We start from the raw sequence: 83280 nt of genomic DNA, 5'->3' as shown, positions 1-83280 counted from the left end.
CCACCCCCTCCCGCCGTGCCAGCCTTGTGTTGCGGTTCGACGTATGAATGTGGGTGGGTGACGCGCGTCGCCCCGAACGGGCCCGTCCAGACGAACGTTCCTTCCTGTGGTTGTGTCAGCCGCCAACGGTCGGAGTACTTCAGGCGGTGGTGCTTGCGGCATATCGGCCCGAGGTTCCGGGTGAGTGTCGGCCCGCCGGTCGTGTGCGCCACCGTGTGGTCGATATCCGCGCGTCGCGACGTACGGGCGCATCCCGGGAAGACAAAGCCACGGTTCCGTGCCCGCACATGCCGGGCCTGAGCCGCGGTGGGTAGGCACCGGTCCGCGATCTCGACGAGCGTGCCCTGAGGGTCGGTGAGGATTCGCCGCCATGTCGATCCGGGCCGTGCGGCCATCTCCCGGGCCACCGCCGCGGGAACCGGACCGTACCCGGGGATCTCCCCGGGATCCTCCGCCAGGCCCAGCAGCACCGTCACCGGCACCACGACCCGCACCTCACACGCAAGCGGCACCGCATGCTCAGCCCGCCCACACAGAAGATCGACGAGGACGTCCGCGCGGATCTGGTCACGGCTGCGGCTGTCCCCGCCGCCTCGGTGCGCGGCGATCCCCTGGGCGATCTGGTCGACCCGCTGGTAGCAGGCGGTCGCCTCCTCGGCGGGCAGCACCGCGGAGGAGGCAACTGGCCCCCTCCTCCCCCGGCGAGACCCACACCCGCCGTTCCTTCCTCCGGGCCCGCGCGCGTGCGGCAGCCCCGGCCGGATCCACCGTGTGCACGGCACGGCGGCACGCATCCGTGAACGCCCCCCCGGGTCGGCCGCGCACCCCCGGCCAGCACCCGCGCCTCGACCTGCGCCGCGAGCGGACCGTCCAAGGGGCGGACCGCGTTCTCCAACGAGCGCAACCGCTGCACGTCCAGCACCCCGGACTTCAACGCCTCCACCGCGTGGGGCAGCCGGCGCGCCACCGTGCACGCGAACAGCATCTGACCCGCCGCGGCCTGCGAGGACACCCCCAGCACCGCCGCGACGTCCTCCGGAGCGAACTCGTCGAACAGAACCTCCCGGCCGGCCGCCGGCGGCCGCAGGTCGGCGAACTGCGCCAACAGCCCCAGCAGGTCCGCGTTCCCCGCCGCTATCAACCGGACCGCCGCACCGATCCGCACCAGCAACCCACGCACCCGCCCCTCGAACACCCCCTCCGTCTCCGAGAAGTCACGGGAACCGGAACCGTCCTCGTCGACCTTCGCACTCCGCACGGTATTCATGGCACCGACACCCACCCCACCATAGGATCGAACACACGTTCGACCATAAAGGTGTGCGTGCCACCCCGACAAGCACGAACCCGACGAGACCACACCAAGTTCACATTCGGCCCGGGAAGATTTCTCGTTGCGAACAGCCGGCGGACTCTGTCTTCGATATCTTCCCCGCTGGGCTGGGTGCGGCCTTTCGTGTCCTGGCCGTCCTCGCCCTCGGCTTGTATCTCGGATTTCTCGGCCTCAGCGAACTCCTCGCCGCCACCATCTTCGAGATTCTTCGCGCCATCGTGATCGCGGCGCTGCAGTCCAAGTGACCACCCCGATCGACCCGCCCGAAGACTGACCCCGGGCGGCCTCTGTTCGCTGGGGCACCTCGCTTTCGGCGCGGCGGCGGACGGGCGCCACAAGCCGGCGGGAAGGCCAGCAGGACATCCGTGGAAAACGGGATTTTGGCGGCAGCCACCGACCGGGCGCCCGGATCTGATTACGAGTGGGGTATCGAGGTGAACCTGGGCAAGCCCGCAGGGGCGTGGATCCTGTCCTACCGCGCCCGGGCGGCCGGCGACCCGATCTCGGCGACACAACGATTGAGACTGGGGTCGGATGATCCCATCCGCGAGATCACGCTGTCCGGTGGCCCGCCGCAGGTGTTCGTCGACGCGATGGGACGTATGGGCTCTCGTCTCGTTGCGGGCCCGCCTCCACCCCGGCCGGCGCCGCACGCCCGTGCGAGGGCACCCCGCGCCGGAAACAAGGGCCCCACCTCGCCGCTGCGGTTGTGGGAGGTGGCGACTGGTCGGCAGGTGCGGGAACTTAGTCCGCGGCGAGCGCGGACGCGAGGTCCATCGGGTTGGGGCCGCCGTTCACGATCGAGAGGACCGGGGTGGTCACCCCGTGTTCGACGTACCGTCGCAGGCCGGCCCGGCACTGCTCGACCGTCCCGTGCACGATCAGCTCGTCCACGACCTCGTCCGGGATCGCGGCCAGGGCGGCCTTGCGATCGCCGGCCGCCCACGCGCTCCACATGCCCTCCAGCGCCGCCTGGCGGCCGAGCCACAGGTGGAACTCCCGGTACACCGGCACCGTCAGGTAGGCGGCGATCATCTTCCTGAGCAGAGGGCGGGCGGCTGCCGGGTCGTCGTGCACGTACACGAAGATCCGGGCGACCACCTCGGCGTCAGAGTTGTGTTCACGCACGTGCGGCAGGACGGTGTCGCAGTCGGCCGGCGAAAGCCAGTTAAGGATCACTCCGTCCGCCTCGCGACCGGCGAACTCGAGCATCCGAGGTCGCAGTGCGGCGACCATGATCTTCGGCGGGGCGGACGGTACGACGCCGAGCCGGAAGCCGCGGACCGTGAAGGACGGGAACTCCTCGCTGATCTTCTCGCCGGCGAAGGCCCGGCGCAGGAACCGGACGGTGTCCAGCATCCGCTGGTACGGGCGGCTGAACGGGATGGAGTTCCAGTTCGAAACGATCACATCCGACGACGTGCCGAGTCCGAGGACGAACCGGCCCGGCGCGGCGGCGGCCATTGTCGCCGCGGTCTGGGCGAGCAGCGCCGGGCCGCGGGTGTAGGCCGACACGATCGCGCTGCCGAGCCGCAGCCGTGGTTCGCCGGCGGCGAGCGCCAGCGGAACGATCCCGTCCGTCGTGGTTGCCTCGGACGACCAGACGTCGGTGTAGCCGGCGTCCGCCAGTCGCCCGCACAGTGCGGGCAGGTCCGTCAGGGGCGCATCGGCCAGCGGAATCGTCATCCCCCAGCGACCAGTTCCGGACGAGGCCGGATCCTGGCCGGTGACGGTCCCGGCTGGGGCGGGGCTGGCGCCTTGTCCGCCGGAGGGCGTCCTGCCCGCGCGGTCGCTTTCGTCGCTCTGATCACTCGTTGTCCGAGTCACCGGCGGAGTATCCCGCAGAACATTCGCATCTGACCCGGGCAGCCGTCGTATCCGGCCGTCATCCGCCGCGATCGACCCCGGCGCCTTCGAGTCGCGTCCCCGCGTACCGGCGGATACAGGATGTCGACCACTCCTGGCAGGTGGTGCTGCATCCCGTGACGGGGGTGGCGCAGTACCCGACGTGCAGCGTGTCCGTCACCGCGGCCCCGCCTGGCCCAGGTGGCGATCCAGCTCGGCGTCCAGGGTCGCGCGGGCGGACAGGAGTCCTGGTGGCGCATGTGGCTGGAACAGCACGCCGTGGCTCCTGCCACCATCGCACGGGCACGGGCACGGGCATCTTTAGCGGCCCCTGGAGGTGTGTTCCGGGTCCGCCAACGCAAATAGGTCGAAGTCGCGGGGATCTGGGCCGAGAATATCTTCTGGCCCTTCGTCGAGGCTGCCCGGAAACCCCACGGACAGAAACACGATGACACCTTCGATCGACCGGGAAAAGCACAGCCGTGCCCCGAAGTAAACACGTTGACCGGGGTTGATCTCGTCGGCGTGCTCCAGCTTCCAGCCCGCCGCGGGCACGGCGCGGCGGTAGAAGTCCGTTACCTCGTCGACCGTGCCCGCGGAGTACAGGCGCGAGGCATACGGGATGTTGGTGCTGTCGGTGCAGCCGTAGCTGACGCCCTGATCCTGAAGCGTTACACCGGCGGGACGCAGCTCGAACTCGGCAAGATCGTTCAGCCTCGCGTCGAGGCTCCTGTCCTGGGCTGTGCATTCTCCCTCCGGCCAGCGATCGGGCAGCCAGCCGTTTTCGGACAGACGGGGGCTCGGGCGACTCTGCAATAGTCTCTCGCCGATGTCTGAACGTGGCCGGCGCGAGGCTACCATTTTGACCGCGTCCACGGTGGTTGTGTACTGCGCCGGGAAGTGCGGGCACCTGCTGGCTCCATCTGACGGAACCGTAACCGGGCAGTCGGAGAGGGGGCCACGCCCGCGACGCTACTGCGCCCCAAGCCTTCGGATCATGAAAATACCTGTGCCATGTGCGTCAGTGGCCCACCCGGGTGATCCTCTGGAAGCTCCAAAGTTGCGTGCGTCGGGGGAGTGGTGTGGATCTCGCGGCGTTATGTTGCGAGGCGGAGCGGGACGGCGAAGTGGTGTGCGGTGATGGTCATGCCGGTGTTGAGGTACAGCCGGTGCGCGTCGGCCCGGTCGAGTCCGACGCCGGAGTCCAGGTGTACCTGCGCGCACTCGAGCTGTCGCGCCTCGTCGAGGAGCCAGTCGAGTAGACGTCTGGCGTATCCCTGCCGTCGGGCGCTCGCGATCGTGGAAAGGTCGTCGACGTAGAGGAATCGGCCGGCGGACAGGGAGTGGCGGACTCGGAAGCCGGCGACGGCCGGCGCACTCGGCTGGCCCCGTTCGAACACGCCGACCAGCCGGTAGCCCTCCAGGCGTTGCACCTCGTCGACGATACGGACGAAGTCGGCCGTGCCCACCAGCGTGGGCCGTAGCTGGGAAAGTGCGGGGAACGCTGAGGCTGTCGCCGGCGACAGGATTTCACGGATCTGGCTGGTCACGTGGAAGGACGTTAATGCGGGAGGTCGGTGCCCGGGAGCAGGATTGTGGTAGTTCCTGCGCCAGTCGGAAATCGGCCAGTCAGGAACTCGCGCATCCCTGGGACAAGATAGTCAACGATGTTGACGGCCCCTCGTTCGCTGTCGATCTTTCAGGTCGAAAAGGGGACCCGGCTGTTCCACTGCTGAAACCGCCGTTGCCACCCCTGCGCATTCGCCCCGCCGGCAGGCCCTGCATCGCAGCGCGGCCGCGGCTCGGCGGATGAGCAGGGATTCCATCCGCCCCGCGTTCGGTGGATCCGTACGTCCTCGGCCGTAGCGCGGCGATCGTGATCTCCGGCGGGGTGCTGCTACTGTCACGTCGCATGATCGTCGATCCTGGTGTGGGTTCGACTCGCGACTGCGTCGTGCGTGCGCTCGTCGAGCTGATGGTGGGCACATGCCCGGACCGAGTGCTGAGTGTCGCGATCGACGGTCCGGACGCGGCCGGCAAGACGACGCGAGGCGGCGAGCGATGCGGTGCTCATCGTCGACGGTGTCTTCCTCCTCCGGGGCGAGCTGCGCGATTATCGGGATCTCAGCGTGTTCCTTCAGATCAGCCCTGTCGAATCGCTGCGCCGTGCGCTGCGCCGCGACGTCGCCCTGTTTGGTTCACCCGACGCGGTCCGTGAACGCTACGAGGCGCGCTACCTGCCCGGCCAGGCGCTTTACCAGGCTTCCGCCGCGCCCGGGGAACGCGCGTCGACGTGCTGATCGACTACGAGCGTCCAGAGGGGCCCCGCGTTCTGCGTTGGCCCGTGTGAGCAGCCGGCACCGTGCTGGCAGCAGAGGAGCACCGTGAACGAGATACGGACGTTGCTCACCGGGCGTGGCCTGGTCGAATCGCCGCGCTGGCATGGTGAGCGGTTGTACCTCTCGGACTGGTCGGCGGGCGAGATCGTCGCCGTCGATCTCGCCGGCGGAAGCGAGGTGGTCGCGCGGGTGAAGTCGCTGCCGCTGTGCACCGCCTGGCTGCCGGACGGCCGGCTGCTGATCGTCTCGTCCGCGGCCGGACTGCTGCTGCGGCGGGAGCCTGACGGGGCCCTCGTCACCCACGCCGACCTTGGTGGGGTCGGCTGGAACGACATCGTGGTGGACGGGCGAGGCAACGCCTACGTCAACCAGGTCGGTTTCGACCCGGTGGGCGGGGAGTCGTTCGGGCCCGGCTCCGTCGTTGTCGTCACGGTGGACGGCTCGGTGCGCCAGGTGGCCGACAACGTCGCCTTCCCCAACGGGATGGCGGTGACCTCCGACAACGCGACCCTGATCGTCGCGGACTCGTACCGCCACTGCCTGTTGGCCTTCGACATCGGCGCCGACGGCGGGCTGTCCAACCGCCGGGTCTGGGCCGACCTCGGCGTAGGTGCCCCGGACGGCATCTGCGTCGACGCGCAGAACGCGGTCTGGTACGCCGACGTGCCCAACCAACGGTGTGTGCGGGTCGCCGAGGGCGGCACGGTGCTGCGGACCGTCGAGCTGGACCGTGGCTGCTTCGCCTGCGCGCTCGGCGGTCCCGACGGGACGGAGCTGTTCATGGTGGCCGCCGAATGGCGGGGCATGACCGAAGCCGAGATGGTCTCCCCGGGCTCCGGGCAGGTGCTCGTCACCCAGGTCGACGTGCCAGGGGCGGGCTGGCCGTGACACAGCCCGCCGTGCGTCCGGGGCCCTACGGATATGGAGCCCTACTGATCGTGGGGACGGGTCGCCGCCCACTGGGTGACAGGCATCATCGGGCGCCAGCCGGCGAAGCCGCCGACGGGTGACGCACGGCTCACCGCCAGCCGGATGAGATCCCCGCCGTGCCGGGCGTGCCACTTCGCCAGGATGACCTCGGATTCGATGGTGACCGCGTTGGCGACCAGGCGGCCGCCGGGGCGCAGCGCCTCCCAGCTGCGGGTGATCGTGTCCGGCGCGGTCAGCCCGCCGCCGATGAACACCGCGTCGGGGACGCCGGTCTCGTCGGCCAGGTCGTCGAGGGCGGCGGGGGCGGTCGCCGCGACGACCCGCAGTGCCGGCACGCCGAGCGCCTCGGCGTTTCGGCCGATCATGCGGACGCGGTCGGCGTGGGGCTCGACGGCGACGGCCCGGCAGGCAGGGTGGGCCCGCATCCACTCGATGGAGATGCTGCCGCAGCCGGCGCCGACGTCCCACAGCAGCTCGCCGGGGGCCGGCGCCAGCCGGGCGAGGGTGACGGCGCGGATCTCCCGCTTGGTGAGCTGGCCGTCGTGCTCGAAGACGTCGTCGGGCAGCCCCGGGATTCGGGGGAGGTGGCGGGTCTCCGGCCCGGCGGTCAGCTCCAGCGCGACCAGGTTGAGGTCGGCGGTGGAGTCGGGGCCGGCGTCCGAGCTGTCGGCCGAGGTCGCGGCGCCCTCGTCGACGCGCGCCTCGGAGCGGGTCTCGGAGCGGGCGCCGCCGAGGGCGCTTGCCCGGGTGTCCCGGCGGCGTTCCGCCGGGCCGCCCAGGTGCTCGAAGATCGTGACCGTGCTCCCACCGAAGCCGCGGTCGGTGAGCAGCCGGCACAGTTGCGCGGGCGTCCGGCGGTCCGCGCTCAGGACGAGCAGCCGCCGGCCGGCGGTGAGCGCCGGGTGCACCGCGGCCAGGGGACGGGCGACCAGGCTGACGATCTCGGTCGTGTCCAGCGCCCAGCCCAGGCGGGCGCAGGCGAGGGAGACCGATGACGGATGGGGGAGCACCCGGACGCGGGCGGCGCCCAGCTCCCGGACGAGGGTTGTTCCCAGGCCGAAGAACATCGGGTCGCCGCTGGCCAGCGCGCAGACCCGCGTGCCGGCGTGCGCGTCGACCAGCTTCGCCAGTGCGGGCACCAGTGGCGACGGCCAGCGCACCTGGCGGGCGCGGACCGCGGCGGGGAGCAGGCCGAGCTGCCGTTCGGAGCCCATGATGACCTCGGCCCGTGACAGTTCGTCGCGGGCGGTCCGGGTGAGGCCGTCCCAGCCGTCGTCGCCGATGCCGACCACGGTGACCACCGGGCCGCCGGCCTCCTGGTGGGTGATGTCTGTGTTCCCGGGGTCAGCCATGAGATCGACCTGCCACGGACCGCACGGTAGCGGAGCCGGCGGTGACGTGTGCCCTCTGGCGTGGTCTACCCCGGCGGCCACGCGTTCCGGTAGCCAGCAAGCTCACGTTGTGTGAGTGTTCGGGTACCTGTCGGTGTCGGGATGGTCCGCGTGCCGCTCGTCCCAGGCGGTGGGCCGGACGCGAGCATGCCCGGGCGGGCCAGCAGGAAGCCCTGGACCTGATGGACCCCGGCCTCGCCGAGGACCTCCAGCTCCCTGGACGTCTCCACGCCCTCGGCGAGCACGGTCGCGCCGATGTCCTCCGCGAAACACACGAGCGCGGTGACCAGCGCCCGGCAGGCCGGGGCGTCCTCCCCGATCTTCCGGATGATGCTCTGGTCCATCTTGATGATGTCCGGCCTGAGCTGTAGCAGCTGGTGCAGGCCCGCGTAGCCGGCGCCCACGTCGTCGAGCGCGGCGCGCACCCCGCGGCCGCGCAGGGCGTCGAGCGCGAGCATGACCGTCGGGTAGTCGTCGATGCGGCTGTGTTCGGTCACCTCGATGATCACCCGCTCCGGCGGGATGGTGGCGAGCAGGTCGATCAGCGCGCCCGACACGATGGCGGCCGGTGACGCGTTCACGGACAGCGGCAGCCCGGCGGGCAGCCATGGCAGCGCCGCGAGCGCGTTGCGGATCGCCGCGACCTCCAGCTCGACGCCCAGCCCGACGGACGCCGCGTCGGTGAACCACCGCTGCGGGGACGACTCGTCCGAGCCGGCGGTGCCGGTGCCGGGGCAGCGGGAGAGGGCCTCCACACCGGCGATGTCGAGCGTCGCCCGGTCGTAGATCGGCTGGAAGACCATCGCCGGCCCGCCGTCGTCGATCAGCTGGCTGATCCGGCGCCAGACGCGGTCCCGCTCGCGCCAGTCGCCACGGTGGTCGGAGACGCAGTTCGACAGCGCGTCGGCGATCAGAGCCAGGAACGACGCGTCGCGGTCGCGCAGCGCCGGGTCCGGGTTGTGGCTCATGCACGCCAGCGAGCCGTACACGGAGCCGTCGGGCAGCAGCACCGGGGCCACGACATAGCTGCCGATGCCGACCCGTCGGGCCAGCGCCGGGTCCGCGGTGCGCCCGTCCCGCCCGGCGTAGCGGACGACCTGCGGCAGACGTCCCTCGAGTGCGGCCCGCGTCCGCTCGTAGCTGGCGGTCGTGCCCACGGCGATGCCGAACGACTCGATGTCGCCGTCATAGTGCTCGACGACCAGGACGTCGGCCACCCGGCGGGTGATGACGGCCAGCTCCATCCCGAGCCGGTGCCGGGCGACCGACATCAGCCCGGCCACGACCGCGCCGCACTGCTCGGTGTGGAGCGGGTCGACCGTCGGCGAGCCGGCGGACAGGTCGCGCGGATACCGGGCCGTCGCGGGCATTGCTGCCTCCCTGGGCCGCCTTACGGGAGTCCCTGGAGGCGATACCCGCTGGTGGCGGGAGGTAGGCGTCCGCGTTCAGCCGCCGGCCGTCGTGGGGAGACCGTCAGTCGGGGGAGACCGTCAGGAGGAGAACAACATCCGGGTGAGGCGGCCGTGGCCGTACCCGTGGCCGTGGCCGTGCGAGCCCCAGGCCGGCGGGGCGTAGTGGCCGCCGGGCGCCATCGGCGGAGGCGGCTGCGCCGGCTGCGCCCACTGCGACTCCAGGCGGGTGAGCGCCTCGAGCTCGCCGTAGTCGAGGAAGATCCCGCGGCAGTTGTCGCACTGCTCGATCTGGACGCCGTTGCGGTTGTAGGTCCGCATGGATCCGTGACACTTCGGACACACCATGGTCTGGTAACTCACGGCAGCAGCCTACCGGGCGGGTCGTGTCGGTCCGTACTTTTCGCGGCTGTCAGTGTCCTGACCACGTTCGTGGCTGTCAGTGTCCCGACCACATCCGGCGGGCGCAGGCCACGAAAGCGTCGGCGCCCTCGTCGAACGGGGTGCCGTCAGTGGCGAGGTCGGTGACGGCACCGGCCGCGTACTGCACGGCCACCGCCCGCGCCGGGCCGTCCAGGGCCTCCCACGGATCGCCGTCGGGGCCCGCCGCCGGGCCGCCGGCCTCCCGGTAGGCGCCGAGGAAGGTTCCCCAGACCTCGGCGGGCAGGATGCCCGCGGCGAACCAGGCCGCCGGACGGGCCAGATCCCAGGCGGGATCCCCCCAGCCCAGGTCATCGACGTCCACGATGCGCCATCCGGCGTCCGCGGCGCTGGCCGGAGCGGAGGCCACCCGGACGACCTGGCCGAGATGCCAGTCGCCGTGGATGAGGGCCGGCGCCGTACCCGGGCGGGCCGGCGTCCGCCCGAGCCAGGACGGCAGCGTCGGGTAGGCCCGCCGGACTTCGTCCGCCAGCCGCTCGATCTCGCGCACCGACGCGCCCGAGGCGGCGCCAGCCCGGGTGGCGCGGGCCACGGCGGCTTCCATGCGGTCCAGCGAGCGCCGCAGGCGGGTACAGACGCCGGCCGCCGGGACGTGCGCCGGGGCGAGCGCGGTCAGGTCCGTGGCGTGCAGGCGGGCGAGCAGCGCGGCGGCCGCCGTCCATGGCGCGTCCTCGACGCGGGCCTCCACCTCGTCGACGCGCAGCGCCCTCCCGGCCGGCCAGGCGCTGACGAGACGGCCGCCGACCGGGGCGAGCAGGCCGCCGTGGCCGCCCCGGATGCGCAGGGGAGACAGCAGTATGTCGCCGAGCCGTGGATCAGCGGCCAGCCGCAGCCGCGCGAGCAGCGGCTGGAGCTCCTCCTCGGCCATGTGTGTCTTGACGACGAGATCACCGTGCCGGACGACCAGCCGGCCCTTGCGGTCGGTGAGCACCTCGCCTCCGGGGCGGGTGAGTTCGTCGAGCGTGACCTGGGCGGGGGACGTCCCGCGCGGAGGCCGGTGCCCGGGGGCGTCGTCGCGCTGGGCGGCGCTGCTCGTCATTGGTCCGATTTTGCCGGTGTGGTCCTGAGCGGCGCGGCCCTGGGCCGGTTCCGGACGGGACGGGTGCGGTCGAGGGCGCGCGCGGAACCCGACAGGCGCGGTGGGGCGGGCCGGGCACTACCGTCGGGCAGATGCAACCGCTGAGCCAAGCCGAGGCCGTGGCCCGAGCCGCGCTCGTCCAGGTCCACTCGTACCACGTCGACCTGGACCTGACCGGGACCTCGTCCGGCCCGCGGTTCACCTCGACCACCACGGTCTCGTTCTCGTGCCGGCAACCCGGCGCGGCCACGTTCGCCGAGCTCAAGGCGATCGGGGTCGAGCTTGCCCGGCTCAACGGGCGCGACCTCGGCCCGGGTGCCGTCGCCGGGGGCCGGCTCGCGCTGCCCGACCTGCTCGCCGACAACACCCTCGAGGTGTGGGCGACCATGGAGTGCACGAACACCGGTGAGGGGCTGCACCGGTTCACCGACGCCGAGGACGGCGAGGTCTACCTCTACGCGCAGTCCTTCCTCGACGACGCCGCGCGGATCTTCGCCTGCTTCGACCAGCCCGACCTCAAGGCGCCGCTGAGCCTGGCGGTGACCTCCCCGCCGTCCTGGGAGGTGCGGGGGAACGGCGCCGGCACCCGGGTCGGCCCGGGGCGCTGGGAGTTCGCGCCCACCGCCCCTCTGTCTACCTATGTGGTCTCTCTCGTCGCCGGGCCGTACCAGGTGTGGAGCGGGACCCACGACGGGGTGGCGCTGGGGCTGGTGTGTCGGCGGTCGCTCGCGCCGTACCTGGACGCCCAGGCGGCCGAGATCTTCGAGATCACCACCGGCTGCCTCGACCACTACCACGAGCTTTTCGGCATCCGGTACCCGTTCGGGAAGTACGACCAGGCGTTCGTGCCCGAGTTCAACATGGGCGCGATGGAGAACCCGGGCCTGGTCGTCTTCCGCGACGAACTGGTGTTCCGCTCCGCGGTCACCGAGGCCGAGCGCGAGCGGCGCGCCGTCGTGATCGCCCACGAGATGGCGCACATGTGGTTCGGCGACCTCGTGACCATGCGCTGGTGGGACGACCTGTGGCTCAACGAGTCGTTCGCCGAGTACCTGGGCACCCGGGTGACGGCCGCGGCGACCCGCTTCACCGACGCCTGGACGAGCTTCGCGGTGGGCCGCAAGAGCTGGGGCTACGCGGCCGACCAGCGGCCGTCCACCCACCCGGTGGCCCCCGACGACGTCGCCGACACCGCACGGGCGCTGCTCAACTTCGACGGGATCTCCTACGCGAAGGGCGCCTCCGCGCTGCGTCAGCTCGTCGAATGGGTGGGCGACGACGCGTTCCTGGCCGGGCTGCGGGCCTACTTCACCGCGCACGCCTTCGGCAACGCCACCCTGGACAACCTGCTGACGGCGCTGGCGCGGGCCAGTGGGAAGGACCTCACGGCGTGGTCCGCGGCGTGGCTGCGCCGCGCGCAGGTCGACACGCTGCGTCCCGAAGTGATCCTCGACGACAGCGGTGCCTACGTCTCCGTCGAGATCACGCGGACCGCCCCGGCGGACCATCCCGCCGAGCGACCGCACCGCGTCGGCATCGGCGTGTACGACAGCGACCCGGACAACGCCCCGGACGGCGCTCCCGGCCCGGTGACGCTCGTGCGACGTGTCCTCGTCGATCTTCCGTCGTCGCCGGCCGGCGGGCGCACGCCGGTGCCCGAGCTCGCCGGCACCCGTCCCGGCCGGCTGCTGCTGCTCAACGACGGGGACCTCACGTACGCCAAGATCAGATTCGTCGCGGGGGAGCTGCCCGGCCTCGGCGCCGTCCTGGCTGAGCTGGGCGACCCGCTCGCCCGCGCTGTCGTGTGGGCGGCCGTCGCGGACGCCACCCGGGACGCCGAATGGCCCGCGGCAGACTACCTGGCGCTCGCCGCGCGGGCGCTGCCCGCCGAACGCTCGGTCGCCGTCTTCGAGGACGCGCTGCGCTTCGCCGCCGCGACCGTCGTCGACGTCTTCCTGCCCGAACGGGACCAACCCGCCGCCCGTGCCGCGCTCGCCGGCGCCTGCCGCCGCGTCATCGCGGGTGCCGCCGGGACGTCCGGCCTGCTGCTGGCGGCGGCCCGCGGCCTGGTGCGGTGCGCGGGGACGTCCGAGGTGGACGAGCTGCGCGGCTGGCTCACCGGCCGTGGCGTCCCCGACGGCCTCGTCGTCGACCCGGACCTGCGCTGGCTGGTGCTCGACCGGCTGGTCGTCCTGGACGCCGCCGGGGAGGCCGAGATCGCCGCCGAGCTGGACCGCGACCGCAGCACCCGGGCCGCCGAGCATGCCGCGCGGAGCAGGGCGGCGATCGGCGAGCCGGCGGCCAAGGCCCGGGCGTGGCAGGCCGTCACCGAGGACCGCGCCACCTCGGTACGGCTGGTGGCGGCGACGGCCCAGGGCTTCTGGCGACCGGAGCAGGCCGAGCTCACCGCCGGCTACGTCGACCGGTACTTCGCCGACATGCCCACGCTGGCGTCGGCCCGCTCCCCGCATGCCGTCCGGCAGGTGGCCGCCGCCGCCTTTCCCCGTTACGCGGTCGAGGCCTGGACGCTTGCCGCGGCTCAGGAGATGTTGAGCCGCGGCGACGTCGGCCAGGTGCTCTCCCGCGTGGTCGTCGACGCCGCCGACGACCTGCGCCGGGCCCTCACCGCCCGCGAGCTGCACCTGCGGGTGATCAGCGCCCCGTGAAGTCGGGGGTCCGCCGCTCGGTGAACGCTGCCCGTGCCTCGGCGTAGTCCTCGGTGGACTGCACGATCGCCATGTGCGAGGCGATCATGTCGAGGCTGGCGCGCAGGTCCATGGTCTGCGACTGGTAGACGGTCTTCTTGATCATGGCGGCGGAGATGGGGGACATGCCGGCGAGCCGCCCGGCGAACGCGTAGGTCGCGTCGAGGAGCTCGTCGTCCTCGTAGACCCGGTTCACCATGCCGATCCGCTCGGCCTCGACGCCGTCCACCGTGTCGCCGGTCAGCAGCAGTTCCAGCGCCTTGGCCGGTCCGACCAGGCGGGGAAGCAGGTAGCACCCGCCATCGCCGGGAACCAGGCCGATCTTGATGTAGCCCTCGGCCAGTCGCGCCGAGCGCCCCGCGAACCGCAGGTCGCACATCAGCGCCATGTCGAGCCCGGCGCCGACGGCCACCCCGCTGATCGCCGCGATGAGCGGCTTCTCCAGGTCGAGGACGGCGCGGGCCACCTTGTGGACGCCCTCGGTGAGCATCCGCCGGCGCGCGATCGGTGTGGGCTCGATGCCGCCCAGCACCGCCAGGTCGATCCCCGAGCAGAAGGCGCCGCCGGCGCCGGTCACGACGACGACCCGCACCCGGGGGTCGGCGGCCGCGGACCGCAGCGCCTCCGCCCAACGGTCGATCATGGTCAGGGTGAACGCGTTCTTCACCTGCGGCCGGTTGAGGGTGATCGTCGCGATGGCGCCGTCCACCGTGTAGATCAGCTCGTCGGCGTCAGGGCGGGCCGGGCGGGCCGTGTTCTCGTCGCTCATCTGGCCGTCCTACCAGTCCAGCCCCGCCGGAGGCGCTGGTGTGTGCGCGAGGCCCTCTGCAGGCGTCAGTGTGAACGTTCCCACCAGTGGTGGCGGCTGTGCCGGCCGCCACCGGCGCTCGCGGGCTCGCGGATCCCGGCGGGCTCGCTGGTTCCGGCGGGCTCACGGGTTCCGGCGGGCTCACGGGTTCCGGCGGGCGGGGTGTCCGCGCGGCGGGGCTCGTCCGGGTAGACCGACGCCTCGTCGAGGCCCGGCCCGGCGGCAGCCCGGCCGGCGGCCGCCTGGTCCGCGGCGGCCTGGTCCCTGACGGCCTGGTCCGATGCGGGCGCGGCCGGTTGGAGCTGGCGGCGGTGGCCGCGGGCGTGCCGGCTCGGTTCGGGATGCCCGAGGCGCCGCCGCCGCGCCGTGGCGACGTCACGGACGCCGACCACGCTGAGCCGGCCGAGCGCGCTCGCGCCGAGGAAGAGCATCGCCGCGCCCAGCCCGTAGAAGAAACTGATCATGATGAGCGCCTGGAGTCCCTTGCCCCCGAGCGGGACGCCCATCGCCGCCGGGTTCCAGATCTGTGACAGCGGTGGCCCGACGACGAACCACACCCCGGCGACCGTCGCCAGCGTGGCGCCGAACGCGGCCATCGCCCGGTTCTGGCTGAATATCAGGATCAGCCCGCCCACGACCGCGACGATGCCGGGCAGGACGGACAGCCAGAAGCGGTTGGCCGTCCACTCCCACGTCTGCGTCGTGAAGCCGAAGTCGAAATAGGGCCCGACGAACGGGATGAGGGCCCCCCAGATGCCGAGCGCCACGAGCAGGAACCCGCTGAGGGCACCCTTCGTCCGCGGGACGTGCCACATGTCGCGACCACGTGGCCGATCGATCACTGCCGTGTCCATGCCTTCTCCCTCCCCGTCCGTTACCGCGGTCCGCGGGTGGTCGCCGAACGGGTCGTGCTGACGTGGGACATCACGCCCGCGGGCCACAGAGCCAGGGCCGCGAGCACGGCCACCGTCGTGGCCACGGCGAGCAGCACCCAGGCGTTGAGGATCATCCCGACCAGCGCGAGCACCAGTCCGACGACGACGACCCCCGTGAGCGCCCACACAAGGACGGGGCGCTCACGGGGCGGGCTCGAGTGCATGGTCATCGGACACCTCGGTTCCTTGGCCGGCCACGGGCCTCCCGCATGGGCCGTCGGTGCCGAGATACCCCGTCTCCACGCATTCCAGCGGCCCGGACGTGGGATGACCTCGATTCCGTCAACTGTTCGACTACTGACGTCGGTAATCTGGCGTCCCATGGGTTGGCTGTGGGGAGCCTCGCCGGCCTGGTTCGGGGCGGCCCGGTTCCGGCCTGCCCGGCTCTGGGCGGTTCGGGTCCGGCCCGGCTGGTCCCGAACCGCCCGTTTTGTTGGGATCCGGCGGCGTGGCCTCGGGGGTGTGGTCTGCCTGGTCGCGGTGGTGTCGGCGGTTTTCGTCCCGGCGGGCGTCGCGCTGCTGACCGTGCACGAGACAGCCCAGCAGGCCCGTTTCTACCGCGGCGCGCTGGACGAGGCGCGGGTGCACGAGCGGATCAGCGACGAGGTCCTGACCGACCCGGTGCTCACGGACGTGACCGGTGACCTGCTCGCCGACCTGCCCGTCGACCCGGACCTGATGGTCGACAACCTGCAGCTCGTCGTCCCGCCGTCGGCGCTGCGCGGGATGACCGACGGCGTCGCCGACAACGTCGCCGCCTACCTCGACGGCAGCCGCGCCGAGTTCGTCCTCGCCGTCGACCTGCGGCCGATCCTCGACAACATCGGGCGGCTCGCGTCCGTTTACCTCGCCGGGCAGGTGTCGGGCGCGCCGCGGTACCGCACAGAGGACGTCGCCGCCGCCCTGCGCGACGTCCTCGACGGTGTGGACCGGGTCAGCCAGGGCCGCCCGCCCGCCTCCGTGCCCGAGATCGATCTCACCGACGATCAGGTCGCCTGGGCGACCGACCTGCTGGTGAGCCGGGTGGACGGGGCCGACCGGCCGGTCGCGCGGGAACAGGTGCTGGTCGCGCTGCGCTCCGGTGATCTCGGCGCCGCGCTGGCGGTCGTCGGCCCGCTGATCTTCGCCGGGGACGTGTCCGCCGTCGCCGACCTGCGGTCGCGCCTGGCCGGCGGCACCGTCCTCGACCTCGGCCGCCCGCTCGCGGACGCGCCCGGCGGCCCGGCCGGCTTCGTGCTCCGCACGATCCACACGATCGGCGGCACGGGCATGCTCGCCCTCGCCGCGCTCTGCTTCGCACTGCCCGCCGGCGTGCTCGGTCTCGCCGTCCGGCGGCGCGGACCGTCGGTGCGGCTGGTGGGCGCCGCGCTCGTCGCGGGCGGGCTGTCCGCGCTGGCCGCGGGGGTCCTCGTGACCGGCCTGGTCGGCGACCCGCTCGCGCCGCTGCGCGGGCCGGACTCGCCGCTTCCCCCGGCGGGGCGGGTCCTCGCCGGAGACGTCGGCCGCGTGCTGGTCGCCAACGTGCGCGCGACCTGGAGCGAGATCGCGGCGATACCGCTCCTGGCCGGGCTCCTCCTCGGCACCGTGACGGTGGTGGTGCGCCGGCTGTCGCGCGCCGAGTGGCGCGTGCGGCGCCTGGTGGCGGTGGGCACGACCTGCTCGGTGTTCGTCGCCGTGTCCTGGGTGCTGATCCCCGGCGAGGCGGGCACCGGCACCGCGTTCTGCAACGGCGGGGCGGACCTGTGCAACCGGCGCTACTCCGACGTGGTCTACCCGACGACCCACAACGGGATGGCGTCCGTGCGGGCCGGGTTCCTCGGCGCGGTGCAGGACCCCGACCTGGTGGGCCAGCTCGACAGCGGCATCCGCGCTCTGATGCTCGACGTCCACCACTGGACGACACCCGCGGAGGTCGAGTCGTTCCTGGCTGAGCTGCGCCCGCGGGCCCGCGAGGCGCTCGCCCCGTTCGCCACCGGTGCCCGTTCGAGCCGCCCCGGGCTCTGGCTCTGCCACGGCATCTGCCAGCTCGGCGCGACCCGCCTGGACGACGCGCTGGCCGGCGTCGCGGGCTGGCTGGCGCGCAACCCGGCCGAGGTCATCACCATCATCGTCCAGGACGGCGTCGCGCCCGAACCGATCATGGCCGCGTTCCGGGTGGCGGGCCTCGGTCAGTACCTGGTCCGCCCGCCCGCGCCGGGCCGGCCGTGGCCGACCCTCGGCCAGCTGATCGACCGCGGCCGGCGCCTGGTCGTCTTCGCCGAGAACGGGGACGTGCCCGGCACCTGGTACCGCAACTTCTACCGCTCCAACGCGGACACCCCGTTCGACGTCCGGATCCCCGGGGGCTTCAGCTGCCGGATCGGCCGCGGGGCCAGCCGGCCCACCATGCTCCTCATCAACCACTGGCTCACCGACCACGCCGCCACCCGCGCCGACGCGGCGCTGGTGAACACCAGCTCGTCGCTGACGGCGCATGCCGAGCAGTGCGCCGCCCGCGGGCTGCGCCCGACCTTCCTCGCGGTCAACTTCGCGACGGTCGGTGATCTTGTCGCCACCGTCGCCGCCTACAACCGGCATTCGCCCGACTGATCGCTCGGGTGCTCCCGGTCATCGGAATGTCGCTGTATGTGAGCTGTATGTGATGGGAAGATTCCCTACCGGGTCGGGACGGAGGTGACATCGACCCCCCGCCGCCCCGGCCGGACCGTCTAAGCCCGCCGCCCGCTGGGGAGGAACGCCTCATGGAACCGCGGCGTCACCTGCCCTTCCGGGTCCTCGGCCCGCTGGAGGTGAATGCGTCCGACGGCCACACCGTGCCGATCGGGCAGCCGAAGAAGCGGCGTCTGCTCTCGCTGCTGCTGTTCAGCCGCGGCCGCTGGACGAGCACCGAGCGGATCCGCTCGGTGCTGTGGGACGCGGACCCGCCGCCCTCGGCCCTCGGCAACATCAAGACCTACGTCTCCGACCTGCGCCAGATGCTCCCGCCGGGGGAGACGGCCGGACTCGGCCGCATCCAGAGCCGGCCGGGCGGCTACCGGCTCAACGCCGCCGCGACCGAGGTCGACGTCTGGATCTTCGAGGACGCGGCGCGCCGCGGCCAGGACGCCCGGTGGGCCGGCGACCGCGACCGGGCCGTCGATCTGTTCGGCGACGCGCTGGCCGTGTGGCGCGGCGAGCCGTACGACGAGCTTCCCGAGGAGGTCACCCGCGCCGAGTCGGCCCGCCTGCACGAACTGCGCGCGGTGGTGCACGAGGACCTCATCGACGCGCTGCTCGACCGCGGCCAGTACGACCGGGTCCTGCCGATGCTGCGGGCGCTGACCGTTCAGCACCCGCTGCGGGAGCGGCTGTGGGGCCAGTTCCTGGTGGCGGCATGCCGCTCCGGGCACCGTGCCGAGGCGCTCGCCGCCTACCGCACCGCCTACCACCTGCTGTCCCGGGAGCTGGGCGTGGAACCCAGCGGTGAGCTGCGCCGGATCCACGCCCAGGTGCTCGCCGGCGAGCTCGACGCGGCCACAGCACCGGCTGGGGCGCCGGCCGGGGCGAACGGATGGGGCGGCGGCCGCGCGCGCCCGCGCGCCGCCGGCGGACGAGAGGAACGGGTCTGACCGTGTCGACGCAGCTGCGCAAGCACGTGATCCGCACCGAGACCGAGTACGGCGCCGTCCTGCTCGACGAGCGGACCGGCCGTTACTGGACCCTGAACCCCACCGCCGACCTCGCCGTCGGCGTGCTGGCCGGCGGTGGGACGCTCGCGCAGGCCGTGAGCGCGGTGACCGCCGCCTTCGACGTCGATGCCGCGACCGCGCGGTCCGACGTCGAACGGCTGGTCGCGACGCTGCGCTCAGCCGGGCTGGCCCGGTGACCCGCCGGCCCCGGCGCGGCGGGGCCCAGCGAGGCGGGGCCTGGTGGCGGTGGCTGCGCCGGGACGCGCTCGCCCTGCTGGCCGTCACGCTCGCCCGCGTGCTGATCAGGCTGCCGCCGGGACGGCTGCGTCGGGTGATGGAACTGCTGGCCGCCGGGACGCGGCCGGCCGGGTACCGGCAGACCCTGGCGGCGATGGAGGCGGTCACGGCGGTCAGCCGGACCTGCCGCGGCCAGTCCGGGTGCCTGCCGCGCGCGGTCGCCACCGCGCTGGTCTGCCGCGTCTCGGGGAGGTGGCCAACATGGCGGACAGGAGTACGGGCCGTGGGCTCGTTCGCGGCGCACGCCTGGGTGGAGGCCGACGGCCTGATGGTCGGCGAGTCCGTCCCGCCGGACACCTACCGGCCGATGATCACGGTCCGGTCGCGGCCGCGACCGGCCGCCCGGGTGAGGTGACCACGCCCCCGCGGCCGTGGCCGCCGACCGGCGGTCCGCCGCCCGGGCCCTCGGGGCCGTTGGGTGGCCCGCCGCCCGGGTTGTCCGGGCCGCCGGGCCTGAGGCCGCCTGGTGCCGGGCCGCCGGGGCCCCGCCCGGGTTTCGGTGACCTGTGGCGGCTGCTGCGCGGGCACGGCCGGCTGATCACGTTCGCGACCACCCTCACCGCGTTCGGCACGGTGATCGGCCTGGCGCAGCCCCTGCTGGTGCGCGCGGTCATCGACGCGGCGCGGGCCGGCGGGGTGCCGGTCCTGCTGATCGTCGTGCTCGTCGCGGTCTTCCTCGTCGAGGCGGCCGTCGACACCTGGGGGCACTACCTGCTGGAGTGCACCGGGCAGCGGGTGCTGCTGGGCCTGCGGCGCAGGCTGATCGGCCACCTGCTGCGGCTCCGTATCCGCGTGTTCGACGCCGAGCGCATCGGTGACCTCCTCTCCCGCTCGAACGCGGACACCACGGTGGTCCGGGACGCCGTGGCCTACAGCCTGACCACGTTCGTCACCAGTGTGATCGGGGTGCTCGCCGCGATCGGTCTGATGGTCTGGCTCAGCCCGGTGCTGTTCGGGCTGGTGCTGGTCGCGGTGGTCGTGGCCGGCGCGATCGTGCTGACGGCACTGGCCCGGGTGCGGGCCGTCTCGGAGCAGGGGCAGGCGAGCATCGGGCGGATGACCGCCGACCTGGAACGGGCGCTGACCGCGATCCGCACCGTGCGTGCCAGCAACGCCGAGGAGCGGGAGACCGAGCGCATCGGCGGGCACGCCGACGACGCCTACCGCGCCGGGCTGCGCATGGCCCGGCTCAGCGCGGTGATCGCCCCCGCCACCCAGCTCGCGGTGCAGGGCTCCGTCCTGGTGGTCCTGCTCGCCGGCGGTGTCCTGGTCGCCCGCGGCACGACGTCCCTGGGTGACCTGGTCGCCTTCCTGCTGTACGCGACCTACCTGGTGATGCCGCTGTCGCAGCTCATCGAGTCCGCGCAGACCATCCAGCGCGGCCTGGGCGCGCTGACACGCGTGAACGTCGTGTTCACGATGCCGCCGGAGGAGGAGCCGGCACCGGCCGGGCCCGTGACGCAGGTGAGGACCCTGGCGTCGGTGGGGGACGGGGCGTCGGTGGGGGACGGGGCGGCCGCGACGCCGGCGCTGGAGTTCCGCGGCGTCTGGTTCTCCTACGTCGAGCGGCCCGTCCTGCGGGGACTGTCGTTCACCGTGCCGGCGCGGGGCCAGGTCGCGCTGGTCGGGCCGTCCGGGGCCGGCAAGTCGACGGTGCTGGGCCTGATCGAGCGGTTCTACGAGCCGGACGCGGGGGAGATCCTCGTCCACGGCGTGCCGCTGGGCTGCTCCGAACGGGCCCAGACCCGGCGGCAGGTCAACCTCGTGGAGCAGGACGCCCCGGTGCTCAGCGGCTCGCTGCGCGACAACCTCGCCTACGCCTGCCCGGACGCCACCGACGCCGAGATCGCCGAGGTTGTCGACATCGCCCGGCTCACCGCGGTCGTCCGCCGCCTGCCCGCCGGCCTCGACACCGACGTCGGGGACCACGGGGTGCTGCTCTCCGGCGGGGAGCGCCAGCGCGTCGCCGTGGCCCGCGCGCTGCTGGCCCGGCCCACCCTGCTGCTGCTCGACGAGCCGACGTCCCAGATGGACGCGGTCAACGAGCACGCGCTGACCCGGGTGATGGCGGACATCGCCGCCCGCCGGGCGCTGCTGGTCATCGCGCACCGCATCTCGACGGTCCGGGCGTCGGATCTGATCGTCGTGCTCGACGAGGGCAGCGTGGTCGCCACCGGCCGGCACGAGGAGCTGCTGCGCACCTCACCGGACTACGCCCGCCTCGCCGCCGTCGGCCTGGACCGCACGGCCTGACGGGCGGTTCACGGGCCCTGCCGGCGCAGCGTCGCCGCGGCCAGGGCCAGGGCGACCAGCGTGCACGCGGCGATGACGAGGGCATCCCGGACGACCAGCGCCGGCACCCCGGGGGAGGCGCCGATCCGGGTCAGCGCGTCCACGACGTAGGTCATCGGGAGCAGGAAGCTCACCGTGGCGAGGACGGGATGCAGCTGGCTCTGCGCCACGAGGATGCCGCACAGCAGGAACTGGGGGAGCAGGACCGGTGGCAGGAACTGCACCGCCTGGAACTCGGAGTTCGCGAAGGCGCTGGTGAGCAGGCCGAGCGCGGTGCCGAACAGGGCGGCGAGCACGGCGAGCAGGCCGAGCACCGGCAGCGGCCCGGCGATGTGCAGGTCCAGCAGGACGACGGCCGTCGTGGTCGTGACGACGGCCTGCGCGACGGCGAGCAGCCCGAACGCGATGCCGTACCCGGCGAGCAGGTCGCCGCGGCCGATCGGCGTGGTCATCAGGCGCTCCAGCGTCCCGGACCGCCGTTCCCGCAGCATGGCGACCGAGGTTAGAAAAAACATCGTCATCAGCGGAAAGACGCCGAGCAAGCCCGTCCCGGCCCGGTCGAAGGCGGTGGGGCTGTTCGCGAAGATGGCCTGCAGCAGCCCCAGCAGCGTGGGTGGGAGTACGAGGACGAGCAGGACGGTGCGCCGGTCGCGGCGCATCTGGCGGATCACCCGCAGCGCGGTGCTGCTGGTGCGCGCGAGGTTCAGCGGCTGGCGCGTGTTCCTGCCACGGGCCTCCGGCGTGCCGCGGGTTCGGGGCACGCCGAGGGCCGAGGGCGCGTCGCTCGCCCGGGAAGCGCCGACAAGCCGGGGGCTGTCCCGCGGGGGAGGCGCGTCGCCGCGTACCGGGGAGTCGGCGCAGGCCGGCGCGGACGACTCCACCAGGCACAGGAACGCGTGGTCGAGGTCGCCGGCCCCGGTCAGGGCGAGCAGGTCGGCGGGCTTCTCGTCCGCGATCAGCCGGCCCTCGCGCAGCAGCAGGAGGCGGTCACAGCGGGCCGCCTCGTCCATCACGTGTGAGCTGACGAGCAGGGTCAGGCCGCAGTCGGCCATCCGGTGGAACTCGTCCCACAGCTCGCGGCGCAGCACCGGGTCGAGGCCGACGGTCGGCTCGTCCAGGACGAGCAGCTCGTGCCCGCCGATGATCGCGGCGGCCAGCGACACCCGGGAGCGCTGGCCGCCGGAGAGCTGGCCGACCGGGGTGCGGCCCTCGGTCGCCAGGCCGACCCCGGATGCGGCGCGCTCGGCCCGGCGGATGATCTCGGCTGGGCTGAGGACCCGGTCCGCGGAGAGCGCTGCGAAATAACGCAGGTTCTCGTCGACGGTGAGATCGTCGTAGACGGAGGCGGTCTGGGTGGCGTAGCCAACCCGCCGCCGGAGCTCGATCTCGCACGCGTCGAGGCCGAGTACCCGTAGCTCTCCGCTCACTCCGCGCTGGATGCCGACGACCGCCCGCATCAGCGTGGTTTTTCCGCATCCGCTCGGGCCGATGACTCCGGTGACCGATCCGCGGGGAACCTCGAACGACAGGCCGTGCACGATTTCCCGCCCGCCGTGGCCAGCATGGCCGCCCCAGCTCGTCCCACGTCGTATGTGGAGGTCCACCGCCCGGACCGCCAGATCGTCGTCGGCCTTTGAAACACGTCGTTCCGACGTTCTCGGCTCGGCCACGGGCGTCAGCCTAACGGCATCGCGAGGTCGCCGTCGCTCGCTACAATGACCGTATGGGTGAGGTTCGCGAGAATGCTGTAGTTAACAAGAATACTGTAGTTAACAAGAATACTGTGGTTGGCGGGAATTCTGTGGTTGGCAAGAACGCTGTGGTCCGAGAGAATTCTGTGGTTGGCGGGAATGCTGTGACTCGTGAAGGGGTGCCGAATTCGTGAAGGGTCGCCAATTGAAGAAAACGTGGAAGTTCCTGAAGGAATGGTAAACGAAGAAGATGCGGGAGTTCGCGTGGATGTGTCCGCTCAAGCGGGTGGTGCGTTTCGCGAGAATTCGGTGAATGGCGCGGGGTCCGATGGGGATCCGGGTGCGACCGGTGTCTGCGACGTGCCGTCGGGGCCGGGTGTCGGCCCACGGGCCGACGCCCGCAAGGCGCACGGGCGAGCTGGGAAGCAGAGCCGGTGCGTCTCGACCGATCCCGGGCGCCACTCCCGGGGTGAGCCGGGCGCGCCGGTGGTGATCGTCGAGTACGGCGACTTCGAGTGCCCCTACTGTGCCCGTGCGGCCGCCATCCTGCACGAGCTGGTCGACTCCTCTGACGGCCAGGTCCGGCAGGTGTTCCGGCACTTCCCGGTCTTCGACATCCATCCCTACGCACTCACCGCCGCGCTGGCGGCCGAGGTCGCCGGGGCGCACGGCCGGTTCTGGGAGATGCACGACCTGCTGTTCACGAACCAGGACAAGCTGGCCGACAAGTACCTCATGGCCTTCGCCCGGTCCCTGGGGATCGAGACCGACCTCGTCGTCGGCGACCCGGCCCAGCCCTACGGCGACGCCGTCGAGGCCGACTACGCCGGCGGCGCCGAGCTGCGGGTGCAGGGCACCCCGACGATCTTCATCGACGGGGTGCGGTACCGCGGCCGGCTCGAGCTCGGGCCGTTGCGGACGGCCGTCGCCCGCACGGGTTCCGGCCGGTCAGCGGATGACCGGGATGACGGCCGGCGTCGGCGAGTGCCATGGGCGCGGCGGTAGCGCCGGGATCGCCTCGTCGGAGCCCGGCGAGCACAACGACCAGCGTTCCCCGACATAGCGCAGCACGAACGTGCCCAGCACCGCGGCGGCGAAGGAGCCGACCAGAATCCCGATCTTGGCCTGCTCGGCGAGGGCCTCGTCGGTGAACGCCAGCTCGGTGACGAACAGCGAGATGGTGAACCCGATTCCGGCGAGGACGGCCGCGCCCACCAGGTGGCCGTAGCGGACACCGCCGGGCAGCGCGCCGAGCCCGGTGCGCATGGCGACCAGCGAGGTCGCCGTGATCCCGATCCCGTTGCCGACCAGGAGCGCGACCGCGACCCCGATCGTGACCGGGGAGGTGGACGCGTCCGCGAGGGTGTGGCTGTCGAGGTGCACGCCCGCGTTGGCCAGGCCGAAGATCGGCACGATCAGGTACGCGCTGAGCGGGTGCAGGGTGTACTGCAGCCGTTCGCTGGTGGAGACGGTGGACTTGGCCGCGGAGACGGCCAGCGCGGCCCGCGAGGCCGTGGAGTCCTCCCGTAGTGCCCGGACGTAGATCGGCACCTCGTCGATCTGCTCGCGGCGCGGCGGCGCGGACGGCAGGACCAGCCCGATGATCACGCCGGCGAGCGTCCCGTGCACCCCCGACGAGTAGATCGCCACCCAGAGAACGAGCGCGGCCACCACGTACGGCGGCAGCCGCCAGACACCCATCCAGCGCATGACCCCGATCACGACCAGGACGGCGGCCGCGGCGCCGAGCCAGACCGCGTCCACCTGGTCGGTGTAGAAGATCGCCACGACGGCGATCGCGCCGATGTCGTCGACGATGGCCAGCGTCAGCAGGAACAGCCGCAACCGGTCGGGGCAGCGCGGCCCGAACAGGGCGAGAATGCCGACGACGAAGGCGGTGTCGGTCGACATCGGGATGCCCCAGCCGTCTGCGGCGGGCCCGGAGGAGTTGAACAGGAAGTAGATCAGCGCCGGCAGTGTGAGACCGCCGACCGCGGCGAGCGCGGGCACGGCGACCGTCCGGCGGTCCCGCAGTTCCCCGGTGGTGAACTCGCGGTTGATCTCCAGCCCGACGACCGCGAAGAAGATCGCCATCGCGCCGTCGTTGACCCAGTGGTGCAGGGTCATCGACAGCGCCGCGTCCCCCACCCCGAGGGTGGCGGTGGTCTCCCAGAGGTCGTGGTAACTGTCCGCGACGGGGCTGTTCGCCCAGATCAGCGCCGCCGTCGCGGCGATGACGAGCAGGACGGCGCCACCCGCCTCCGTCGCGAGGAACTCGCGGACGGACGGCGCGACCTGGGGCAGCCGGACCCGCAGCTCCGGCCCCGGCCTGGTCGGAACGGTCATGCGGCCGGGATTTCTGCGCTCGGGATCGGTGGGGTCGGGCTCATCGTGTGCGTCGATCCTCCTCGAGGTGAAATCGTGCGTGCCTCCGCACGTCATCCTCGTGCCTGGCGCCGGCCTGGGCGCCCGGACCGGGTGACCCGTTCGTGGGCCGCCCCGGGCCCCGGCGGTCGGTCAGACCCGGCGGACCTTCCAGATGCACTCCGAGGGCCACCGGCGCGCCCACGCCTCCTCGGCGTTGTCGCGGTGGGTGGCGTCCGCGCCGGTCTCGGGCCTCGGCTCGACGAGGTCCTCGACGACGAACCCGCTCTCGCGGAACAGCCTGATCCAGGCCCCGTACGGCAGGTTCGCGCTGACCAGGCCGTCGGTGTCGGAGATGAGGCGCAGGCCGAAGTAGTCACCGACGAGCCGGTCGCCGGCGGCCTCGGCGCCGTCCGGGATGCTGATCTCGTAGATCGGGCTCACGTGACCGAAGGCGAGCAGCCCGCCGGGGCGCAGGATCCGGGCCGCCTCGGGGATCGCCCGGTAGGGATCGGCGAACGAGAAGGCGCCGTGATCGGCGAAGACGATGTCGAACGACCCGGCCGCGAACGGCACCTCCTCCGCGCTGGCCTGCACGAGCGGGAATTCGAGCCCGGTCTCGCGCTGGAGCCGGCGGCTGTGGTGCAGCTGGCGCTCGGAGAGGTCGAGCCCCACCGGATGCGCGCCGCGGCGGGCGAGCGCGGTCGACCACTGGCTCCCGCCGCAGCCCATCTCCAGCACGTCGAGTCCGACGACGTGGCCGAGGACGTTCAGCCGCGACTCGGGGATGCCCCACACCCCCCAGGTGATGTCGCCGGTGAACGCCTGCCCGCGGATCTGGGGGGCGTTGAACCGCTGGTAGTCGTCGGAGATCTCGTTCCACCGGGTGCGATTGTTCCGCACGTGGGTGTCGTCGCCGATCATCCGTTCGTCCGCTCCTCGTTGAACGTCGCCGCCATTGCACGTCGTGGCCACCACGCGCCGTGGCGCGATGGTGGTCGGGCGCGGGGATGCCGTGGTGGGCGCCGGTGCCGGGTTCCCGCGTCATAGCCTGACGTGGGCGTCTGCCGCGCACGCGGCAGACGCGGCATCCGCCGGGCCCCGTGACTGTACGAGACGCGACAGAAGGGGTACACGGGGGGTGCGGCGGGCGAACCGCGCAGATCGGCTCCCGGGGCCGGGTCGTGGGGCCGGGTCGTGGGAGGGCGAATCACGACGACGGAACGGTTCGAGGTGGGACGGGAGATCGCCGCGTCGCCGGCGGGCGCGGTCACCGGATCCGGGGCCCCGGTCACCCGGTCAACGCTGGTACGGGTGGGTGCGCCGCTTGTCGCGCAGGGCGGACCCCCACCAGCAGAGCTGGTCCAGCAGCGCTGTCGCCGCGCCGTCCACCGGGCCGGGGTCGAGCGGCTCGCCGTCGGCACCGAACCGGCTCCAGGCGTTGTGGAAGCTGACCGTGTCGCGGATCGTGACCGCGTGCAGCTCGGCGAAGACGACCCGCAACGCCTCGACGGCGCGCAGCCCGCCGGACATCCCGCCGTAGGCGACGAACGCGACGGGCTTGGCGTGCCACTGCGGGCCGAGTGCGTCGACGGCGGTCTTGAGCGGTCCGGGGAAGCTGTGGTTGTACTCCGGGGTGACGATCACGACCGCGTCGGCGGCGCCGACGCGGTCCGCGAAGGACTCCCAGGTCATCGGGTCGACAGCGGCCGTGTCGACAACGGCGGTGTTCGCGCCGCCGATCCCGGCGATCCCGGCGAGGTCGACGACGTCCACGGTGACGTCGGGGCGCTGCCCGGCCCGGCGGGCGAACCACCCGGCCACGACCGGGCCGAACCGGCCGGCGCGGACGCTCGCGAGCACGACCGCGACCCGCAGCGGTGTGATGTCCGGCGTGTGCTCGGCGGCACTCGGTGGTGTGTCCGCGGGCCCGGCTTCAGCCGCCGCGCGCTGGTTGGAGATCGTCAGATCGCTCATGACGGCCAGACTAAAGGTTAAACCTAACTTCAGGTCAAGGTATGGGTGCGGGACGTGGCAGGGCCTGGACGGTCGGTGGAGTCCGGGGATGGACGGGCGTTCAGCGTGGTCTGACGGTCACCCGGGTCCAGGCGCCGACGAAGACGTGGTCGCCCTCGCGCACGAGCGCCGAGTCGTCCACACCCACCCTGGCCAGGTGGGCCGCGTCCGGGCCGAGCCAGGTCCCGTTCGCCGAGCGGAGGTCGGTCACCGTGACCGTCCCGTCGGCGTGCCGCTCAAGCAGTGCGTGCGAGCGGGACACGCCAGGATCCATGGGAGGCAGCGAGAGATCGAGCTCCGGTGCCCGGCCTCGGGAGCGGCTGCGCCGTCCGATGACCGCCCGTGGGGCCGTCATCCGGATCAGCCGGCCGGCCGCGTCGGTGGGGAAGACCGCGCCGTCGTTCTCCCCGCGGTCGAAGTAGGCGCGGTCGGGAGCGATCTCGACCGCCCACGCGGTGCCCGCCGATCCGGTGCCCGCCGAACCGTTGGACGCCCACCCGTCGGTCGCCTCCGGAGCGGCGCGCGTCGCCGCGCGGCCCAGTGGGACCACGCCGACCGCCCGGGGGCCTGTCCCGGTGACGGCGTTGTGACCGCACGCGCGGCAGACGGGCTCGGTCACCGGCATGGGGAACCCGCACCCGGCGCACGGGGCGTCCGCGCTGACCTGGCCCGGGGGGTGCGGCGAGCTCACCGCCGGGCGGGCACGGTGACGGTCGAGCCCGCGTCCAGGTCCATCTCGTCGAGGGTGTCGACCTGGGGACGCAGCCGTACCGCTCCGGTGGCCGCGTCGTCGATGTCGACGACCTTCGCCAGCCGTTCGAGGGTCGCGCCGTCGTCGGCGGCGGCCGCGATCCGCGCGGCCCTGCCGAGCAGGGTGACCGCGCTGACCTCGTCCCCGTCGCGGCGTGCCGCGAGCCCGCCCTGCACGGCGCGCGCCAGCTCCGTCTGGCCGGTGTAGTGCGCGACGACCTCGTCGATGCGGGTCGACAGCTCGTCATCCTCGGACCACGCGGCGAGCACCGCCGTCCGGGAGAGCTCGTCCTCGCCGGCGATCACGCTGACGCGGGCGGCGAGCCGTTCGTTCCCCACCGGCGCCGGGGGGACGTCGACGCACAGGTGGTACTCCCGTGTCCCGGTGGCCCAGGCGCCCGTCGGATGGTCGCGGGTGAGCGGATTGACCTCGACGGCCCGCGCGGTGAGGTCCTCGAGCTCGGGCGACACCTGGCGCAGGAACCGGATCGTCGCCCCCTTGGGCGTCCACACCCGCAGGCCGACCCGGTCGATCCCGCGGGCCTGTGCCCGCTCGATCAGCGAGCGGAAGTCCTCCACCATCTCCGCCGGCTCGCGCAGCAGGGCGACGCCGCCCAGCAGGGTGGAGGCGACGCGGCGCAGCTCCGCCACCTTCCAGTCGGCACCGACGCCGCGGCAGTCGCACTGGAACCGGCCCTCACACGCGGCCAGCGCGGCGGCGAAGACGGCCTCGCTCTCGCCGTTCTGGCCGTCGGTCAGCAGGATCGCGTGGTGGATGGCGTCCGGGCGGGTGGCCATCAGGTCGCGGGCGAGCAGCAGCCACCGGCCCATGGCGGTGCCGCCGTGGGGCCGCAGCCGTTTCACCGCGGCCTTCGCGGCCTCGCGGGTCCGCGGCGACGCCTCGACGAGCTCCTGGCGCGTCGGGTACACCATTTCGGCCTGCCCGGTGCCCGCCACCACGGCGAACGCGACACCGTCGTGCAGCGTGTCGACGGCGGCCTGGGCCGCCCGGCGGGCTTCGATGATTTTCGAGTGGGGGTAGTCCATCGACCCCGAGCAGTCCAGCAGGATGACCTCGGCGGCGCCCGCCGTGGCGGCGGCCCCGGCCGTCCCGGGGGCGTCGGGGCCGTCGGGAGTACCAGGGCGGACGTCGTGCGCGGTGACGGTGATGACGGCGTGCACCTCGCCCGACCCCTCGGGCAGGTACTTGTTCTGGCTGACCTCGAGACTGAAGTCCACCATCAGGTTCTCCCTGGAATGTCGATGACGATCGCGGTCACGTTGTCGGAGCCGCCCCCGCGCAGCGCCACCTCGACCAGGTGCCGCGCGACGTCGATCGCCGGCGCGCCGGGCCCGAGCGCGTCGACGTGGCCGGCGAGCGTCTCCGCCGCGGAGGCGTAGTTCCACAGGCCGTCGCTGCACAGCACGATCCGTCCCGCGCTCGGCAGCGCGACGGCGCGGATCCGGGGAATGGCGGAGGCGCTCCCGACTCCCAGCCAGCGCGTGATCGTATGGGCGTCGCGTCCGCGTTCGGCCAGCTCAGGGGCCAGCCGGCCGGCCCGCACGGCCTCGGCGGCGACGGTGTCGTCCTCGGTGAGCCGGCGTGCGCCGGAGCTGTCGACCAGGTACGCGCGGCTGTCGCCGAGCCATCCGACGACCAGCGTCGCGTCCACGACGACGGTGCCCACGAACGTGCACGCGGGGGAGAGGCCGAGCCCGGCCGCCCCCGCGACGGCCGCGTTCTGAGCCGCCCGCGCGGCGTCACGCAGGGCGGCCGCCATCTCGCCGGCCGTGTCCCGCTCCGCTTCGGGTGTCGCCGCCCCGCCTGCCCGCCCGCCACCGAGGTAGGCCTGCTGCGGTGCGAGGCCGGGGCCCGGCCCGCCCGCCGGCACCGGAACGGCCCGGGACCGCCAGGCCTCGACCCGGTCGGTCAGCAGAGCCGTCGCGGCCGCGGCAGCGGCCGCGGCAGCCGGACCGGAGCCCCGCGCACTCGACACCCCGTCGCAGACGACGCCGACCGCGCCGAGGCCGACCGCGCCGACGCTGCTGTCGGCGGCCAACGCCACGCCCATTCCGTCCTCGTTCGAGTGGTGGACGAGGCCGCGGTCGGACACACCGGCGGCGGCGCCGAGGTCGGTCTCGTACCGGTCGACGTCGGCAACGAGTACGGCGTGCATGGCGGCGGCGGTACGCGAAGCGGGCCCGGTCCCGGAGGCGGCCGTCGCGGTCAGGGCCGCGCCGCACCGCTCGCAGTACCGGTCCCCGGCGAGCGGCGTCGCGGCGCACCGCGGGCAGGCGGGCGGCGTCGTGACCGGGGTCTGCTCCTCGGGGCGGGGCAGCGGCCCCGCCGGGCGCCCGCTCACCGTCGCGTCCTCGGGCGCACGGCGTTCGCGAGATCCACCAGGTCGTAGCGCTCCTGCGCGCTCCGCGCCAGGGTGGCCAGCTCCCGGTAGGCGCGCTCCAGCCCGAAGCGCAGGTCGTCCTCGCGTAGGCGGGTGCCGGCGACCTCGACGTCCGGGTCGGGTGGCGTGTCTCCCGCGAGGAGCAGGTCCAGCGCGCAGCGCAGCAGGTCCCGGGTGAGTGCCACCCGGCGCCGCCGGTCGACGTCCAGGCCAGCGAGGATGCCCGACGCGGCGACCAGGTCGGCGGGCCGCGGCACACCGGCCGCCGTCCTGGTCCCGCGGACGAGCGCGGTCCGGATCCGGGCCTCCTGATACGCCGCCGACGAGGGCGGAACCCGCTCGTAGGCGGCGACCGCGCCGGCGCGGTCATTCGCCGCGACCCGCACCCGGGCGAGGCCGAACGCGGCGCTGGTGAATCCGTCGTCCGTCCGCGAGACCAGGTCGAACAGCGTGGCGGCCCGGGCCTGGTCGCCGGCCGCCTCGGCCGTGACGGCCAGCGCCAGCTTGGGCGCGAGCTCCCCGGGCACCTGCGCGTACACGTCGGTGAACGCCGCGGCCGCCGCGGCGGTGTCGCCGTCGCCGTCGCCGCCGTCGAGCGCGAGCAGCCCCCGGTACCAGCGGACCCGCCACTCGAACGGATCCTCGGCCTCGACCTCGTCGAGCACGGCCGCGGCGGCGGCGGTGTCCCCGTTCTCGAGGTGGGCGCGGGCCAGCCGGAGCCGGACCTCGACCGTCGCCGGGCTGATGGCCGCCAGCAGCGTGGCGAGCTGCGCGGGCGAACTGTCGGGCAGCGCCGCGAGGGTGCCCGCGGCCGGATCCTCCGGGTCGACGCGCAGCCGTGGCAGGCTCGCCCACCGCGGCCTGACGACCGACCCGTCGGCGTCCTCCCCGGTCAGGTGGACGTCCCCGGTGAACCGCCGGCTCGGCGCGGGCACGGGTGCGCCCCGTTCCGCGGCGAGGATCTCGCGCAGCACGCCGAGCAGCTCGTCGCGCATCTCGTCGGCGGAGACGAACCTGTCCTCGGGCAGCCAGGCCGTGGCCCGGCGCAGGAACAGGTCGAGCGACTCGTGGCGCGCCAGGACCTCGTGCGTCGACGCCGGCGGGAGACTGTGGACGTAGGTGGTCGTGTTCCCGCGGAAGTTCAGGATCAGCGTGGCCAGCGTCCGCCCGACCGTGTACAGGTCGGAGGCGACGGTGGGCGTCTCGGTCTCGACCTCCGGGGCCGAGTAGCCGCGGGTCCGGTAGGACGCGCCGCTCTCGTCGTCGAGCCGGCGGACCGCCCCCAGGTCGATCAGCCGCAGGCTCTCGCGGCCGAGCATGACGTTGTCCGGCTTGAAGTCGCAGAACACCAGGCCGTTGCGGTGCAGGTAGGCGAACGCCGGCAGCACGGCCAGGATGTAGGCGATCGCCTGGGTGACCGGCAGTGGGTCGGGACGCCCCCCCTCCGCCCGGCGCTGCCGCAGGACCTCGCGCAGCGACGTCCCGCCGACGTACTCCATGACGATGTAGCCGGTACCCGCGTGCCTGACGAACGTGTGGATGCGCACGATCGCCGGGTCGTCCACCGCGGAGAGGAAGCGGCGCTCGGCGATCGCGGCGGCCTGGGCGTCCGGGTCATCCTTGTCGAGCAGGCCCTTGAGCACGACCCAGAAGTTGTCCGCGACCTCACGGTTGCGGGCGAGGTAGACCCAGCCCTGCCCGCCGTGCGCCAGCGCGCCCGCGATCTCGTAGGAACCCACCCGGTCACCGGCGCGCAGCGCCGGGACGAACGAGAACTGGTGCCCGCACGTGACACAGAAGCCCTCGACGGCAGCCGGCCGGCCGTCGCGGGCCCGCCCGACCTCGGCCCCGCAGGCCGAGCACACCCGCCGGTGCTCCGGAACACACGGGTCGGTGAGCAGCAGCGACTCCGGATCGGGGGTCGGCATGTCCGGGACGTCCACCAGCCCCTCCCCGAGCCGGCTCTGGGGACGACGGGCCCGGCCCGGGCGGCGACGCCGGCGCGGTGTCCCGCCCGCCGTCAAACTCCACGACGCGGATCCGCCAGCCGACCCGCTCCCGTCCGACCCGCTCCCGTCCGACCCGCTCGTGCCCGACCCGCTCGTGCCCGACCCGCTCGTGCCAGGCCCGGTCGGGTCGGGATGGGGCGGTGGCCCCGGATCAGGCTCGGGTGGCCGGTACGCCAGCCCGGTCATGTTGCAGTACCCGTCCTCGATGATTCCGTCGCAGTCGGGTTCCGGGCAGGCGATGCCGTCGACCGTCACCAGCGTTCCTCCGTCCACGCGGCATGGCCGCCCCCGTCACCAACCTGCCGCGCCGCCGACACCGCCGACACCCCCGCGACCTCGCCCGGCGCGGACACTGAAGCTGCCACCGGCGCGGACGCCGGTGCCGGTGCCGGTGGCGGGGGCGGGATGTTCAGCAGGGCGTCGCCAAATGCCGTGACCAGGGCTTGTGCCGCGTCCAGATCAACCGGGACGGTGCGCAGCGCGGTCGCGGCGCGTTCGTACAGCTCGCCGATATGAGGCGACTCGAGCTGGCCGAGCCGGCCGGCTTTCGCGCGCAGCGCGCCCAGCAGGCCGCGCAGCTCGTCCCGACGGCGCAGCGGCGCCGAGTTCGTCGTGACGGTCTCCTCCGCCGCGGCGAGCGTCTCCCGCGCGACCCGGTGCCAGGCGCCCAGGCCGTGGGCGACCAGCCGCCACTCACCCGCGGCACCGGCCGCCACCAGCCGGTCCAGCCATGGCCGCAGCCCGCTGCGCGGGCCGTCGAACCATCCGTCACCCAGCCGCACCAGGCCGGTCGGGTCGCCGGTGAGGCGTTCCACCACAGTGCGGGCGGCGCGTTCACCCTCCTGCGCGACCGACACGATCCGGTGCAGCATGTCCTCGGCCGCGGCGAGCTCCGCGTCCAGCCCGTCGAAAGTTCGGCGTAGGACGGCGACCAGCTCACCTACCTGGGCGGCCGCGGCGATGGTGGGCCCGAGGTCGTCCGGTGTGGTCTCCAGCGGGTTGGCCGTCACCGCCGCTGCCGCGGCGCCCATCGCCGCGCGCGCGGCGACCAGCTCCGGCAGGTCGGGTATCGCGAGGCGTGCGCAGACGGCGTCGGTCTCCGCGAGCCCACGCGCCGCGTCGACAAGAATCCGGTGATGCGCGGCCCGGGCCGCCGTCACCGCCGCCAACTCGGCACGGACCGCCTCGGCGATCTCCCGGGTGCCGGCGAGGAGGCGCCCGGCCGCGCCAGCCGGCAGGTTGCCGGCCGCACTCCGCGGGAGCCTGTCGGTCGCACCGGCCGGCAGCTGTCCAGGGGCAGATCCCAGCTCCCTGGGCAGCGGCGCGGATAACTCCCCGGGCGGCGGTGTGGGCGGGTGCGACGGCGGCTCGCGCAGGAACGCGTCGACCCGCGCCGCCTGCCGGGCGCCGATCCGGGAATCCGGCAGGCCGCGCAAAGCCTCGACCCGGCCGAGCACCTCGCTGACGGCGCGATGGCGGTTCCACAGCCATCCCAGCCCGGCCCGGGCCACCGCGGCGCGGGCGGCGGTCCGCCCGCGCAGCCGCGTGACGTCGCCGAGCACCTGTTCCGCGGTCGCGTCGAGCTCGAGCAGGCTCGTCGACAGCGCCGCCGTCTCCGACCGGAGAAGCGCCAGGGCGTCGTCCACGTCGCGTCGCGAGGCCATCCGGATCAGTCCCGGTAGACAGGGGCCGGCGGCGGGGGCGGCTGGCGGACGTCGCCCAGCCATCGTCGGTGGATCGCCGTCCAGGTTCCGTCACGGTCCGCCCGCTCCAGCATGCCATTCACGAAGCGGGTGAGGTCCGGCGCGTCCCTGGCGACGGCGATGCCCATGGCCACGTCGAAGGCGCCGACACCGACGATGCGGGTCTCCGGGTCCTGCTTGACCATCCCGACCAGGACGGCCTCGTCGTTCACGATCGCCTCGACCGTTCCCGCCTGCAGCGCGACCAGGCAGTCGGCCGGGCTGGCAAGCTGGACGGGGATCGGCCGCGACGGCGCGTCGACAACCTGCTGCAGCGAGGTGGTGCCGGCCGCCGCGCACACCCGCCGGCCGCCGAGGTCCGCGAGGCCCTGGTAGGGCGCGTCCTCCAGCACCAGCACGGCTTTGGCCGTCCGGTAGTAGGGCGCGGAGAAGTCGACCTCGTCCGCGCGCTCGCAGGTGATGGTCAGCGTTGCGGCGACCAGGTCGAGGGTGCCGTCGCGGACGAGAGCGACCCGGTCGGCGCCGGTCACCGCCCGGAACCGGACATGGCCGTCCGCGCCGAACAGCGCCCGGCCCACCAGCAGGGCCAGGTCGACGTCGAACCCCTCGAACTCCCCGGTGTCCGGGTGACGCGACCCGAACGGCGGCGTGTCGGGACGGACCCCCGCCGTGAGGTAGCCGCGGTCGACGATCTCGCGCAGGGTGGGGCCGTCCGGCTGGCCGGGCGGGGGGAGCGTGACCGGCGGGCGCAGGCTGGCGGTGCGGTCACCGCACCCCGGGGACGCGGTGGAGCGTGCCGGCAGCGGCGACTGCCGGGTGACAGCGGCCGGAAGGGGGTCGCCGACCGCCGGCAGCGCGCTCGTCACGGTGCCGCAGGCCGCGGTGGTGCCGAGCAGCGGTACGGCGGCGAAGATCATCGCTCTGAACGTGGTGCTCAGCGTGATCCTCGATGTTATCCGCCGGCTTCGGCGGCCTGGCCTGCGTCCGACCCTCCGCATGATCGCTGATGCTAGATCGTCGGTACTCCTCCGATCGTGACTTGTCGTGTTCTCGTCACCCGATCTCATTTCCGGCACACAACGCCCCACCCACCCCCGAAACCCCACAACCCCAGCCACTCCCGCCTACCTCATCCCCCCACCAGCCATCCCCGTCCTCTCCCCGCCGGGGTAGCCGGGCCCGAAAGACGCGTGGCGCTTGGGAGAGTCCATGGACTCACTGACCCGCCACGGTCGTGTTGGGGTGGGCTTTTCTGGGCGTCAGGTTTGCGAGACCCGGCCCGGGCCGGAACGGGGCAGGTGGGTGGGGTCAGCCGCGGTAGGTGGGGGTGGGTGGGGTGGGGGAGAGGCCGGGGAGCCAGGTCTGGGCGAGGCGGTTCCAGCTTCCGTCGGCGATCGCCTGGGCGAGGACGCCGTTGACGAAGCGGGTCAGATCCGGGTGGTTCAGGCTCACGCCGATGGCGTCCGGCTCGAGCGTCAACCTCGGCCCGACGATGTGGACGCGCGGATCCTGGGAGACCATCCCGGCCAGGATGGCCTCGGTGGTGGTGATCGCGTCCACCGTTCCGGCCTGAAGCTCCACCAGGCAGTCACCGATGGTCGGCGCGGCGACGGCGACCGGCCGCGGGTCCGCGTTCCTGATGTGGTCGAGGGTCGTCGTCCCCGCCGCTGTGCACACCCGCCGGCCGCCGAGGTCCTCCATGCCCTGGTAGGGCGAGTCGGTCGGGACGAGTACGCGGTTCGCCTCCTCGTAGTACACGGCGGAGAAGTCCACCTGGGCGCGGCGCTCGCAGTTCGTCGTCATGGTCGCCACGACCACGTCCACCGTGCCGTCCCGCAGGACGGGGATCCGCTCGGGGTAGGTCACGGCCCGGAAGCGGACGTGGCCGTCCTCGCCGAAGATCGCCCGCCCGATCAGCCGGGCCATGTCGACGTCGAAGCCGGCGAACTCGCCGCTGAACGGATCGATGAAACCGAACGGCGGCACGTCCGCCAGGACGCCGGCGGTCAGATAGCCGCGCTGGGCGACGGTCTCCAGGTGCGACCCGGCCGGCATGGCGCCGGGGGACGGCAGCTCGGTGGGCGGGCGCAGGCTGGCCGTCGGGTCCCCGCAGTCGCCGGCCGCCGACGGCGTCGCGCTGGCCGGTGCGGTGCTGTTGGGCGTGGCGCCGGCCGCTGGCATCGCCCGGGCCTGCTCGGGGAGCGGGTTGTCGACCGTGCCACAGGCGCCGAGCAGGACCGCGATCCCCACGAGCATGAGCAGCGCTCGGCTGGCGGGTGTGCGGCGGGTGATCACCGATGTTGCCGAGATGCCGTCAGCGGTAGTCATTGATCCTCGACTGCACCCCGGCCAGCGTGAGGAGCATCGCCAGCCCGAGCGCCGTGCCGGTACCGGCGGCGACACCGTCGTAGGTGCCCGCGGCGGAGCTCAGCCCGGCGGCGAAACGCCCGCGGCTCGCGGTGAACGCCGTCTCGGCGTCGCCGTCGAAGCGGGTGAACGTCGAGGTTCCCTCGTCGAGGGCCACCCGCACGGCCTCCTGGAAGCCGCCGACGTCGCGGACCAGGTCCCGGACCCGGACGGCGGTGTCCTGGTAGCGCTCCCAGTCGGGTACGAGCACGTCCCGTCCCGGCGCGTCCGGGCCGTCCAGCGCCGCGGCGGTGGCGAGCGTCCCCGTACCGGCCGGTCGGCCCGCCGGGTCGTAGCCGAGGCGCTCGGTCACCCGGCGCGCGTCGGCGTCGAGGTCGTCGCCGTTGCCGCGGGCGATCAGGGAGAGGCTCTCGTCGCCCCAGGCCCGTAGCGCCAGCACCCGCACCTGGGCGACGACCGTCATCGGCCGGAAGGCGTCGTTCCTGCTGTCGACCAGGCGGGCCCGGGAGACACCGAAAGCCAGCAGGGTGAGACCCGTCGCGATCACGACCAGTACCGTCGCGGCGACCAGGCGCAGATTGAACATCCGGTGCGTCCGCCGGAACAGGCGGATCTGCAGGGCGACCAGGGCGACCAGCGCCGCCGCGCCGGCCACGCCGACGAGGACCGGCTGGTACCAGCGCGTCGCCTGGGCGTACCCGCGATCGATGTCCAGCGCGTCCTCGGCGGCCAGCCGGTCGACCGCTGGGAGGATCCTGGTCTGCATGAGTTCGGAGGCCTGACGAAGGTACGCGCCGCCGACGACATTTCCGATCCGGTTGTTCGCGCGCGCCCGTTCGATCAGGCCGGTGTACACCGGCAGCTGGGCCGCCAGGACGCTCAGCGGCTCGCGCGGCCCGCCGGCGAGCGCCAGGTCGACGATGCGCCCGCTCGCCGAGGCGATGCTCTCCTGATAGGCCGTCCGCTGGGCCGGCGGCTCCACGCCGCCGGCCAGAAACGCGCGGGCCACGGTCGCGTCGGCCACCGAGAGCTCGGCGTGCAGCTGTTGCGCCGCCACGAACGACGCACCGGAGTCGCGGGCGAGGGCGTCCACGGCGTGCTGGCGGGAGAGCGTGGACAGCAGGCAGACGGACAGCGTCACCATCAGGACACCTACGAGCCCGGCGGACAGCAGGCGCAGGAATCCGGGTGGAGTCCGGCTCCGTCGCCGGATCGTCCCCGCCGCCGCGGCGACGGAGGCCGTGGCGCCCGAAACCGTGGAGACAGCAGTCGCCGAGCCGGACGCGGGCGCCGGGTTACCGGCGGCCGGTGCTGCGGACGGCGTTCCCACCGTGCTCATGTCTGATGATCTTAATTCTGCTGTGGCGCAGGGAAAGACCCGCGCACTGTCGGGTGCGCGTCATGGCCGCGGCGGTTTTGTCGGAGGTGCTGGCTAGCCTTGGTTCTGGGCGTCGGTGACCTGCGGCGGCCGATCGGGGCGGTGAATCAGGAGGGCGAATCGAGGTGACCTCTGATGGGTGACGTTCCTCCCGGCGGCAGAACCGGCGGGGCTGCTCTGGCCGGGGCGGAGGCGGGTGTCGAGAACCTTCTCGAGCCGTACCGCCGCGAGCTGACCGGCTATTGCTACCGAATGCTCGGCTCGCCGTTCGAGGCGGAGGACGCCGTGCAGGACACGATGATCCGCGCCTGGCGCGGAATCGACCGGTTCGAAGGCCGGGCCGCGCTGCGGTCGTGGCTGTACCGCATCGCGACGAACGTGTGCCTGTCGATGCTCGGCGCCAGTCAGCGGCGGGCCCGGCCGATGGACCTCGCCGGCCCGTCGACGGCCGACTCCCCGCTGCCCGCGCCGCTGCCGGAGACGGCCTGGATCGTGCCCGCGCCGGACGGCCAGGTCTACTCCAGCGCCGCCGACGCGGCCGACCCCGCCGATCTCGCCGCCCGTCGCGAGACGATCAGGCTCGCGTTCGTCGTCGCGCTGCAGCACCTGCCGGCCCGCCAGCGGGCGGTGCTCATCCTGCGCGAGGTGTTCGGCTGGTCGGCCGCCGAGGTCGCCGACCTGCTGGAGACCTCCGTCGCCTCGGTCAACAGCGCCCTGCAGCGGGCGCGCGCCACGATCGCCGCGTCGGAGATCTCCGACGCCGACCCGCTGCGCCCCGCCGACGCCGAGCAGCGGGAGCTGCTCGCCCGCTATGTCGACGCGTTCGAGCGGTACGACCTCGAGTCCCTCGCGGCGCTGCTGCACGAGGACGTCACGATGTCGATGCCGCCGCTGGGCCTGTGGCTGCGGGGCCACGCCGACGTCCGGGCATGGATGCTCGGTACGGGCCAGGGCTGCCGGGGCTCGCGGCTGCTGCCAACCGTGGCCAACGGCCACCCGGCCTTCGGGCAGTACCGGCCCAGCGCCACGGGTTCCGGGCACGACCCGTGGGGCCTGGTCGTCCTGGAGGTCTCGGCCGGGCGGGTCGCCGGCATCAACACGTTCCTGGACGTCGAGCGCCTCTTCCCGCTGTTCGGCCTGCCGGCCCGGTTGCCTGGCTAGTGCTGCCCGGTCAACGCCGGCCGGGCACGTCCTGTGCCTGCTGCGTCGAGGTCGGCGCGGCGGCGGGAGTGAGGCGTCCGACGAGCGGGGCGAGGCCGGTGAGAGCCAGCAGCTCCCAGACCCGTGGTGGTGCGTGCACCTGGACGAGCCGGTGGTGCCTTCGCGCGACGAGCACGAGCCTGGCGATCGCCTCGACGACGACGGCGTCCGGCCGGCCCACCGGGGTCGTGTCGAGGAGGACGGCGGCTTCCGTGTCGGCGCGCAGGAGCTCGTCGAGCCGCGCGCACAGCTCGGGAACGGCCTCCCGCCGGAGCCCGGGAGGGAAGGGCAGCACAACCGTGGCAGCGGCGCCTGGCGGCGGCGATCCGTCATCGGGCATGATCGGCCTCTCATCCGTGGGTGCGCGCACCGTGGCCCACCCACCGACGTGGCCCACCCACCGACACAGACCGATCGGTCACCCCGAACTCATCGCCCCCGCCACCGGCCGCGCCGCCGTCACCGGTCTCGGCCTGCCCGGATCAGTCGATGACGTCCGGCTCGAGGCCCACGGTGAGCCAGTCGGCGTAGGACTGGCCGGTGACCTGCTCGAGCAGCGCGATGTCCGCGGTGAAGTAGGGCAGGACGGCGGCGCGCTGTGCCGGTGTCATCGTCGGCCTTCCGCCCCGCTGCCGCTGCAGGGCCGTCAGCAGCGGCCCGCGTGGCACGGCGCGCACCGGGGCCGGGAAATGGTGCCCGATCCGCCCGCCGGTGCGAAGGACGGCGCGCAGCACCGCGTTCGCCGCCGTGTCGGCGACGAACGGCGTCACGTTCTGGGACGGGACGGCGTCGAGCAGCCCGGTCTGCACGCCCAGGAACTCGCACACCCGGTCGAGCGTCGGCACCGGGGAGTCCCGCAGGTCGCGGTAGCGCAGCACCAGCACCTGCTCCCGGGCGAACAGGCCGAACAGGTGCTCGAGCTGCCGGCCGTAGAGCCCCTGACTGACGTAGTGCCAGAAGTGCGCCCAGCCGGCGTCGCGGCGGCGCTCCTCCAGGGCGCACGCCCGCACGAAGTCACGTTCGGACTCCAGGCCGGCGGCCCACAGATGCGTCCAGTTCGAGTGGGCGCGGTCGACCGGGTTGCGCAGCAGGACGACGAGCCGGGCCTTCGGGATCAGCCGGCGGATGCGGTTCTGCGCGTCGAGGTCGTACAGGTAGAACGGCGTCGCCTCGCCGCGGAGGGCGCCGTCGGGCGCGGGGTCGAACAGTGCCTCGTAGTCCGCCCGGCGCCAGACGTGCTCCTGGTAGGTCTGCGCGTCCCCGGGGCCGCCGCGCGCGGGCGGCGGGCCTTCCGAGAGGAAGAACTTCGGTTCCTTGACCCGGGAGAGGAACAGCTCGGGGTGGCGGCTGAGCGCGGCGTGCAACGCCGTGGTGCCGGCCTTGGGAACCCCGATCACGAGGAAGTCGGGCAGGGACATCGACGACTGCTCCAGGGGCCGGCGCGGCTGATGTGGGATCGGAACAGACTAAGTGACATTCCCGATTGAAAAAAGTGAAAAGCATCGCGCCGGGCACCCTCGTGGGTGTTCCGTGGCAGGCCGGCGTTCTGGCCGACGCTACGGTCGAGGCCCTGGTAAGAGCCCGGATCGACTGCGGTGAGTGACCGACCGTGTCGGTTGCCGGGTTTGTTCATCAGCTAAGTAGGATTCCGCCCGTGGTGACGTACGAGGTCGAGCGGACAGCCGTGAACGTGCCCCTGCCTACGCCGGACAACGCGGTAACGGTGGTGTCGCCCCCGGGCGAGGGGCCGGGCTTCTGGGCCGGGGCGCCGAGCGCCGTGCTCGTCGACGGCACGTTCTACCTCGCCTACCGGCTGCGCCGCCCGGTCGGGCACGGCCGCGGGTACGCGGTGGTGATCGCCCGTTCCGACGACGGTGAGCGGTTCACCTCGATCCACACGATTCACCGGGACGCCTTCCCCGCGGAGTCGCTGGAGCGGCCGGCCCTGGTGCCCACCCCGTGGGGGAGCTGGCGGCTCTACGTGAGCTGCGCGACGCCGGACAGCCCGCACTGGTGGGTCGACGTGCTCGAGGCGGACGCGCCGGACGCCTTCGATCCCGCCACCCGGCGCACCGTGCTCCCCGGCGACCGGTTGACCGCGGTCAAGGACCCGGTCGTCGTCTGGCATGACGGCCTGTGGCATCTGTGGGCCTCCTGCCATCCACTGGACGACCCGGCGGCCACCGACCGCATGGACAGCCGGCACGCGACCAGCCCGGACGGGCTGACCTGGACGTGGCAGGGCACGGCGCTCGCGCCCCGGCCCGGCGCGTGGGACGCCCGCGGGGTCCGGATCTCGGCCGTCCTGCTCGGCGGCGTCGGGGGCGGCGTCGGCGACGGGGGCGGTCTCGACGGCGGGGGCGCCCGGCTGGACGCCGTCGCCTACTACGACGGCCGGGCCAGCGCGACGGAGAACTGGTCGGAGCGCACCGGCATCGCCGTCGGTGGGCTCAACGGGTTCGCGGCGGTCGGCGACACTCCGATCGCGGTCTCACCGTACGGCGGCGCGCTGCGGTACGTCAGCGTGGTGCCGCTGCCCGATGGCGGCCACCGGCTTTACTACGAGCAGGCCCGTCCCGACGGTTCGCACGAGCTGCGCACCGACCTGCACCCCCGGAGCTGACCCGGCCCGCACGCGCAGCCCGAACCGCACCATCCCCGCCACCACTGGTGGCGGGTCATGTGCCTGACCGGCGTCGACTACTTCTCCACGCTGGGCTACCAGCCGGGCATCGCCATCCTCGCGGCCGGCGCGGTGAGCCCGATCGCCACGGCGGTGCTCGTCGCCGTGACACTGTTCGGGGCGCTGCCGGTCTACCGGCGGGTCGCCGGCGAGAGCCCGCGTGGTGAGGGCTCGATCGCGATCCTGGAGAAGCAGCTCTCCTGGTGGAAGGGCAAGCTGCTGGTCCTGGTGCTCCTCGGCTTCGCCTGCACCGACTTCCTGATCACGATCACCCTCTCGGCCGCGGACGCCACCGCGCACATCCTGGAGAACCCGTACGCGCCGGACCTGCTCGCCGGCCACGAGGTCGCCGTCACGCTGGTGCTCCTGGCCCTGCTCGCGGCCGTGTTCCCGCGCGGGTTCACCGAGGGGCGGTGGGGATCGCCGTCGTCCTGGTCGTGGTGTACCTGGCCCTGAACGTCTTCCCGAAGCTCGCGCTGGGACTCTCCGGCTTCGAGACCGGTGTAGCGGTGATGCCGCTGATCCGCGGCGGCCCGGACAGCCCCGACGACACCGCCGACACCGACGCGAACCCCGCCGGCCGGATCCGCGGCGCGCGGCGGCTGCTCACCAGCAGCCTCGCGACAACGGTCCTCATCCCCGAGCGGCTCGCGGAGCCCGGCGGCCCGGCGAACGGGCGGGCGCTGGCGTGCGCCTCGACGAGACGGCCACCCGGTGGGTCACCGAGGCGGCCCGTTCCGGGGCGCTGCACCTGGTCGCCAACGAGTTCGACACCGGCGACGCCGCCGAGTACGCCGACAACCCGGACTCGTCGGAGTTCGAGGGGCGGCTCGACGTCTGCGGACGGGAGCGGCACGGGTACCGGATCCTGCAGCTGACCAGCAACTCCGTCCCGAACGCGATCGCGGCCCTGCTCCTGCACCTGCGCGACCTCACCGGCACCAGGCCGAACGTGTACTTCGAGTGGTCCGAGGGCAACCCGCTGCAGAATCTGGCGCGCTTCGTGTTCTTCGGAGCCGGCGAGGTCGCCTCGACGACCCGGGAGATCCTCCGCGAGGCCGAGCCCGACCCACAGCGCCGCCTGTTCGTCCACGTGGCCTGAGCGGCTCCGACGAGGGGGTGTGGCGCTCGCCCATGGCGCCGGCCCGAGGACGGTCGACCGCCGTAGCCTCGTCCCTCGTGAGACGAGGCGGCAACGGCGACCGAGCGGAGCACGAGCGGCCTGCGGGCGGGCGGTCGGCGAGGGCGCGGACGGGGGAGGCGCATCCCTCGAAGCACTCGGCGGGCGCGGGGTGGCTGCGTCCCGCGGTGTTCGGGGCGATGGACGGTCTGGTCAGTAACGTCGCGCTGATCAGCGGGTTCGCGGGCGGGGCCGCCGGGCGGCCGGCGGTCGTGCTGGCCGGGCTCGCGGGCCTGGCCTCCGGGGCGTTCTCGATGGCGACCGGGGAGTACACCTCCGTCCGCTCGCAGAACGAGGCGATGCGGTCACAGATCGAGGTCGAACGGCGGGAGCTGGCGCTGTATCCGCAGGCAGAGCACGCCGAGCTGGTCGGGTTCTTCCGCGATCAGGGGGTCGACGCGCCGACCGCCGAGTCGGTGGCCCGCCAGCTGGCGCACAGCCCGGACACGGCGCTGCGCGTGCATGCCCGCAACGAGCTCGGCCTGGATGTGGACGATCTGCCGTCCCCGCTCGGCGCGGCCGGTGCGTCGTTCGGTGCGTTCGCCCTCGGCGCGCTGGTGCCGGTGGTGCCCTACCTGGCCGGGTTCGCCTCGTTCGCGATCGCGGCCGTGCTCGCCGGGCTGGGGCTGTTCGCCCTCGGGGCCGCGGTCAGCCGCTTCACCGAGCGCTCGGCGTTCTACAGCGGCGCCCGCCAGCTCCTGCTGGGCCTGGTCGCGGCTGCCGCCACCTACGGCATCGGCGTCCTGGTCAACGCCTTCATCGCCTGACGCCTCGCTGTCACACCTGACTTCGAGGCCAGCCGCAGCGGCTCCCGCCGCGGCGGCCGGCGGGCGGCGATCCAATCGCCGCGCACCGGCCGCCGCCGGTGGTCAGGAGGAGAACGCCTGCTCGAGCTCGGTGCGCAGCACCCGGCGTAGCAGCTTGCCGTTCTCGTTGAACGGCAGCTCCGAGCGGAACTGGATGTGCTCCGGGGTGCGGCTGGACCGGAGCTGGGCTCGCACGTGGCCGCGCAGCTCGTCCTCGGTGACCTCGCCGGAGGTGACGACCGCGGCCACCACCTGCTCCCCCCAGTCCCGGTGCGGGATGCCGACGACGGCGGCCTCCTCGACGGCGGGATGGGCGATGAGCACAGCCTCGATCTCGCCCGGGGACATGTTCTCCCCGCCGCGCACGATGACGTCGTCGAGCCGGCCGTGGACGTACAGGTAGCCGCCCGAGTCGAGGTGGCCCTCGTCGCGGGTCGGGAACCAGCCGTCGTTCTCGATCCGCCCGATGCCCAGGTACTCGCCGGAGACCTGCCCGCCGCGGACCCAGATCTCACCGTGCTCGCCGGTGGGGACCTCCTGGCCGCCCGGGTCGCGGATCGTGACCTCCAGGCTCGGCAGCGGCTTGCCGACCGACCCCAGCCGCGCCCGTACCTCCGGGTCGTCGCTGCCGATCGCGGCCTGGTGGTCGTCCGGGCCGAGGACGGCGATCGTGCTCGAGGTCTCGGTGAGCCCGTAGGCGTTCACGAACCCCACGTGCGGGAGTGCGGTGACCGCGCGCTCGATGACCGGCAGTGGCATGGGCCCGCCGCCGTAGGAGATCGACCGCAGGGACGGCAGCCCCTGGCCGTCGGCCTCGATGACGTCGAGGATGCGGCCGAGCATGGTCGGCACCACCATCGCGTGCGTGACCGACTCCGCCCGGACGAGGTCGACCCAGGCCCGGGGCTCGAAGCTCTCGAGCTGGACGACCCGACGTCCCGAGTAGGTCGACGAGCAGGACGCCGACACCCCGGCGATGTGATACGGCGGGACGCTGACGATCGCGACCTCGTCCTCGGCGGAACCGGCGAACTCGACCGTGGAGATGACGTACTCGGTCAGGTTGCGGTGGCGCAGCACAGCGGCCTTGGGCTCGCCGGTGGTGCCGCTGGTGAACAGCAGCACGGCGATGTCCTCGGGGTCGCCGCCCCAGCCGTCGGCCTCCTTGGCCTCGGTGTCCGCGGCGATGGCGAGCAGCTCGTCCCGGGTGACCAGGTGGATGCCGTCGATGTCGCCCAGCCGCTCGGCGACGCCGGCCCCGACGACGACGGTGGCCGGCGCGGTCCGGGTGACGATCGCGCGCAGCTGCTCGTCGGCGAGCCGGTAGTTGATCGGCACGAACGGTTTGCCCGCGATCGCCGACCCGAACAGGGTCAGCGGGACGGCGGGCGAGTTCAGGTCGATCAGCCCGACCCGGTCTCCAGGCAGGGTCTGCAGCGCGGCACCGACCCGGCGCGCCTGGTGCGCGAGTTCGGCGAAGCTCAGCCCGCCGACGCGCGGACCGAGCGCGACCCGGTCGGCCAGGCCGTCCGCGGCCATCTCCAACAGCATCCCGAGGTGCATGTGCTTGTCGCCCGTCAGTCCGAGGAGGGGAGAGGCTTGGCGTCCTTCAGCGGGAGCGGGACGTCGCCGATCGACAGCGATCCGGCGCCGGCCTTGGTGCACAGCAGCTCGAGCCCGGACTCGGGGTCGGCGAACCGCTTGCCCAGCGGGGTGCCGGCGCTGAACGCCGGGTCGAGGGTGAGCCCGGCGGGTGCCTCCGCGCCGACCTCGATCACCGGGTGGCCGCCGCAGCGCAGGTCGACGGCGGCCGCCGGCGGCTTGACGACGATCACCTCGGTGTCGCACACCGTGGACTTGTAACGCGTACCCGGCTTGACCAGGGTGCTCACCCGTGTGACCTCCTCGTTCGGGCATCCCACCGCACATCCGCGCGGGGGGGCCATTCTCCTCGCACCAGACTCTCAGAATCGCCGCCGAGATGCCGTGCCACCAGCCGATTGCCGGGCACGACGCCGCCGAGAGTCACCAGGCGTGAGGACGGCGGCCCCCGACGGTGACGGTGGCGGGGGCCGCCTGCGAGAAGCCGGCGTCAGGGCCGGGGGAGGTGGCGTCCCGAGGGGACGGACGTGGCGTCGGCCCGGGCGCTGTCGCGGTCGGCGCCGGCGGGCTGGGAGTCGTGGGGGCCGCTCTGGGGGCACAGGTGCGCGCGTTCGAGCACCGTGGCGACGAGGTCGACGATCTCCGCGAGCGGGCGGTCCGGCTCGGCCGCCACCATCGCCTCGGGCAGTCGCTCCAGCAGGGTGAAGAACGCGATGCTGGCGACCCGCGGATCAAGCGGATGCGACCAGCGCGCCGGGCCCAGCAGGGCGGTGTAGCCGGTGTGCAGCCGTTCGCCGACGAGCCGGCGGGCCGCGTCGAGACGTGGGTGGCACGGCCGCCGGTCGAGCCAGGCCCGGGTGACGCCCAGGTACCGCAGGTGGAACGCGACGGCGTCACCGAGCCAGCTCCGTAGCTGGGCGGGGTCGCTCCCGAGAGCCGGGCCGATCCGCCGCAGCCGGCCGTCGAGCTCGGTGATCGTCTCGATCGCCTCGTCGCTCAGCGCCACCAGCAGGTCGAGTTTCTCGTCGAAATACTTGTAGAACGTGCCGCGCGCGTAACCCGCCTCGGCGACGATGTCGTCGACCGAGCATTGGTGGTAGCCCTTTTCGGTGAAACATCTGATCCCGGCGTCGAGAAGCCGCCGAACGGTCACCGTGGCGCGGCTGCTGAGTTGCCGCAGACGGCCGTCCGGCGGCAAGGCCGGCAACGGCCCGGTCGCCGGTGCCGGTACGGACCAGAGGCGTTCTCCAATGCTCGGCGGGCGCGGGGTGGGGATCTCCCGGCCCAGCTGGGCGAAAACACTCACGGGGGTGTGCGGGAAAAGAATGAGCTGGACCAGCACGGCGAGGTTGTCGGTCAGGTAGTCGGTACCCATCGCCGTGCCGCGGGCGGCCGGCCCGGTGCCGGGGTGTTCACGGCCGAGCGGCGCATCGGCATGGCGCGTGTAGTTACAGCTGCTCACCAGCGCGGTCAGCGCCAGCGCCGCGTCGGCGGCGGCGAGGCCGGTCACCCCCGACGAGGTGAGCCGCTGCGCGATCCGCTCCCGGTAGGCGGCCGAGAAGCGGCTGACCAGCGGCGGTATCGCGGTGCCGGGCGAACTGACGTTCGCCCACTGCACGAACATCGTCGCGTACCTGTCGTACACCCAGGCCCACTCACCGAGCCACCAGTGCAGATTGTCGAAGCCGAGCTCGCCGGGTTCCAGCGGGCCGATGCGGCGAACCACCCGCATGAGCGCGCCGCCGCATTCCTCGAGCAGCTCGACGAAGATCTGCTCCTTGCTCTCGAAATACTGGTACAACGTGGCCCGGGACACCTCGGCGGCCTTCGCGATGTCGTCCACCGACGTGCCGTGGAAGCCCTGGGATTCGAATAGCGCCAGCGCCGTGTCGACGATGCGCGTGCGGGTGCGTGAACCGCGTGCCCCCACCACCGGACTGGTGGGGCCGTAGCTCGCCCGTCGCAGGATCTCGTTCTCGGACATCCATGTCAGAGTATGCGAACGGATCGCGATGCTTTCCGTTCCGCGGCGCGGAACGCCGTCGCCCGCCGAAAGGTGGAATTCAGTCGGCTGGTCGGCTCCCGGCTGTCTCACCGCTCCTGGTGGACGGCGGGTCGTCGCGGAGCCTGGCGCGGCTCGCCCGGCCATCGCTACGATTTCGGCCGGCTCCGCGGCCTGCGCGCCGGCGCGCCTGCGGACTCTGCGGGCCTGCGGATGCACGGGCCCACGGGCGCACATGGACGAGGGGGAGGCACGTGGGCGAGGCGCTGGACACGGTGCGGCGGATGCTGACCGCCTTCGACGAGGCGGACGACGTCACGCTGCGGTCACTGCTCGCCGCCGACGTCGTCATGGAGGCGCCCGGCCCGGTCCGGCTGAGCGGGCGGGACGCGGTCGCCGACTACAGCGCCCGGTTCCTCTCCGCCTTCGCCGACCTGACGGTGCAGACCCATGTCCTGGCCGAGCAGGGCGAGATGGTCGTCGAGGAGTACACGCTCGTCGCCACGCACGCCGCGACGTTCACCACACCCGCGGGTGAGGCGCTGCCGCCCACCGGGCGGCGGGTCTCGGTGCGCATCGCCGAGGTCTACCGGGTGCAGGACGGCCACATCACGGAGAACCGCTTCTACTTCGACGCGGCCCATCTGTACCACCAGCTCACCTCTGCGCCAGCTCACCCCGCTGTCAGCTCACCCTCTGCCCGCTCATCCACCGCCCGCTGAGCCGTGACGAAGTAGCCGGCGACGGGCATCTCCGCCGGGATCGGCCGGCGCAGCTCGATCGCCACGGTGGTGGAGTCGATCTCCCGGCCGCGCCAGCCGTGGTCACCCAGCCAGGCGGGGGAGGCCCCCTCCAGGCCGCCCTTCCACAGGTCGGCGAACTCCCCCAGCGGGGGGACGTGCCGGGCCTCCTCGACCATCTCCTCGGCCAGGCCCTTCGCGTCCTCCAGCGCGAGCCGGCTGCCCGGAACCGAAAGACGGGTGACGTCGGTGAGCAGGCGTTCGGCCTCCTCCGCGGACAGGTAGACGATGATGCCTTCGGCCAGCCAGGCGGTGGGCTCGGCCGGGCGGAAGCCGGCATCGAGGATCTCATCGGCCCAGTCCTCGGTCAGGTCGGCCGACACGGCGTGACGTTCGCACCGCGGCCCGGTCCCACCCGCGGCCAGGACCCGCTCCTTGAAGGCCAGCATGTCCGGCCGGTCGACCTCGAACAGGCGCGTCCCGGCCGGCCAGGGGAGGCGGAAGGCGCGGCTGTCGAGACCGGCCGCGAGCAGCACCATCTGCCGGACGCCCGCCTCCGCGGCGGCGAGCAGCTCGTCGTCGAAGAACCTGGTTCGCACGACCAGATAGGCGTTCATCATCTCGGCGAGTGCGCCCAGCCGGCCGCCGGCGTCGGGTGGGATCAGCGGCAGCGCGTCGCCCGCCGCGGCCACGAACGCCGGTGCCAGCCAGTCGTCGAACAGCCGGTCCGGACGCTCGCTCTCCCCGGCCCGGATCCACGCCGTGGCCAGAGCCGTCCGTCCCACGCCATGCGGAACCTCGTTCATGTATCGAACGTAGTTCAGTCCTTCCGCAGGGTGCTGACGATCGGCCCATTGTGGTATAGGTGTGGCCTTCGTCCCGACTGGCCCGGCCCGGCGGTCGTGCCGGCGTCAGTGGCGCCATGGACGCCGGCCCGCACCCGCTCCGGCGGCCCGGGTCAGAGCGGGCGCGGTGGCCATCCGGCCCGCCCGCCGCGTCCGGACGGCGGGTCCCGTGCCGGCCGCATGCACCGGCGGATCGCGGCGACAGGCCCTGCCTGCCCCGGTCTGGCCGGGCCTACGGTGGCCCAGGTACCGAGGGATCACCCCGGTACCGGACCAGAGCCGTCTCGGCGACGCCGTCCGGCGCCCCGGCGGCGACCTACGACCACGGAGGCCGTCATGACGCGGACCGACGCTCCTGCTCCGGCGACCATCGGCGCTCCGCTGGGCTCCGGTGCTGCGCAGCGCACCAGCGACCGGGGGAGCATCCCCCGGTCGGGCATCCCGCGTGACCACGCCGGCTTCGGCGTCCTGACCTTCGACATCTGCGTGCGGCTCGTCGCCGGCGAGCGGATTGGCCGGGTCGCGTTCGTCGCGGACGGCGAGATCCTGGTGCTCCCCGTGAACTACATCGTGGACGGCAACACCGTCGCGTTCCGGTCCCGGGTGGGCTCGAAGCTGTCCGCCGCCACCAACCACAGCGTCGTCGCCTTCGAGGTGGACGGCTACGACGCCACCGTCGGTGTCGGCTGGAGCGTGCTGATCAACGGGTGCGCGGAGGCCGTCCGGGAGGACGCGGAGATCGCCCGGCTCGAGGCCAGCGGGCTGGCTCCCTGGTCGGTGAACCTGGAGCGGCCGAGCTGGGTCCGCATCCACTGGGACTCGGTCTCCGGGCGGACCACCATGCGTCCGCCGACCGCCGACGAGTGCTGAGCCGCCCGCCGAGCCGCGCTCTCGGGCGGCCGCCGAACCGGCCCCTGGGCCGTCCGTCGAGCCGGCCGCCGACCCGGCGGCGGGGACGCCGGGCCCGCCGGTGCCCCCGCGCGGCCGGCGCCCCCGCCCAGGCTGTCAGCCGCCCGCGCGCCGTCAGTCCCGCCGTCAGCCCGTGACGCTGCCGTTCGGGGACTGGCCGATGCGGTGGCAGGTGGAGATGTCCTGCTGGTAGCCGAGGTCGAACGCCTGCGCCCGCTGCATCGGCGTGCCGTGGGCGTCGGGCGCGGACGCCTCCTGGTCGAACCAGCCGCCGCGGGTGTCGCCCAGGCTGAAGAAGAGCATCGAGCCGTTCACCGCCTCGGTCGAGGTGAGCCGGCCCGCGTCGACCGCGAAGCGGGCCTGCCCACCGGCCAGGCAGTCCGCCTGGTTCTCCTCGGCCCGGGACACCGCGCCGAGGGTCCCGCCGATCCGGTCGCCGCGGTGGCCCAGCTCGTGCATGATCACAAATGCCGGATAGGACGGGCCGCCGGTCTGATCGAGCTGGGCCATGAAGTCGGTGCTGTACGCGACCGTGTCGTCGGTCGTGCAGTAGAGGGCGTTGTCTGCGAACACCTTCGGGTCGGTGACGCCGTCCGCGCACGCGATCTTGGGAATCTCGCCGTTGCGGTAGGGGACGTAGTGCGGCTGGGTCCACGCGGCGCCCAGATGGGCGCGCCAGTAGCCGTTCACCGACCCCGGGCACTCGGCGGGCTCCGAGATCAGCGTGTCGACATCCGCCAGGGTCCCGATCTTCCCTCCGCAGGACGGGGACTGTGCCCAGGCCGCCGAGGCACCCGTCGGAGGGATGCCCAACCAGCCCGCAAGCAGAAAGAGCGAAAGGGCGAATACGGCCGCAACGGCCTTTCTGGCGCGCACGACGGCCACCGTAGAGGTCATTTCGGCCATCCGGGGCGGGCCGGTCGACTCCGTGGCACACCCGTCGTCGCCGGGATGGCCGCAATGGGTGTGCCCGTATTTCCCGGATTACCGGTTCAGCCTGGACAACGCCGTGCGGGTGACCTTCGCCATGCGGTCCGCGGCATTGTGTGACGGTCGTCCCGTACCCGCTCCGGGAGGCACCGACGGGTCATCCGAAATCCGCTTCGGGCCGGGGCCGCAGCCGGGCCCGAAGCGGATTTCGTCCGACTCGGTCCTACGTCCGGCAGGTCGCTCCGGCGCATGTGGCGAGCGCGTCCAGGCGGCTGTCGAGGCGTGCGACGAGCTCGGCGTTCGCCGCCCGTCCCGCCGGGGTCGCCAGCAGGTTCGTGAGCTCGTACGGATCGTTGGACAGGTCGTAGAGCTCGCGCTCGTGGACCACGGTCCGGTCCGTGTCGTACCAGCGCACGTACGTGTACCGGTCGGTGCGCAGCCCGCTCCAGGCTGGGATGTCCAGGTAGTGGGCGACCGGGTCGGTGGCGGCCGCCACGATCGGCTGGCCGGGCACCTGCTCGGCGGCGATGCCGTCGTCACCCTGGCCGCCCGGGCCGGCGTACTGGCCCAGCAGGTCCGAGCGCCACTGCGCCGGGTCCTGCCCGCGCAGCAGCGGCGCGAGTGACATGCCGTCGACGTCCGCCGGGACGGGCACCCCGGCCAGCTCCAGGAACGTCGGAGCGATGTCGATCGCGGCGACCATGTGGTCGTCGGTTCCCCTGGTCACCCCAGGCCCGGCGACGACCAGCGGGACCCGCAGCGACTCCTCGTACGGCGCCATCTTGTGAATCAGCCGGTGCGCGCCGAGGTTGTAGCCGTTGTCCGAGGTGAAGACCAGGTAGGTGTGGTCGAGCTCGCCGGTGTCGCGCAACGTCGTGACGATGTCGCCGACCATGTCGTCGAGCGCGAGGAGCGATCCCATCCTGTTCCGGTAGTCGTTGTCGTTGATCAGGTTCACCTGGGCGCTGCGGACCCCGGCGCTCGTCCGCAGCCACGCGGGCTTGTCGCTGACGTCCGGCTCCTGGTAGTTGGGCGAGCGTGGCGCGAGATCGTCCGTGAACGGATTGTTGCTGTCGCGCGGCGCTGGCGGCAGCGGCAGGTGCGGGGCGGTCGAGGCGGCGTAGAGCATGAACGGCTCGTCCTTCGTCGCCGCCCGCTCGAGGAAGTCCACCGACTTCGCGGCGACGACGTCGGTGGAGTAGTTCGCGGGATCGGACGGGCCGCCGTAGTGCACGATCGTCCCGTTCTCGTTCAGCGCGTAGTTGTAGCCGGTGTAGAAGAAGTTGTCGACGCTGCCGTACCACTCCGTCCAGCCCGGAGGAACGTGGTCGGGCACGTCCTCGATGCCGTTCATGTACTTGCCGACGAGCGCGGTGTTGTAGCCGCTGTCCTGCAGGTACTTCGCGAAGGTGCGCTCCTCGTTGCCGTTCGCCGCGAACGTCGCCCAGCCGCCCTCGTCGCCGCTGTTGGTGAGCACCCCCGTGTTGTGCCCGTACTTTCCGGTGAGCAGCGACCCGCGGGCCGGGCAGCAGATCGGGGTGGGCGCGAAGCTCTCGGTGAAGGTCAGGCCGGCGTCGCGGATGAGCGCTGCCGTCCTCGGCATCGCCTCCCAGTAGGGCGAGGTGGTCGCGTCGAGGTCGTCGGCGGGGATGAAGACGAAGTTGGGCCGCTGCGTGTCGGCTGCCAGCGGCGTGGCTGCCAGCGGCGTGGCCGACAGCCCGGGCGGCGTCGATGGCTCCGGGCCGCCCGCGGCGGCGAACACCGCCGCGCCGAGGGCCGCGACCAGGAGGCTGGCCGTCCCGATCCGGGCGCGTGTTCCGAGCGGCCGATGTCGTCCGGGCACAGAGCACTCCCTTTTCCGTGGTTGCGTCCGGCCGGGATTCGTGTGCACCGGCCGTGGCCGCGCCGGCGGGCGGCGGCCGGCCCATCCTGGCCGGCGCGGATTCGAGAAAGACGAACGGAACATGTGCCCGGGATGTGAGCGCGCACGGCGTGCCCGCAACAGTTCCACGAACGGTGAACCCGTGGACCCGTTTGGCCCGCGAATCCGCCAACTAGTTCTGTCGAGGAATTCGTGAGTCGATGCGCTCAACCCGGTACACGGCGTTCAGGCGTGTGGGTCCGGCCCGCGGTGGTCCGTGGCGTACGCGTCGACGTACTCCTGGCCCGAGTGGTCGGCCAGCACCCGCATGAGCTCGTCCGTCGCGGATCTGATCACCATCCGCTCGGTCGGCGCCGGGCCGTCGGCGAGCACGCGGCGGTACCGGGAGAAGTCCAGGGGACGGCCGACGATGATCTGGACCCGCCCGCGCCGCCACCGGCGCCGGCCACGCGGGCTCACGGTCTCGGTGCCCTTCACCGCCACCGGGACGACCGGTGCCCCGGTGGCGAGCGCGACCCTGGCCACCCCCGTCCGGCCCCGGTAGAGCCGGCCGTCCGGCGATCTCGTGCCCTCGGGGTAGATCCCCCACGCGCCGCCGGCCTCGAGGAGCCGGACCGCCGCGGCGAGTGCCCCCGCCGCCGCGACGCCACCGCGCCGGTCGACCGGCACCTGCCCGGCGGCCGCGAAGAACCAGCGGACCAGCCGCCCCCGCATCCCCCGCCTGGTGAAGTACTCCTGCTTCGCCAGGAACGTGATCCGCCGGGGGACGAGGCGGACGAGGAAGAACGAGTCGGCCACGGCCAGGTGGTTGCCGGCCAGGATGACCGGCCCATGCCGCGGGATGTGCTCCGCGCCGGTGACGGCCGGACGTCCCAGCAGGCCGAGCAGCGGCCCCACCACCAGCACCTTGATCAGCCAGTACGCCATGCGCCCGCGCCCTCCTGGTCCATCCGGCCGGCGGGCGGCGTCCCGCCGAGTAGACACTGTCTACTTCGGGGATGGTAGACACTGCCTACGTGGCGGGTGAAGGGGCGCTGCGGCGCCGGCTGGTCGAGGTGGGCACGGCGATGCTCGACGAGGGTGGGCTGGCCGCCGTCAGCCTGCGGGCGATCGCGCGGCAGGCGGGTGTCTCACACGGCGCGCCCCGGCGGCACTTCCCCACCCACGCGGCGCTGCTCGCGGCGATCGCGGCCGAGGGTCTGGCCGATCTCGCCTCCCGTCTGGCCGGGGTCCGGGCGGCCGGCGAGGCGGCCGGAGCCTCCCCGCACGAGTGCGTCGTCGACGCCGGGTCCGCGTACGTCCGCTTTGCTCGCGAGCGGCCCGCCATGTTCGAGCTGATGTTCCGGCACGACATCCTGGTCGGGTCGGGGGAGAACCTCCGTGAGCGGAGCCTGCCGCTGTTCGACGCCTGGACCGATCTCGTCCGGGCCGCGCTGCCCGCGCTGCCCGCCGGAGCGGGCGCGGGCGCGCCGGAGCAGGTGCGCAGGCGGGCACTGCTGGCGTGGACGCACCTGCACGGCATCGCCGTGCTCGCGGCCAACGAGAGCCTGGGGCTGGTCACCGCATCACCCGATCCCACCGAGCTGGTCGTCGAGGCGATCGGTGTCCACCTGTGCCCGGACGCGGGGCCGCACTGATCCGCCTGCTGCCGGCGTCGACACTGTGAGCGAGGATGGCCGGATTCCCGACATGCCACGGGCGATCGCCGAAGCCCGGATTGCCGAAGCCCCGGAGTGACCAGCCGTGTCCCGACCCGCCGCCGCGCCGTTCCAGCTCGCCGTGCTCGAGGCCGTCCTCGAACGGATCACGTACGCCAACGAGGAGACCGGCTACACGGTCGCCCGGGTCGACACGGGCCGCGGCGCGGACCTGCTGACGGTCGTCGGCGCGCTGCTCGGCGCCCAGCCCGGCGAGTCGCTGCGGATGCGCGGGCGGTGGGGCTCGCATCCTCAGTACGGCCGCCAGTTCCAGGTCGAGGACTACACCACCGTCCTGCCGGCCACCGTCCAGGGCATCCAGCGGTACCTCGGATCAGGCCTGGTCAAGGGGATCGGGCCCCGGTTCGCCGAGCGCATCGTCGAGCACTTCGGCGTCGACGCGCTGGACGTCATCGAGACCGAGCCGGCGCGGCTCATCGAGGTACCGGGTCTCGGCCCCAAGCGGACGAAGGCGATCGCCGCGGCCTGGGAGGAACAGAAGGCCATCAAGGAGGTCATGGTCTTCCTGCAGGGCGTGGGCGTCTCCACCTCGCTGGCGATCAAGATCTACAAGCAGTACGGGGACGCCTCGATCGGGGTGGTGCGCACCGAGCCCTACCGGCTGGCCGCCGACGTGTGGGGCATCGGGTTCCGCACCGCGGACACCATCGCGCAGGCGGTCGGCATCCCACACGACAGCCCGCAGCGCATCAAGGCCGGCCTCGCGTTCACCCTTTCCGAGGCCACCGACAGCGGCCACTGCTTCCTGCCCGAGACCCGGCTGATCGCCGACGCCGTGCGCATCCTCGGCGTCGACACCGGCGCGGTGATCGAGGGGCTCGGCGAGCTGATCACCGAGGAGGGGGTGGTGCGCGAGGAGGTCCCCGGCGAGGACCCGGAGCAGCCGGTCGCCGCGGTGTACCTCGTCCCGTTCCACCGCGCCGAGATCTCCGTCGCGGGGCAGCTGCTGCGCCTGCTGCGGGCCGACGAGGACCGCCTCGCCGCGTTCGCCGCCGTTGACTGGGAGAAGGCGCTCGGCTGGCTGCACACCCGTACCGGGACCGAGCTGGCGGCGGCGCAGCGCGAGGCGGTCACCCTCGCTCTCACCTCCCGGGTGGCGGTGCTGACCGGCGGGCCCGGCTGCGGGAAGAGCTTCACGGTGCGCTCGGTCGTCGAGCTGGCCCGCGCCCGGCGGGCGAAGGTCGTCCTCACCGCCCCGACCGGACGGGCCGCCAAGCGGCTCGCCGAGCTGACCGGCCACGAGGCGTCGACGGTGCACCGGCTGCTCGAGCTGCGTCCCGGCGGCGACGCCGCCTACGACCGGGACCGCCCGCTCGACGCCGACCTCGTCGTGGTGGACGAGGCGTCCATGGTCGACCTGCTGCTGATGAACAAGCTGGTCAAGGCCGTCCCGCCGGGCGGGCACCTGCTGCTGGTCGGCGACGTCGACCAGCTTCCCTCCGTTGGCGCCGGGCAGGTGCTGCGTGATCTGCTCACCACCGGCACGCCGATCCCGCACGTGCGGCTGACCCAGGTGTTCCGCCAGGCCAGCGAGTCGGGCGTGGTGACCAACGCGCACCGCATCAACCGCGGGGACCATCCGCTGGTGCGCGGCCTGGACGACTTCTTCCTCTTCGTCGCCGAGGAGGCCGAGGACGCCGCCCGGATCACCGCGGAGGTGGTGGCGCGGCGGATCCCGGCCAAGTTCGGCCTCGACCCGCGGCGCGACATCCAGGTGCTCGCGCCGATGCACCGCGGCCCGGCCGGCGCCGGGGCGCTCAACATCGCGCTGCAGGAGGCACTCACGCCGAGCCTGCCGGACCGCCCCGAGCGTCGCTTCGGCGGCCGGGTGTTCCGGGTCGGCGACAAGGTCACCCAGGTGCGCAACAACTACGACAAGGGCGCGAACGGGGTGTTCAACGGGACGCTCGGGGTGGTCACCGCGCTCGACAACGACAGCCAGACCCTGACCGTCCGCACCGACGAGGACGAGGACGTCGACTACGAGTTCACCGAGCTCGACGAGCTGACCCACGCCTACGCGGTGACGATCCACCGTTCGCAGGGCAGCGAGTACCCGGCCGTGGTCATCCCGCTGACGACCAGCGCATGGATGATGCTGCAGCGCAACCTGCTGTACACCGCGGTGACGCGGGCGAAGAAGCTGGTGGTCCTGGTCGGCTCGCGCCGGGCCATCGGGCAGGCGGTCCGCTCGGCCGGCCACGGGCAGCGCCACACCGCGCTCGCGCACCGCCTGCAGTCCGCCGGGCGCTCCGGATAATTTTCCGCGGCTCGCGGCTCGCGGCTCGCGGTCGAAGCGCGCGATTCGCCGTCTGCTGGATGTTCCGGGTATTTCGGCCCGGTCTCGGTGTCTCTGCGGTGTCCGTCCGGCACGGGCTGCTACAGTTTTCGCCAGGTCCTGAGCGCCAGCGTCAAGCCCCGGCTTGCTGGCCGGCAACCCTCCTCCGCGGTGGGGTGCCCCGGGTGTGACCAGGCCCGCGGCGAACCCGCCGTCGGCAAGTGCGGACCCCCTCTGGGTCCACCGGGGCCCAAGGAGGCTTCGTCGTGTCCTTTTCGTATGCCACCACGTCTCCCGACGTTGATCGGGAAGGGCCCGCCGTCGGCGCGCTGCTCGACGTGGTGGGGGCCAGCCTCCCCGTTCCGCTCGCCGACGGACGCGAGGTCCCGTACGCCAATCTCGACCAGGCCGCCAGCGCCCCCTGCCTGCGCGGGGTCGCCGAGCACGTCGAGCGCGTCCTGCCGTACTCGGCGAGCGTGCACCGCGGAACCGGCTACTCCTCCGCGGTCTGCACCGCGCTCTACGAGGGGGCCCGCGACGCCGTGCGCACGTTCGTCGGCGGCCGCCCGGACGACGTCGTGATCTTCACCCGGAACACCACCGACTCGGTGAACCTGCTCGCCCGCTGCCTCCCGCCGCAGCCGCCCGACCCGGCGCGGACGTCCGACCCAAGCCACGCCGTGCCCGGCGGGGTCGTCGTGTTCGACCTGGAGCATCACGCGAACCTTCTCCCGTGGCGGTCCCGGCCGGGCTGCCGGTGGGTGCCCGCCGCGCCCACCCGCGCCGACACGCTGCGCGCGCTCGCCACCGCCCTGGACACGGCACCGACCTCGCTCGTCGCGGTGACCGGCGCGTCCAACGTCACCGGCGAGGTGCCGCCGCTCGCCGAGATCGTCCGGCTGGCGCGCGCGGCCGGCGCGCGGGTCTTCGTGGACGGCGCCCAGCTCGTCCCGCACCGTCGGGTCGACATGGCCGCGCTCGGCATCGACTACCTCGCGTTCTCCGGGCACAAGCTGTACGCGCCGTTCGGCGCCGGCGTGCTCGTCGGACGTCCGGACTGGCTGGCGGCGGCCCCGCCCTATCTCGCCGGCGGGGGCGCCGTGCGTGAGGTGACCAGCTCCGCCGTGGCCTGGGCGGACGGCCCGGCCCGGCACGAGGCCGGCAGCCCCAACCTCCTCGGCGCGACGGCGATCGCGGCCGCCTGCCGGCTGCTGGGTGCGCTCGACGCCCGCGACCTGCACCAGCACGAGGACCTGCTGCGCCGCCGCCTGGTGGACGGGCTGCGCGGGATCGAGGGGGTCACCATCCACTCCCTGTGGGCCGACGGAGACGATCCCGCCGCTGGCGAGGCCGCCGGAGACGGGGCTGCCGGTGGCGCTGCCGCCGGAGGCGAGGCTGTCGATGCCGGGGCTGCCGGAGGCGAGGGCCCGGACGGGACCCTGGCCACGGGGCCCGTCGGGGTCGTCACCTTCTCGGTCGCCGGGCGCGATCCCGGGTACGTCGCCGCCGTCCTCTCCGCCGAGCACGGCGTCGGGGTACGCGCCGGACGCTTCTGCGCGCATCCGCTGCTGGGGCGGCTCGGAGCCGAGGGCGGCGCGATCCGCGCGAGTGTCGGCATCAGCTCGACGAGTGCCGACGTCGACAGGCTGCTGGCCGGGCTGGCGGAGCTCGTCGGCCGCGGGCCGCGCCAGCAGTACCGCGACCTGGGTGACGGAGGCTGGGCTCCGGCAGCGGACGGTCGCGCGCTGCCGCCCTGGGTCGCCGAGCACATGGCGGCCGGTCACGTCCGCGGTCGTGTGCCCGCGCCGGGCCACGCGTACGACAGCGTCGGCCTGCCCGCGTACTCCAGCCCCTGCGGGACCTGAGCCGACACGGGCGCGGATGTTCTCGTCATGGTGCGGACTCGCGGATGTCCGTCGTCCGGGCCCGGCTGCCCGCGTACGCTTCGCACGGGGCACTGTCGCGCTAGGAGGTGGCGGGCTTGACGATGATCGCCGGAACGGCGGCCGCGGGTGGCGGTGTCGCTCCGACACGGGCTGCCGGCTACCGGCCCGAGAGCGCCGGCCCGCCTGTGGAGCCGGTCGCGCCGCCGCTGCGCAGGCTGATCGGTGGGGTGCTGCGTCGGCTCCGCCAGGCGCAGGGCCGCACGTTGCGGGACGTCGCCGAGGCCGCGCAGGTCTCCATGCCCTACCTCTCGGAGGTGGAACGCGGTCGCAAGGAGGCCTCCTCGGAGGTACTGGCCGCGATCTGCCGGGCGCTCAACATCAGACTGGTCGACCTCCTCGCCGAGGTGATGGCCGAGCTGGTCCGCTACGAGCCGCTGCCGCTGACGACCGCCACCCCCACCGCCTCTCCCGGGGCCCGGGGAGCGACGGCCGCGGCCGACCTGGATGTCGTCGCGGGAACGCCGGCCACGGCGCACGTGATGACGGTCCATCCGTCCGCGACGCTCGGTTCCGTGGCGCTCGGCGGGCCGGATGCCGGAGTCGGTGCGGTGCGCGCCTCGGTGAGCGTCCATCTCGTTGTCGCCCGGCGTGGCCGGGCGGTCCGCCGGGTTCCGGGCCACCGCCGTCGAGGGGCCACGATCCGGCTCGCCGCCCGGCCGGGTCCGGGGCGTCCGCCGGCCCACCCGGGTGCTCTCGTGCGCCGCCGTTCGTGCTGGGCCGTCCAGTCGGTCGGTGCGCTCCCCACGACGCACGGGGCGGTGGGGACGACGGCGCACGCTCAGCGCGTCCGCTGACCTGAGCCCGCCGCGGCTCTCCGCGCCGACGATCGCCCCGCCGCGTGGCTCCGCCCCGGCGTCCACCCGACCGCCCCGCGGTGCCGGGCTGGCTCAGGCCGGCACGCGGCGGACCTTTCGGCTGGCGACGACCTCGTCCACGATCCCGTACTGCCGCGCCTGCTCGGCGGTGAGGATCGTGTCGCGTTCGACGTCCCGTCGGATCTCGTGTTCGGCCCGCCCGGTGTGCTCGGCGAGTATCCGCTCCATCAACGCGCGCAGCCGCAGCACCTCCCGGGCCTGGATCTCCAGGTCGCTCGACTGGCCCTCGCCCTGCGCCGAGGGCTGGTGGATCAGGATCCGGCTGTTCGGCAGCGCGACGCGCTTCCCCGGAGCGCCCGCGGCGAGCAGGATCGCCGCCGCGGACGCGGCCTGGCCCATGCACACCGTGGCCACCTCGGGCCGCACGAAGCAGATCGTGTCGTAGATCGCGGTGAGCGCGGTGAGCGATCCGCCGGGCGAGTTGATGTAGATCGAGATGTCCCGGTCGGGATCCTCACCCTCCAGGAAGAGGAGCTGCGCCATCACGTCGTTGGCGGAGGTGTCGTCGATCTGCGTGCCGAGGAAGATGATCCGTTCACGGAGCAGCTTCGAGTACGGGTCCATCGAGTATTCGCCGCGGGGGGTGCGCTCGACGACGTTCGGCAGCACGTACCGCGCGGACGCGGCCATCGGGGCCGGGGTCATCGGAGGGCCACCCGGCTGTCACCGCCGCCGGCTGCCCGGCTGTTCGCGTCCGGGGCGACCTGGTCGACCCGAGCGATCACCCGGTCGACCAGGCCGTAGTCCCGGGCCTCCTCGGCGGTGAACCAGCGGTCACGGTCGGAATCCGCCTCGATCCGCTCGACGGGCTGTCCGGTGTGCTCGGCGATGCGTTCCTGGATCAGCCGCTTGGTGAACAGGAGCTGCTCCGCCTGGATCGCGATGTCGGTCGCGGTCCCGCCGATCCCACCGGACGGCTGGTGCATCATCACCCGGGAATGGGGCAGTGCGAACCGCTTTCCGGGCGCCCCGGAGGAGAGCAGGAACTGACCCATCGACCCGGCGAATCCCAGCGCGACGGTCGCCACGTCGTTCGCGATGTACTGCATCGTGTCGTAGATGGCCATTCCCGCGCTGACCGACCCACCCGGCGAATTGATGTACAGGTGAATGTCCGCGGACGGATCGTCACTGGTGAGAAGGAGCAGCTTCGCGCAGATCGCGTTGGCGACGGTGTCCTCGACCACCGAGCCGAGGAAGACGATCCGGTTCTGGAGGAGCCGGTGGAACACCTGGTCCTCGAACGGGCCGGCCGCCGTCCCCGGGGCCTCGCCGTACTGGCCGGTGCCGATGCCGGTGCCGATGTCGGTACCGGCGCGTGGGCGGTGTGGCCGGCTGTGCCGCGGCTGATACAGGGCATTCATGGTGCGCGTGACCTCCCGCCGGCCCGACGGGGTGTGGGGATCGAACGAAGTGGCCGGCCAGGCCAGCGTCGCCGAGAAACGGGCCGTCGGACGGCCGGTCTGCCCGTGGCAGATCTGCCCACGGCAGAGCGCCGGAGCGGGCGCCGGGGATCCGACGCGCCCGTCCCCGGCGGCCGCCCGCTACCGGGCAAAGGTGCTCCGGGAGCACTCGATCGCAGGACGCCCGATCGCCGGGACGGCCCTGCCTAGAAGGCGTCCGGATCGATGTCGAAGCGCAGCCGGGCCCGGGCGGTGTCGTCGTGCAGCGTGACCATGAAGTCCTCGGCGACACGGACCTGCTCCTGCAGCGAGGCCAGCTTCTCCTCGGCGAGGCTGACCCAGGTCGCCAGCCGCTCCTGGAGCTCCTCGCGCCGCTCGCGGGCGAGGCCCTCCCGGTCGATCTCCTCGCGCAGGCCGAGCAGCGCCCGCATCTCCTCGAGGGTGAAACCCAGCGGCTTCATCTTCTTGATGAGAAGGAAACGATCCAGAGCGTCGTCGTCGTAGAGCGGATAGCCACCGGGGCTCTCCCCGACGGCCACGAGCAGGCCAGCTTCCTCGTAGAAGCGGACCGTCCGCAGGGAGAGCGCGACCAGGGTGGCGACCTCTCCGATCTCGTAGACGCCGCGGCGGGCTGAGGAAGAGGTGATGTTGCCTGTCGTGGACAATTCGACCCTTACGTCGGTATCACGGGCGAGGTGACGGTGGCGCGAGCGGAACCGTGTCGGCTGGGCGGATCTCGGCGCGACACTCCCGTAGGCGGGTTCGTGACCAGCATATTGCGGACGGGCGGCGGCCCGCGTACGCGGCGGCGTTCGCGGTGGTCCGCGTACGGCGTGGCTCAGCGCCGGGGCGGTTCACCGCTCCGGGTGATCGGTCCGCTCCTCCGAGCGTGACCGTTCGACGTCGCCGTGCAGGCCGACGACGAAGTCCTCGGCGACGCCGGCCTGCTCACGCAGCGTCGCCAGTTTCTCTTCGGCCAGGGCGACCCAGGTCCGCAGCCGCTCGCGCAGCTCGGCCCGCCGCTCGGGGGTCAGTTCCGGGTCGGCCAGCTCGTCGCGGACGGCGAGCAGCGACCGCATCTCGTCCAGGGTGAAACCGAGCGGCTTCATCTTCCGGATGACGAGGAGCCGGCTGACGGCGTCATCGTTATAAAGACGGAATCCGCCGGGCGTCCGGCCGGCCGGTACCAGAAGCCCGGCCTCCTCGTAGTAGCGCACCGTTCGCAGCGACAATCCCACCCGCTCGGCCACCTCTCCGATCTGGAGGGTGTTGCGTCGGATCAGGCTGGGGAGGGATTCGTCCCTGCGCATCGTCGACAAAGCTACCCTTACGTCAGGGTCGGGAACCGTGGGCCGCGGCGCGAACCGGTGGCCGAACGGGGTGACTCCCGAACACGTCTGCATAGACTGTGCCATTGGTACGGAGCACTGTACGACGTCGCAGACCGGGGCGGAAATCGGCCCGACAGGCGATGTCCGCGCCCGGCGCCGGTGTCGGGGGAGGGTCTACCCGCGCTGCAGGGTCATCGCTCCTATGCGGATCGTGACGGTCCGGTGTCCGTGCGGGCGGGCCGGGTGGCTCCTGAGTAAAGGCGCGCCGGCGCCCCACCGGTCGATTGCCAGGTGATCGCCGGCTCATTGTCGGGTTAAGTCGCTTTACCGTCGGGTCATACCGGTGATTGTCGTCCTGCCGACATCGGACGCACGCTGACGATGTGGCGGGCATGACGCACTGGGATGTACACGTGGGTGTCGGCACCCGAACGCGCGCGCGATCGGTCAGACTCGACATGTCGGTGCCGGGGGTCTCCACGGCGCCGTCACCGCGCGGACGGCCCGACCGGCGGCGGCCGGCGCGGCGCGCCCGCCGTCGGCGACGAGTGGAGGTAGGCGGCAGCCGTGAGCATCACCAACGAGGCGGTCGGGCGGGTTCTCGCGGCGTACCTGACCGCCCATCCCGGTGACCGCGAGCGGTTGGGACCGCTCGTCCGTGCGTCGGCGGCCCCGGCCCGGGGTTCGGCCCGGCTGACCTCGCGCCGGACGCTGCCCGGCCACGTGACCTGCTCGACGGTCGCGGTGAACGACGAAGGCCGCATTCTGCAGATCCATCACCGGGCGTCGGGCCTCTGGCTCCAGCCGGGAGGCCACATAGAGGACCGCGACGGCTCGCTGTTCGGCGCGGCGCTGCGGGAGCTGGCCGAGGAGACCGGGATCGGCCGCCGCCGCGTCAGCGCGATCAGCGAGCAGCCGGTGGACGTCGACATCCACTGGGTGTCCGCGAGTGCCGCCCGCGGCGAGCCGGAGCACCTGCACTACGACTTCCGCTTCCTGGTCGAGATCCGCGGCTCCGGGCTCGCGCCGGTCGAGACGGGCCTCGATCCCGATGATCCGGAGACGACGCGGCCGCTGTCCGCCCCTCCGCTCGCCGTCCCTCCGCTCGCCGTCCCTCCGCCCGCTGTCCCTCCGCCCGCCGTGCCCGTGGCCACAGACGGCCCCGCCGGGCGGACGGCCTCGTCCCCCGGGGTGGGCGCGTCCGGGCCCGTGCCGCCGGGGGTGGCGGGGACGAAGGTGCCGGGGCCGTCGGCGGCCCCGCCGGGTGCCCACGGAGCGGCTGGGGCAGCATGCACGCCGATGCCGGGCACGGCGCAGGGAACGGCGGCCGGAGTGCCGGTGGGGGTGATTCTGCAGGTTGAGGAGGTCGCCGGCGCCCGCTGGGCCGAGGTGTCGGCGCTCGGCGGCCGGCTGGCGCGCCGCGTGGCGGCCGCGCTGGTCGACCCGGGCGCCAGATGCCGATGATCGTTGCCGTGCGGGCCGTTCGTCCCGAACGGGTGTAAGCACCGGCACGGTCCGGCCCCGCGCTTCGCCGTTCCTCCGATCCCGGGGCACGATCTTCTCAGACCGGCGGTCGGGCCCTGCCCAGGCGGGACGAGGCCCAGGGGTGAACACTTGGACGCGCGACGTCGCGTGCATGACCCCGGACGGCGTCGCACGGTGCCGGTCGAGGCGCACGGTGCCGGTCGAAACGGGGGGAGTCGGGCGGATGGAGATTCCGCGGAGGTTGGGGCCGTTCCTGCTCACCCACCGCATCGGGGCCGGTGGCATGGGCACGGTCTACTACGGAACGCTCGACGGGCCCGCCGGCCGGCCCGCGGCGGTGAAGGTCATCCGCGCGGAGTACGCCGATGACCCTGAGTTCCGCGCGCGTTTCCGACGGGAGATCGAGGTCGTCTCCCGGGTCGCCGGCGCGTGCACCGCGCGCGTCCTGGCCGCCGACCCGGACGGCGACCCGCCCTACCTCGCCACCGAGTACCTCGCCGGCCCGAACCTGGCAGAGTACGTCCGCCAGCACGGCCCGCTCGTCGGGGAGACGCTGCGGACCCTGGCCGTCGGGCTGGCCGAGGCGCTCGTCGCGATCCACGACGCCGGTGTCGTCCATCGCGATCTGAAGCCGTCGAACGTGCTGCTCACCCGGGAAGGGCCGCGGGTGGTCGACTTCGGGATCGCCCAGGCCGCCGACACCGTGTCGCTCACCGGCGCCGGCTCCTCCGTCGGCAGCCCCGCCTACATGAGCCCGGAGCAGATCAGGGGCGGGGGCAGCGATCCGGCGATGGACGTGTTCGCCTGGGGCTGCACGGTCGCGTACGCGGCCACCGGGCGTTCGCCGTTCGGCGGCGGCCCGGCCGACGCGGTGCTGTTCCGGGTACGGCACGATCCGGCCAACCTGGACGGGGTCCCGGGCCGGCTGTACGCGCTGCTCGCCCGGTCGCTGGCGAAGAACGCCAAGGCGCGGCCGGACATCCACACGCTGTTCCGGGAGATCCTCGCCCTGTCGGACGTCGGCGCCGCGGTCAGCAGCGAGGCGCAGGACACCGACCTGACGGCGTTGGTCAACCAGGTGATCGCCGAGGGCTGGCTGTCCGTCGAGCATCTGGACCCCCGGATCCTCGACCTGGACGTGCGGGACGTGAACCCGTTGCCGATCGTCAGGGCGGCGGCCGGCGGCTACGCCGCCTACGCCCGCTCGGATGCCGGCGGGCCCCGCAATCTGTCCGGTGCCCGTGACCCAGTTGGGTCAGGCAACTCTCCTGGGCCCAACAACTCAGATCGGCCCGGCAGCCCACCTCGGCCCGCCAGCCCAGTTCGGCCCGGCAGCCCACCTCGGCCCGGCAGCCCACCTCGGCCCGGCCATCCGGCTGGAGTCGGCGGTCCGGCGGTGCCGGTTGCTCCGGGGACGTCGGCCGCGCATGTCGTGCCGTTGCCGCGAGCGGAGTCCCCGACCCTGCACCGGTCCGGACCCGTGCGCCCCGGGCCCGGTCCGGCCGGGCCCCGGCGAGGTCCGGGGCAGCCGAGCGCGCCCAATCAGCAGAGTGGGCCCAACGAGCGGAGCACGCCCAATCAGCCGAGTACGGCCGGGCGACAGGCGCCGTCCGGGCAGCAGTGGGCGGCCGGGCAGCGCGGCGCGGCCGGAAGGCGGATTCCTTCCAACTATCCCGTTTCCCCTGCCGCACCCGCTCCGGCTGCGCCGCCGGGCCCACCGGAGCCAACCGCGGCACGGGGGCCGGTCGGGGCGGGCTCGGGGGAGACCCCGCGGCGGGTTCCGGCGCACCCCGCGACTGCTGTGACGCGGTCGCGTCAGTACCAGGCGCCCGACCCGCCGGCGGCGCATGGGCCCGTCCATCCGCCGTCCTCGGCCGGCGTGCCGGCCGTCTCCCGCCGGGAACGCCGTCGGCGGGAGCGGGAGCGGGAACGGAGGGCGTCGATCCGACGGGCCGCGGCCTGGGTCTGCGACCCGCGCTGGATCGTCGTCCTCGCCGTCCTGGCGGCGCTGGTGCTGGTCGGTATCGCGATGGTCAACATTCGTTGATCCCGATGCCCTCGCCCGGCGGACGGGCGCTGGTCACCGGGCCCCGGCTCGCCGGCCGCCGCGCCGGGTATCGCTCACCCGGGTTCCAGGAGCCCGGCGAGGCCCAGCTGGCCGGGCGTCGCTCCGCCGGCTCGGGCCGGCCGGCGTTCGCGGGCGCCGGCCGCTGGTCGGCGGGATGCGTCGGCCCGCTCCGCCGCGCGCCGCGGACCATGGCGGTGCGCACCGCGGCGCCGCGCATCTGGACCGTGCCGAGCACCATCTCGTCCACGGGGACGGTGAGACCCTGCTCGACCAGGGCCGATGCCGTCGCGCTGTCGCCCGCGCGCAGCACGTCCCGCACCCGCTCGAGGATTCCGCGCAGGGTCGCGATCTGCTGGGCGCAGCTGGGTGCCCCGAGCTCGGGAAGCCACTCCGGCCACGGATGAGCTGTAATCTCGTCGTCGGGCACGCCCAGTTCGCGTGCGAGCGCGAGCTGTGAGATCCGGTCGGGGGTTACGCCTCGATTCTCCCAGCGCCAGATCTTCTGCCGCTGAGCGGCCATGCTCGCGACGCCGAGCTCGCGGGCACGGACGGCGACGATGCGTGCCACAGCTTCGTAGGACCAGCCGTGTAGGGCGCGAAGCCGCCGCAGGGGGTGACTGGGCTGGGCCGTCGATTCCGTGAGGGAAAGGGGATGTTCGGTCGGTATGACGAACAATCGTCTCACCTTTTCTTCTGTGCCCCCGCCCTCCCATCGCGCTACGCGGTGCGCTGCCGCCGCTGAACTGCCGCACCTGGTCGTCCCCGACAAACGACAGGTGCGCGGCGGGCCGCGGTCGACGGCACCGGCCGGGCCCAGACAGGAATCGCCCCGGTGGCCGTCGACGAGCGACTTAAAACAACGGACACACAATACCATCCGCGATCACGGCCGGATTCGTTGTTTCCCTCGCGTTGCCCTCCACCCGCACCAGGTTCGCTCCGTCCCCGCACTGCTCCGGGCAGCGCGGCGCCGGACCGTCGGGGGTCTGCGCCATCATCTGCGGCTGTGAGCGCTGAGGTTCTTGCCCCGCCCGGCTTCGCCGCACGTTTTCGTCGGCCGTACGCGGTGGTGGACGTCGAGACCACGGGTCTGTCTCCGACGAGGGACAGGGTGCTGTCGATAGCGGTCGTCCTGACCGCCGCCGACGGCACCGTCGAACACCGCTGGTCAACCCTCCTGGATCCCGGATGTGATCCCGGCCCCGTCCATATTCACGGTCTGACCAGGCAGCGCCTGGCCGGGAGCCCGACGTTCGCCGCCGTCGCCGACGAGGTCGCCGGCCTGCTCGCCGGGCGGGTGCTCGTCGCGCACAACGCGGCCTTCGACTGGCGGATGCTCGCCGGCGAGGCCATGCGGATCGGGACGACGCTCCCGGTCGAGTGGCGGCTGTGCACGCTGACGTTGGCCAGTCGGCTCGGCCTGGAGCTGCCGAGCCTGCGCCTGGCCTCGCTCGCCGCCTACTGGGGCGTCGTCCAGCGGCGGGCCCATGACGCGCAGGACGACGCCGAGGTGCTGGCGGCCTTGTTGCCCCGGATCCTGCAACGTGCCGCCGACCAGTACCTGGAGCTGCCGCTCACGCGCTGCGGCGTCGACCGCGACGGCGTCACGGTGCGTCCGCCGCGCTTCGCCGCCGCGGGCCGCACGCCGCCGTGCCGTTATCGAAACCCCGGGCGGCTCGATCCCGGTGCGGCGCTGGTCCAGGGAATGCGCGTCGCTTTCAGCGGCCCCACGCGGACGGAACGCGGCGAGCTCGTCGGCCGGGCGGTCGCTGCAGGCCTGCATGTGACGGAAACCGTGAGTCGGCGCACAAGTCTTCTGGTGACCAATGACGCTCGCAGCGTGACACGGAAGGCCCGCACCGCCGCGTTGTTGAACACACCCGTACGAGGAGAGGAAGATTTTCTGGAATTGCTCGCGGCCGTTCGCCCAGGAATTCTCGTCCCGGCTGCCCCACCCGTTCGTCGTGACCGCCGGCCGCGGCGCCCGACCCCGGACGCGTGACGGCCGGGCGAGTCCGTGGACTCGCCCGGCCGTCACCGCGGGGCTGCTCGGTCGGCGGTGAAGGTCAGTGCCGAACGGAGGTGTGGCCCCGGCTGTGCACCGCACGCCAGACCAGCAGGGCGACGATGGCGCCGATGATCGAACCGATGATCCCGGACGGCTGCAGCGCACCCTCGCTCAGGTCATGCCCGAACAGCACGTAGCCGAGGAGACCACCGATGAAAGACCCGACAATGCCGAGCAGAACGGTTCCCGGGATTCCCATCGGGTCGCGCCCGGGGACGACCAGCCTCGCCACGGCGCCCGCGATGAGACCGAGAACGATCATGCTGATGATGAACCAGAGCACGTTGACCGCCTTCGTTGTGAGGTGAAACCCGTTACCGGGGTGCCGTCGCGCACATTTCTGGCGTGAAGTGCATCCGTCGAGAAGTGCGTCCGGGTGATTTGCCGACCGGAGGTGCTTTTTCGCCCTGCGCCGTCAAAAGTCTGGTACCCGGCGCCCTGGGCGACAAACACGCGCTAACGCGCGAATGTGATCCTCGCCCGACATGGCCGCCCTGCCGGGGTGGGAAAGCCTGGCGGGACGCCGGCTGCGTCCGCCGGCGGACGTCGTCCGCCGGGCCGGGCGTCCGCCAGACGCTCGGCGGGGATTCAGTCGTGTCCCTGGGTGACGAGGCGCGGGGGCGGTGGAACTCCGCCGGCCTGCGCTCCCGGCTTCTCGAGCCGGCGGAGCAGGTCCTCGGCCCACCGCACGACACCCGGCAGGTTCACGCCGTAGGCCCGCCAGCCGTCCGGCGTGGGCTGCCGGTCACCGGTGGGGGAGTCCAGGGCTTCCCGTCGCGCGTGGCCGGGGCATGGGCCGTCACCGGCCAGGCCCCCGTCCGCGGTGGGTTCGCACAGGTGGGGAACCAGCTCGGTCAGCCCGCGTCGCAGCAGGGCCGTCGCCCCGCGGGTGTTGCCGCGGGCCGCGTGGACCAGCCCGACCACGACCTGTGTCAGGCCTCGCCACAGGCCTCGCTCGGCCGCCGGAGCGGCCTTCCACGCTTGTTCGAGGACCTCGTGTGCCTGGAAGTACAGACCGGCGTCCAGCAGGTCCTGTGCGGCTCTCAGCGCCGCGCGCGGTGACGCGGGGAGGTCGTCCGGCAACGGTGGGACCCCGGCGGCTCCGTGGGGGAGAGGCCGGCCGAGCGCGTCGCGGGGCCGCGCCGTCGGCCGGAGGCGCCGCGCCGCGCCGGGGGGCGGGCCGGCTGTCATCCCGGCATCGCGATCAGGACGGCGATCAGCACCGCCAGTACCAGCGCCAGCACGGCGAGGGCCCAGACCCGGGCCGGCGGAAGACCGGCTCGCCAGCGCGGATCCGATCCGCTGGCACTGTCGGCGCGGACGTCGCCGCCGGTGCCGTCACCGGCGTCGCCTGTGGTGCGGACCGCGCCGGCGGTGTCGACGGCACCGCCGGTACTGCCTGGGCCGGGAGTGCTGACCGGGTCTGTGGGGCCGGCGGGGCCGGCGGTGCTGACTGGGCTGGTGACGGGACTGAGGTCGGCGGCGGCGGCGGCAGTGGTGTCCTGATCTTTGGTGAGGACGTCGGTGGACGCCTCGCCGGCGACCGTGCCGGCCATCGGGGGACCGGCCGCTGCCGGGTCGGTACCGCTGTCCTTACTGGCCTCCGGATCCGCCGCGGTGCCGCCGGCGCGGTTTGTGTTCGCCGCCGGCGCTCCCGCCGTGAGATGGCCCGCCCGAGGCTGGACCGTCGTGGGCTGGACCGCTGTGGGCTGATCGGCTGTGGGCTCGGCCGTCGTGGGCTGGTCCAGGGTCCGCTGGTCGTCGGCGTGATCACCGGGCCCGTCACCGGCCACCGTCGGTGACGGGCTGTCCAGGATGACCTCGAGGCCGTGATCGTCGCCGGTTGGGTCGGGGCGCCGGTTCGTCCCGGAGGTCCGGGACGGCGTGCTCGGGCCGGTGGCCGCCGCTTGGACCTCGTCGTCGAGGAACGTCGGGATGCCGGCCCGGGTGAGCCAGCCGGGGCCGCGGGCGCGGGCCATCGCCCCGGCCAGGCTGAGCGCGAACGAGCGGGCGGTCTGCGGCCGGCGGTCCGGATCCTTGGCGAGTGCCTGCTCGACGACCCGGGCGACGGGCTCGGGGATCCCGGCCAGCGGGCGTGGCGTGACGGTGAGGTGGTGGCGGGCCCACGCGTCGCTGGTCGCGGGCCGGACGAGGAAGAGCGGTCGGCGGGCCAGTAGCTCGTACAGGACGACCCCGAGCCCGTAGACGTCGGTCGCGGGGCTCAGTGAGCTCAGCGTGAACTGTTCGGGAGCCATGTAGCGCGGGGTGCCGATCGCCGAGCCCGGCGGACCGCCCGGACCATTGACACCGCCCAGCCCGCCGACGCTGCCCAGCCCCCCCGTACCACCCGGAGCACCTGTACCGCCCAGAGCACCCACACCCCACAGGGCACCGGGACCCGGTGCCCTCGGTGTCACCCGCAGCGTGTGGGCGATGCCGAAGTCCGTCAGCTTCGGCACTCCCAGCGCGGTGAAAAGGATGTTCTCGGGCTTGATGTCGCGATGGAGGATGTCCCGGGCGTGCACGTGCTCCAGGGCCGCCGCGGTGACGAGCGCCATGGCGCAGGCGGCCTCCAGCGAGAGGCCGGTGGTCGCCCGCACCCGCAGGCTGCCCCCGTCGAGGAGTTCCATGACGATCAGGGCCAGGTCCGCGTGGGCAATGTAGCGGTACACGCGGACGAGGTGCGGATGGTCCAGGCCGGCCAGAAGGAGCGCCTCGGACTCGGCGTCGAGTGCGACGGCTGAGGCGGGCCGCAGGACGCCGGTCACGCCGAAGGTGGCGTCCTCGTCGACAGCGAGCGGCATGACCTTCACCGCGACGCGGCGGTGTGCGTCGTCCTGGGCGGCCAGCACGACGCCGGAGGAGCCGCGGCCGAGCTCCGCCGCGAGAGCATAGCCGGGCAGGGCCGCCGCGACGACGTCCCGGTCGACGATCATCTCGCCGCCCCGCTCGGCGCCGCCGTGTTCCGCGTGGCCCCGCTTCGCGTCGCCCGGTCCCGTGCCGTCCCGTTCCGCGTGACCCGTGCGAACTGGTTCCGCGCGGTCCCTTTCTGCGTCGTCTCTTTCCGCGCGGCCCGGTCCGGCGTGCTGTCCCCGCACGGGCCGTTCCAGGCCGCTGCCCGCCTTCTGGTCACCGGTGTGGACCTCCCCCGAGGAATAACGGGCCCGCGCGCCGCTCGGCTGGCGCCGCCTGCCCCCGGCGTGCGCGCGGGCGCGCGGCGGGGCAGTGGCCGTCGCAGTGGCCGGGATCGGGCGATACTAGGCCTGATCAGCCTATTCTGCGTGTGTTCGGGCAGTGGCGGCACCCGCGGTGCGGCGGCTGTCCTAAATGCCCGACACCGCGCGTGGGTCGTGGTTCGACATGTGGTCCAGGTCACCTGGCAGGGTCGGGCCGCCGACGACCGTGTCCCGGTTGGACGGGTCTGGCGGCGGCTCCTCCGGCCCCCGGACACCGGGCGGAGGCGACCTGCCGAGGGGGGACACGTGAGGCGGTGCGCCCAGCCGACCGGGCGCGGACGGCCGGGCCGACTCCGGCCGGTCGGGGCCGTCGCACCGGATCGCGGTCAGCGCCGCGCGCGACACCGGTCGGGCGGCCGCGGCGTCGGGCTGTTCCGGTCCGAAATCCTGCGGCCCGTAAACCTCCGGCCCGTGGACCGTGAGATCCTTCTTTCTCGCGTTCTTCGCCCGGTACATCGCCAGGTCGGCGCAATGAAGCAGGGCCTCGGCCGAGGTCGGGCCGGTGTCCGTACCGACGGCGACCAGGCCCACGCTCACGGCGATCGTGTAGGTCGTCCGGGCCAGGCGGACGGGGGCCCGCACGGCTTCGGCCAGCCGCCGGCCGACCGCCTCGGGGTCTTCCCCGTCCGACTCGAGCAGGATCGCGAACTCGTCACCGCCGAAGCGGGCGACCGTGTCCGCGGCCCGGTCCTGCGCGCTGAGCCGCGCCGCCGTGATCTTGAGTAGTTCGTCGCCGGCCGCGTGGCCGAGACCGTCGTTGACGTCCTTGAAGTCGTCCAGGTCGCAGAACAGGACGGCCAGCCTGCGAGGACGGCATTCCCGGGCGGCCAGGGCGCGCGTGAGCCGGTCGGCGAACAGCGCGCGGTTCGCCAGCCCGGTCAGCGGGTCATGGAAGGCCTGGTGATGCAGTTGCCGCTGTTTCTCCTCGACGCGTGCCAGCAGTCGGACGTTGTCCACCATCGTGATCATCTGTCGGACGAGAGCGAGGACGAGCAGCGCCAGCAGCACCCAGATCTCCTCTCGCTGACCAAGGTCGCCCCTGTCGGACTGGAGAAGGGTCCCCGTCCCGGCCACGATCAGCGGGAGATAGGGCAGGACCGCGTGCCACCAGCGGCGGCGCGGCCGGCTCCAGAACTCGGCCACCGGCTCGGCGTCACGGGCCCGGTCGGCCGGCTCCCGGCCGACCGGGAGCCGGCCGCCGCGACCCCGAGCTCCGTCGCCGTCGGCACGCGCCCCGAGGGAAGGCCGGTTCCCATCCTCGGCGCCCGCTCGGGCGGCGGCCGGCCGGAGCAGCGCGGCCAGCATGATGATCAGCGCGGCGACGGCGAAACCGAGGTCGATGATGCGCGGGACGTCGGTCCGCCCGCGGGCCTCCGCGTAGGCGTACGCCGACGACGAGAACGAGAACACCATGATTCCGATGCCGAGCATGGCCAGGCTGTGCGGTGATCGCGGCCGGCGGAACGCGGCCGTCAGCACGACGATGACGCTGAGCAGCCCGGCGACGAGCGGACTGACTACCAGATAGGGCAGGCTGGGCGAAGCCGCCGGCGCGAGCACGACGCTCTGCAGGACCAGTATCCAGAGCAGCAGCGCCACCGCTCCGACGACGATCAGGCTGTCGAGCATGGTGATCAGCAGCCATCGTCGGTCCCGGCCGTCGCACCGTCCGTGCAGGGCCAGGTCGTAGGGCTCGGACGGCATGCACAGCAGGCCCGCGAAGCCGGCACCCGCCGGGATCAGGTACAGCATGGTCGCGGGCGTCAGCCTGGGGATCGGCCCGCTGTGGTTGAACACGATGTCCCGGCCGATCGCGCCGGAGGCCACGCCGAGGGACAGCACCATCGCGCCGACCAGCAGCCTCCAGGCCCGCTCGGCGCCGCGCTCGCGCATCCCGGCCCACACGCAGGCGGCCCCGCCGACCATCAGGCAGCCGGTTTCGACGACACGGACGAGCAGGAGCTCGGGGCGTCCGTGCAGGATCGACATCGCGAACACGGTCGCGGCGATGATCACAAAGGCGGTGATCGTGGCGCTTCGGAACGCCTGGTCGCCCCCCTGCCCGGCGCTGTACGCCCAGCCCGAACGGATCCGGGCCTCGCCCTCTGAACGGGCCCGAGTCCGGCCCTCCGAACGGGTGGGAGTCGTGCGTTCCGAACGGGTGGGAGTCTCACCCTGAGGTGCGCCGTCCATAGCTGAACCGTCCGAACGCTCGCGCGGGGATCCGGAGGAACCCGGGGGTGGGCGAACCTCCGATCGCGCTGAACCGGCGTCCAGCCCGACCGGGGGTGATCCGGCGCCGGTCCGACCCATTGCGGGGCCATGGTATGTCCAGCTAGCCTAAAGGGCATGTTCAACTACTTTAGGTAAGTGATTTGTCGCGGAGTCCAGTGGATGTCACCAGTTGCCGATAGGTCGGCAGCTCCTGGTCGCGACGGTGTGGGCGGTGAACGGCCGCGCGGGACACATTCCCGGCCAGGGACACTGGACACATGTCCGCCACTCTCGTCGCCACCGATCTGACCGTGCTGCGGGGCGGCACCGTCGTCCTCGAAGGGGTGTCCCTGACCGTCGCCCCCGGTGATCGCCTCGGTGTGGTCGGGCCGAACGGCGTCGGCAAGTCGACGCTGCTGCGGGCCCTGGCCGGCCTGGTACGGCTCGACGGTGGACGGGTCGAGCTCTCGCCGCCCACCGCCCTGGTCGGGCTGCTGCCCCAGGAGCCCGACCGGCGCCACGACGAGACGCTGCGCGAGTACCTCGCCCGGCGCACCGGCGTCGCGGCGGCCCAGCAGGCGCTGGACGCCGCGACCGAGGACCTGACGGTCGGCGTCGCCGGCGCGGACGACGGATACAGCCTGGCGCTGGAGCGGTGGCTGGCGATCGGCGCCGCCGACCTGGACGTCCGCGCCGAGCAGGTCATCGCCGATCTCGGGCTGCCCGCCGCGGCACTGGACCGCCCGACGGCGACGCTGTCCGGCGGCCAGGCCGCGCGCGGCTCGCTCGCGAGCATCCTGCTGTCCCGCTTCGACATCACCCTGCTCGACGAGCCGACGAACGACCTGGACTTCGACGGTCTGGAGCGGCTCGAGCGGTACGTCGAGCAGATGTCGGGCGCGCTGGTGGTGGTCAGCCACGACCGGGAGTTCCTCGACCGGTCCATCGACGCCGTCGCAGAGATCGACCAGCATCAGCACGGCGTCACCCGTTACGCCGGCGGCTGGGACGCCTACCTGGAGGCGCGGGGCCTGGCCCGGCGCCAGGCCCGGGAGCGCTTCGAGCGGTACGCCGACCGGCGGGCCGGGCTGGTGGAGCAGGTCCAGCGCCAGCGTGAGCAGTCGGTGCGGGGGGCCGTCCGGGCGAAGCGGCGCTCGCCGGACTCAGACCGCTCGGCGCGCGGCGCGCGGATCGAGGCCGCCACCAAGAGCGCCGGACGGGTCCGCACGCTGCAGACCCAGCTCGACCGGATGGAGCGCGGCGACGAGGCGGTGGCCGAGCCGCGCAAGGAATGGCAGCTGCGCATGTCGATCGCCGCCGCCCCCCGGTCGGGCGATGTGGTGGCCACGCTGGACGGCGCCGTCGTCGAGCGGCCCGGCTTCCAGCTCGGCCCGGTCGACCTCACGGTCGCCTGGGCGGACCGGATCGTGATCACCGGCCGCAACGGCGGCGGGAAGAGCACGCTGCTGGCCGCGCTGCTCGGCCGCCAGCCGCTGACCGCCGGCCGGCACTCGCTCGGTTCCGGCGTGCTCCTCGGCGAGGTCGACCAGGCGCGCACCCACTTCCGCGGCGAGTCGACGGCGGCCGACGTCGCCGAGGCGGCGACCGGTTCCTCCCCGGCCGACGTCCGGACGCTGTTCGCGAAGTTCGGGCTGGGCCCGGACCAGATGACCAGGCCCGCGTCGTCCCTGTCGCCCGGCGAGCGGACCAGGGCGGCGCTCGCGCTCCTGCAGGGCGCCGGAGTGAACTGCCTGGTCCTCGACGAACCGACGAACCACCTCGACCTGCCCGCGATCGAGCAGCTTGAGCAGGCCGTCGAGGGGTTCGAGGGGACGCTGCTGCTGGTCACCCACGATCGGCGGCTGCTGGAGGCCGTGCGGGTGACCCGGCGCCTGAGCGTGGATGCCGGGCAGGTCACCGAGGCCCCCGCGTGACACCGGCGGGGCGGGTATTTTCGGGCGGAGCACGCCAGCCGCACAAGCCGGGCATCGTGCCGCCGGGCATAAGGATGTCGGGTACCGGGAGGTCGTCGCCATGAGCGGTGTCGAGCTGCTCGCCGTGGCGCTGGTGATGGCGGTCGGTGTCGTCGGTGTGGTCGTGCCGGTGATGCCCGGCCTGCTCCTCGTCTGGGGCGCCGGCGTGTGGTGGACGATCGCGGACGGCGGCGGCGCGGGCCGCTGGGCGGTGCTCGCGGTCATGAGCGCACTGTTCGTCGCCGGCGCACTGGCCAAGTACGTGCTGCCGGGCCGGGCCGCGTCGGCCGCCGGCGCGCCGTTCTCGACGATGCTCATCGGCGCGGTCTGCGCCGTCATCGGCTTCTTCGTGGTGCCGGTTCTCGGCCTGCTCGTCGGCGGGCTCGCGGGCATCTACCTCGCGGAGCTCACCCGCCTGCGCGACGCCCGGCGAGCCACCGCCTCGACCTGGGCCGCTGTCGTCGCCTTCGGTGTCGGGCTGCTCGTCGAGCTCGGTGCGGCCGTCGCGATGGCCGCGACCTGGGGCGTCGGCGAGCTCGTCAGCTGAACCCGTAGTCATCCGGGCCGGGTGCGCGGCGTGGGGAAGCCCGGCGCCGGAGAAAAGGGAGGCGCGCCGGGGAACTGTGGTTCGCGATGGCGGAAAGTGGCGTGTCGCGATTCATTCTATTCCCCGGCGCTGTCATCCGATGGTCGTGTGAAGCGACCGGATAAGTGGTTCAGTCGGCGGTTCGTCTGATCACCAGTCCCAGTCCCAGTCATCCTTCTTCCGGTGGTCCTTATCCCACCCGTCTTTCTCCCACTTGTCGTCCTTTCGCCACTCGTCCTTATCCCACCTGTCCTTCTCCCACTTGTCGTCCTTATCCCACCCGTCCTTCTCCCACTTGTCGTGCTTCCGGCAGTCCTTCTTCCTCCAGTCCTTGCCGTCCCAGCGCTGCTCGTGGTGGCATCCCTTGTCGTCCCAGTCGGTGAAGGCCTGCGCGGCGCCGGCACCCGGGCCGAGGCCCAGGGTCACGGCGGCGGCGCCGGTGGCGACCAACGCGAGGATCCTACGTGGCGCGGACTTTCCCATCATTCCCCCATCGCCGGTATCGGCGTGCGGCTGCCCCGCACCCAAAAAAGGGTCTCGCCACCCGGCGATCCTCCTAAACAAAGAATCTAGGTGCCATGAAATTATGGAGATTTGACCACGGCTGATTCCGGGTCGTGTCGGTGGCGGTGGAATCGGTCGCCGTGTTGCCGCGAATGGGTTTTCGTGGCGGTGGTCGGCATTCCGGCGGGCGTTGTCGGGCAGCCGGGTGTCGGGTCGGGTGCGGCTCTGGCGCCGCGCTATCGATCACCACCGGTGCCCGCCGCCGGGGGGCCGATCTCGCCCCGCGCGACAGTTACCGGGCTGTGGCCGCCCGGGTCGGGGCCGGAGTCACTCGACCCACCAAGCCGACGATGCCTATCGTGCCTGTCGGGAAGGTGGTCTGATGGACGTTGATCCGCTGGTGACGCTGGCCGGGTTGCTCGTGGGGTTCGTGGTGGGGCTGACCGGCATGGGCGGCGGCGCGCTGATGACGCCGATCCTGGTGCTGCTGTTCGGCGTGCAGCCGCTGGCCGCAGTCTCGAGCGATCTCGTCGCCTCGGCGGTGATGAAGCCCGTGGGCGCGACGGTGCACCTGCGCCGGGGCACCGTCCACCGCGGGCTGGTCGGATGGCTCGTGCTCGGCTCGGTGCCCGCCGGGTTCTGCGGTGTGCTGGTGCTGCGCGCGCTGGGCGACGGGGCCGCTGTGCAGGACAGGATCAAGGTCACGATGGGGGCCATCCTGATCGTCGCCGCGCTGGCGATGCTGGCGAAGGCGGAGATCGACCGCCGCCGGGGGCCCGGCAGCGCGGATGCCGCCGCGATCATCGTCCGGCCGCTGCCGACCCTGGCCATCGGCGTGGTCGGCGGCCTGGTCGTCGGCATGACCTCGGTCGGCTCGGGCTCGCTGATCATCGTGCTGCTGCTCTGGCTGTACCCGTCCATCCGGGGCTCCCAGCTCGTCGGCACCGATCTCGCCCAGGCGGTCCCGCTGGTGGCCGCGGCGTCGCTCGGGCACCTGATCTTCGGTGACTTCCAGCTCGGGCTGACCGGCTCACTGCTCCTGGGCTCCCTGCCCGGGGTCTACCTCGGCGCCCGGGTCTCGGCGGGGACGTCCACCAGCCGGGTCATCCGCCCGGCGGTCGTCGTGGTGGTGTCCCTCAGTGGCCTCAAGCTGGTTGGGCTGCCCACGGAGGCGCTGGGCGCCGTCCTGGCGCTGGTGGCGGTCGGCGTCGCGGGGTGGGCCGTGCGCCGCCGCGCAGCGGTGCCCGACGTCGCGGCAGACATCGAGGCGGGCGCCGAGGTGGGCATCGCGGCAGGCGCCGTGCCCGGCGTCGCGGCGGGTGAGGCGCCCGGCGCAGATGAGCCCGTCCCGACCGGGCTCGCGGGCGGGGCCGACGGCCCGTATCCGGCTCTGTCCCGGGGTCAGCCCTGACGGGCGACGCCGGTCAGCCGCGGGCGGTCGTCGCGACCTGGCGCACGGCGGGCAGGACGTCGCGGGCGAACGCCTCGATCGTCTCGGGCGTCGCGAAGTCGGTGAACTGCAGGTAGAAACGCTCGACGCCAAGGGCCGCCAGCTCACCGAAGTGCTCGGCGAGCGTGTCCGGGGTTCCGACTACCAGCCCGCCCCAGTTCCCGAAACGCTTCCGGGCCACCGCCGTGACGTCGTCCAGCTCCGCGCCGCTCGCCGCGAAACCGACCGGGTGCTGGGTCGACAGCCGCGCGCCGCCGGCGAGGGGACGCAGCTCGGCGAGGTCGCGCAGCCCGTAGGTCGGGCAGTTCCACCAGTCGGCGTGCCGGGCGACCATGGGCATTGTCAGCTTCCGGCCGGCACCGCCCAGCAGCAGCGGGATCCGTCCGTTGACCGGCACCGGGTGCTGCAACGCCCCGCGCAGGGTGAAGAAGCGGCCCTCGTGCGTCACCTCCTCGCCGCCGAACAGGGCGCCGAGCACCTCCAGGTACTCGGCGAGCCGGGCGGCGCGGGTCGGGTTGTCCTCGACCGGCAGGCCGAACCGCTCGAGCTCGGCCGGCGTGGAACCCCAGCCCAGGCCCAGCTCGAAGCGTCCGCCGGAGAGATGGTCCAGGCTGACGGCCTCCTTCGCGAGCACCGCCGGATGGCGGAACGACGCGCACAGCACCAGATGGCCGACGCGCAGCCGGCTGGTGGCCGCCAGCGCGGCCGTCGCGGTCGTCATCGCGTCGAAGCTGTCGCCGGCGGGCAGCCCCGGCGGGGCCAGGTGATCCATGAACGCGACGCCGTCGAACCCGGCCGCCTCCGCCGCCCGCACCCGGTCCAGCAGCCGGGGGAAGTCCATCCGCAGCTGGGGGAGGAACAGCCAGGCCTCGGGCAGCCCTCGGGCCGGGGCCGTTGGGGCCGGGACTGTCGACGTCGATGCTGCCGGGGCGGTCGGGTCACCGGAGACCATGGGTAACAACCTGGCAGAACGTGGCGCGACTCACCACCGGAGCCCCACACCGGGGATCCGGGCTCAGACCGAGGTCGGGCTGAGCGGCCATCCGGGCAGGTTGCGCACCGCCGTCCAGGCCAGCGCCGCGCCGGCGAGCCCGTACGCCAGCGGACGCGGCAGCGGCGCGGGGTGACCACGGTCGAACGCGCGGGCCTGCCGGACGACGAGGGCGACCAGCAGCGGCGAGCACACCAGGAGGAACAGGTTGTCGCGGGCGGCCGCGGCCGGCATGCCGTGCAGCAGGTCGTAGGTGAGGCGCAGCCCACCGCAGGCCGGGCAGTCCAGCCCGGTGACCGCCCGGACCGGGCACCGCGGCATCACGGACGACGGGTCGTGCGGGTCGGTGCCGGCCAGGTAGCCGAGCCCGGCGAGCAGGCAGCAGCCGGCACCCGCCAGCACCAGCCGCCGCCGGACGCGGGAGGCCCACGGTCCGGTCGTGGCCATGCCGTTCCCTCTCGCCTCCGGTCGGCGGGCGCCGGCCCGCGCGGCGGTCAGTCCCGCAGCGGACGGCCGTACTGGTCGCGGACGTTGCCCGTGAGTATCATCACGCCGTCCACCAGCGCCCAGACGCCCAGGCCGCCGCAGGTGAGGAGCTGGGCCACCGCGATGCCCGTGCTGCCGAGGTAGAAGCGTCCGACGCCGAAACAGCCGGCGAAGATCTGTAGCAGGCCGGCGACGATCTTCTGCTTGTCCGAGTAGGGCTCACCGGTGATCGGGTGCCGGCCGAAGGGCGCGGACTGGTCGAAACCACCCGGCCCGTAGCCGCCGGGGTACCCGGGCGGCGGCCCGTACCCGGGCGCGTAGCCCGGCGGGGGCGGGTATCCCGGCGGCGGGCCGTAGCCGGGTTCCGGCTGGCCAGAGGGGAACCCGCCGGTCGGGGGCCCGTAGCCGGGGTCGGGCTGGCCGGGCGGTGGTCCGTAGCCGGCGTTCTTCGAGAGGTCCGGACCGGGTTGGCCCTGGCCGGGATAGCCCTCGCCGTAGCTGGGCGGCTGTCCTGGCGTGGTCATCGGCGTTCTCCATCCGGATACCGGCGCTCGGGTTGGCGCGCCCGGGCGATGTTGTGGCTTCCGGAAGATACAGCTCGGCGGAATCGCCGGACCGGCCAGCCTTGCGTCGGATGGCGGACATCCCGCCCGCCGCATCGTGCCGCTCGGCGCGCCGACACCGGTCCAACGCCTGTCCGGTACCGGCCGAGCGCCGGTGCGATGCTGGCCGTTGCGCCCGTCCCACCGCTGCTGGCTAGCCGCTCGTGCGGGCGCCTCCACGCCGGCCGGCCGAGCCCGCCCGCGCCGGCGGGCCGCCGTGGTCCGCCCGCCCACCGGGCACCCGGCGCTCCGCCTTCGGCCCGACGGGCAGCACCGTCACACGGCTCAGGCTCGACGTCAGCCGCCACACCCGCCCGTACCCGTGCCGTGCGCGGAGGTGGTGGTCGAGGTCGCCGGTGGTTGGGAAGACGGCGGTGCACCCCAGGTCGTCGCGTGGGCACTGGTACAGCGTCATGGCTGGTCCTCCTACCGGGTGATCGGTCGTTGTTGGACCTGAAACCGGCCGGCAACGCGCAGCTTCGACGCTACGTCCCCGCCCCGGCGACCGCATGCCGCGCGGGGCAGACTGGAGACATGGCAAACGCGCCCCATGATCCCACTGACGCCCTCGCCGCCGCGGCCACGGGGGACCCACTCGCGGCGAGGACGGGGCGGCCGGCCGCCCCGTCCGCCGCCGAGTCCGAGGTCGTGGATCTGTGTCGGGACCTGCTGCGCTTCGAGTCGGTGAACCGCGGGAACGGCGACGGCCACGAGCGGCCCATCGCCGAGTACGTGGCCACCAGACTGGCCGAGGTCGGGCTGGAGCCGGTGCTGCTCGAGTCCGCGCCCGGCCGCACGAGCGTGGTGACCAGGGTGGAGGGCACCGACCCGTCCCGCTCCCCGCTGCTCATCCACGGCCACCTGGACGTCGTGCCCGCCGACCCGTCCGAGTGGCGCGTGCATCCCTTCTCGGGCGAGGAGGCCGACGGCTGCCTGTGGGGGCGCGGCGCCATCGACATGAAGGACATGGACGCGATGACGCTCGCCGTCGTGCGCGACATGGTCCGGTCGGGCCGGCGTCCGCCCCGTGATCTCGTCGTCGCCTTCGTCGCGGACGAGGAGGCCGGCGGCACCCTCGGCGCGCGGTGGCTGGTGGACAACCATCCCGACCACTTCGCCGACTGCACCGAGGCGATCAGCGAGGTCGGCGGGTTCTCCTACACCGTCTCGGACGACCTGCGGCTGTACCTGATCGAGACGGCGCAGAAGGGCATCGCCTGGATGAAGCTGACCGTCGCCGGCCGGGCCGGCCACGGGTCGATGATCAGCGAGGACAATGCGGTGACCAAGCTGTGCGAGGCGGTCGCCCGGCTCGGTCGGCACCAGTTCCCGATCGTGGTGACCCCGACCGTGCGCGTCTTTCTCGACTCGATCGGCGAGGCGCTGGGCATCGAGCTCCCCGCGGACGACCTGGAGACCACGATCGCGAAGCTCGGCCCGATCGCGCGCATGATCGGGGCGACGATCCGCAACACGGCGAACCCCACGCAGCTCGCCGCCGGACACAAGGTCAACGTGATCCCCGGCGAGGCCGTGGCCTACGTCGACGGGCGCTACCTGCCCGGGCAGGAGGAGGAGTTCCTGCGCCAGGTCGACGAGCTGCTCGGGCCGGAGGTCCGGCGTGAGTGGGTGGTGAACGACCAGGCGCTGGAGACCGGGTTCGACGGCCCACTGGTGGACGCGATGGCCTCGGCGCTGCGCGCGGAGGACCCGGCCGCCCGGGCCGTCCCGTACATGCTCTCAGGCGGTACCGACGCGAAGTCGTTCTCCCGGCTCGGCATCCGCTGCTTCGGGTTCTCCCCGCTGCTGCTCCCGCCGGACCTCGACTTCGCCGGCATGTTCCACGGCGTGGACGAGCGGGTGCCCGTCGACGCCCTGCGGTTCGGGGTCCGCGTCCTGGACCGTTTCCTCGCCGCCTCCTGATGGGAGCTGACCCGCGCCGGCGTGCGAACCGCCCTGCCAGGCGAACCGGCCCGGCTGGCGAACCGGCCTGACGCGCGAACCGGCCCGGACCTGATGGTCCGGGCCGGTTCGTGGGCCGCGCGCACGGGCCGGGAGGTCAGGCGGTGCGGACGGGGGATGCGGACGGGCCGTGCGGTCGGGGTGGACCCCGGGATCAGGCGGTGCCGGTGGAGGCGCTGCCCGACGCGGCGCCGTCCGGACCGAGATGGGCCGACTCGGCGCCCGGCGCCGGGTTGCCGGCCGGCGCCTTGCGGGCCTTCGGAACGGCGCCAGGCTGCCCCGCCGGCCGGGTCGCCGCCGAGGGGCCTCGGGAGGCCCAGTCGTCGGGCAGCGTCGGCATGAAGCCCTCGCCCAGCCGTTGCAGTGCTGACCGGGCGAAGATCTGCTGCGTGGTCACCGTCCGCTCGGAGCGGCCCCGGCCGATGAAACTGACCGTCCAGTGCAGCAGGGTCGTCACCCGGTGCTTGAACCCGATGATGTAGACGAGGTGCACGGCGAGCCACATCAGCCAGGCGACGAACCCGCTGAGCTGGACGCCCTTGATGCTGGCCACGGCGCTGAAGCGCGAGATCGTGGCCATGCTGCCCTTGTCCTTGTACTCGAAGTTCCGCATCGGCGGGCCACCGCGCAGCCGGGTGCTGATCGTCTTCGCGGCGTACTTGCCGCCCTGGATCGCGACCTGGGCCACACCGGGCAGCCGGTCGAGGGTGGCCATGTCACCGACGACGAACACCTCGGGGTGCCCGGGCAGCGTCAGGTCGGGCTGCACCTGGATGCGGCCCGCCCGGTCGAGGACCGCGCCGGACTGCTCGGCGAGCTGCTTGCCGAGCGGGCTGGCCGCGACCCCGGCGGCCCAGATCTTGCAGACCGACTCGATCCGGCGGCGCGTGCCGTCGGAGTCCTCTACGTCGATGCCGCGGGAGTCGACGTTGACGACCCTGGCCCCGAGCTGGATCTCGACGCCGAGCTTCTCCAGCTTGGAAGTGGCCTTGGCGGCCAGCTTCTCGCCGAACGTGCCGAGCACCGACGGGGCGGCGTCGAGGAGGATGATCCGCGCCTTCGTCGTGTCGATGCGCCGGAAATCCTGCCGAAGCGTGCGGTGCGACAACTCGGCGATCTGCCCGGCCATCTCCACACCGGTCGGCCCGGCGCCGACGACCACGAACGTCATGTA

The 83280-nt window shown here is 73.2% G+C and carries 74 protein-coding genes, 1 pseudogene and 1 riboswitch (1 of these 76 cut by a window edge); of the genes and pseudogenes, 28 read left to right on the top strand and 47 right to left on the bottom strand.

Translation table 11 applies throughout. The features are described from left to right. The coding region (locus tag E0504_RS52725; protein ID WP_235013643.1) for an HNH endonuclease signature motif containing protein at positions 1-668 on the bottom strand (668 nt) is incomplete at its 3' end. Between the two features lie 652 nt (positions 669-1320). On the opposite strand from E0504_RS52725, the gene E0504_RS39895 reads away from it, so the two are divergent. Further along, positions 1321-1578: a hypothetical protein gene (locus E0504_RS39895; protein ID WP_131626926.1), complete on the top strand. Its 258-nt coding sequence runs from the start codon at positions 1321-1323 to the stop codon at positions 1576-1578. 499 nt (positions 1579-2077) lie between these two features. Here the strand turns inward: E0504_RS39895 and E0504_RS39890 are convergent, their stop codons facing one another. The 3 genes from E0504_RS39890 to E0504_RS39880 form a co-directional block, all read right to left on the bottom strand. Next, positions 2078-3019, bottom strand: coding sequence for an LLM class F420-dependent oxidoreductase (locus tag E0504_RS39890; RefSeq protein ID WP_112104705.1), 942 nt, complete (start codon positions 3017-3019; stop codon positions 2078-2080). Positions 3020-3499: 480 nt separating this feature from the next. After that, entirely contained in the window at positions 3500-4054 is a 555-nt protein-coding gene (locus tag E0504_RS39885; protein WP_235013584.1) for a hypothetical protein, read from the bottom strand. Positions 4055-4275: 221 nt separating this feature from the next. Beyond that, a complete protein-coding gene (locus E0504_RS39880; RefSeq protein ID WP_112104704.1) occupies positions 4276-4728 on the bottom strand; it encodes an N-acetyltransferase in 453 nt (150 codons plus the stop codon). A 516-nt stretch (positions 4729-5244) separates the two neighbouring features. Between E0504_RS39880 and E0504_RS52720 the strand changes: the two genes are divergently transcribed. Together E0504_RS52720 and E0504_RS39870 are read left to right on the top strand one after the other, a co-directional pair. Continuing rightward, complete coding sequence (locus E0504_RS52720; RefSeq protein WP_235013583.1) at positions 5245-5478, top strand: hypothetical protein; 234 nt, start codon at positions 5245-5247, stop codon at positions 5476-5478. Positions 5479-5562: 84 nt separating this feature from the next. Then, on the top strand, positions 5563-6405 hold the full coding sequence (locus E0504_RS39870) for an SMP-30/gluconolactonase/LRE family protein (RefSeq protein ID WP_112104703.1): 843 nt from the start codon (positions 5563-5565) through the stop codon (positions 6403-6405). 41 nt (positions 6406-6446) lie between these two features. Here the strand turns inward: E0504_RS39870 and cbiE are convergent, their stop codons facing one another. The 4 genes from cbiE to E0504_RS39850 form a co-directional block, all read right to left on the bottom strand. After that, entirely contained in the window at positions 6447-7799 is a 1353-nt protein-coding gene (cbiE, locus tag E0504_RS39865; RefSeq protein ID WP_131626925.1) for a precorrin-6y C5,15-methyltransferase (decarboxylating) subunit CbiE, read from the bottom strand. A 65-nt stretch (positions 7800-7864) separates the two neighbouring features. Next, positions 7865-9208, bottom strand: coding sequence for an EAL domain-containing protein (locus tag E0504_RS39860; protein ID WP_112104701.1), 1344 nt, complete (start codon positions 9206-9208; stop codon positions 7865-7867). A gap of 120 nt (positions 9209-9328) precedes the next feature. After that, positions 9329-9595 carry a zf-TFIIB domain-containing protein gene (locus E0504_RS39855; RefSeq protein WP_071063896.1) on the bottom strand — a complete coding sequence of 89 codons (267 nt, stop codon included), beginning with the start codon at positions 9593-9595 and terminating at the stop codon, positions 9329-9331. 91 nt (positions 9596-9686) lie between these two features. Then, positions 9687-10727: a phosphotransferase gene (locus E0504_RS39850; protein ID WP_235013581.1), complete on the bottom strand. Its 1041-nt coding sequence runs from the start codon at positions 10725-10727 to the stop codon at positions 9687-9689. Between the two features lie 131 nt (positions 10728-10858). Here E0504_RS39850 and pepN point away from each other — a divergent pair, with 131 nt between their 5' ends. Next, on the top strand, positions 10859-13432 hold the full coding sequence (gene pepN, locus E0504_RS39845) for an aminopeptidase N (protein WP_131626924.1): 2574 nt from the start codon (positions 10859-10861) through the stop codon (positions 13430-13432). Here the strand turns inward: pepN and E0504_RS39840 are convergent. From E0504_RS39840 to E0504_RS39830, 3 genes are all read right to left on the bottom strand, one after another. Continuing rightward, the gene (locus E0504_RS39840; protein WP_071063684.1) at positions 13419-14240 is read right to left on the bottom strand and encodes an enoyl-CoA hydratase/isomerase family protein; all 822 of its coding nucleotides are present in this window, start codon (positions 14238-14240) and stop codon (positions 13419-13421) included. The two genes, pepN and E0504_RS39840, sit on opposite strands and share 14 nt — an antisense overlap. Positions 14241-14305: 65 nt before the next feature. Continuing rightward, positions 14306-15133: a hypothetical protein gene (locus E0504_RS39835; protein WP_131626923.1), complete on the bottom strand. Its 828-nt coding sequence runs from the start codon at positions 15131-15133 to the stop codon at positions 14306-14308. A gap of 20 nt (positions 15134-15153) precedes the next feature. Further along, a complete protein-coding gene (locus tag E0504_RS39830; RefSeq protein WP_071063682.1) occupies positions 15154-15384 on the bottom strand; it encodes a hypothetical protein in 231 nt (76 codons plus the stop codon). A gap of 313 nt (positions 15385-15697) precedes the next feature. Between E0504_RS39830 and E0504_RS39825 the strand changes: the two genes are divergently transcribed. The 5 genes from E0504_RS39825 to E0504_RS39805 all read left to right on the top strand — a co-directional run bounded on the left by E0504_RS39825 (position 15698) and on the right by E0504_RS39805 (position 21432). Next, a complete protein-coding gene (locus tag E0504_RS39825; RefSeq protein WP_243657839.1) occupies positions 15698-17803 on the top strand; it encodes a hypothetical protein in 2106 nt (701 codons plus the stop codon). A 152-nt stretch (positions 17804-17955) separates the two neighbouring features. Next, complete coding sequence (locus E0504_RS39820; RefSeq protein ID WP_071063680.1) at positions 17956-18822, top strand: AfsR/SARP family transcriptional regulator; 867 nt, start codon at positions 17956-17958, stop codon at positions 18820-18822. Positions 18823-18824: 2 nt separating this feature from the next. Continuing rightward, entirely contained in the window at positions 18825-19079 is a 255-nt protein-coding gene (locus E0504_RS39815) for a lasso peptide biosynthesis PqqD family chaperone (RefSeq protein ID WP_071063678.1), read from the top strand. Then, the gene (locus E0504_RS39810; RefSeq protein ID WP_083391022.1) at positions 19076-19534 is read left to right on the top strand and encodes a lasso peptide biosynthesis B2 protein; all 459 of its coding nucleotides are present in this window, start codon (positions 19076-19078) and stop codon (positions 19532-19534) included. The genes E0504_RS39815 and E0504_RS39810 overlap by 4 nt, the downstream gene beginning before the upstream one ends. Continuing rightward, entirely contained in the window at positions 19531-21432 is a 1902-nt protein-coding gene (locus E0504_RS39805; RefSeq protein WP_131626922.1) for an ABC transporter ATP-binding protein, read from the top strand. Before E0504_RS39810 ends, E0504_RS39805 begins: the two co-directional genes overlap by 4 nt. An 8-nt stretch (positions 21433-21440) precedes the next feature. On the opposite strand, the gene E0504_RS39800 is transcribed toward E0504_RS39805, so the two are convergent. Further along, positions 21441-23141, bottom strand: a complete 1701-nt coding sequence (locus tag E0504_RS39800; RefSeq protein ID WP_131626921.1) for an ATP-binding cassette domain-containing protein — start codon at positions 23139-23141, stop codon at positions 21441-21443. Positions 23142-23522: 381 nt separating this feature from the next. Here E0504_RS39800 and E0504_RS39790 point away from each other — a divergent pair, with 381 nt between their 5' ends. Continuing rightward, complete coding sequence (locus E0504_RS39790; protein WP_235013619.1) at positions 23523-24167, top strand: DsbA family protein; 645 nt, start codon at positions 23523-23525, stop codon at positions 24165-24167. Here E0504_RS39790 and nhaA read toward each other — a convergent pair. From nhaA to E0504_RS39735, 11 genes are all read right to left on the bottom strand, one after another. Next, positions 24111-25508, bottom strand: a complete 1398-nt coding sequence (gene nhaA, locus E0504_RS39785) for a Na+/H+ antiporter NhaA (protein WP_112104833.1) — start codon at positions 25506-25508, stop codon at positions 24111-24113. The two genes, E0504_RS39790 and nhaA, sit on opposite strands and share 57 nt — an antisense overlap. 171 nt (positions 25509-25679) lie before the next feature. After that, positions 25680-26450: a class I SAM-dependent methyltransferase gene (locus E0504_RS39780; RefSeq protein WP_071063670.1), complete on the bottom strand. Its 771-nt coding sequence runs from the start codon at positions 26448-26450 to the stop codon at positions 25680-25682. 375 nt (positions 26451-26825) lie between these two features. Then, the gene (locus E0504_RS39775; protein WP_198541322.1) at positions 26826-27503 is read right to left on the bottom strand and encodes an NADPH-dependent FMN reductase; all 678 of its coding nucleotides are present in this window, start codon (positions 27501-27503) and stop codon (positions 26826-26828) included. A gap of 100 nt (positions 27504-27603) precedes the next feature. Then, the gene (locus tag E0504_RS39770) at positions 27604-28167 is read right to left on the bottom strand and encodes an FHA domain-containing protein (protein WP_112104837.1); all 564 of its coding nucleotides are present in this window, start codon (positions 28165-28167) and stop codon (positions 27604-27606) included. 62 nt (positions 28168-28229) lie between these two features. Continuing rightward, entirely contained in the window at positions 28230-29534 is a 1305-nt protein-coding gene (locus E0504_RS39765) for a VWA domain-containing protein (RefSeq protein WP_112104832.1), read from the bottom strand. After that, positions 29534-30655: a protein phosphatase 2C domain-containing protein gene (locus E0504_RS39760; protein ID WP_112104831.1), complete on the bottom strand. Its 1122-nt coding sequence runs from the start codon at positions 30653-30655 to the stop codon at positions 29534-29536. Before E0504_RS39760 ends, E0504_RS39765 begins: the two co-directional genes overlap by 1 nt. After that, positions 30652-32958, bottom strand: coding sequence for a serine/threonine-protein kinase (locus E0504_RS39755; RefSeq protein WP_131626919.1), 2307 nt, complete (start codon positions 32956-32958; stop codon positions 30652-30654). The genes E0504_RS39760 and E0504_RS39755 overlap by 4 nt, the downstream gene beginning before the upstream one ends. Beyond that, positions 32955-34367 (bottom strand): hypothetical protein, encoded by a 1413-nt coding sequence (locus E0504_RS39750; protein ID WP_131626918.1) that lies wholly within the window; start codon positions 34365-34367, stop codon positions 32955-32957. Before E0504_RS39750 ends, E0504_RS39755 begins: the two co-directional genes overlap by 4 nt. Positions 34368-34372: 5 nt before the next feature. After that, a complete protein-coding gene (locus E0504_RS39745) occupies positions 34373-35323 on the bottom strand; it encodes a glutamate ABC transporter substrate-binding protein (RefSeq protein WP_235013617.1) in 951 nt (316 codons plus the stop codon). Between the two features lie 391 nt (positions 35324-35714). Continuing rightward, entirely contained in the window at positions 35715-36734 is a 1020-nt protein-coding gene (locus E0504_RS39740; RefSeq protein WP_243657837.1) for a glutamate ABC transporter substrate-binding protein, read from the bottom strand. Then, a complete protein-coding gene (locus E0504_RS39735; RefSeq protein WP_112104928.1) occupies positions 36721-38112 on the bottom strand; it encodes a hypothetical protein in 1392 nt (463 codons plus the stop codon). Before E0504_RS39735 ends, E0504_RS39740 begins: the two co-directional genes overlap by 14 nt. A 174-nt stretch (positions 38113-38286) precedes the next feature. Between E0504_RS39735 and E0504_RS39730 the strand changes: the two genes are divergently transcribed. Beyond that, positions 38287-39312: a sigma-70 family RNA polymerase sigma factor gene (locus tag E0504_RS39730; protein ID WP_071063653.1), complete on the top strand. Its 1026-nt coding sequence runs from the start codon at positions 38287-38289 to the stop codon at positions 39310-39312. A 10-nt stretch (positions 39313-39322) separates the two neighbouring features. On the opposite strand, the gene E0504_RS39725 is transcribed toward E0504_RS39730, so the two are convergent. Together E0504_RS39725 and E0504_RS39720 are read right to left on the bottom strand one after the other, a co-directional pair. Continuing rightward, the gene (locus tag E0504_RS39725) at positions 39323-39691 is read right to left on the bottom strand and encodes an STAS domain-containing protein (protein ID WP_112104934.1); all 369 of its coding nucleotides are present in this window, start codon (positions 39689-39691) and stop codon (positions 39323-39325) included. A gap of 142 nt (positions 39692-39833) precedes the next feature. Then, positions 39834-40769 carry a sulfotransferase gene (locus tag E0504_RS39720; RefSeq protein ID WP_071063649.1) on the bottom strand — a complete coding sequence of 312 codons (936 nt, stop codon included), beginning with the start codon at positions 40767-40769 and terminating at the stop codon, positions 39834-39836. A 236-nt stretch (positions 40770-41005) separates the two neighbouring features. Here E0504_RS39720 and E0504_RS39715 point away from each other — a divergent pair, with 236 nt between their 5' ends. The 4 genes and pseudogenes from E0504_RS39715 to E0504_RS39705 all read left to right on the top strand — a co-directional run bounded on the left by E0504_RS39715 (position 41006) and on the right by E0504_RS39705 (position 43981). Continuing rightward, positions 41006-41974, top strand: a complete 969-nt coding sequence (locus E0504_RS39715; RefSeq protein WP_131626917.1) for a hypothetical protein — start codon at positions 41006-41008, stop codon at positions 41972-41974. 3 nt (positions 41975-41977) lie between these two features. After that, positions 41978-42723 (top strand): annotated as a pseudogene (locus E0504_RS54575) (amino acid transporter); the annotation flags it as partial. Continuing rightward, a complete protein-coding gene (locus E0504_RS54570; RefSeq protein WP_235013651.1) occupies positions 42723-43136 on the top strand; it encodes a hypothetical protein in 414 nt (137 codons plus the stop codon). The pseudogene E0504_RS54575 and the gene E0504_RS54570, both read left to right, overlap by 1 nt. A 32-nt stretch (positions 43137-43168) precedes the next feature. Further along, a complete protein-coding gene (locus tag E0504_RS39705; protein ID WP_112104930.1) occupies positions 43169-43981 on the top strand; it encodes a VIT1/CCC1 transporter family protein in 813 nt (270 codons plus the stop codon). A 102-nt stretch (positions 43982-44083) separates the two neighbouring features. On the opposite strand, the gene E0504_RS39700 is transcribed toward E0504_RS39705, so the two are convergent. The 3 genes from E0504_RS39700 to E0504_RS39690 all read right to left on the bottom strand — a co-directional run bounded on the left by E0504_RS39700 (position 44084) and on the right by E0504_RS39690 (position 47606). Then, positions 44084-45583, bottom strand: coding sequence for a class I adenylate-forming enzyme family protein (locus tag E0504_RS39700; RefSeq protein WP_112104931.1), 1500 nt, complete (start codon positions 45581-45583; stop codon positions 44084-44086). A gap of 14 nt (positions 45584-45597) precedes the next feature. Further along, positions 45598-45912, bottom strand: coding sequence for a hypothetical protein (locus E0504_RS39695; protein ID WP_071063881.1), 315 nt, complete (start codon positions 45910-45912; stop codon positions 45598-45600). Between the two features lie 200 nt (positions 45913-46112). After that, a complete protein-coding gene (locus E0504_RS39690) occupies positions 46113-47606 on the bottom strand; it encodes a TetR/AcrR family transcriptional regulator (RefSeq protein WP_131626916.1) in 1494 nt (497 codons plus the stop codon). A gap of 272 nt (positions 47607-47878) precedes the next feature. Between E0504_RS39690 and E0504_RS39685 the strand changes: the two genes are divergently transcribed. Further along, on the top strand, positions 47879-48346 hold the full coding sequence (locus E0504_RS39685) for an ester cyclase (RefSeq protein ID WP_071063638.1): 468 nt from the start codon (positions 47879-47881) through the stop codon (positions 48344-48346). Here E0504_RS39685 and E0504_RS39680 read toward each other — a convergent pair. Further along, a complete protein-coding gene (locus E0504_RS39680) occupies positions 48298-49170 on the bottom strand; it encodes an SAM-dependent methyltransferase (RefSeq protein ID WP_165938756.1) in 873 nt (290 codons plus the stop codon). The two genes, E0504_RS39685 and E0504_RS39680, sit on opposite strands and share 49 nt — an antisense overlap. 375 nt (positions 49171-49545) lie before the next feature. On the opposite strand from E0504_RS39680, the gene E0504_RS39675 reads away from it, so the two are divergent. After that, positions 49546-50079, top strand: coding sequence for a pyridoxamine 5'-phosphate oxidase family protein (locus E0504_RS39675; protein ID WP_020462410.1), 534 nt, complete (start codon positions 49546-49548; stop codon positions 50077-50079). Positions 50080-50244: 165 nt separating this feature from the next. Here E0504_RS39675 and E0504_RS39670 read toward each other — a convergent pair whose 3' ends face one another. From E0504_RS39670 to E0504_RS39660, 3 genes are all read right to left on the bottom strand, one after another. After that, the gene (locus E0504_RS39670) at positions 50245-51015 is read right to left on the bottom strand and encodes a metalloprotease (protein WP_243657836.1); all 771 of its coding nucleotides are present in this window, start codon (positions 51013-51015) and stop codon (positions 50245-50247) included. A gap of 256 nt (positions 51016-51271) precedes the next feature. Beyond that, complete coding sequence (locus E0504_RS39665; protein WP_131626915.1) at positions 51272-52891, bottom strand: sulfatase; 1620 nt, start codon at positions 52889-52891, stop codon at positions 51272-51274. A gap of 264 nt (positions 52892-53155) precedes the next feature. Next, positions 53156-53857: a 1-acyl-sn-glycerol-3-phosphate acyltransferase gene (locus tag E0504_RS39660; RefSeq protein ID WP_131626914.1), complete on the bottom strand. Its 702-nt coding sequence runs from the start codon at positions 53855-53857 to the stop codon at positions 53156-53158. 71 nt (positions 53858-53928) lie between these two features. Between E0504_RS39660 and E0504_RS39655 the strand changes: the two genes are divergently transcribed. The 4 genes from E0504_RS39655 to E0504_RS54565 all read left to right on the top strand — a co-directional run bounded on the left by E0504_RS39655 (position 53929) and on the right by E0504_RS54565 (position 59666). After that, positions 53929-54567: a TetR/AcrR family transcriptional regulator gene (locus E0504_RS39655; protein WP_112104852.1), complete on the top strand. Its 639-nt coding sequence runs from the start codon at positions 53929-53931 to the stop codon at positions 54565-54567. A 106-nt stretch (positions 54568-54673) separates the two neighbouring features. After that, entirely contained in the window at positions 54674-56908 is a 2235-nt protein-coding gene (locus E0504_RS39650) for an ATP-dependent RecD-like DNA helicase (protein ID WP_112104853.1), read from the top strand. A gap of 134 nt (positions 56909-57042) precedes the next feature. Then, positions 57043-57156, top strand: a riboswitch (SAM riboswitch). A gap of 36 nt (positions 57157-57192) precedes the next feature. Continuing rightward, positions 57193-58791, top strand: coding sequence for an aminotransferase class V-fold PLP-dependent enzyme (locus tag E0504_RS39645; RefSeq protein ID WP_112104854.1), 1599 nt, complete (start codon positions 57193-57195; stop codon positions 58789-58791). 122 nt (positions 58792-58913) lie between these two features. Beyond that, on the top strand, positions 58914-59666 hold the full coding sequence (locus E0504_RS54565) for a helix-turn-helix domain-containing protein (protein ID WP_112104855.1): 753 nt from the start codon (positions 58914-58916) through the stop codon (positions 59664-59666). Positions 59667-59759: 93 nt separating this feature from the next. On the opposite strand, the gene E0504_RS39635 is transcribed toward E0504_RS54565, so the two are convergent. The 4 genes from E0504_RS39635 to E0504_RS39620 form a co-directional block, all read right to left on the bottom strand. Next, the gene (locus tag E0504_RS39635; RefSeq protein WP_112104856.1) at positions 59760-60392 is read right to left on the bottom strand and encodes an ATP-dependent Clp protease proteolytic subunit; all 633 of its coding nucleotides are present in this window, start codon (positions 60390-60392) and stop codon (positions 59760-59762) included. Then, positions 60389-61111: an ATP-dependent Clp protease proteolytic subunit gene (locus E0504_RS39630; RefSeq protein ID WP_131626913.1), complete on the bottom strand. Its 723-nt coding sequence runs from the start codon at positions 61109-61111 to the stop codon at positions 60389-60391. The genes E0504_RS39635 and E0504_RS39630 overlap by 4 nt, the downstream gene beginning before the upstream one ends. Positions 61112-61356: 245 nt before the next feature. Continuing rightward, positions 61357-61815 carry a MerR family transcriptional regulator gene (locus E0504_RS39625; protein WP_020462400.1) on the bottom strand — a complete coding sequence of 153 codons (459 nt, stop codon included), beginning with the start codon at positions 61813-61815 and terminating at the stop codon, positions 61357-61359. A gap of 189 nt (positions 61816-62004) precedes the next feature. After that, positions 62005-62469, bottom strand: coding sequence for a MerR family transcriptional regulator (locus tag E0504_RS39620; RefSeq protein ID WP_373693988.1), 465 nt, complete (start codon positions 62467-62469; stop codon positions 62005-62007). 579 nt (positions 62470-63048) lie between these two features. Between E0504_RS39620 and E0504_RS39615 the strand changes: the two genes are divergently transcribed. Together E0504_RS39615 and E0504_RS39610 are read left to right on the top strand one after the other, a co-directional pair. Beyond that, positions 63049-63945, top strand: coding sequence for an NUDIX hydrolase (locus E0504_RS39615; RefSeq protein WP_131626912.1), 897 nt, complete (start codon positions 63049-63051; stop codon positions 63943-63945). A 244-nt stretch (positions 63946-64189) separates the two neighbouring features. Continuing rightward, positions 64190-66013 (top strand): serine/threonine-protein kinase, encoded by a 1824-nt coding sequence (locus E0504_RS39610; RefSeq protein ID WP_131626911.1) that lies wholly within the window; start codon positions 64190-64192, stop codon positions 66011-66013. On the opposite strand, the gene E0504_RS53725 is transcribed toward E0504_RS39610, so the two are convergent. Further along, positions 66000-66710 (bottom strand): helix-turn-helix transcriptional regulator, encoded by a 711-nt coding sequence (locus E0504_RS53725; RefSeq protein WP_112106557.1) that lies wholly within the window; start codon positions 66708-66710, stop codon positions 66000-66002. The two genes, E0504_RS39610 and E0504_RS53725, sit on opposite strands and share 14 nt — an antisense overlap. A gap of 330 nt (positions 66711-67040) precedes the next feature. Here E0504_RS53725 and E0504_RS39600 point away from each other — a divergent pair, with 330 nt between their 5' ends. Next, positions 67041-68036, top strand: a complete 996-nt coding sequence (locus E0504_RS39600) for a DEDDh family exonuclease (protein ID WP_200835302.1) — start codon at positions 67041-67043, stop codon at positions 68034-68036. 64 nt (positions 68037-68100) lie between these two features. Here E0504_RS39600 and E0504_RS39595 read toward each other — a convergent pair whose 3' ends face one another. The 4 genes from E0504_RS39595 to E0504_RS39580 all read right to left on the bottom strand — a co-directional run bounded on the left by E0504_RS39595 (position 68101) and on the right by E0504_RS39580 (position 73531). Then, positions 68101-68364: a GlsB/YeaQ/YmgE family stress response membrane protein gene (locus E0504_RS39595; RefSeq protein WP_112106580.1), complete on the bottom strand. Its 264-nt coding sequence runs from the start codon at positions 68362-68364 to the stop codon at positions 68101-68103. Between the two features lie 326 nt (positions 68365-68690). Beyond that, positions 68691-69185 (bottom strand): DUF309 domain-containing protein, encoded by a 495-nt coding sequence (locus tag E0504_RS39590; RefSeq protein ID WP_235014032.1) that lies wholly within the window; start codon positions 69183-69185, stop codon positions 68691-68693. A 104-nt stretch (positions 69186-69289) separates the two neighbouring features. Beyond that, positions 69290-71038 carry a serine/threonine-protein kinase gene (locus E0504_RS39585; RefSeq protein WP_112106560.1) on the bottom strand — a complete coding sequence of 583 codons (1749 nt, stop codon included), beginning with the start codon at positions 71036-71038 and terminating at the stop codon, positions 69290-69292. Between the two features lie 387 nt (positions 71039-71425). After that, positions 71426-73531 (bottom strand): diguanylate cyclase domain-containing protein, encoded by a 2106-nt coding sequence (locus E0504_RS39580; RefSeq protein WP_243657835.1) that lies wholly within the window; start codon positions 73529-73531, stop codon positions 71426-71428. A 299-nt stretch (positions 73532-73830) separates the two neighbouring features. Here E0504_RS39580 and E0504_RS39575 point away from each other — a divergent pair, with 299 nt between their 5' ends. Continuing rightward, positions 73831-75486, top strand: a complete 1656-nt coding sequence (locus E0504_RS39575; protein WP_071063596.1) for an ABC-F family ATP-binding cassette domain-containing protein — start codon at positions 73831-73833, stop codon at positions 75484-75486. Positions 75487-75586: 100 nt separating this feature from the next. Beyond that, the gene (locus E0504_RS39570; protein ID WP_112106561.1) at positions 75587-76072 is read left to right on the top strand and encodes a DUF456 domain-containing protein; all 486 of its coding nucleotides are present in this window, start codon (positions 75587-75589) and stop codon (positions 76070-76072) included. A 189-nt stretch (positions 76073-76261) separates the two neighbouring features. Here the strand turns inward: E0504_RS39570 and E0504_RS39565 are convergent, their stop codons facing one another. Then, positions 76262-76561 carry a hypothetical protein gene (locus E0504_RS39565; protein ID WP_306769310.1) on the bottom strand — a complete coding sequence of 100 codons (300 nt, stop codon included), beginning with the start codon at positions 76559-76561 and terminating at the stop codon, positions 76262-76264. Positions 76562-76997: 436 nt separating this feature from the next. Here E0504_RS39565 and E0504_RS39560 point away from each other — a divergent pair, with 436 nt between their 5' ends. Next, positions 76998-78026 carry a sulfite exporter TauE/SafE family protein gene (locus E0504_RS39560; RefSeq protein WP_131626910.1) on the top strand — a complete coding sequence of 343 codons (1029 nt, stop codon included), beginning with the start codon at positions 76998-77000 and terminating at the stop codon, positions 78024-78026. 13 nt (positions 78027-78039) lie between these two features. Here E0504_RS39560 and E0504_RS39555 read toward each other — a convergent pair whose 3' ends face one another. From E0504_RS39555 to E0504_RS39540, 4 genes are all read right to left on the bottom strand, one after another. Next, positions 78040-79017, bottom strand: a complete 978-nt coding sequence (locus E0504_RS39555; protein ID WP_112106563.1) for an LLM class flavin-dependent oxidoreductase — start codon at positions 79015-79017, stop codon at positions 78040-78042. A 63-nt stretch (positions 79018-79080) separates the two neighbouring features. After that, a complete protein-coding gene (locus E0504_RS39550; protein ID WP_112106564.1) occupies positions 79081-79503 on the bottom strand; it encodes a DUF2752 domain-containing protein in 423 nt (140 codons plus the stop codon). Positions 79504-79550: 47 nt separating this feature from the next. After that, on the bottom strand, positions 79551-80066 hold the full coding sequence (locus E0504_RS39545; protein ID WP_131626909.1) for a TM2 domain-containing protein: 516 nt from the start codon (positions 80064-80066) through the stop codon (positions 79551-79553). Positions 80067-80298: 232 nt separating this feature from the next. Then, positions 80299-80559 carry a hypothetical protein gene (locus E0504_RS39540; protein ID WP_071063588.1) on the bottom strand — a complete coding sequence of 87 codons (261 nt, stop codon included), beginning with the start codon at positions 80557-80559 and terminating at the stop codon, positions 80299-80301. Between the two features lie 119 nt (positions 80560-80678). Between E0504_RS39540 and E0504_RS39535 the strand changes: the two genes are divergently transcribed. Continuing rightward, a complete protein-coding gene (locus E0504_RS39535; protein ID WP_071063586.1) occupies positions 80679-82067 on the top strand; it encodes a M20/M25/M40 family metallo-hydrolase in 1389 nt (462 codons plus the stop codon). Positions 82068-82260: 193 nt separating this feature from the next. Here E0504_RS39535 and E0504_RS39530 read toward each other — a convergent pair whose 3' ends face one another. Further along, positions 82261-83280, bottom strand: partial view of an NAD(P)/FAD-dependent oxidoreductase gene (locus E0504_RS39530; protein WP_020462384.1) — the 3' portion only. Its footprint extends 495 nt past the window's final position; the window shows 1020 of its 1515 coding nt (coding positions 496-1515); its start codon lies beyond the right edge, outside the window — the gene reads right to left on this strand; it ends in the stop codon at positions 82261-82263.

Source organism: Parafrankia sp. BMG5.11, from assembly GCF_004337455.1.
This window is presented reverse-complemented; position numbering and strand designations above follow the sequence as displayed.

Excerpts from the sequence above, each read along its gene's own strand:
- E0504_RS39890 (WP_112104705.1), bottom strand. The coding sequence starts at position 3,019 with ATGACGATTCCGCTGGCCGATGCGCCCCTGACGGACCTGCCCGCACTG.
- cbiE (WP_131626925.1), bottom strand. The coding sequence starts at position 7,799 with ATGGCTGACCCCGGGAACACAGACATCACCCACCAGGAGGCCGGCGGC.
- E0504_RS39860 (WP_112104701.1), bottom strand. The coding sequence starts at position 9,208 with ATGCCCGCGACGGCCCGGTATCCGCGCGACCTGTCCGCCGGCTCGCCG.
- E0504_RS39855 (WP_071063896.1), bottom strand. The coding sequence starts at position 9,595 with ATGGTGTGTCCGAAGTGTCACGGATCCATGCGGACCTACAACCGCAAC.
- E0504_RS39850 (WP_235013581.1), bottom strand. The coding sequence starts at position 10,727 with ATGACGAGCAGCGCCGCCCAGCGCGACGACGCCCCCGGGCACCGGCCT.
- pepN (WP_131626924.1), top strand. The coding sequence starts at position 10,859 with ATGCAACCGCTGAGCCAAGCCGAGGCCGTGGCCCGAGCCGCGCTCGTC.
- E0504_RS39840 (WP_071063684.1), bottom strand. The coding sequence starts at position 14,240 with ATGAGCGACGAGAACACGGCCCGCCCGGCCCGCCCTGACGCCGACGAG.
- E0504_RS39835 (WP_131626923.1), bottom strand. The coding sequence starts at position 15,133 with ATGGACACGGCAGTGATCGATCGGCCACGTGGTCGCGACATGTGGCAC.
- E0504_RS39830 (WP_071063682.1), bottom strand. The coding sequence starts at position 15,384 with ATGACCATGCACTCGAGCCCGCCCCGTGAGCGCCCCGTCCTTGTGTGG.
- E0504_RS39820 (WP_071063680.1), top strand. The coding sequence starts at position 17,956 with ATGGAACCGCGGCGTCACCTGCCCTTCCGGGTCCTCGGCCCGCTGGAG.
- nhaA (WP_112104833.1), bottom strand. The coding sequence starts at position 25,508 with ATGACCGTTCCGACCAGGCCGGGGCCGGAGCTGCGGGTCCGGCTGCCC.
- E0504_RS39780 (WP_071063670.1), bottom strand. The coding sequence starts at position 26,450 with ATGATCGGCGACGACACCCACGTGCGGAACAATCGCACCCGGTGGAAC.
- E0504_RS39775 (WP_198541322.1), bottom strand. The coding sequence starts at position 27,503 with ATGAGCGATCTGACGATCTCCAACCAGCGCGCGGCGGCTGAAGCCGGG.
- E0504_RS39770 (WP_112104837.1), bottom strand. The coding sequence starts at position 28,167 with ATGCCGGTGACCGAGCCCGTCTGCCGCGCGTGCGGTCACAACGCCGTC.
- E0504_RS39765 (WP_112104832.1), bottom strand. The coding sequence starts at position 29,534 with ATGGTGGACTTCAGTCTCGAGGTCAGCCAGAACAAGTACCTGCCCGAG.
- E0504_RS39750 (WP_131626918.1), bottom strand. The coding sequence starts at position 34,367 with ATGGCCTCGCGACGCGACGTGGACGACGCCCTGGCGCTTCTCCGGTCG.
- E0504_RS39745 (WP_235013617.1), bottom strand. The coding sequence starts at position 35,323 with ATGATCTTCGCCGCCGTACCGCTGCTCGGCACCACCGCGGCCTGCGGC.
- E0504_RS39740 (WP_243657837.1), bottom strand. The coding sequence starts at position 36,734 with ATGACTACCGCTGACGGCATCTCGGCAACATCGGTGATCACCCGCCGC.
- E0504_RS39735 (WP_112104928.1), bottom strand. The coding sequence starts at position 38,112 with ATGAGCACGGTGGGAACGCCGTCCGCAGCACCGGCCGCCGGTAACCCG.
- E0504_RS39730 (WP_071063653.1), top strand. The coding sequence starts at position 38,287 with ATGGGTGACGTTCCTCCCGGCGGCAGAACCGGCGGGGCTGCTCTGGCC.
- E0504_RS39725 (WP_112104934.1), bottom strand. The coding sequence starts at position 39,691 with ATGCCCGATGACGGATCGCCGCCGCCAGGCGCCGCTGCCACGGTTGTG.
- E0504_RS39720 (WP_071063649.1), bottom strand. The coding sequence starts at position 40,769 with ATGTCCCTGCCCGACTTCCTCGTGATCGGGGTTCCCAAGGCCGGCACC.
- E0504_RS39705 (WP_112104930.1), top strand. The coding sequence starts at position 43,169 with ATGGCGCCGGCCCGAGGACGGTCGACCGCCGTAGCCTCGTCCCTCGTG.
- E0504_RS39700 (WP_112104931.1), bottom strand. The coding sequence starts at position 45,583 with ATGCACCTCGGGATGCTGTTGGAGATGGCCGCGGACGGCCTGGCCGAC.
- E0504_RS39690 (WP_131626916.1), bottom strand. The coding sequence starts at position 47,606 with ATGTCCGAGAACGAGATCCTGCGACGGGCGAGCTACGGCCCCACCAGT.
- E0504_RS39680 (WP_165938756.1), bottom strand. The coding sequence starts at position 49,170 with ATGAACGAGGTTCCGCATGGCGTGGGACGGACGGCTCTGGCCACGGCG.
- E0504_RS39675 (WP_020462410.1), top strand. The coding sequence starts at position 49,546 with ATGACGCGGACCGACGCTCCTGCTCCGGCGACCATCGGCGCTCCGCTG.
- E0504_RS39670 (WP_243657836.1), bottom strand. The coding sequence starts at position 51,015 with ATGACCTCTACGGTGGCCGTCGTGCGCGCCAGAAAGGCCGTTGCGGCC.
- E0504_RS39660 (WP_131626914.1), bottom strand. The coding sequence starts at position 53,857 with ATGGCGTACTGGCTGATCAAGGTGCTGGTGGTGGGGCCGCTGCTCGGC.
- E0504_RS39655 (WP_112104852.1), top strand. The coding sequence starts at position 53,929 with ATGGTAGACACTGCCTACGTGGCGGGTGAAGGGGCGCTGCGGCGCCGG.
- E0504_RS54565 (WP_112104855.1), top strand. The coding sequence starts at position 58,914 with ATGATCGCCGGAACGGCGGCCGCGGGTGGCGGTGTCGCTCCGACACGG.
- E0504_RS39635 (WP_112104856.1), bottom strand. The coding sequence starts at position 60,392 with ATGACCCCGGCCCCGATGGCCGCGTCCGCGCGGTACGTGCTGCCGAAC.
- E0504_RS39630 (WP_131626913.1), bottom strand. The coding sequence starts at position 61,111 with ATGAATGCCCTGTATCAGCCGCGGCACAGCCGGCCACACCGCCCACGC.
- E0504_RS39610 (WP_131626911.1), top strand. The coding sequence starts at position 64,190 with ATGGAGATTCCGCGGAGGTTGGGGCCGTTCCTGCTCACCCACCGCATC.
- E0504_RS39595 (WP_112106580.1), bottom strand. The coding sequence starts at position 68,364 with ATGATCGTTCTCGGTCTCATCGCGGGCGCCGTGGCGAGGCTGGTCGTC.
- E0504_RS39585 (WP_112106560.1), bottom strand. The coding sequence starts at position 71,038 with ATGATCGTCGACCGGGACGTCGTCGCGGCGGCCCTGCCCGGCTATGCT.
- E0504_RS39580 (WP_243657835.1), bottom strand. The coding sequence starts at position 73,531 with ATGGACGGCGCACCTCAGGGTGAGACTCCCACCCGTTCGGAACGCACG.
- E0504_RS39575 (WP_071063596.1), top strand. The coding sequence starts at position 73,831 with ATGTCCGCCACTCTCGTCGCCACCGATCTGACCGTGCTGCGGGGCGGC.
- E0504_RS39570 (WP_112106561.1), top strand. The coding sequence starts at position 75,587 with ATGAGCGGTGTCGAGCTGCTCGCCGTGGCGCTGGTGATGGCGGTCGGT.
- E0504_RS39560 (WP_131626910.1), top strand. The coding sequence starts at position 76,998 with ATGGACGTTGATCCGCTGGTGACGCTGGCCGGGTTGCTCGTGGGGTTC.
- E0504_RS39555 (WP_112106563.1), bottom strand. The coding sequence starts at position 79,017 with ATGGTCTCCGGTGACCCGACCGCCCCGGCAGCATCGACGTCGACAGTC.
- E0504_RS39550 (WP_112106564.1), bottom strand. The coding sequence starts at position 79,503 with ATGGCCACGACCGGACCGTGGGCCTCCCGCGTCCGGCGGCGGCTGGTG.
- E0504_RS39545 (WP_131626909.1), bottom strand. The coding sequence starts at position 80,066 with ATGACCACGCCAGGACAGCCGCCCAGCTACGGCGAGGGCTATCCCGGC.
- E0504_RS39540 (WP_071063588.1), bottom strand. The coding sequence starts at position 80,559 with ATGACGCTGTACCAGTGCCCACGCGACGACCTGGGGTGCACCGCCGTC.
- E0504_RS39535 (WP_071063586.1), top strand. The coding sequence starts at position 80,679 with ATGGCAAACGCGCCCCATGATCCCACTGACGCCCTCGCCGCCGCGGCC.